Source organism: Candidatus Uabimicrobium helgolandensis, from assembly GCF_041508025.1.
GTDB classification, from domain to species: Bacteria; Planctomycetota; Uabimicrobiia; order Uabimicrobiales; family Uabimicrobiaceae; genus Uabimicrobium; species Uabimicrobium helgolandensis.
In genome coordinates, this window is sequence record NZ_CP165719.1 from 4,954,574 (window position 1) to 5,069,916 (window position 115,343).

General features: G+C 34.7%; 84 protein-coding genes and 1 tRNA gene (2 of these 85 running past the window's edge). 37 read left to right on the forward strand and 48 right to left on the reverse strand.

The window, feature by feature from the left end; all coding sequences use genetic code 11:
- From UABHE_RS18095 to UABHE_RS18105, 3 genes are all read right to left on the reverse strand, one after another.
- On the reverse strand, window positions 1–209 hold the 5' end (the start) of the coding sequence (locus UABHE_RS18095; RefSeq protein ID WP_372364639.1) for an ATP-dependent Clp protease proteolytic subunit. The gene continues 406 nt to the left of window position 1, outside the view; 209 of the gene's 615 nt are visible here — the first part of the coding sequence; its start codon is at window positions 207–209; its stop codon lies beyond the left edge, outside the window.
- A gap of 12 nt (window positions 210–221) precedes the next feature.
- Complete coding sequence (gene tig, locus UABHE_RS18100) at window positions 222–1,628, reverse strand: trigger factor (protein ID WP_372364640.1); 1,407 nt, start codon at window positions 1,626–1,628, stop codon at window positions 222–224.
- Window positions 1,629–1,888: 260 nt separating this feature from the next.
- Window positions 1,889–1,961 (reverse strand) — tRNA-Gly (locus UABHE_RS18105).
- Between the two features lie 210 nt (window positions 1,962–2,171).
- Between UABHE_RS18105 and UABHE_RS18110 the strand changes: the two genes are divergently transcribed.
- A complete protein-coding gene (locus UABHE_RS18110; protein ID WP_372364642.1) occupies window positions 2,172–8,228 on the forward strand; it encodes a hypothetical protein in 6,057 nt (2,018 codons plus the stop codon).
- Between the two features lie 180 nt (window positions 8,229–8,408).
- On the forward strand, window positions 8,409–9,143 hold the full coding sequence (locus UABHE_RS18115; RefSeq protein WP_372364643.1) for a small multi-drug export protein: 735 nt from the start codon (window positions 8,409–8,411) through the stop codon (window positions 9,141–9,143).
- Window positions 9,144–9,239: 96 nt separating this feature from the next.
- Here the strand turns inward: UABHE_RS18115 and UABHE_RS18120 are convergent, their stop codons facing one another.
- The 4 genes from UABHE_RS18120 to UABHE_RS18135 form a co-directional block, all read right to left on the reverse strand.
- A complete protein-coding gene (locus UABHE_RS18120) occupies window positions 9,240–11,510 on the reverse strand; it encodes a hypothetical protein (RefSeq protein ID WP_372364645.1) in 2,271 nt (756 codons plus the stop codon).
- Between the two features lie 9 nt (window positions 11,511–11,519).
- Window positions 11,520–12,314 carry a hypothetical protein gene (locus tag UABHE_RS18125; protein ID WP_372364646.1) on the reverse strand — a complete coding sequence of 265 codons (795 nt, stop codon included), beginning with the start codon at window positions 12,312–12,314 and terminating at the stop codon, window positions 11,520–11,522.
- A gap of 721 nt (window positions 12,315–13,035) precedes the next feature.
- Window positions 13,036–14,292, reverse strand: coding sequence for a hypothetical protein (locus tag UABHE_RS18130; RefSeq protein WP_372364647.1), 1,257 nt, complete (start codon window positions 14,290–14,292; stop codon window positions 13,036–13,038).
- A complete protein-coding gene (locus UABHE_RS18135) occupies window positions 14,279–16,654 on the reverse strand; it encodes a tetratricopeptide repeat protein (RefSeq protein ID WP_372364648.1) in 2,376 nt (791 codons plus the stop codon). The genes UABHE_RS18130 and UABHE_RS18135 overlap by 14 nt, the downstream gene beginning before the upstream one ends.
- A 545-nt stretch (window positions 16,655–17,199) precedes the next feature.
- On the opposite strand from UABHE_RS18135, the gene UABHE_RS18140 reads away from it, so the two are divergent.
- The 6 genes from UABHE_RS18140 (at window position 17,200) to UABHE_RS18165 (ending at window position 26,266) form a co-directional block, all read left to right on the forward strand.
- Window positions 17,200–17,658, forward strand: coding sequence for a hypothetical protein (locus tag UABHE_RS18140; protein ID WP_372364649.1), 459 nt, complete (start codon window positions 17,200–17,202; stop codon window positions 17,656–17,658).
- Between the two features lie 29 nt (window positions 17,659–17,687).
- A complete protein-coding gene (locus UABHE_RS18145) occupies window positions 17,688–18,782 on the forward strand; it encodes a peptidoglycan DD-metalloendopeptidase family protein (protein WP_372364650.1) in 1,095 nt (364 codons plus the stop codon).
- Between the two features lie 155 nt (window positions 18,783–18,937).
- Window positions 18,938–20,023, forward strand: a complete 1,086-nt coding sequence (locus tag UABHE_RS18150; RefSeq protein ID WP_372364651.1) for a type IV pilus twitching motility protein PilT — start codon at window positions 18,938–18,940, stop codon at window positions 20,021–20,023.
- A gap of 1 nt (window position 20,024) precedes the next feature.
- The gene (locus tag UABHE_RS18155) at window positions 20,025–21,260 is read left to right on the forward strand and encodes a hypothetical protein (RefSeq protein WP_372364652.1); all 1,236 of its coding nucleotides are present in this window, start codon (window positions 20,025–20,027) and stop codon (window positions 21,258–21,260) included.
- A gap of 52 nt (window positions 21,261–21,312) precedes the next feature.
- Window positions 21,313–25,353 carry a protein kinase gene (locus UABHE_RS18160; protein WP_372364653.1) on the forward strand — a complete coding sequence of 1,347 codons (4,041 nt, stop codon included), beginning with the start codon at window positions 21,313–21,315 and terminating at the stop codon, window positions 25,351–25,353.
- Window positions 25,354–25,378: 25 nt separating this feature from the next.
- Entirely contained in the window at window positions 25,379–26,266 is an 888-nt protein-coding gene (locus UABHE_RS18165; protein WP_372364654.1) for a hypothetical protein, read from the forward strand.
- Between the two features lie 747 nt (window positions 26,267–27,013).
- Here the strand turns inward: UABHE_RS18165 and UABHE_RS18170 are convergent.
- The 5 genes from UABHE_RS18170 to UABHE_RS18190 form a co-directional block, all read right to left on the reverse strand.
- Window positions 27,014–29,332, reverse strand: a complete 2,319-nt coding sequence (locus UABHE_RS18170) for a leucine-rich repeat domain-containing protein (RefSeq protein ID WP_372364656.1) — start codon at window positions 29,330–29,332, stop codon at window positions 27,014–27,016.
- A 163-nt stretch (window positions 29,333–29,495) separates the two neighbouring features.
- A complete protein-coding gene (locus tag UABHE_RS18175) occupies window positions 29,496–30,674 on the reverse strand; it encodes a ribonuclease inhibitor (RefSeq protein WP_372364657.1) in 1,179 nt (392 codons plus the stop codon).
- 3 nt (window positions 30,675–30,677) lie between these two features.
- On the reverse strand, window positions 30,678–31,913 hold the full coding sequence (locus UABHE_RS18180; protein ID WP_372364658.1) for an SDR family oxidoreductase: 1,236 nt from the start codon (window positions 31,911–31,913) through the stop codon (window positions 30,678–30,680).
- 274 nt (window positions 31,914–32,187) lie between these two features.
- Window positions 32,188–34,230: a HEAT repeat domain-containing protein gene (locus tag UABHE_RS18185; RefSeq protein WP_372364659.1), complete on the reverse strand. Its 2,043-nt coding sequence runs from the start codon at window positions 34,228–34,230 to the stop codon at window positions 32,188–32,190.
- 88 nt (window positions 34,231–34,318) lie between these two features.
- The gene (locus UABHE_RS18190) at window positions 34,319–35,524 is read right to left on the reverse strand and encodes an N-acetylmuramoyl-L-alanine amidase (protein WP_372364660.1); all 1,206 of its coding nucleotides are present in this window, start codon (window positions 35,522–35,524) and stop codon (window positions 34,319–34,321) included.
- Window positions 35,525–35,662: 138 nt separating this feature from the next.
- On the opposite strand from UABHE_RS18190, the gene UABHE_RS18195 reads away from it, so the two are divergent.
- Window positions 35,663–36,436: a hypothetical protein gene (locus tag UABHE_RS18195; RefSeq protein ID WP_372364661.1), complete on the forward strand. Its 774-nt coding sequence runs from the start codon at window positions 35,663–35,665 to the stop codon at window positions 36,434–36,436.
- A gap of 39 nt (window positions 36,437–36,475) precedes the next feature.
- Window positions 36,476–37,699, forward strand: a complete 1,224-nt coding sequence (locus UABHE_RS18200; protein ID WP_372364662.1) for a DoxX family protein — start codon at window positions 36,476–36,478, stop codon at window positions 37,697–37,699.
- 316 nt (window positions 37,700–38,015) lie between these two features.
- On the opposite strand, the gene UABHE_RS18205 is transcribed toward UABHE_RS18200, so the two are convergent.
- The 4 genes from UABHE_RS18205 to UABHE_RS18220 all read right to left on the reverse strand — a co-directional run bounded on the left by UABHE_RS18205 (window position 38,016) and on the right by UABHE_RS18220 (window position 43,299).
- Window positions 38,016–41,477 (reverse strand): DUF4062 domain-containing protein, encoded by a 3,462-nt coding sequence (locus tag UABHE_RS18205; protein ID WP_372364663.1) that lies wholly within the window; start codon window positions 41,475–41,477, stop codon window positions 38,016–38,018.
- An 11-nt stretch (window positions 41,478–41,488) separates the two neighbouring features.
- Window positions 41,489–41,821 (reverse strand): hypothetical protein, encoded by a 333-nt coding sequence (locus UABHE_RS18210; protein ID WP_372364664.1) that lies wholly within the window; start codon window positions 41,819–41,821, stop codon window positions 41,489–41,491.
- An 11-nt stretch (window positions 41,822–41,832) separates the two neighbouring features.
- Window positions 41,833–42,546 carry an acyl-[acyl-carrier-protein] thioesterase gene (locus UABHE_RS18215; RefSeq protein WP_372364665.1) on the reverse strand — a complete coding sequence of 238 codons (714 nt, stop codon included), beginning with the start codon at window positions 42,544–42,546 and terminating at the stop codon, window positions 41,833–41,835.
- 120 nt (window positions 42,547–42,666) lie between these two features.
- Entirely contained in the window at window positions 42,667–43,299 is a 633-nt protein-coding gene (locus tag UABHE_RS18220; RefSeq protein WP_372364666.1) for a hypothetical protein, read from the reverse strand.
- 277 nt (window positions 43,300–43,576) lie between these two features.
- Here UABHE_RS18220 and UABHE_RS18225 point away from each other — a divergent pair, with 277 nt between their 5' ends.
- A complete protein-coding gene (locus UABHE_RS18225) occupies window positions 43,577–45,103 on the forward strand; it encodes a Na+/H+ antiporter NhaC family protein (protein ID WP_372364668.1) in 1,527 nt (508 codons plus the stop codon).
- A gap of 20 nt (window positions 45,104–45,123) precedes the next feature.
- Here the strand turns inward: UABHE_RS18225 and UABHE_RS18230 are convergent, their stop codons facing one another.
- From UABHE_RS18230 to UABHE_RS18240, 3 genes are read right to left on the reverse strand one after another with little or no spacing between them, the layout of a single operon-like run.
- The gene (locus UABHE_RS18230) at window positions 45,124–46,008 is read right to left on the reverse strand and encodes a leucine-rich repeat domain-containing protein (protein ID WP_372364669.1); all 885 of its coding nucleotides are present in this window, start codon (window positions 46,006–46,008) and stop codon (window positions 45,124–45,126) included.
- Complete coding sequence (locus tag UABHE_RS18235) at window positions 46,005–46,451, reverse strand: NADAR family protein (protein WP_372364670.1); 447 nt, start codon at window positions 46,449–46,451, stop codon at window positions 46,005–46,007. The genes UABHE_RS18230 and UABHE_RS18235 overlap by 4 nt, the downstream gene beginning before the upstream one ends.
- 11 nt (window positions 46,452–46,462) lie before the next feature.
- Window positions 46,463–47,503: an FHA domain-containing protein gene (locus UABHE_RS18240; protein WP_372364671.1), complete on the reverse strand. Its 1,041-nt coding sequence runs from the start codon at window positions 47,501–47,503 to the stop codon at window positions 46,463–46,465.
- A gap of 114 nt (window positions 47,504–47,617) precedes the next feature.
- Between UABHE_RS18240 and UABHE_RS18245 the strand changes: the two genes are divergently transcribed.
- Window positions 47,618–48,577: an ADP-ribosylglycohydrolase family protein gene (locus tag UABHE_RS18245; protein ID WP_372364672.1), complete on the forward strand. Its 960-nt coding sequence runs from the start codon at window positions 47,618–47,620 to the stop codon at window positions 48,575–48,577.
- Between the two features lie 138 nt (window positions 48,578–48,715).
- Here the strand turns inward: UABHE_RS18245 and UABHE_RS18250 are convergent, their stop codons facing one another.
- Window positions 48,716–50,563 carry a serine/threonine-protein kinase gene (locus tag UABHE_RS18250; RefSeq protein ID WP_372364673.1) on the reverse strand — a complete coding sequence of 616 codons (1,848 nt, stop codon included), beginning with the start codon at window positions 50,561–50,563 and terminating at the stop codon, window positions 48,716–48,718.
- A 59-nt stretch (window positions 50,564–50,622) separates the two neighbouring features.
- The gene (locus tag UABHE_RS18255) at window positions 50,623–51,042 is read right to left on the reverse strand and encodes an Rrf2 family transcriptional regulator (RefSeq protein ID WP_372364674.1); all 420 of its coding nucleotides are present in this window, start codon (window positions 51,040–51,042) and stop codon (window positions 50,623–50,625) included.
- A 256-nt stretch (window positions 51,043–51,298) separates the two neighbouring features.
- Here UABHE_RS18255 and UABHE_RS18260 point away from each other — a divergent pair, with 256 nt between their 5' ends.
- Window positions 51,299–52,369, forward strand: coding sequence for a leucine-rich repeat domain-containing protein (locus UABHE_RS18260; RefSeq protein WP_372364675.1), 1,071 nt, complete (start codon window positions 51,299–51,301; stop codon window positions 52,367–52,369).
- A gap of 148 nt (window positions 52,370–52,517) precedes the next feature.
- On the opposite strand, the gene UABHE_RS18265 is transcribed toward UABHE_RS18260, so the two are convergent.
- The 3 genes from UABHE_RS18265 to UABHE_RS18275 all read right to left on the reverse strand — a co-directional run bounded on the left by UABHE_RS18265 (window position 52,518) and on the right by UABHE_RS18275 (window position 57,300).
- Window positions 52,518–53,258, reverse strand: coding sequence for a metallophosphoesterase (locus UABHE_RS18265; protein ID WP_372364676.1), 741 nt, complete (start codon window positions 53,256–53,258; stop codon window positions 52,518–52,520).
- 301 nt (window positions 53,259–53,559) lie between these two features.
- A complete protein-coding gene (locus UABHE_RS18270; protein ID WP_372364677.1) occupies window positions 53,560–56,007 on the reverse strand; it encodes a protein kinase in 2,448 nt (815 codons plus the stop codon).
- Between the two features lie 273 nt (window positions 56,008–56,280).
- On the reverse strand, window positions 56,281–57,300 hold the full coding sequence (locus UABHE_RS18275; RefSeq protein ID WP_372364678.1) for a pentapeptide repeat-containing protein: 1,020 nt from the start codon (window positions 57,298–57,300) through the stop codon (window positions 56,281–56,283).
- 288 nt (window positions 57,301–57,588) lie between these two features.
- Here UABHE_RS18275 and gltS point away from each other — a divergent pair, with 288 nt between their 5' ends.
- The 7 genes from gltS (at window position 57,589) to UABHE_RS18310 (ending at window position 63,950) form a co-directional block, all read left to right on the forward strand.
- On the forward strand, window positions 57,589–58,797 hold the full coding sequence (gltS, locus tag UABHE_RS18280; protein ID WP_372364679.1) for a sodium/glutamate symporter: 1,209 nt from the start codon (window positions 57,589–57,591) through the stop codon (window positions 58,795–58,797).
- A gap of 15 nt (window positions 58,798–58,812) precedes the next feature.
- A complete protein-coding gene (locus UABHE_RS18285; RefSeq protein ID WP_372364680.1) occupies window positions 58,813–60,312 on the forward strand; it encodes a TAXI family TRAP transporter solute-binding subunit in 1,500 nt (499 codons plus the stop codon).
- Between the two features lie 143 nt (window positions 60,313–60,455).
- On the forward strand, window positions 60,456–61,160 hold the full coding sequence (locus UABHE_RS18290) for a hypothetical protein (RefSeq protein WP_372364681.1): 705 nt from the start codon (window positions 60,456–60,458) through the stop codon (window positions 61,158–61,160).
- A gap of 358 nt (window positions 61,161–61,518) precedes the next feature.
- Complete coding sequence (locus UABHE_RS18295) at window positions 61,519–61,665, forward strand: four helix bundle protein (RefSeq protein ID WP_372371640.1); 147 nt, start codon at window positions 61,519–61,521, stop codon at window positions 61,663–61,665.
- Window positions 61,666–61,905: 240 nt separating this feature from the next.
- A complete protein-coding gene (locus UABHE_RS18300) occupies window positions 61,906–62,784 on the forward strand; it encodes a leucine-rich repeat domain-containing protein (protein ID WP_372364682.1) in 879 nt (292 codons plus the stop codon).
- 40 nt (window positions 62,785–62,824) lie between these two features.
- A complete protein-coding gene (locus UABHE_RS18305; RefSeq protein WP_372364683.1) occupies window positions 62,825–63,328 on the forward strand; it encodes a leucine-rich repeat domain-containing protein in 504 nt (167 codons plus the stop codon).
- A 7-nt stretch (window positions 63,329–63,335) separates the two neighbouring features.
- Window positions 63,336–63,950: a leucine-rich repeat domain-containing protein gene (locus tag UABHE_RS18310; protein ID WP_372371642.1), complete on the forward strand. Its 615-nt coding sequence runs from the start codon at window positions 63,336–63,338 to the stop codon at window positions 63,948–63,950.
- A 16-nt stretch (window positions 63,951–63,966) separates the two neighbouring features.
- On the opposite strand, the gene UABHE_RS18315 is transcribed toward UABHE_RS18310, so the two are convergent.
- Both UABHE_RS18315 and UABHE_RS18320 read right to left on the reverse strand, forming a co-directional pair.
- Window positions 63,967–64,944 carry a DnaA ATPase domain-containing protein gene (locus tag UABHE_RS18315; RefSeq protein WP_372364685.1) on the reverse strand — a complete coding sequence of 326 codons (978 nt, stop codon included), beginning with the start codon at window positions 64,942–64,944 and terminating at the stop codon, window positions 63,967–63,969.
- Complete coding sequence (locus tag UABHE_RS18320) at window positions 64,928–65,914, reverse strand: AAA family ATPase (RefSeq protein ID WP_372364686.1); 987 nt, start codon at window positions 65,912–65,914, stop codon at window positions 64,928–64,930. Before UABHE_RS18320 ends, UABHE_RS18315 begins: the two co-directional genes overlap by 17 nt.
- 193 nt (window positions 65,915–66,107) lie before the next feature.
- Between UABHE_RS18320 and UABHE_RS18325 the strand changes: the two genes are divergently transcribed.
- The 8 genes from UABHE_RS18325 to UABHE_RS18360 all read left to right on the forward strand — a co-directional run bounded on the left by UABHE_RS18325 (window position 66,108) and on the right by UABHE_RS18360 (window position 76,152).
- A complete protein-coding gene (locus UABHE_RS18325; RefSeq protein ID WP_372364687.1) occupies window positions 66,108–66,836 on the forward strand; it encodes an FHA domain-containing protein in 729 nt (242 codons plus the stop codon).
- Window positions 66,837–66,850: 14 nt separating this feature from the next.
- The gene (locus UABHE_RS18330; protein ID WP_372364688.1) at window positions 66,851–67,888 is read left to right on the forward strand and encodes a sodium:calcium antiporter; all 1,038 of its coding nucleotides are present in this window, start codon (window positions 66,851–66,853) and stop codon (window positions 67,886–67,888) included.
- A 130-nt stretch (window positions 67,889–68,018) separates the two neighbouring features.
- Window positions 68,019–69,584 (forward strand): hypothetical protein, encoded by a 1,566-nt coding sequence (locus UABHE_RS18335; protein ID WP_372364689.1) that lies wholly within the window; start codon window positions 68,019–68,021, stop codon window positions 69,582–69,584.
- 12 nt (window positions 69,585–69,596) lie between these two features.
- The gene (locus UABHE_RS18340; protein WP_372364690.1) at window positions 69,597–70,007 is read left to right on the forward strand and encodes a hypothetical protein; all 411 of its coding nucleotides are present in this window, start codon (window positions 69,597–69,599) and stop codon (window positions 70,005–70,007) included.
- 432 nt (window positions 70,008–70,439) lie between these two features.
- The gene (locus tag UABHE_RS18345; protein WP_372364691.1) at window positions 70,440–71,720 is read left to right on the forward strand and encodes a hypothetical protein; all 1,281 of its coding nucleotides are present in this window, start codon (window positions 70,440–70,442) and stop codon (window positions 71,718–71,720) included.
- A 92-nt stretch (window positions 71,721–71,812) separates the two neighbouring features.
- Window positions 71,813–72,391: a hypothetical protein gene (locus UABHE_RS18350; protein ID WP_372364692.1), complete on the forward strand. Its 579-nt coding sequence runs from the start codon at window positions 71,813–71,815 to the stop codon at window positions 72,389–72,391.
- 110 nt (window positions 72,392–72,501) lie between these two features.
- Window positions 72,502–74,847: a hypothetical protein gene (locus UABHE_RS18355; RefSeq protein ID WP_372364693.1), complete on the forward strand. Its 2,346-nt coding sequence runs from the start codon at window positions 72,502–72,504 to the stop codon at window positions 74,845–74,847.
- Window positions 74,848–75,654: 807 nt separating this feature from the next.
- Entirely contained in the window at window positions 75,655–76,152 is a 498-nt protein-coding gene (locus tag UABHE_RS18360) for a hypothetical protein (protein ID WP_372364694.1), read from the forward strand.
- A 398-nt stretch (window positions 76,153–76,550) separates the two neighbouring features.
- Here the strand turns inward: UABHE_RS18360 and gorA are convergent, their stop codons facing one another.
- The 4 genes from gorA to UABHE_RS18380 all read right to left on the reverse strand — a co-directional run bounded on the left by gorA (window position 76,551) and on the right by UABHE_RS18380 (window position 82,714).
- A complete protein-coding gene (gene gorA, locus UABHE_RS18365; RefSeq protein ID WP_372364695.1) occupies window positions 76,551–77,903 on the reverse strand; it encodes a glutathione-disulfide reductase in 1,353 nt (450 codons plus the stop codon).
- Window positions 77,904–78,063: 160 nt separating this feature from the next.
- Window positions 78,064–79,881, reverse strand: a complete 1,818-nt coding sequence (locus tag UABHE_RS18370) for an exosortase-associated EpsI family protein (RefSeq protein ID WP_372364696.1) — start codon at window positions 79,879–79,881, stop codon at window positions 78,064–78,066.
- A 3-nt stretch (window positions 79,882–79,884) separates the two neighbouring features.
- A complete protein-coding gene (locus UABHE_RS18375) occupies window positions 79,885–81,783 on the reverse strand; it encodes a hypothetical protein (RefSeq protein WP_372364697.1) in 1,899 nt (632 codons plus the stop codon).
- Window positions 81,784–81,925: 142 nt separating this feature from the next.
- A complete protein-coding gene (locus UABHE_RS18380; RefSeq protein WP_372364698.1) occupies window positions 81,926–82,714 on the reverse strand; it encodes a DUF4114 domain-containing protein in 789 nt (262 codons plus the stop codon).
- A 489-nt stretch (window positions 82,715–83,203) separates the two neighbouring features.
- On the opposite strand from UABHE_RS18380, the gene UABHE_RS18385 reads away from it, so the two are divergent.
- On the forward strand, window positions 83,204–84,091 hold the full coding sequence (locus UABHE_RS18385) for a metal-dependent hydrolase (protein WP_372364699.1): 888 nt from the start codon (window positions 83,204–83,206) through the stop codon (window positions 84,089–84,091).
- Entirely contained in the window at window positions 84,066–84,440 is a 375-nt protein-coding gene (locus UABHE_RS18390) for a hypothetical protein (protein ID WP_372364700.1), read from the forward strand. Before UABHE_RS18385 ends, UABHE_RS18390 begins: the two co-directional genes overlap by 26 nt.
- Window positions 84,441–84,502: 62 nt before the next feature.
- On the opposite strand, the gene UABHE_RS18395 is transcribed toward UABHE_RS18390, so the two are convergent.
- Entirely contained in the window at window positions 84,503–85,651 is a 1,149-nt protein-coding gene (locus tag UABHE_RS18395; protein WP_372364701.1) for a DNA alkylation repair protein, read from the reverse strand.
- A gap of 39 nt (window positions 85,652–85,690) precedes the next feature.
- The gene (locus UABHE_RS18400; RefSeq protein WP_372364702.1) at window positions 85,691–86,440 is read right to left on the reverse strand and encodes an RNA polymerase sigma factor; all 750 of its coding nucleotides are present in this window, start codon (window positions 86,438–86,440) and stop codon (window positions 85,691–85,693) included.
- A gap of 81 nt (window positions 86,441–86,521) precedes the next feature.
- Here UABHE_RS18400 and UABHE_RS18405 point away from each other — a divergent pair, with 81 nt between their 5' ends.
- Entirely contained in the window at window positions 86,522–89,164 is a 2,643-nt protein-coding gene (locus UABHE_RS18405) for an STN domain-containing protein (RefSeq protein WP_372364703.1), read from the forward strand.
- 135 nt (window positions 89,165–89,299) lie between these two features.
- Here the strand turns inward: UABHE_RS18405 and UABHE_RS18410 are convergent, their stop codons facing one another.
- Window positions 89,300–89,554 (reverse strand): hypothetical protein, encoded by a 255-nt coding sequence (locus UABHE_RS18410; RefSeq protein ID WP_372364704.1) that lies wholly within the window; start codon window positions 89,552–89,554, stop codon window positions 89,300–89,302.
- Between the two features lie 709 nt (window positions 89,555–90,263).
- Between UABHE_RS18410 and UABHE_RS18415 the strand changes: the two genes are divergently transcribed.
- Complete coding sequence (locus UABHE_RS18415; RefSeq protein WP_372364705.1) at window positions 90,264–90,647, forward strand: hypothetical protein; 384 nt, start codon at window positions 90,264–90,266, stop codon at window positions 90,645–90,647.
- A gap of 54 nt (window positions 90,648–90,701) precedes the next feature.
- Here the strand turns inward: UABHE_RS18415 and UABHE_RS18420 are convergent, their stop codons facing one another.
- From UABHE_RS18420 to UABHE_RS18440, 5 genes are all read right to left on the reverse strand, one after another.
- Window positions 90,702–90,938 carry a hypothetical protein gene (locus UABHE_RS18420; protein ID WP_372364707.1) on the reverse strand — a complete coding sequence of 79 codons (237 nt, stop codon included), beginning with the start codon at window positions 90,936–90,938 and terminating at the stop codon, window positions 90,702–90,704.
- 54 nt (window positions 90,939–90,992) lie between these two features.
- Window positions 90,993–92,318, reverse strand: a complete 1,326-nt coding sequence (locus UABHE_RS18425; RefSeq protein ID WP_372364708.1) for a M28 family peptidase — start codon at window positions 92,316–92,318, stop codon at window positions 90,993–90,995.
- Between the two features lie 143 nt (window positions 92,319–92,461).
- Window positions 92,462–94,168: a DNA repair protein RecN gene (gene recN / locus UABHE_RS18430; protein ID WP_372364709.1), complete on the reverse strand. Its 1,707-nt coding sequence runs from the start codon at window positions 94,166–94,168 to the stop codon at window positions 92,462–92,464.
- Window positions 94,169–94,292: 124 nt separating this feature from the next.
- Entirely contained in the window at window positions 94,293–96,710 is a 2,418-nt protein-coding gene (locus UABHE_RS18435) for an NAD(P)-binding domain-containing protein (protein ID WP_372364710.1), read from the reverse strand.
- A gap of 12 nt (window positions 96,711–96,722) precedes the next feature.
- On the reverse strand, window positions 96,723–97,484 hold the full coding sequence (locus tag UABHE_RS18440; RefSeq protein WP_372364711.1) for a DUF547 domain-containing protein: 762 nt from the start codon (window positions 97,482–97,484) through the stop codon (window positions 96,723–96,725).
- Between the two features lie 196 nt (window positions 97,485–97,680).
- Here UABHE_RS18440 and UABHE_RS18445 point away from each other — a divergent pair, with 196 nt between their 5' ends.
- Window positions 97,681–99,645, forward strand: coding sequence for an SUMF1/EgtB/PvdO family nonheme iron enzyme (locus UABHE_RS18445; protein ID WP_372364712.1), 1,965 nt, complete (start codon window positions 97,681–97,683; stop codon window positions 99,643–99,645).
- A gap of 208 nt (window positions 99,646–99,853) precedes the next feature.
- Here UABHE_RS18445 and UABHE_RS18450 read toward each other — a convergent pair whose 3' ends face one another.
- Both UABHE_RS18450 and UABHE_RS18455 read right to left on the reverse strand, forming a co-directional pair.
- The gene (locus UABHE_RS18450; RefSeq protein ID WP_372364714.1) at window positions 99,854–100,186 is read right to left on the reverse strand and encodes an antibiotic biosynthesis monooxygenase; all 333 of its coding nucleotides are present in this window, start codon (window positions 100,184–100,186) and stop codon (window positions 99,854–99,856) included.
- Window positions 100,187–100,194: 8 nt separating this feature from the next.
- A complete protein-coding gene (locus UABHE_RS18455; protein ID WP_372364715.1) occupies window positions 100,195–100,863 on the reverse strand; it encodes a glutathione S-transferase family protein in 669 nt (222 codons plus the stop codon).
- A 941-nt stretch (window positions 100,864–101,804) separates the two neighbouring features.
- Here UABHE_RS18455 and UABHE_RS18460 point away from each other — a divergent pair.
- Window positions 101,805–102,701, forward strand: a complete 897-nt coding sequence (locus tag UABHE_RS18460; RefSeq protein WP_372364716.1) for a LysR family transcriptional regulator — start codon at window positions 101,805–101,807, stop codon at window positions 102,699–102,701.
- Between the two features lie 13 nt (window positions 102,702–102,714).
- Complete coding sequence (locus UABHE_RS18465; RefSeq protein ID WP_372364717.1) at window positions 102,715–103,704, forward strand: ADP-ribosylglycohydrolase family protein; 990 nt, start codon at window positions 102,715–102,717, stop codon at window positions 103,702–103,704.
- On the opposite strand, the gene UABHE_RS18470 is transcribed toward UABHE_RS18465, so the two are convergent.
- From UABHE_RS18470 to UABHE_RS18505, 8 genes are all read right to left on the reverse strand, one after another.
- Window positions 103,674–104,324, reverse strand: a complete 651-nt coding sequence (locus UABHE_RS18470) for a leucine-rich repeat domain-containing protein (protein ID WP_372364718.1) — start codon at window positions 104,322–104,324, stop codon at window positions 103,674–103,676. The two genes, UABHE_RS18465 and UABHE_RS18470, sit on opposite strands and share 31 nt — an antisense overlap.
- A gap of 8 nt (window positions 104,325–104,332) precedes the next feature.
- Window positions 104,333–104,611: a hypothetical protein gene (locus UABHE_RS18475; protein WP_372364719.1), complete on the reverse strand. Its 279-nt coding sequence runs from the start codon at window positions 104,609–104,611 to the stop codon at window positions 104,333–104,335.
- 4 nt (window positions 104,612–104,615) lie between these two features.
- A complete protein-coding gene (locus UABHE_RS18480; RefSeq protein ID WP_372364720.1) occupies window positions 104,616–105,317 on the reverse strand; it encodes a hypothetical protein in 702 nt (233 codons plus the stop codon).
- A gap of 278 nt (window positions 105,318–105,595) precedes the next feature.
- Entirely contained in the window at window positions 105,596–106,063 is a 468-nt protein-coding gene (locus UABHE_RS18485) for a hypothetical protein (RefSeq protein ID WP_372364721.1), read from the reverse strand.
- Between the two features lie 138 nt (window positions 106,064–106,201).
- The gene (locus tag UABHE_RS18490) at window positions 106,202–106,576 is read right to left on the reverse strand and encodes an FHA domain-containing protein (protein ID WP_372364722.1); all 375 of its coding nucleotides are present in this window, start codon (window positions 106,574–106,576) and stop codon (window positions 106,202–106,204) included.
- A gap of 27 nt (window positions 106,577–106,603) precedes the next feature.
- The gene (locus UABHE_RS18495; protein WP_372364723.1) at window positions 106,604–107,797 is read right to left on the reverse strand and encodes a tetratricopeptide repeat protein; all 1,194 of its coding nucleotides are present in this window, start codon (window positions 107,795–107,797) and stop codon (window positions 106,604–106,606) included.
- A gap of 70 nt (window positions 107,798–107,867) precedes the next feature.
- On the reverse strand, window positions 107,868–109,301 hold the full coding sequence (locus tag UABHE_RS18500; RefSeq protein WP_372364724.1) for a hypothetical protein: 1,434 nt from the start codon (window positions 109,299–109,301) through the stop codon (window positions 107,868–107,870).
- A 14-nt stretch (window positions 109,302–109,315) separates the two neighbouring features.
- Window positions 109,316–110,050, reverse strand: a complete 735-nt coding sequence (locus UABHE_RS18505) for an FHA domain-containing protein (protein WP_372364725.1) — start codon at window positions 110,048–110,050, stop codon at window positions 109,316–109,318.
- Window positions 110,051–110,532: 482 nt separating this feature from the next.
- Here UABHE_RS18505 and UABHE_RS18510 point away from each other — a divergent pair, with 482 nt between their 5' ends.
- Complete coding sequence (locus UABHE_RS18510) at window positions 110,533–114,738, forward strand: hypothetical protein (RefSeq protein WP_372364726.1); 4,206 nt, start codon at window positions 110,533–110,535, stop codon at window positions 114,736–114,738.
- A gap of 126 nt (window positions 114,739–114,864) precedes the next feature.
- Window positions 114,865–115,343, forward strand: the 5' end (the start) of a protein-coding gene (locus UABHE_RS18515) for a protein kinase (RefSeq protein ID WP_372364728.1). It continues 2,860 nt past the right edge of the window; the window shows 479 of its 3,339 coding nt (coding positions 1–479); its start codon is at window positions 114,865–114,867; its stop codon lies off the right edge, out of view.

The window sequence follows — 115,343 nt, forward strand, 5'->3', positions numbered from 1 at the left end:
GGAGAATTGATGTACAAGCTAATATCTTGTTTCTTATTTTCCATTTGTAGAAAGAGCATTTGTGCAATAACAAGATTGGCTACATTTTCATCTATTCCAGAACCGATAAAAATAATGCGGTCTTTCAACAATCTAGAAAATATATCATAAGGGCGTTCACCGCGACCTGTTTGTTCGATAACAGTTGGTACTAAATAATTCCGTGTCATGCGTAAGAATCCTTATTTTTTATTTTTCTTTTTAGCAGTGTCTTTTTTCTTACTTTTTTCATCACTGCTTTTTTTGTTTTTGCTATCTTCTTTTTTGCTATCTTTTTTTGCTTCTTTTACTTCTACTTTAGCATTTTCGCGCAAAAACGCAAGGACTTTTTGATTCTTGAGCTGTCCGTAAATTTCATCCAACATTCCTTGTTGTTCGAACATTTTACGTAGCTCATGAGGCCATTGTCCTCCGCCTTGGTATTGAGCCATTTGATTTATGTAGTCATCCACTTCTCTGCGTGAAACTTCAATTTTTTGTTGCTCAGCAATGTGGTTGATTAGAAAAATTTCGCGTAACTGATGAATGGCATCATGACGTATCTTTTCTTCGTCAATCTCTTGTGCAGCGTCTTCATCGCTCTTGTTCTCTTCGCTCTTATCCTCTTCGCGGCTTAGCTTTCTTTTTTCTTCTTCAATCGCGGCATCTACTTGCTTTTGTAAAAAAGCTTCTGGTATCTCAATTTTAGTGCTTTCACCAAGTTGGTGTATGAGATCATGTTCTATTTTTGAGTTGAGTTGTTGTTCTTTATTACCTTTGATTTCATTGGTAATTTTTTCTTTTAGGTCGTCGACACTTTCTGTGTCCATTTCTTTTGCAAATTCGTCGTTTAACTCAGGAAGTTGCATACGCTTGATTTCAACTATTTTTATAGTGAGCTTTGATTTTTTACCGCGATGATCTTCTTGTTCAAAATCGTCAGGTATTGTGATATCTTTGTTCACGGTGTCGTCAATGCTATGCCCTGTTAAGTCTTCATCTGCTAATTTGATTCCTGCAACAAAAGGATGTTCAACAGAAACGTTGACACCTTCTTTTTTATAAATAGATTCTTCATCGCACAGCAATTCAACATCACAAATAAGAAAGTCTTTTTCTTCTGACTTACCTTTTTCGAGAGGTGCCCACTCTGATTTTCGTTCGCGGATTTGGTCGAGAACTTTATTGAGTTCTTCGTCGCTAATTTCAACTTCTTCTCTCTCCGCTGTTAAGCCTTTGTAGTCTTCTTCTTTAAGTTCGATTTGAGGATGGGTTTCCATTTCTACTTCAAATACAAACTCTTTATCTTTTTCTAAAGTTATTTTGTCAGGATCGATTTTCGGCTCTTCAAGAGGGCGAATGTTGTGTTCTTTTGTTAAGCTTTCAAATCCTTCTAGAAGATAATTTCTTTTTAATTCGTCTAAAATAGAATTTGCAAAGCGTTTTTCAATAATTCTTTGTGGAGTTTTTCCTGGACGAAAACCAGGAATGACAGCTTCTTTTCGGATTTCTGCTATTTTAGAATTATAGTCCTTTTTCACATTATCAATTGATTTTGAAAGTTTAATAGATTTGTGAGAAGGGCCTATATCTGTAATTGTAATTTCCATACTTTTTACCTTGATGATTTAAAATGGAGGGTTAATAGTGTTTTTTTTGATTACAATTTGATATTATTTCAAATATATCAGGGGATGTTGATATTTATAAGTTTATTTTGTGTGTAAATCATTGTGAAATATAGTTTTTTTAGTAAAAGAAGGTTCAACGACACTATATCCTACAAAACTACATAATAAACGAAGTTTAAATGTCGACACGTCCTAGATGAGATCTTTGGATTTTAATAAAGGGATGTGTAGAATTGTAAAGCGGGTGATGGGATTCGAACCCACGACCCCAAGCATGGCAAGCTTGTGCTCTAGCCGCTGAGCTACACCCGCGCAATTCAGGAAAGTATATATACCAAACATCAAAATAGATGTCAATAATAATAAAAAAAAAAAATTACATTTTCTTTGAAACATTCCTCTAGTATAATGATGGATAGCTTATAAAATATAGATAAAAGCGCTTTTGGGCTTTTTAGAAAATAGAAGTAATATTTTACCTCAAAATGTGGAGGTTTATTACTTTGCATTCTTGGAATCGACATGGACAACAGAAAAAAACAACGTATTATATCATCTTTTCCATTTCCTATTGGTTATGAGTATCAGGTTCTTGCCGTTGCAGAACTAAAATCCAGGGATGATTACTTGTGGTTGTTGTTACGAAGTAGTGATGTACTGTTAAAAGTTGTTGGTACAATTGCTTTATGCGATTATCTACAAAATCGAGAAGAGTTAAATGATCATGAGATTAATCGACATATTTTAGATGTAATAGAATATAATTCAGCGCACGCATGGCAAAAAATGTTAACAAAATTCACAAATCATGTTATTGCAAACCCCAATGGGTATTCAGTCCAGGAAATAAAAGACTTACAAACACCTACTTTTGAAATTTCCTCAACGCTTACTACTGATAACAAACCAAAACATAGTTGGCTTGAGGTGATGAATTTATTTGTAGAACTTGATCATGAATTATTTGTAGGTAAATATCAATTAAGCCTTCCATCTAAAGAAATTTTACAGAGTTATAGTAATCTATTAGAACAGGTACATTTTTATTGTAAGTTCTTGGAAAAATATGGAGTATATGTTCTTGTCAGTAAAGACGAACGTAAAACAAGAGGTTTTTTATGCTGCGGAACAAAAAGTAAACCAATAGGTATTCGTGGGATTTCAGACGAAAAGTGGCTTGATTATAAAGGACGACCTTTTTTATCGTACAAACAAAAACAAAATATTTCGTTATTTCCATATATTGCGCCCTTAGTACAACAAGTCGAAACAAAAAAAAGCTTCTCAGATTTACTATTTTTTGAAACTGTAGCTCAACATTCTCTTACTTATTTTAGCTATCGTCATTCGCGTATTGTTGACTATAAAGAGTGTTCCTCAAATGCATTGTTTCTTTTTCAAAAAGATATTAGATGGCTTAAAAATAATACTTTGCCACATGCAGAACAGGAAAAAAGTCAGGCTAGTGAAAGAGAATTTTCGGAAAAATGGAAAACTATTTATTGCGAAATCTTCGATTTTATTGCGAGTAAAGAAAGCCACTATCTATATATAAGTTCAGAAAGTGGTATGGGAAAAACGGCAATGGCGAATTTTTTACAATGCCATGAGCAAAAACTTCGTGATGAATTTCTTCTTTCTACAAAAACAATTGTTGTGTACTTCTTTTGTGAACATGAAAATTTTTATTCGTATATTGATTTTTTAAAAGAAATATACGGACAAATTCTCAAAAAAGTATTTACTTTAACAATAGAAAAAACAGAAGAACGCGTGAGTAAGTTGCCTCACGATAGTGAAGCAATGCTTGTGCATTTATTCGAACTTATGGAGAGAGCTAATAAAGAAGAGTTATCTCCTTACAACAAAAAGCTACTAATTGTTTGCGATGGATTATTTTCCGTAAACGAGTATGTCAAATATGCTATTGCGCCTTCGGTTTTACCGCCAAACATTTTCTGTTTATTTTTCATCAAAAAAGACACTAAAGCTCACTTTTTACGTTTTATAAATACCAGTAAAACTCCTATATACTCGTTAGACCGTAAAGTTTCATTCCTATTGACAGCTAAAGAGTTTTATAGATATATAGATACTTATTTTCCTACTTTTCGCGATGTTCATCAGCGAGATTTACTATACCAGAAAAGCAGTAATAATATCCTATATGTCAAATTTTGTTTAGAAGCGTATTATAAAAATTATTTACAAATCAGTAGTGATTTACCACAAGATATTAGTGAACTCTTTCGTCTTACTTGGGAAAATTTACCTAGCAAGCACAACTTCTTAGCCCAAAAAATTCTTGTTCTTGCTTCCATATCTCAGAGCTATATAACAGATAAAATGGTGGCTCAAATTTTTTCATCTAATAAAGATGAGATAAAGCGAGTCAAGTATAGCGTTAATGTTTTTCTGAACCACAAAAATTATAAATACACTATTTCTCATGAAGTCTACCGCAACTGTATTTTAAAGTTACTTAGTAACTACGACAAATCCAAATACCACGGAATGATAACAAATTACTACAAGCAGTTACTGGACCAAAATTTATTATCCGCAACTAAAGATAGTTTGTTAAACATCGCTTATCACTATAAAGAATCAAATAACAGCGATGCTCTATTTTCACTGGCTTTAAATAACGAGTTCAGGCAAGAAAAATTAAAACGGTTTAAGTCGTATCGTTTAGTTTTACGTGATTTACAACTAGCTTTAGATTTATGTTACAACAATAATGATTGGCAACAATTGTTTAAATTAAGTTCTGAATACTCATATGTTGTTCACCATTCCCTAAAAGGCGTTACACATACATTCCGTTATGCCGAAGATGGCGATTATACTTCGGCTGTTGAAATGGCAAGAAGTATGAGTGATGCGACTGAAGCATTTTCTGCGCTTTTAACTATTCTTCTTTTTGCTATAGAAAATGATGATTATTACGAAGTAGACTTCGTATTTGAAGCTCTAGAAGGAATCAAGGATAGTAGTATCAGTTATGTATCAGCAGGTTTAGAGCCCTTTGTTATCTACGTGTTGCAAAAAATATCCAAAACAAACATACTACCAATTCACACGATTATTGCAAAACATGGTTTAGTAGAATCAAATGCTGTTTCTCATCTTTTTGATATTCAATCTCAAGTGGATTTTAGTGAAAATCAATTGCAAATTTTTATTAGTAAAGTAATTCAAACTAGTGTACAACTGCATTCTGCTGATGAAAAATACGAAGTAATTGCAGAAGTAGTTCCTGTGCTTTATGAAATAAATTCATTAAAGGAATCGCCGGAAATTTGGCAACTTGTGACTACCTTACTTGATTCTATTAGTGATACTCTAATACAAACAGAATGCTGTATTATTATTGCTAAAACTCTTTCTATTGAGGATAGTCCGCGTATATTACAACCATATATTGAAAAATTTGTGAATACCATTGATCAAGATATTGTATTGTTAGCTAAATACGCTCAAATCTTAAATCATATGGACGATTTGGAAAGTGCAAAATATCAGTTAGAGCAAGCATTTATCATAATAAGTCAACAATCACAAGATCAACAATACGATTCTTATCTACAGGTTTTACCTATGATCTGTAGTATTGGCGATTTTGATAGCATGCGTATCTACTGGAAAAGATTGTTCTCGGCTTCGCAAAAAGAAATTAGCAACGACTCTCATGAAAAATTAATAAGTGAGGTTATTATTTATTTTGCACAAATACAAAAGTGGGATCATGTACTGTCTTTACTTGCGCAACTGCAACTTTTAAAACTGGATATTCGCACAAATACTTTTCTTCACTTGTCAACTCATCTTAAAAGCGTTATGGATAATTCTGCTCGTCAGTACTGGGAAGTTATTTTAGAACAAACAAAATCTCTCAAAGATGACAAAAAACGCCTTTCTATATTAGCTAATTGTGCTGATGGGTTATTCCATTTACAAATACTCGCGAGTGACTCTATTTGGAAAAAGTATCTCACAATTTGCGATTTGTTGAAGGATGTAGGACATGACGAGGATAAAAATAAAGCACTATCCTACTTAGCTTGTAAGATGGCTGAAAATGGTTATGGTAAGAACGCGCAAACAATTATATCGCGATTATCTCTGCCAAAATACCGAGCAAAACCTCTAACAAAACTTGCTTTATATAAAATTAAGCGTGGAGACTTTGCTGAAGCATTGAAATTCACTGAAGATATAGCTGATCCTTACGAACGTTATCACATATATCTCGAAACTTTAAAAAAGGCAGACAACATTAACTTTGTTGTTACGACAGTAACAAATGATGTCCAATCAGAGAATTACTCTGATGTTTTTCTTTTAGAAATTGTCGATGAACTTCTAAATCCGCAAAAAATAGACACTTCTAAAAATATTTGGCACGAAGTGTTTTCTTGGATGCCACATCTAAATGAAAGTGACAAAATAACTTTTATTCAAAAGTGTATTGAGAAATTGAGTGCGGTGTCTTATTACGAGAAAACAAAACTGTTATGGAGTTACATTTTTAAATCGGTAGCTGAGCTTGAAAATATTATCGTTCAATCGGATTTATATACCAATATATCTATCACTTTTGTCAGGTGGAATCAGCTTCAAGAATCTATCAAATATTTAGATCTTGCTCTTGAATGTTGTGAACGAATGGCCTTAGACAATAGGATTTATCATTTAGCAAAAATAGCAAGTCATTTTAGAGAAATGGGAGAAGAGACCCGGTGTAATGATATTCTAAAAATTATTGATTATGAGATTTGGCAAAATAGGTCGCAAATTAAAGATATATATACTTACATTGTTTATTTATTTAACAGTAGTTGCAGTGATTTAGCTCAGTCACTTTTAGAAAAAAGTATACTTGTAAATGTTGAACTTCATGAAGAATCTCCTGAAATTGATATTTTAACAAAAATAATGGATTTATGTATAGATGCGAAAGAGCACTCTGCTGCAAGAGGAATTTTCTTTCAAATACTTCCTATGTTATATAAACGTGGCCATGATAATTTATCGAATTATGATTTCCTGCGGTTACTGCCTAAAATGAAGAAACAAGTAGATGTTACCGAGTTATGGAAACAAGCTCAGTCTATTGTACTTAATTTTTCGAAGGTTTCTTTTCAGCAACGTTATATCGAAGCGCTTAGCGAGACAGTATCTTTATTAGATAACTACGAAGATGCGAGAGATTTATGGGAAAAACTGTTAATAGATTCGCGTTATGTAGGTAAAGGTGTTGATGTAATTCGCACCATGGCTATGGCTGGAAAACAAATGCTCACAATTGCTCCTTGGGAGAGTTTTGCGGAAAGTTTTGCGTATTGTGTTGATTTATTAAGTGATTTAGACTCTGAATATGAGAAAGCCTCTGCGCTGCAACACCTAACTGATACTGTCCTTAGTGCTTCCGATTTTTCTGTGAGAAGTGATATTTGGCAAGATTTTAAGCGAATACCCGTATCGTGGAAACGTGAAGATTGTAAGAATAATGCATATATTTCTTTATCTAAATCACTTGTTGAAAATGCTAATACCGGTATTAAAAGGATCTTTTTCTCCGAGGCGGAGCAGTTAGCAAATCGCGTATCTAAATCGCAACAGATCTGTGAAATATATTTGCTTTTAGTCGATAAGTATTATGAGTGTGGAATGACACAAGAAGCAAATCGAACTATTGAAAAAACAATTGATACAGGACAAAGTTTAGGTAAATTTTATCAAACTACTATTTTACCTCAAATTATTCAACTATACGCTAAAAACGCTAATTGGGAAAATGTATGGCTTGAGTTTAAAGGAATTACAAACAGTACTCTTCGCACAAATTTACTCTTCTACTTTATCGATATTATCGATGAAGAAAATAAAGATAGTGTATTGCAAAAAATTATTGAAATCGTTGAGGATAACGATATTGGAAATGGCGATTATTTCGTTGCACATGTTCGTACAACAAAATATTTACATGACGAAAAGCAAATATTACTTTTTTTAGAGAAAGCTACGGAATCTTGGGGTAGTATCAAAGAAGATAATGACAAAAAAAATGTAATAGATCTTATTAGTAATTTTATTGCTGAAGTATCTATATCTAAAGAAATGTGGCAAAAATTTATTAATATAAGTCTTTCAATAGAACAGGATGCGTATCGTTTTTTAGCACTACAAAAAATAGCATTCGCTATTCTACAAACGCCGTATTATACTTTGATTGATGATATTTTAGAGGGAGTTCCTGTTTCCGATATAAAAATTCAAATTCTTGAGCGATATGTTGAAAAAATTTACCTGCAATCGCCAGAAAAAGTATTTGAAATGATTAGACAAGAAAACGGTGATGCCCAAATCAATATCGCTAGAAAAGTTGTTCAAAAGGCTGGTAAAGCAAAAGACCAACAAACACTTTTGCGCATTTTGGTAGAATGTCCAGGAAGTTTCTCTCTTAACACTCTTGTTGTGAGTGAAATACTTAAAATTACTTTGCAAAGAGAGAGCCAAGAATCCTTTCAAAGTATGTTAGAAGCAACTCTTGATATTTGGGAGATACAATTTTAAGCGGTTGTTCGTGACTAAACTCTTTGTTTATTTTTCAATGTTCCGCCCTGGGTTAACATGTAGAATACTTTTCAGCGCTATTATCCAATTCAAAACAACAAAGGAAGAACTTATTTCTCAAGTAGAATAAGTCGATGGCATTGGCCATGAGTGTGAACGATTTTATATAGAAAGTCAAAAATGCCTAATTCTGTTACAGAAACAGTAAGACCTGTTCCAAAAATTGTAACGCAAATTTTTATCTTATTGTCTCTTTTGATTGCAACAAAGCTTGCACTCGTTGCTATTCGTCATTTTTACACACCAGATCATGCAGTGCAAGTTGCTTATCTTTCTGTATTATCATTTTTTGCAATGGGAAAATTTATTATTTTTGCTCCTGTTGTTCCGCTAGAGTCTTTAAATTTCGAGCTTTTGTTTTCTCCCTACGAATTAGCGACAATGGTTGTTTATATGGACACAGCAGTTGCTTTTCTCATTGTATACAACTTTCATATGTTGAAGAAAGTATATTTTATAGGTAAAAAACTAGAGCGAGTACAAGAAGATTCTTATTATTTGCTTAAATCAAGTACGTGGATGTATGATTTTGCTATTTTAGGTATCGTATTATTTGTTAGTTTTCCAATAGCAGGAACGGGTGCGGTTGGAGCAGCTTTTTTAGCTAGTATACTTGGTTTTTCAAGGCTTGTGTCCATTTTTTGGATTTTTATAGGGTCTATAATAGGCTGTTTTGGTTTAGCGGTAGGTGCTGTATATTTTGAATCTAAGTTGAAAACTTTCTTAGAAAGCCCGGTGTTCTTTTTCTCGTCGATTGGGCTTTTTGTGATATTGATTATTTTCACTGGATGGAAGATGAAACGCATGATAGCGCAGCAGCGAAAACTAGATATCGATGAAAAGATAGTTTCGTAAAAAATTGTAGGGACACCCTTTATGGGTGTCCACAATTTGCTTTAGATTTTTAATACGAGTATCACAAGAGGTCTACATCTTTGTGAATGTATGAATTTATTTAGATTTACGTATAGATTCGCCCATTTTTGTAATACAACTCTTTATAACAGCATGAGCTTTAGGAGTTCGTAAACGATTGAATCTCCAGAAGAATTTTACTTTTTTGTAGATCACAGCAAGAAAGTCTAAGGGAATTTCACCTATAAGAGGAATATTTAGAGAACCAAAAGTACGGCGGTTGCGGCAAAGAAGAACGACCCATGTTTCACCTAGCAAATCATCATACAATTGTGCTAAATCATAACGACCAATTTCTGACAATGTTTTCATCGCCTCTTTGTACAAACTTACAGCAGCTGTACCTTCCGAATCATACAATGCTTTTGCTAGTCGCGCGAAAATAAGTGCATTTTCGCGGTATTTGTCGTGGTATTCGTAAGATAGTAAGCAACGTTCATCGTGGTGCTTGATTTGTATTTTGTCACCATTAGGAGATTTCAAGGTCTGCATTGCAAAACTACCATTAGTAAGTTCATCATCTAATAACTTTGCAAATAGATTAAAAAATTCTTCTGCGTGGATTAAAAATTTTGCCCCTTGCATAAAAGTAATAAGCCCCATGTAAGAAAGTAAACCGTAGTCTCGCGGTTGCTCATGAAACCCTCTTTCAAAATATGACCAAGCCTCTATAATTTCTGCACGAGTGATGGATTTTGAGTTGTTTTTTCCTCCGTGTAGATAATATCGCCCCGCTTCGAGATGTAAAGTCCCGTGTTTAGGTAAAAGTCTAAGTAACTTTTCCAAAACAGTTTGTCGTAAAGAAGGAGAGTCTATTTGTTCTTTATTGCGTTCAATATAATCGATTAATTCGTATATCTCACGACAAGCTTTTTCGTCTTTCTCAGGAAGAACTACTTTACCGTGTGTTTGAAGTTCAAATAAATTATCGAGGGCTCTCTTGGCGCCTGAAAGTTCTATTTCATCTGCCATTAGTTTACGAACGACAATGTGTGTGGTGTTATCTACGATTCGCACTGGAATTTTGTGCTCTATTTTTTTTAGTGGCGCTATATCATCCATAAGTTTACTTGGAATGCGACCTGTGGCGTTTAAATCAGTGTTGCTCGTTGTGATATCAACTCCGCGGTACACTGCTTCTAAAGCTTCCTGAGTTTCCATATAATTTTCATACAGTAACCTTGCTTCTGTTGCGGCAACAGCATAAGAAATATAACAATCCTTGAGTGATGATATAAATTCGTGTTCCTTACGGCCAGGATTGAGATGATTAAGCGTTGTAGCAATACTATACGCATCTTTCAAGCGTCCTGCTTGTGCACATGAGAGTGCTTCCATTTTTATAGCATCAAGCAAACCTTTTTTGCGCGCTGCAAGGGATGAGATGTAAATATCTATAAATTTCAATGATGGATCTATCATTGACCCTTGGGAAGACAAGCATTTTGCATTTTTTAAATCGCCTTTTAACAAAGCGTCAATCGCTTGGTCAAAGCAATCAAGAGCTTTATCAAAATTTTGAGCATCAACAATACAGTTTTGTGGTTTTCCTCCGTATGCCAAACCATAAACTTGTCTCTTGTCAGTCCCGTCTATTCCAAGCTTATCCAAAATAGTTAAAAATATGCTTTTCTCAGCAAACGTGCTTGCAATTAATGACACTTCGTATTCAAAAGGATGTACTAGTATCAAGCGTCGAATAGGTATGTGCTTATTTTTTGGGATAAGTATGTCTAGAAAATGAGAAATAGTGACATCTACAGTGTTCTTAAATAGATCGTCTGTTGCTGCTTGAGAACGAGCTTTTCCTGTCCCAATAAGAGGCATACGCAAAGTAGATCCTGGTGGAAGTTTACCAAGTTCTTCGGCAAACATACCTAAAACAGTGTCTACTATTTTGCTATTGGTCTTGCCTGTCATCGGAGAAATACACCCTAGTAGTATCGAGTCGGTTTGTGAATTTAAACCTCCTGGGGAAATTCCACGAACAGAAGATACTTCCATAACTCCTTCCATACCACGACGAACACTGGGGTACTTATGCGGTTCACTTTTTTCAAATATCGTACGCATCACAGGTCCGTATGACTGATAAGGACGTGTATTACATGAAACGGCAAGAATAGAACAACGCGGTAAAGCAGTATCTGCAATGTCTGCTTTGGCGGCTACAACAACAGGTTCTGGAAACTTAGGAGCACCTAGTGAATCAAAATATGGGGAACCTATAGCGTGATGTATAGCTCCTGGACAATCGGTTAGATCGTTCATTTGCACTAAACACAATCGTTTTTTTAAATGAGACATAATAAAATCCTAGGAAAATTGTTCTATTACTTGTTCACACGTTGCTATTTCAAATTGCCCGGTAGAACCATCTCCAAGAGGATTAAAACTTTGCATGTAGTTAATAGCAACTTCGCGTTTTTCTGGTGCCAAAGGGTAAGTACAATCAGCGACATAAATTACATTAAATATAGAGGCAAGCATTAGCAAAACATTACGTAAATTACAAACTTCATCGCAAACGCCAAATATAATCAAATAAAATCTTCCTTGGCGACGAAGCTCCCAAAAAAGTTTATCAATAAAAGGACTACCAGGCGACATACAAAAATCATCTTTAAGAAATATGAGTTCTCGTTTTGGTTCTAAAATAGCTTCTGTTGGTAGTGCTGAATCAAACCAACGAATAAAAACTTTCTTACTTTTTGCAATGTTGATTTCATCAATTGCCTGCTGATCTTCTGTTCCGTAGCGACGATTTTTTTCGAGTAGTGCATGCGGTGGAAAAGTTCTTAGAAAATCAGGTTGTTCATCTTGACGTACAATTTCAAGAGAGTGGTAGCGTCGTCCATGAATAGACTCAATTACATGCGCATCTTGAAATTGTATTTGTGGTATTTTTTGATCAAATAGAAAACGGCGCAAATCACCCATTTTATGTGAAATGATGTCTAACTCGCTTTGTACTTGATTTTGCTCTAGCCCTTTTGTTTGAGCTTGAAATGTCGATATGGATAATTTGCCATCGGCTTTCATAAAAGTATTTAGGCAATCTACTGCAATCGCGGCGCAAATTTCGGGTTTTAGACAAGATAATAAAGACATTGTTCTACCTATTCATTATAGAGAATTTCCACTCTAGTACAATGTAACATTGATTGATAACCAAGGCTAATGTGCCGATATTCTTTGGTATGCGGTCTTCTCATGATTGCCAACCGCCACCCGTTCTCCCATGGAGAACATATGTAGTGCATGTTGTAAAATAGAAAACTATATGCCAATGCATCGCTTAAAAATACTATACTCGAGTTACTTATACTTAAAATAATATTTTTTCGTAATTTTTTGAGCAATTGGCGATTAGTCGATGTAAGGGACCCATTACTATTGTATTTTCTATGTTTTGGATTCAGTTAAGAATCAATCTTCCAAAGTACTAGGGCGTGTCGACATTTAACTTTCCAGCAAATTCGGCACTTTCGAATACTACCTTCGTTGTTTTTTCGTTATATAATAAAACTATGCGCCTTAAAAACGCCTTGCTATTATTCGAAATTACTTGAATTTCAAAAAAACCTAAATGTCGACACGCCCTAGTTTTATACCTTGAAAAATTAAACGATAGAAGCGTAGATAAAAGTTCTGGATACACCATTTTATCTTTCTACAATATGTTTGCAAGTCAAATAACTAAGCGACCTGACAAATAGTAGGTGCTTAGCTTAAAAGTATGTTTTGGTGATCTCAGTAGTTCTTTGTATGTTATCTTGGACGTGTAGTTTTGTGAAATGTTTGTTTTGTGGTTTGGAAAAAAGCATGCGTTTTAATAAAAACTTTCTACTTTTGCATTCACATAAATCATTAGGTTATCTTTTTTTCGATACGTTGAAAATGACTTATCATTTTGTGTGTCGTATGGATTATGAAAGCCAGCAATAAAAACTGTTTTGCTGTAAGGAATACAAACTTTTGTATCCACCTCTTGTAATTTTTGATTAGGGACTGCAATTTCGCCACCAGCCACAGGAAACGTTGGAATTGGCTTTGTTATGGAGGCTACTTTGATTGATAAGTTGTAATCGATTTTGCATTTTTGTTCGCAAATTTCAGGTTGAATTTTTAGAGAAACGCCTTCAAACATACGTCCAATAATGTCACCTTCTTTACTGGTTCCAGCGAGAAAGTCTGTTTTAGTCACATGGACAATGTCTCTAGACTCCAACTGATGTAACTCTAAGTTTTCTTTCAAGATGAGTTCGCTGCTTTTTGACTGTTGAACGTTTTGTAAAAAAGAGGAAAATTTACTATTATCAACGGTTGCGTACAAACATAGGTTGTTTGATTTTCCTTGGATAGTGTGCACAGGTGTAAAATCCAAATTACTTTCTTTAAAAAAATTACTTTTAAAAGCGATAAACCCATATTTTATTTGCAAGCGGTGACGAAGAGAAATTCTGAGACTTTCTAAAAATGACTGTATGTGGTTGTGCACATGTGTATAGTGGCGAATAAACAACTTTTCTTTCATTGTGGTGATCATCGTGCTATTGTATTCATACTTTTGCAAAACTTTTTCTTTGATAAAATCAACTATTTCCCCAGGTGTATAGTAGTTGTCTTTTACCATTGGCTGCTCAAAATTTTCGCCGAAAATTTTATACGGCTTATCAATGGTCTCATATTTTTCAGTAAGTGTATTGTTAAAAGCCAAGTCTGATATGTCATATGTTTTGAGATAAATTTTGTCACTACTTTGTACTGAATGTATTTGTAAACAGTCACTTGCTATCTTCCATTTGACTTGTTGAGGAGATAATGTTAAGTATAAAAATTCTTCGATGGAAATAGTTTCAAAGCCAAGTGTCAAAAAATGATTTAAGTCTTGTTGTAAATATTCTTTCGCGTTTATATCAAGTTCAACTGTAATTCCTAGTTTGTCAACAATGTAATCAACGGCTTTGTCTAACGTTTGTAAAGTTGTGACTAAGTAATCAATATACAATTGATACTCTTGCAGTTTTCTGTATATATTTTCTTTCTTTCGCGTATCATTAATTAAGTTCATTTTATTTTTTTTCATTTATTTTACTAGGGACTATTAAAAATACGTATTTTTTATCTTTGAAATTAGTAACAAGATATTTTTGATTTGGTTTGTGTTTGAAACGAAAAAATCCTCGATGAATGTCGGTTTTTGGCGTTTCGATTGAAAAAGAATAGTCGTTGAGATCGTAGGTACTTTGTTTTACATTTCTTTTGAAAATGCTGCTTTGAACTTCTATAAAATTTTGTTGGTCGTTAACAAATATATTTGTTAATTTAATTGCCGTTCCCTCAGGAACACTTCGTACTTTTGCCGTAGACAATTTTCCTTCTTCTAGGTGTATCCCTTCCCAAAACGTTTTCAAGTGATAATCTGCCGTTTCAATGCTTTGAGTATTACTACAAACAACAGGAGAAAACTGAGTAAGAATTTGTCCGCGGTTGTTGAGAGAGCTCAATATTTCTGATTTGCTTTTTTCAGTGACATATACTTTTAGACTATTTTTGGATTCAAGGTTTGTCCAACCATTTTTAGTAATTTTGTCTACATCATTCACTAAGTAAACATATGAATAAAAACGTTGGAGCTTATTTATATTTTCACGTAGACCGTTTAACATAAACTGTATTTTTTCGTGAACGTTATCGGTACCATATACAAGTAGACGATCACGGACAATGCGAAATATGGTTTTTGTTGTTTTTTCTTTTACGTACTCATTACATAATCTTAGTATAAATTGATTACGGCTTTCATGAGCCTGGAATCTGAGTACGGTAGAAATGTGTAAATTTGGTACTTTCTGCCAAGTAGCAATATCATAATATTGAGGGAAATGTTTATCATCCTCTTTGGCGAATAAATCAATTTCAATGTCTGGTTTTAACAAAAATTCATCAATAGCGATTTTACGCATAGAAAAGAAGGCTATTAGGCGATGGTTTTGCCTACCCATCATTCTTGAAGTTAAGTAATGGGACGCAATGGGATTAAGTAAACCCAAAAGAATAAAGGATTTTTGGCCTTCTATTTGAGAATCAATCTTTGCCGTTTGGTCCATGAAGTAAGGAACTTGCAATGGCCCTGAGGTCATTGGAATTGTCTCGAATGGGCGATTTATTTTCCTTGTTGATACTAGAGTGCTGATTCTTTCTTTTTCGTAATTCATACGAAACAAAAATTGCAGCCCTTCTTGGTAAACGTTGAAGTCAATTTTTTTGTTTATGTATTCTTTAACTAAAGGAACTTCAAATGTCTTTGTTAATGAAATTTCATTTCGCCTCAAAAAAACTACCTCTGGAAAAAAGTTTAAATAAATCCCTTGGTCATAGCACTGAGCAATAAGATCTTTGATATTATTGGTATCTAGTTCAGCATAAAAACAACCCTTTTCCGCCGAGAGGAAATTTAAGTTTAGATTACGAATTTCTTTTTGCAAAATCAAACCGTTGCCGCTTGCAACAACAACACTGGCATAGTAAATGTGCTTTTTCTTGGTAAGCGATTGTAAAATTTTTTCTATTTCTAAGTGAAAAGCATCATTATGACGAACAAGTAGGTTACCGTTGATAAAATTGATGGCATTTGCTAAAGAAGCATGATTAGTTACCGGTAATTCATTTTTTAGTAAAAGAAGAAAATTGTTTTTGAGCACGTAGTCATTTACTTGGCTATTTTTTCCAAGTATTTCTGAAAAGTCATAGAGTATATCTTTAAAATTTTCTTGGTTTTCCTCTGTGATTTTTTCTTCAAGCCCTTTTAGCCACTTATATTCTGAGTCTTCTCGCGAAAAAAGTTTGTCCTGCACAGTAATAAGTTTTTTTTCTACTTGTTGTAAAAGGGCTATTGCTTTTTCGTTATCCAAATGGAAAGACAAAGATTTTTTTAAAGTTTCTTTTGCATATTGTAGTTGATTATCATCGTAATAGTCTTGTGCTATGCTATGCAAGGTAGCAGATATTAATTTTTTTTCTTCTAAAGGATCATTTTCTAAAACGTCACTTTTGCTTTTTTCTTTTGCTTCTGCTAGTTCTTTCTTTAGCTTTTCCAAACGGCGTTGAGTGCGAATACTTAATTGTCTTTCGGTGATTTGAAAAACCGGACGCATATGAGAGAAATTATCTTTAATTTTATTGTAGTATTCCCGGGCTTTTTCATCGACTCCTAGCTTTTCAAAGCAAAGTGCAAGATGTAGCAAACAACGAGATTGTAAATCATCATTTGCTTCTGAAGAGGCAATAATTTTTTGATAGATTTCAATAGCTTCTTCCAAGTGTCCGTGAACTTCTTCTAACGAAATAGCTTTTTCGTATTCGATTTCTAAAGTCAAGTTCTGAGCAAATACAAAAGCACATATCGATATCGTATACAAAATAAGTGCGTAGTGAAATCTTATCATTAACGTTGCCCCAAAAAATATAGTTTTATTGGCGGGAAATCATTTGCACCTATTTTAAAAAGGCTTATTACTTGCCAGTATACATATGTTTTCGAGTGATGATTTAAGTGCATGCAAATGTTTATGTAAAAGACCTATTATAAAGGAAAGTGTGTCACAGGATTGTCACAGAAGTGTAATTTATTTGTCATGTATTTAAAATAAATGAATAGAGACGCACCTTGATATCGTTCAAGGCTCGAATTAAACACTGTATTTTTGAGTTTGTGTAAAATCAACTGATATGCTTTAATATAAAAGCTTAATGACTTAGGGCGTGTTCCTATTCATATCTAAACATTGATGGTTCTAAGTAACTCGACAAAAGCATTTACTCACTTAAGTTTGTTCTTTTATTTTCTAGGATTGTTGTTCTTCAGTTATGCAACTATTGCTGCGCCACGGTAGAAAATAAAATTTTGCATTCAATTGGGTAAATATTTTTGCTAGGTCACTTAGTCTCTGTACTAGCTTATACTATATTTTAAATAACGGAGGAAGTTATCGTGAAATGGCTCATTTTTGTCGCCGCTGCATTTTTGTGTTGGGGTTCTTACGGTCCAACTATACATACAGGGCAAAAAGCTCTTGGTAAACCGCCAGCGTCAGCTTTGCAGGTTTTTATTTGTGTCGGTATGGCATATTTCTTAGTTGCAGTAATATTACCACTTATTGCGATGCAGGTAAAAGGTATAGAGTTTTCATTTAACAAAGAGGGTGTTATTTGGGGAACTTTTGCTGGTGTGTTAGGGGCATTGGGGGCATTTTTTGTCATACTAGCGTTTATGAATGGCGGTACTCCTCGTTATGTAATGCCTTTAGTATTTGCTGGGGCGCCAATTATTAATGTAATTGTCACACTTATTACCGAGCCACCTCAAGGTGATGTCAATCCTCTAATGTATTTGGGATTTGTTATGGCTGCTGCAGGCGCGGGTATGGTTTTATACTTTAAACCTCATTAGTAATAGAGTTTATTTTTAAGGAATAATTTATGAAAATATGTACTATTTTTTTACTACTTATTTCGATAATTTTTTGCGATAGCAAAGATGTGCCTACGTGTGAAGATTGCGAACATTTAAAAAATAGAAAAATCTCTTTAGATGATGTTCGTGGAGTTCTAGACACACGTGCGCAAAGAGCTCAGTATAATTGGCCGTTTAAGCCGTTTGGTAAATCTTGTCCAGTGGGACATATTTCTCACAGTTACCAACATTATTCAGGTGAGCCATATTTTCACCATGGTATTGATATTCGTATGCCAGCAAACACACCTATATATAGTTCGACAGGTGGAAAAGTTGTAAATATTGAAAATTATGTTTTGGGTAACGATTTGTATTGGGAAATAGCGATTGTCGATGAAGAAGGCTTTTTGTGGCAGTACCACCATGTCGATTATGACTCAATACCAAAGAGTATATTTGATGCATATAAAGCTAAAGGATCTATTGCAAGTGGTACGCTTATTGGTGAAGTTGTTTATTGGCCTGTAAAAGCTTACGGTAAGAATTTCCATCATATACATGTTAACGTTTTAGATCGCGACGGAAATTTTCTAAATCCTTTGTTGTTCTTACTTCCTTTAGAAGACTCTACTGCACCAGTTATTGAAAATATTTATTTTGTACAGGACGAAAAAAATTCGGCACTTTCTCCTAGGTCTTTGTCTGGTAATGTTGACATTATTGCCAAAGCAGAAGACAAAATGGATAATCAACCTTACCAACTAACTATCTATAAAATGGAATACGAAGTTGTTTCTGTGGATAAAAGCCACAAACTGCCAAAGACAAAACTATGGCAATTTGACCGTCTACCAGGGGGTGGAGACATTAACAAAGATGTTTATAGTGTATACAAAGAGTCTTTTTATGCTGGTGGTCAATATCTTTCTACTTCTGGAAACTATTATAGTCGTAAATTTTATATTGTAGTTACAAATCAAAATTCAGGAAAAGTTAGTAAAAATGGCTTTTGGCAAACGAATAAATTACCAAATGGAAAGTATATAGTTACAGTACATGCCACTGATTTTAACGGCAATACTACTAGTAAATCTATCGATGTAGAAATTAAAAACTAAAGTGTACTAACGTTTAGGTTTTTAACATAATGTGGGTATTTTAGAAAAAATAGTTGTACTTAGAAAAAGAAAAGTAACTCGAAAATCTCTAAAATAACCACATTACAAAAAATATAAATGTTAACATCTTCTAAAGTTAAAGTAAGGAGTTTGTAGTGCCTGAAATCGATAAGTTATTTGAAGTATGTGCGAAACATGGTGCTTCTGATTTACATCTTAAAGCAGGTAATCCCCCGGTTTTGCGTGTCACCGGAACAATGCGCGCTTTGGATACTCCACCACTAAGTTCGCAGGATATAGAAAAATTAGTTTTCCCAATGCTTTCTCCTCCAGACCTCGAAAAGTTTAAAGAAACAGGTGATTTAGACACAGCATACGCCATACCAAAAATAGGGCGCTTTCGCGTTAATCTTTTTCGCCAGCGCGGGAAAGCAGGGTTGGTTGCACGTCGCGTAAATGCAGTTATTCCTTCGTTTGAAGACTTAAATCTTCCGAGTGTGCTCTCTAAAGTTGCGATGCACAAACAAGGCTTAGCGCTTGTATGTGGAATTACTGGTAGTGGTAAGTCAACTACTCTTGCTGCAATGATCCAACATATAAACACTCATCGTCGTTGTCACATTGTGACTATTGAAGATCCAATTGAATATATGTATGAAGATAAAAAAGCTCTTATCAACCAACGGGAGATAGGACTTGATGTGGAATCTTTTTATATTGCTCTTCGCGCTGTTGTACGACAAGATCCTGATGTAATACTTATTGGTGAAATGCGCGATGCCGAAACTTTTTCTACAGCATTGACTGCTGCAGAAACAGGACACCTTGTATTTGGTACTTTGCACAGTTCTACAGTTCCACAAACCTTTGGACGTATTTTCGACATTTTTCCGCATTCAGAACGTGATTCTGTGCGCCAAGGTTTGATGTTTAATTTAGTCTCTGTTATTTGTCAAAAATTAGCTCCAACAGTTGATGGCAAAGGACGAGTACCTGTACACGAGATATTAGTAATGAACCCAACTATTCAGAAATTGCTTCAAGAAGGTAAAGAGAAAAAGATGGGAGATGTGATACGCAATTATCAAGAGGATGGAATGTGTGATTTTAACCAAAGTCTGTTTAAGTTGGCAGAGGCAGGAAAAATTACCAAAAAGACAGCTCTAAAAATGTCTCACAACGCTGAACAACTGAAAATGAATTTCAAAGGAATTTTTATTTCAGACCGAGGTATTGTTTAATTTGAAATCTATCATATTAATTGCGATAGTTTGCCTACTTGGGGCATGTTCCGACGATACCCTTAATTATAGCGATGGTAGTGTTTATAAGGGAAATGTTCGCAACGGACTTGCCCATGGTGAAGGCAAACTTGTCGCAAAAAATGGAACTGAGTATGACGGTGAATTCAAAAATGGTATGAGAAGTGGTTTTGGCGTACAAGTATTTAGTAATGGAAGTAAATATAACGGAGATTTTCATAAAAATGCTATGCATGGCAAAGGTACTTTATTGTTAAAAAATGGTGATATCTATGTTGGAGAATTTGCTTACAATAAATTTCATGGGGAAGGAAAATATACCTGGAAAAATCAAACCCGTTATAAAGGTAGCTTTAAGAACAACCTTCGCCATGGAAAAGGCAAGTTGATCGCGGTTAGTGGTTACCTGTATAATGGCCGCTGGAAAAAAGGCCAAAAACATGGGAGTGGGACAGAAAAACTAGCTAATGGTAATACATACGTAGGAGAATGGCAAAACAACTCTCGACATGGCAATGGAAAAATGTTTTGGATGAACCCTAAAGTTATTTATGAAGGATTATGGCAACGTGGCGAAATTCGCGGCCAAGGTATATTTAGCTGGCCAGATGGTAGTGACACTTTAGGGGTATGGCCTAGCGATGCTAAAAACAAATTATTATTACAAGATAACAAATTGCAGCTGCTTGTTTATTGCAGTGACAATAATATTAGAGAAAATGTAGCAAGAAATAATAATATTTCATGGCACACATTAGAAAAACTAATGTACGATAATCATCTAAGAACGCGTAAGGTTGCTCGTACTTATGCTGCGAAACGCAAAGATATTCCAGTTAAATGGCTACAAAAATTACTGATAGATGCCAACAGTGATGTGCGATTTTATCTTGCAGGAAATAGCAAAGTACCAGGAAAGATATTGGCAGTTCTGTCTAAAGATTCCGTTATAAAAGTGCGTAGTAGTGTCGCGCGTAATGTAAATAGTTTACCGCGCACAATTACAGAGCTAGCTCAGGACAAAGAATGGTTAGTACGAAGAGCAGTTGCACAAAATACACAGACAACTACTGAAATCTTAAAAGATTTATTGAAAGATGAACATTGGCGCGTGCGACAAGCTGTAGCGATGAATTCCAATATTTCCGACGATATGAAAAAAATATTGTCACAAGATAAAGAACAACAAATCCGAGATTTATTTAGCGATAACTAGTTGTGTTATTTTCAGGGGCGCAATTCTGCGGCCTATTTTAGAAAGTTAAGTTATGTACGGTGAAATAGTTGCAATTGCAGAGACCTCTTCCCAATATACAGTATATCCCGGTGATTTTTTAGTTTTTGGGCGTGGAAAAAACGCAGATGTCATTCTCGATGACAACGCTATTTCCCGTTTACATTGTAAAGTGTTTTATCATAAATCTGAATTTTGGATTCAAGATTTTGGTAGCCGTAATAGTACTCTTATTAACAACGAACGAGTATCACGACAACCTTTAAAACATGGAGACGTTATTCGCTTTGGTCGTCATCGTTTTCGTTTTCACCTGCGGGATGAACACAAAAAAAATTATGCTGAAGATCAAGAAGAGAGCTTTTCAAAGCTTAAACGTCATGACAAGCTTATTGGTAAAATAGCTGTTGAGCTCGGTTATATAAAGCGCAGTGAAGTAAAAAAATGTATCTTACTACAAGAAACACTTAGCGAAGATAACGACTATATTCATCTCGAAGATATTTTTCTTCAAGAAAACTGTCTTAGCGCCGATGAAATTCAAAAAATCAACAAATATAAAATTCAAGTCCCTTCCATTGAAGGTTACAAATTACAAGAGCTTATTGGTGTTGGTGGCATGGGTAGAATTTACAAGGGACGATTTGTAGATGATCCAGAGCCAGTAGCGATTAAAGTGCTTACTAATACCAATGATGAAAATCAAATGCAACTCAGTCATCAATTTATACGTGAAGCTAAAGCGATTGCTAAATTAAATCACAAAAATATTGTCGCCGGTCTCGATTTTGGATTTGCAGGTAAGAATATCTACATTGTTATGGAATATATCGACGGACCAAATTTACAGCAACATCTGAAAGAACAAGGTGGACGTCTCTTGCCAGATGAAACGCTTAATATGGTGATGCAAATTGCTAGCGCTTTAGAGCATGCCCATAGTTGTGGTTTAGTGCATCGTGATATAAAAACAGACAATATACTCCTCGCCACACCTAATTCTGTAAAATTATGCGACTTTGGTTTAGTACGGGATGTTGAAGAAACAGGTATTGATGACGAAAAAGTTTTTGGAACAGTTGCCTATATGAGTCCTGAGCAGTGTTTGTTTAAAAAAAATATAGATATTCGCGCTGACATTTACTCTTTAGGGGTTGTATTTTTCCGTATGTTGTATGGTGACCTTCCGTTTAAAGGAACGAAAAAAGATGTACGGCGCCATCATGTTCAATTGCCAGTAAAATTTCCACCATCGCAAAGTGATGAAAAGCAAAAACTAGCTGAAATTATTGCAAAAATGATGGCCAAAAAGCCCAAAGATCGCTATCAAAATCCCAGCGAGTTACTTCAAGATTTGAATATTATCTCTAAAGATTTTTCCCCTGTCGAAGATGCTGATGGTACAGCGGAAGTTGAGATTGAATATTCTGTTTCTCTCGATGATACTGAAACGAGAATGTTAAAAACGCCCGTCGAGACGCAAGAATTCAGCCCATGGCAACTGGCAAATTTTGCAGAAAAAGTAGCGCATATAAAAAAATATCCAACCTACTATTGGAAACATGTAGCTGTCATACTTATAACCGCTGCGCTCTTTCTTTATATTGTTTTTGTATACAATATTTCAAACAAAAGGCAACACTACTACGATTTAGCAGAACAAGCTATCAATAAACAAAATTTTAACAAAGCTGGTAGTTTGATAAGTAATATTAGTGCACCGGATATGATCAAAAAACTACAATCTCATTCTATGGCGCGAATTGAGATTATTGCCTCAAAAAATCCGCATCGCGCATTAAAACTATATAACCTAATTAGCACATGGGGTAATGATTCTGAAATAACAAATATGGTTAACAGTTTACAGAAAAAATTGCGCGAAAAAATAGAACTAAATAAAAAAGACCGTTCTTTTTGGACAAAACTACAGGATTTAGAAAAACGTATTTATGAAAATACGGATCTTGCTTATAATTTTCAACAATTATACGCTCTTGCTTCTACAAGAGAGCATCGCGAAGCATACCAAAAACTCCAAGAAAATTTTGCCCGCCATCAAGTAAAACAACAATTAAAAAATTACCGATTCATTAGTCAGTTCGAATTAAAATTTAATATATATCATTCTCCGCAAAAGCCTTTTTCTAACTTGAACTTTCATCCTTTAGCTGCAGAAAAAAAAGAAAGCAACAATATTTCAAGCTCTGGCCATTTTTTTGTATTTGATAATCCATTTTTATATAGAATATCATCAAAAAATGGAAGTTGTACTTGGGTAAAAAAAGTGGAATGCTCACTGTCTTCTTTTGAGGATATTGTTTTTTTAAGTGCTGGCTCTCAAACATCTGACTTTACAAAAGTAGACCAATTTATACTTTGCGATTACAGCACAAAGACTTTTTATTTGATAGATGCGCAAAGTGGACAACAGGTGTGGAACTTTCAGATTCATCGTCAATTATCAGCCAAAATTGCATGTTACGATTCAAAAATATATTTACCATGTATAGATAAGAATACTTATATAGTTGATCTGGAAAGTCACAAAGTTTTTGGATGTTTGGTATCGAGTAGCAAGTGCGTGCTGCCTCCTGTTTTAAACAATGATGTCATTTATTTATCTTGTTATGATGGTAAGACATACGGCTTTAACCTTTCGAAAAAATCGCTTCAACATTATGTAAAAGCAACAAATAAACCAGCACTCTTTTTTCTTTATATACAGAATGCAGCTATTCATATTGTCCAAAGTGGCAGTGGTTTTACTGTTTATCAACATCAGATACAAGGATTCCAATCGACATTAGTAAAAAAATACGAAGGATCACGTCCTATTCTTGGTGTTCGTGTTTTCAAAGGAAATATGTATATAAAAACTGATTTACGTTTGTATAAACTAGACCCAAAAAGTAAACAATTGGAAGAATTAACTGGTACTAGGTTTCTTTTGCCGAATAAGAACTTATTAGAAAAAGAAATGCCTGAAGGAAAAACATTTTCACAACCTCAAATCGCAGGAGAGTCCTGTTTTGTTCAAATAAAACTAAGTACGGGCATATGGTGCGCACACTTTTATAAAGGCAAAAAAGTTTGGGAAAAACGTTTAAGCGTTGCAATATCAAATCACAAATTGCATAAAAATAACGCATGGTTAGCTGCCAACGATGGTCGCTTATACTGTGTTCGATTAAGTGAGAGTGGTTTAAAATATCGTTATATTCCTGGGCATAAAAATCGCGAAATTAAAACTTCTTTTACTCGTCTACTTGGCAAAAAAAGCAAAATATTGACAATAACAAATACAAAGCAGGTAAAATTATATGATTTTGCAAAAGCAAAGCGTTATAAAATAGCCAAAATAAATCTTTCAGCTAACAATGAAGCTTCTAAGGCGAGGATTTTTAAAGGAAAATATGCTTTTGTCGCGAATAAAAATAAACTTCATGTTGTTTCTTTAAAAACGGGAAAAAACAAGTATAAACCCTATCTTGCTCCACGTAATTTTGCAACGGCACCACTCTTTTTTCGCGGGTATGTATTTATCGCTTTAAAAGACAAACATTTATATTGTTTAAAACTCATTAATAAAAAAAGCGGTCCTTACATGAAAAGTATGTGGCGCTTTAAATCGAAACGCCAAATAAATGAATTAGTACGCGTAAAAGAAAAATTATATCTTACAGATAAATCTGGCTATGTATATGCTGTTGATATGCGCAAAGGCCGAAGAGTATGGTACAACGCAACAAGAGGAATAATAAACAGTCCTTTTCTTTATCACGATAATTATTTATACGCATGTAATAGTAAAGGCCTTGTCTATAAATTTTCTCTATCTGGACGTGTTATTTGGAAAAAAGAGCTAAAAGGAAATTTTTCACTTGCTCCACAAACAAATGGTGAATATTTGTATGTTACCAACAAAGAAGGATCTCTATTTAAATTAGATCTTCAAGATGGTGTTATGTTTCGTAAAACTGATTACCAAGATACCCCGCAAATTTTTTTCCATCACAATAAAACTGTTTATATCGGTAGTCACAAAGGTTTTTTGTATTCTCTTGACGAGTAACTAAAAATTTACAAGGACGTTCGCTATGTACATTAGCAGAGAAAATTCGCTTTTTTTCATCTCCGATAATATTACTTGTGTTAGTAATCCTATTTCGCTATCGGATATACTAGCGTGGTCAGCACATGATAATCGCGTGACAACTTTGGGCGAGGATGGAACAGTGAGTTGTTATGATTCCGGTTGTTTATTTCGAGAATTTCAGATTAAATTACTTGATAATTTACACAAAGTAGCTATTTCTTATGATGGAAGCACAGTTGTGTGTAGTGTATTTTTTGACCATCTCGATGTTAAACGAGAGGTGTATATCTATCAAGGTGAAAGTTGGCTTGAAGTACCACAGCCAGATTTTTTGGTTGAAGTTAATGATATTTGGTGTGCTCCGTATAAAAATTTCTATGGATACTCCTACTTGACTGGACAACCTCATGGAGGTGGTGGAAGTTACGGTGATCGTATGTATGGAATTTTAGTTTGCGAAGGCAAAGAAACAGTGCGCGACTATTACGATACTAGGTCTTTCGACGAAGAGCCTTCTTTTCAGTTGTTTTTTGGGGAAAACGCCAATCCTCTGCTCTTTTCATGCGAAAATGAAATTTGTGTAGATTTTGGCATAAAAACATCGAGAATGTCTTCTGGGTTGTTGGAGGTTCCAGAATGGGATATTGATGTAGAGCAGAATTTATGTAGTGAATGGATAACTAGGCCTTGTATTGCAAAAACAAATGATGTTATCGGATTTGTGCTGCAAGAACAAATTGGTGTGTTGTGCACAAGAGACGGTTGGTTGGAGATTCCTGAACCCATTGTTGCCATAAGTTTAGAGAAATGGCCAAAAGTCCAATATGTATCCAAAGATATAAAATTTAAAGAGATTGATTCTAATGAATTAAGGCCGGCTGGATTCTAACATACGGTGCCGTATTCAAACTTCACATTTATTAGCTTTCGCTAACCATGCTATCGATTTGGGGCAGAGATATTCAAACCTCAATAGTTTAGATCTTATTGACGGCCTTAATGTACGGTTATTTTACGGTATAGTTGAGGGAATATCAAGAATTTTATTTAAAAATTTACTAGTCCTCAAATTTTTTGCAATAAACTCACTATTTCTGTGCGTTAGTTCATGCCTTTGATGCAAACTTTCTTCATTTCAACATTTTCTAATCATAAGATAGTTGTCTATTTTGAAAATAGACGGAGAACAACATCAATTCCAATCTCAAATTTTCATACTAGGGCCTGTCATCATTCAAACTAATAAAATAAAACAATGCAAGAAGTTGTTTCGAGCCCGTTTCCAAGCCCGAGTCCGAGCCCGTTTTGAAATCTTTTAAAGAAGGTAATCATAAATAATTTCGATCAAAAACGCCCGATGTTAACCAAGTAGCTCTAGAATTGTCGCAATGTCTACCGTTCCTCTTTAAACTAAAAAATCCAAAGTAGTGGATAACATTCATACGCGAAGGATTCCCGAAAACTTTTGCATGGCTGCTTACTTTAGATTTTTACAAGTTAAATCGTTACTGCAGTGTGCCCATTCAATCAAAGTTTAATTTCAAATTTAAAGCTATAATTACAAACGGGCTCGGGCTCGCAAACGGGATCGGGCTCGAAAAAATAGGCAATTTCTTGAATGATGACACGCCCTAAATTACCGTGTTTTAAAAACTGAGGAGTTTCTTATTTTTTGGGGAATATTTAAATAATTACTTTCTGATATGTAAAGTTCTTTTAAGTGAGGAAGCTCTAATAAAGTCTCAGGTATTGTTCTGAAATTATTGTTTCTTAAATCTAGTTTTCTTAAAGAACAAAGTTTTGTGATTTCTGGGGGTAAACTAGATAATTGATTTCTTGATAGTGTCAGAGAAGTTAAATTTGTTAGTTTTTCAATTTGTTTTGGAATTTCTTTTATGTAGTTGTTGTGTAGATTTAATTCTCGTAAAGAAGTTAGGTCTTCTATTTTTTTAGGAAACTCAGCTATGAAGTTATTAGATAGATTTAGCTTTTGCAAGCAAGGTAAATCTTCGATGATAACTTTTTTGAGTCTATTGTTAGATATGCTTAATTCACGAAGAAAAAGCAGAGATATTATTTGTATTTCACATAAGTAATTGTTCGATAAATAAAGCTCTTCAAAGGAAGAACCATTCATTTCAATTAAAATGCCTTTTAATTGGTTGTTAGATAAGTTAAGTTGTTGCATACAACGAAGTTTTTTAAGTTCAAGTGGCAATTGCGAAATACAATTGTTGCTTAGGTTTAACTTTTCTAAAGAGGAGAGTTTTTCTATTTCACAAGGAAGTTCTTTTATTCTATTATTAGCTAAACTTAATTGCTGTAAGGAAGAGATCTTGGCTATTTCAGAAGGTAGTTCTTCTATTTCATTTTCATCTAAGATTAATTTTTTTAGAGACATAAGTTGATCTATTTGTGGAGAGATATCAACAATATTGTTATTGTCTAAGATAAGTACTTCCAGAGTTCTAAGAACCATAAGTTCTTGAGGTAGCTCTTGCAAGAAATTGTTTGATAATTTAAGTTCGCGAATCGCAGATAAATTTTTTATCTCAGAAGAAATATTTTCAATACCGTTATTTGATAGATCAAGCCACAAGAAATTTGAACTTTCTTTAATATCGTCTAAACAAGAAATCTGGTTTAAGCACAAAGAAACTTTTGTTAACGAAGGTAATTCTGCTAGTTGAGAAGGAAATTCTTCGAAATCGTTGTCAGACAAATCTAATTCCTCAAGAAAGGTCTGTTTTTTTATCGATATTTTTTGAAGAGTGTTTCTAGATAAATCAAGTTTCTTTAAAGCAAACATCTTTTGTAAGTTCATAGTTAAACTAACAATACAATTACCAGAGAGATTAAGGAATTTTAAAGAAGAAAGTTCACTTATTTGTGGTGGAAGATTTTCGAGATGGTTATTCGAAAGATTAAGAGTTTGCAACGAAAAAAGTTTACCTATTTCGCTCGATAGTTCTTTAATACTGTTGTCTGAAATTTCAAAAGACTGCAATGAAGAAAGCATGCTTATTTCACTAGGAAGTGCTTCAATACTATTTTCTGAAAGGTTAAGGGATTTCAGAGAAGAAAGTTCTCCTATTTCCTTTGGAATTTCTTTAAGGCGATTATCTGAAATATCAAGAGATTGTAGAGAAGAGAGTTGGCCTATACTAATTGGGAGTTCTTCAATACGATTATTTGAAATGTCAAGAGATTGTAAAGAAGAGAGTTGACCTATTTCGTTAGGGAGCTGTTCGATACTATTATCTGAAAGGTCAAAGGATTGTAAACAACAAAGTTTACCTATTTCTCGAGGAATATTTTTGAGTTCATTTTCAGCTATGTCAAGAGATTTTAGTGCTGAAACTTCACCGATTTTATCAGGGAGTTGCTTGATGCTGTTTATAGATAAATCAAGATATTCAAGAAAAGATAAGAGCCAGATGTTTTGAGGGATTTCTTTAATACTATTCATATGTAAGTGAAGTTTTTCTAAACAGCTAAGTTGAAAAATATTTTGCGGAAATTCTGGTAAATTATTTTGCGACAAATCAAGTTCTTTGAGTTGGGATATTTTACTCAGTGCTTTAAAATCCTCTAGTTTGTTGCCACTAAAAGACATACTTGTAATGGAATTAAATGATGATATTTTTTTAGGAATATATTTAAGTTGACAATATTCCATACATACTTTGTTGATAAAAAAATTTTTTAATGTTTTATTTTGTAGTTTTTTTAAAGAGGTATTATCTAATTTAAGTACTGTGTTACCAATCGTACTAGTATTTATAAATTGACAATTTTCTAGATTTTTTAGTGTAATTTTGGTACGGAAACTGCAATTATCGAAAATAGAATTTTCTATTTCATAGATTTTATCTTGGTGCAAATAAAACGTGCACGCTAAATATTTTGTATTACTAAAAACATCGTAAAGTACTTTTGTTTTAATGATTTTCATAAAGCACCATATTCTATTGTAATAAAATTAGCTGTTACCAATCTAAAGCGCGCCAACATTTTGTACAATGTGAATAAGTACTTTAGGGAATGGCAGACTCTTTGAGAATTATGGTAATTTTTCGTATATAAACCGTATGTTTTTTGCATTTTTAATTTTGTTATTACTTAGCTTTAGTTCTATATACACTTTTTATCGCTTGGATGTCGCAGTGTTGTATCCATTTTTCTTTATTTGATAGATTTGCTGTTGTGTACCTCGCTAACAAACTTTTGTTCTTCTTGGATATTTTTTTACCGAGATGGATTTTTTGTATAGTTTTATTTTCGGACAATGCTTCTAGTATTAAATGAATTCCATGGGATGTTATTTGGTTCTTTGTTAGATTAATTTGGCACAGCGCTTTATTTTTACGAAGTATGCTAGCTATATTTTTAGCGCCGATATCACCTATTTTGTTGGCTTTTCCCGATAAAATTTTTGTAGATGGACTGTAGCCTAAGTCTAGCCAACGAAGACTACTATTCTTTTGAAGAATGTCTACCATGAGATTGGTTGAAGAACTACGGATATTATTACTGGCAACACTAAGCTCTTCCAAAGTAGCATTTTTATTTAGTCCTTGTAAAATGTAAGTAAATCCTTCGTTATGGAAAAAGTTGACATTGGAATATAAAGCTTTTATTTTGGGATTTTCTCGTAATAAAATCCCCAATAATTTTGCAATTTTTGCGGAGGCATTGTTGCCCCCTATGTGTAGTCTCTCTAATGTTCTATTGTCATTTATTAAAGACTTGATAATCCTCATCAATCCTTCTTCGCCAAGTTGAGTATTCTCTACATCTAAAACTCTCAAAGAGGTGTTTGTTTTTAACATTTGAGTTAAATACTCAGCTCCTTTATAACCGATAGGGTTTCTTTTAAGCCATAGCGCTTCTAAATGATCTGTTTTTTCAAGAACTTCGCACAAGTTTTTAATTCCTTTTTCGCTAATGCCATTACAACCTAGGTAAGCTACTTTGATTTTGTGATTTTTTTCGATTAACTCGGTCAATGCAGTGGCTCCTTCGTTTAAAATTCCGTTAGCCCCTAACATTATATTTTTTATAAAAGTATTATTCTCTAGAGCTGTACACACAAGCTTGCAACCTTCTGCCCCAATGTTTTGTTTGCATAAATCGAGTCTCTGATCTTTAGTTACTGTGCCACGAGGAAATGCTATTTGCTCCGTATTTACAGTATTAGATATTAGATATTCTGTTAGAAAATCAAGTTCTGCGACATCGCATATTTCAAAATAACTTCGATTTATAGGGCAGTATATATTTGAAATTTTTTGCATAATTTACCAATCTACGCTTTTGTAGTCTTTAAAAAATCTACCATACAAGGGATCTTTATTTATCCCTGATACAACCGGATCATAGACTCTCGCAGCCCCATCAATAATATCTAATGGTGGAGTAAATCCCTGAGGTCTTTTTGATATTGGGTTTTCATCTGTTATCCAGCCAGTGTCTACACTATTCATGTATATACTGTTAACTGCAAAATCTTGCGCTGAAGTTCTGGTAATCATATTGAGTGAGGCTTTTGCCATATTAGTGTGAGGGTGGAAGCTTGTTTTGGTTTCTCTAGAGAATTGCCCTTCCATAGCCGAAACGTTAATAATAAACCTCTTTTTAATCGGAGATTTGAGTAGCATTTTTTTCAAATTTCTGATTAAGATAAACGGCGCTATAGAATTTACCAAATTTACTTCAAAAAGTTCGACATTTTGCACTTGATGAAGGCGCAATACCCAACTATTTTTATCACGTAAATCTAATGGTTGTCCGTCTGTATCTGTTTTGCCCCTTGGGAATAATTTATTAACTTTTGACTCTAAAAATGTCTGTTGTTTTTGTAAGTTTGTCGTTTCTTTATTTTCGAGAAGAACAAGCGCCTCTTTTGAAATTTGTTGTGTTTCTTTTTCGTAAAGTTCTCGATAAAAAGCTTGTGGACGTTTAATGGTTTGAGCAGCGTTGTTGATTAGAATACTTACGTATGGGAATTCTTTTTTTAGGTAACCACAGAAATTTTCTATCGCATAAATATTTCGCAAATCCATGCTGTAAATTTTTAAACGAGACTTCCAATTATCAAAATCTTTTTCATCACTAAATTTAATAGCAGCATTTTTAGGAAAACGAGTTGTTACAATGACTTGTGCACCATCTCTAAGTGCTTTTAGTGACGTTTCATAGCCAATTTTTATTCTGCCACCAGTAACTACAACGATGTGGTTACTTAAGTTTATTGTTTGGTAACGTTTTTGATAGTTAAATTCTGCACATTGACTACACAATGAGCGATAAAAAAAATGAAGCTGTGTATATTTTTTTTTGCAAATATAACAATATAGATGACCATTATTATCATCTGATTTTTTATTTTTTTTATTTTTCTTTCGTCGAGCTTTATATATTTTGCTAACAAGACCTTTTAAAACATTATCATCATCAATAAGGTCGTTATTTTTTGCAATTTTAGACAAAACTTCGATGCAAATTTCGCGATCTTTTTCAGAAAAATATTTCATATAAGTCTTTCTATTTTTGTGAGACTGGTTGGATTCGAACCAACGACCTCTAGTTCATATGCCCTCGTTAGGAGGATTGGTTTTTATAAAAGTGCCAGTTTTCTTAAGCCTAAACTTAGCTAACAATCAATTATAGTGTAAAACAAATCCGTTTGGGAAGCCTTCAAGCTTCTATAGTCTAGCGCTTCTTCCACTGAAGCTACAGTCTCTACTTACGTACAATATACGGTAAAATTAACACAATGTCAAATAATTTTATTTTGAATATTTTAAATTATTCATTATCTTTTTGAAATTCTAGTCTCTTGTTTTTATCCATTTTTTCTAGAGGAGATCTTTGCATTTGCACAGTTGCTCCGTAAGTGTCTTGGTGAGAATTAAGATGTTCCTTTAGTTCGTTAGTTGCATCTGAAAGATGATTAAGTTGATTGTTACCGCTGAAAGATAAGGGATTGACAAAAAGAGTTGGTGTTCTGTAATCTTCGTTGTTTTTCTGTTCACTACTTTGCTGTTCGCTGCTTTGTTGTTCACGGCTTTGTTGTTCACGGCTTTGTTGCTCGCTATTTTCTTTTAAATTTAGGGCGCTTTTTATAGTTGAATTTTCTAAAAAATTAAGTATTTTTGGGGAAACTTCTTGTGATGCATCTGCTACTCGCGGAATTGTGCTAGAGAGATGCGATGGTAAAATTTTGACAATTTTTTCAAAATAGCGAAGTCCGCATTTTAGTAACATTGCAAGTGGCCAAAATGCAAATATAGCCTCTGCTTTTGCTATGTCATATTTATCGGATTGAGATGTTTTAACTAAAGTAATGACAGCTTCTCCCCAGAACATTTCTTCATTTTGTGATAGTATTTTAAAATGTTGGTGGGGAATATCAGAAAAATTCTTGCTTTTGTCTATTTTTTTGTATTTTGTGTTGTGCTTTTTCCATAATTGAGATGCAGCAAGAATGCCTATCGATTCAGCGCAGTAAGATCGTACATCTCCATCTTCGTCTCGTTCTAGTGCTTGTAGAAGAAAAGGCAATACATCTACAGGGTTTTTAGGGTATGCAGATAAAATCATAGCTGCAAAACGACGATTAGGAATATTCTTTCCATTTAGATTTTTGAAAACTAGCGGCCATAAGTGTTGTTCATCAAAATTAATTTGCAATAAAATATCTTTTGCTAAAAACCTCTGCGTTTTTGAACCGCTTTCATCAAAAATAATATCCATTAAATTTGAGGCCACAAGATTACCATGAGATGTTTCTCGCAGAGAACTAATAGCAGATAATGAGATCTCTTCTGGTTGTTGTTGTGCTATCTTTACTAGAGAGCGAATGGTATTTTGTGTGTTTAACTTACCTAGTGTAATACAAATTTCTTTTTGCATTAGCTTGTTTTTTGTTGTTTCAAAAAGAGGTAACAAAAGCCCATCGTCACCTTTTTGTAAGTGTCCAATAGCTTTTACAGAAGCTAGTTGAATAATTTCTTTAGAATGTTGTAAATGTTCTTCTAAAAATTTGCTGGCTTCACGGTGTTTAGATTTTCCTACGACTTCAAGTAAGTGACTTTGTAGTTCTAAAGACAGTTGATTCGATTTTATGTATTTAAAAATGGTTTTTATTTCTTTTGGGTATACGTCTAAAATTAGTAATAAGCGCGTTTCAGCAGATTCTTTATATTTGTTTAGCATAATGAAAGAGTCTTTGATCATTTGTTGTATAGTTCGCCACGTTAGAATAGACCCTAATACGAGAACAAGAATAACAAGGCGCGCAGCAAAAACTACAGACGATCCCCAAAAGCCAACATGCTCAATGTTTATAAGTTCCCAGTGAAATATTTCAGGAATATCAAATAACACAGCTTTTAAGATGAGATCTATAGCATAAATACTCCAAGATAGAATTCCTAAATTTTTTGGAATAAAAAGATTGTAGGAACTTAGGTGGGACAATTCCTTAAGTAGAAAAACCATTGAAGCAATGAGATATACTTGAATAAAAAATAAAAACACGCTAGTAAATTGAAGGCCAAAACGCAGATATTTGGCTTCACTTTTTACTAATAAGCCTTCAATAATTAACTTTTTTTCTTTGTGGACAAAATGATTTAATACACTAATACTCAATGCAATCCAAAAGACAGCGGCATAAGAAATGAAGCTAACATAACGATTTTCTGAAAAGTAAATTCCGCTAATAAACATACTGCTAAGTAAAAGTAGAAAAAGATAAACACTCTTTTTACTTTTCCAAACTTTGCACAGAAAAAAACCTGGCCAAATTAAAAGTAATTTGAGCAAATATATTATATTTTTTTTCATATATTAAAAACCGACTCCATTGATAGTGTTCAAATTGAAACCACAACTTTGCATTTTCGCGGTTCAATGGTTCTTGGGTTAGTATAGTTTATTGACAATAATCAACGATCGCTTCGAAGTAAGCCTCAGCAACTTTGCGTACGCGACTGGATACTTTTACTCCGGCAATTTCATCGTCTTTTGTTGCTAGTAAAATAGATTCTTTAATATTATCTTGGTAAAGAGACTCTCCGTAGCACATAGTTCCTTGTACTAAACGTGTTAGAGTCAAATTGCGTGCATATACTCCTGGAGCAGTTGTCGACATACAGTATTTGTGTAAATAGTCTGCGTGTTGTTCGTTTTCTAAAGGAGGAACGTTGAGTTTTTGTGTAAACTTTTTTACTACTTTACTTGATAAACGCAAAGAATTTTGTAAATCATTAGTTATAAGTAGGCGTAAAAAATGATAGCGTCCTATTTTTGTTTTCAATTCTCCGGCAAGAAAGCTTCCAGGAATGAACGCCATATTATAGTTATCACTACTTCCAATATTTTGACCACTTTCGTTGTTGCCTGCTCCAACATTATAATGAATTACAATTGTCATATCTGGAGCAAAAGCATTGATTTTATCTGCACGAGCTTTAAGATCTAGAGGATTGTAAAATTTGCGAAATAATGACCATAAATGACTTCGTGTGAGCCACTGACTGCGCTGTGATGCTCTATCATCTGTATTTTCGATTTTTTCAACATACTCTTCAATAGTACTGCGAAAATCTTCACGTTGCCACGTAAAAAAATCCTTATGGTAAACGCTTTCACCCACGCGTTTTTTTGTCAGCATTACCTCCGCACCTTTTGCTTCTAATAGTTCTTGGAGGTGCAAAGCAGTGAGTACTGCTAGTTCGCCTTCGTGAAAACGAATATCGCGACCATTTACCACTTTCGGGTCCATATAAATATAACGACTTTCCAAGAAACAACAAGTTTCTCCACCAATATGCCCTGGATCAATGGCAATACGCATAGCACTTAATTTTTTTTGTTTAGGAGAAGGTATAATTTCTGAAGTTAATTGCAATTCATATTCGCTGTTATCTTGCTGTTTGTCTTGTAGAGAAGCATATATTTTGAGGCTAGTTTTTGAAAGAGTGTAGTGGTCTAGCAAGCTAATGCTTTTTTGAGTATATTCAAGATTACTTTTGATTTTTTCATAGGTGATTTTATTTTGGTAAGTGTTGAAATCTTTAAATTGTTGCGCATGTAAAACACAAGAAAAAATACTAATATAAAGTATTGTTTTAAACATAGAATCAAACTCCATAAATTTGCTGAACAGATTTAACTGAATTATTTAAAATTCCTTTAGTGTGTAAATCGTTGTAAAATATATATGTAAATTAAGTTAGCTGTATTGTATTTTACAAAGTTAGCAAAGGTAAATAAAATGAGGTATATAGTTTTTACTATTATAGTCATGTGTGCTATTAGTGCTCAACAAATAAATACTTCTTTCAAAGACGATATAAAACTATCATTAAAAAGTAGTAAAATTACTTTTTTGAACAAGCAAGTGTTTTTAACTGTAGAAGTTGAAAATTTAACTTCTACAACAATTAAAAATATTGATGTTCAAATATTTATTCCAGATGCATTTGAGTCTGTATTGCAAGCCACGAAAATCTCTAAAAAACAAAAATTCAATTGGAAAATAACACAACTAAAGTCTCATAAAACAAAAACATTCAAGGTTCTATTGCGTGCTCTTAGGGATGGGAATCATTTAGTGAAAGTGCTGATTTTGCAAAATAGGAAAATTCTATGCGAAAAGAAAATTGGTATTAGTGTACTAGGTCATCACTCTAGAGAACCAAGACTTTACGATACTAATGATCCTATAGCGATAGGAGAAAAAACAACTTATGTCTTCACTGCGAAAAATTTAGGTTCGTCAGAGTGCACTAAAGTTTGGGTTATAAATCATATTCCGCAGCAAATGGAATTCGTTTTGGCAACAGGGCCAACAGAGTATTGGTACGATCCAAAGAAAAAAGTTGTTATTTTTGCACCCCTAACAATCATATTGCCAGGTCAAAAGGAAGTTTACAAAATAACTTGCAAAGCTATAGAGGCGGGAAATACAAAAAATATAGTAAAAGTTTATTATGATCAATTTTCACGAGCTATTATTAATGAGGAATCTACTGATATTTATAAATAGTAAGCAGAAATTTGAAAAATAAATAATTAGGATAAAATTATGGATACAATAGATCATTGGTCACAGGTGAAAAAAATAACTTTTCGATTTTTAGCAGCTTTACTTACGTTGATAGTATTTCCACTTCCATATTGGAATAGTATCGCTGTGTGGTTTGGTAAAAATGCCCTACAAATTAGTTATAAAATTAACATCCAACCTACAGGAAGTGGAGACACAACACTCGGATATATTCAATTATTATTAACATTTATTTTCGCTGTTACTATTTCGATAATATGGAGTGTGTTAGATAGAAAGCGCGCAAATTACAATACTCTTTCTCGGTGGTTTATAGCTATTTGCCGTTACTATCTGGCAATGATTATGCTTAGCTACGGATTTTCTAAAGTTTTCAGGATGCAGTTTTCTTCTCTCAGTTTAAGTCGTTTGATACAACCTTTTGGAGATGCATCTCCAATGGGGCTTGTGTGGACGTTTATGGGTTATTCTAAATCTTATACGATTTTTGCTGGTCTAGGCGAAGTGATCGGTGGTTTGTTATTGTTTTTTCGTCGCACAACAACGTTGGGTGCTTGTGTTGTTATTGGTGTTATGAGCAATGTGGTGATGCTTAATTTTAGTTACGATATACCAGTCAAAATTTATTCAACGCAATTACTTGTTATGGCAACTGTTCTTGTCACTTTAGATTTACGTAGGTTTTTAAATTATTTTGTTTTCAATAAGCCTGTTGTGCCGCGCGAATTTGTTGTGTATTTTCAAAATATATATGTGGAAAGAGCGAGAATGATTTGCAAATATGTAATTATTGCTTATCTGATTTTTATGCACATGCCAAATTCGCAAACGCTGCAAAAAAGAGGAGATAATAGAATTAAACCACTACTTTATGGTATTTATGACGTGATTACTTTCACCAAAAATGATGTAGAGCATCCACCTCTTACGACTGACACGACGAGATGGCAGAATGTAGTTGTTGATTATCCCGGTTATATATCTGTGCGATTTATGAATGGTAAGATTGCTTATTATAAATTTATGGTGGACGAAAAAAATAAGAAACTAAGCATCGCAAAAATGAGAACAAAACAAGAATTTTCTTGGGAGTATGATAAAATTTCAGAGCAGGAAGTTGCGTGGAAGGGAGAACTAGAGGGGTATAGTTTTTCTATTAAGTTAAAAAAACGCGATCTCAAAAGTTTTAATTTATTAAATCGTGATTTTAATTGGATTAACGAATATCCTTTTAATCGCTGATTTTATCGAGTACTAGGGCGTGTCATCATTCAAAATATTGTGTGTTTTTGCGAGCCCGAGCCCGTTTCCGAAACTTTCACTAACAATTTATCAAAGAAGCAAAGTTTCTTTTTCCATCGCAAAAAACTAGTATTGAACCAATAAATCACTTTCTGTCGCTCTCAAAAAGTTTTCGGGCGCGGGCTCGCAAACGGGCTCGGGCTCAATACTATTGGCGTATCATTAAATGAATCCGTTATATTTTTATCTGTATTGAATGATGACACGCCCTAGTACTTTGTTGTTTGTTATAGACTAGTACTCCATAAAGGGAACTTTATTCTTTCATGATTTCGAAAAGATACAAATAATCCTGTGAATGTCCACTTAGATACCCTGAATTTAAACACCCAGCATTTTTTAGTGGCGCGGGGAAATAGCTCATCTTACCTTCATCGCACATAAGTAGTGTACTTTGCTGTTCTTCCTGAACGGCATACAAGGAACTCACCACAGTACAAGATTTCCATTTTTGAAATAGGTGTTTGTTGTGCTGAAATTCTATTTCTTCTGCGCGTTTTTGGCTTTTCCAGTTCCAAACAGTAATATCTGTGGATAATGAAGCCAGTTCTTCTTCGTTTACCCACACAGCATCGAATGTTTGTGAATTTGTACGTAGAACACAATAAATTTTAGTGCGCACTACATCCCAAATTTGGATAGTACTATTTTGTAATACCGCGGCGACATGCGTTCCTTTTGGATTCCAAGCGATTTTTCTTATTTTCTGTCCTTGTTCTTCAAAAGGAATAGTGAATTGCGTTGGTTGTGGATTCCAGGTATGAATTAAATTATCATCACCACCAGAAATTAGGTCATGAGTTGCAGTCCACGACACGCTATTTATTTTTCCGCCAACGCCTTCTAGACAAAAACTCTTGCCTCGCTTTATATTCCAAACGCGAATAGTTTTGTCTTCCGAAGCAGACGCGAGAATCTGTTTTTCTGGATGCCAACAAACATCTGTGACTACACTTTGGTGGTCGCGAAAAGTGTTTGTACATTTTTCTTTTTGAAAGTTCCACAGGCGTACTTCGCTGTCGAATCCTCCTGACGCAAGTATTTTGCCATCGCTATTCCATGAAACAGACAACACTCGTTCGCGGTGTCCACGTAAAACAGCAATACACTGTTTTTCTTGCCACTTCCAAACATGAATATTCTTATCTTTTGAACCAGAGGCAATTAAATCGCCTTGTGGATTCCATTTTACGCAAAAAACGCCACCTTTGTGTCCTTGAAGAGTCTCAATAACGCAAGCTTTTTCAACATCCCATACGCGCACTATTCCGTCGCGCGAGCCAGAAACAATATAAGCGCCATCACTGCTCCAATCAACAGAGCTAACACTGTTGGCATGGTCCCAACGATGGACTTCATCGCCCATTTGTGCATTCCAAATTTTAACACAACCATCTTCAGCGGCGGAAACGAGGAAATCGCCTTGTGGACTCCAGCAAACGCTATTAACTTGATGATGATGTTGTAAAGTAAATAGGCATATTTCTGTTTTTAAATCCCATATCTTGACAGTGTGATCTTCAGCCACAGATGCAGCTTTGTGTTTATGTACATTTACTTGTAACACCGATCTTGTGTGGCCACGCAATGTACTCATTACTGCTGAATCCATACGTTGTGGCAATGGACGTAGGCTACGCAACCATAGTTTACGAGGCTCGATTTCCTTACGCCATTTTTCTGCGAGTTGGTACATTTTTTGTTCTACGGGAAATTCTAGTTTGTAGTGTTTTTCTAACTCTGGGCAATCATGCCAATAGCAACGATTCCATAAGCAGTGGAAAATATTTTCTGGTTCTTGTTGCAATAAATGAAAATCTATTTCAAGAGCCTTTTGAATAAGACGAATGGTATTTCTATTTACGGTAATTTCAGGTGTCAATTTTACTTCGCAGTTAGGTGGAATACTAACGACTTGTCCATCTAAAGCAAAACGAAAGTCTTCGCGTAGTCCTTGTATCAAATTACGCTGTGCTTTTCCTTCGAGAAACTTTAGAGAAGTGAGAATTTCAAGAAGCGTATTGTATTGTTCACTCCACTGCAACTGATAGGGAAGTTCGTCAAGTGAACGTATATAGTCAAGACCTTTGTTGTTAAAATACTCGGCTAGTTTTTCGTGCATTTGGCGCATTTTTTGTTTACCTATACGCGCCTTAATTGTACGTTCAAATTCTGGGTGGAAAAAGTTTAAAAATCCACTACGAGTGATGATGAAATTACTAAGAGATTTACTAATTGGAAGTAGTAGATCATCGCCTATTTTTAGTATGTCTTGCAATTCTTTTTCTAAAACGCCTGCTCTTCCAGCAGCGATAAAACCAAGATATTTTTCAAAAAATTCTTGTGCAGATATAGGAATATCATTGTTATCAAATTGCTGTTGGTATTTTTCTTCTAGACGATTTAGTATTTGATGAAATAGCGCATCGACAGTTATTGCTAACTGTGCAACAGAAGTTCCAGAGGCGCGAAGCTCATCAAGTCCTACTTTCAAATACAACGGATTTCCAGCGCAGTTTTTTTGCAATATTTCTCTATCTTGTTCGTTATACTCTAGTTTGTGGTCACGCATGTAGTTGTCGATAATTTGTGTAATCTCTTGTTGCTGCAAGACCATGAGTTGCTTTTGTTCAACAAAAGGATATTTGCGTAAAATTTGCCATGTATCTACAGGGCGTGTTGTGATGATAACACGAATATTTTTAGGTAGATTGCGTGGCAACCAAAAAAGTGACTGTCCATCTTCTTCAACCTCGTCAATACCATCAATTAGAACAACTAGTGGCTCTTTGTAGTTTTCGAGTGTTTCTTGGAGTTGACTACGTAGAGATTTTATATCGTTTTCAGGTTCCTCTTCAAGCAGTTTATTGCTATAAAGTTGGTCTACTAATGAAAAGAGTATTTCTTTTACCTCGCGCGCGCTACCATCAATACTTAGAAAATGAGCAATTAATGGTGATTTTTTTTGTTGATCACGCATGAACTTACCCATGAGGGCAGATTTACCTGTTCCAGCAACAGCTTGTACAATTAGGTAATTTTTGCGATTGTTATTTTGGGCAAAGTTTTCTAAATATTCAACGTCTTTTTCGCGCCCAACAAAACCACCTAATTTTTCATTAATAAACTCTTCTAAAGCTTCGAGGCGTCCTAGTTGTTCGGCAGTAACAATTACGTCTGGTGGGTACTGTTTATCGATAGTTGATGAGAACTCTTCTTCTATACATTGTAAAAGCTTTTCCAAGTTGTCACATTCGAATATCGTTTCTCCTTTGTTACGCAGAAAAGCTTTGAGTTTTTCCATTGCTTTGATATCTTCGTTGTTTTCATCTTCAATGTCTTGGAAAGAGGTAAAGCAAAAAAAGCGGTTTTCACGCGGAATAGTGCGCAAGGCTTCCTTTATTTCCATTTCGGTCATCGAAATGTTGATGGTATTTTTTTTGCCATCAATAGCATAAGGCGGACGCCATCCATAACGATTTCCCAGAATACCGATAAAATAGTCACATTGATGTACCATGCGAATGCACCAATCGACAATAGATTCTTGTGAGTGACGATCGCGCCATCTCAAATCGTAAGGGCGTATGGTCAAAGATCGTTTGAGAATTGTGCGCTCAATGGTTTCAAATATATTGGTTAAGCGGTCTCTGGTTATTTCTAAATCTTTGAATGTAGAAGATAGAAATACTTTTAAAATCTTCCAATGAGTCTTCATCAATTTTCTCCCTACTTAAGAAAAATGTCTGCTGCATTTATAGCTTGTTGCGTTGTATGAAAATAACGCATAAGTTTTTGGCCATAAATATTATCAAAAATAGAATAGTTATATTCATTTAATACAAAGCCAAGGTATTGTTTTTCTTGTTCAAACATATCGGCTATTTGGACAAGAACATGAAATATTGCGCTACCATCTAAATTATGTTTGTTGATAATGATAATGAGAGGGTTTTTAAGTAGTGTGTATACCTTTTCTTTACAAGTAAGTGAGATTTCGTAATCAAAAGGAATGTTTATTTGCATGATGGTTACTTGGCCGTGTTTTTCTATTGTATACATTTTTATACTCACTACTTAGGGATAGCATCTATTTGTGCGGTAAAGACTATTTTTTTATCTCGGAGGCGTAAACCTTGGTATATTGATTCAGTAGTATTTTGTTGGATTTCAATTTCATCTCCTAAGTGAGATTCTGCCAAAAAATTAACACTGTAAGACCGCATCTGATATTTAAAATGTTTTTCATAAGAAACGGCATCTAACACCCATTTTGCATATACTGTATTGTTTACATGATGATTAAAATCAATATCGCTATTTCGTACTGCAAAAGTTTTAAGTGGTTTGTTGTCCTCAAATCGTCTAATTTTTTGAGGAGAAAAGTCTAATTTTTTTGTGGTAGTGTATTTTTGTATTTCGTCTTTACCTACCGGCACAATTTTTTTTATATTTGCATCTAGTTTTGCAACACTTGTAGAACAACGACAGACAATTTCATCTTTTATGTATACGTAGTATTCGCGCAAAAGAAAGCCACGTTCGTTTAAAGAAAGCCACGTTTTTATGGTGATTGTGTCACCCAATTTTGGCCAGCGCGTTGTTTCTAGGGTTTGTCTAGTAAGAACCCAGTATATACCAGAAGGCTGCTTGTATGTAGTGCTAGCACCATGCCTGAAAGAAATGTCCTGAAGAATATTAAGTAGTTGGTATAATCCAACGTTTTTTTGTGCGTTTACAAAAAATAGCGATATTTCGTATTGATGCTCAAATATCTTATTTTCCATGGTAATCTCCGCTATCTTGTTTTTGTAATTGTACTTATCTTTCAAAAACTACATTACAAACCGTATCGTTATTAATATCCAAAAATTGCGTGAGCGAATTATGCATTTTTGTTGTGTAGATTAGGGTGCGCTGTTGTTTATTTTTGTATATGCCTCATCAATCAGAGGTTTTAATTCTTCGGACGGATAACCAGTATTTGTTGCATATTTCCAATCAGCAATGGCTAAAGAAAAACGTTTTTGTTCATAGAATGCCAAGCCACGTTTTACCATAGATTTATGGTGATGGCCTATTGCTATCGCTGCCGAAAAATCAGAGATTGCAGATGTAAGTTGTTTACGTTGATAAAAAACCAAACCTCTTTCGTAGTGAGCTTCAATATGATTCGGGTCTATTTGTATAACTTTGTCGTATTTTCCTTCTGCAAAGTATTTTTCGACCATGGCTTTGGCTTTTGAGTGGTCAATAAGGCGCTGAGATGCTAAAAACGGGTATTGTATGGGTAGAGCGATAGCACTAATTGGTAAAGTAATGATTCCTAGGATCAAAGAAGAAACCAGACCTTCTTTACGCGCTTCTTCTTGTGAGACTTCTGGAAAAAAAGTGATATTTGCTTCGCGTTCGTAGGTGAGCACATAGTTATTGCGAACACGAGTAAGATCTTGGTTTTTCTCGTTCCAATAAAAGTATGGAAAAGTACAACTACTAAGTAAACAAAGTAGACACAAACCAAACAAAGTCATTTTTCTCATAAAATTCTCCTGTATCTTTGAAATACTAATAATATGCGGCAAGCGACTGACACTCTTGTATTGCAATAATCTATATTCTTCGCCCAAGTAAGTCAAAAGAGTAAATATTCATTTCGTAAAAGATTTTTATGATTATAATAAGATTATCTGAAAATTGGTAAACTAATGTTGACAATTACGGTAAAAATCTTAAATCAAGGACATTCTGCTACGAACTATGGGTGGCTATCTGTTGTTGAAAATTACAGTAAAAATCTTAAATCAAGGACATTCTACTATGGATTATGGGTGGCTATCTCTTATCCCTCCGATATTGGCAATTGCAATTGCTTTTGCTACGCGTAAAATCATTTTATCTTTATCTATTGGTGTGCTTAGTGGGACACTAATTGTACAAAATGGTAGTGTTTTTTCTGCTTTGGAGGATGCATTACTCATTTTTTGGAAAAACTCAGAACTAGAAAACTTCTCTTCTTGGGAGAAATTTCAGGGTAGTTGGCATTTATTTATTTTACTATTTTGTTTTGTACTAGGTGCTATTATGCATCTTGTAGACCAAGCTGGAGGAGCAAAAGCATATGGTGAATGGGCTTTAAAACGAATTACTACGCGTGCTCAAGCGAGTTTAAGTACGATGTTTTTGGGAATGATTATTTTTTTTGATGATTATTTTAATTGTTTGACAGTTGGTGCTGTTATGCGTTCGGTGACAGATAAATTTAAAATTTCGCGTGCCAAATTAGCTTATATAATTGACTCTACGACAGCTCCGGTTTGCATTCTTGCTCCCATTTCTAGTTGGGTCATTTATGTTGTTAGTCAGTTTGATCAAGCAGGATTAGGGGAAAATGCGTTTTCGATTTTTTTGTACACCATTCCATTTAATTTTTATGCTTGGCTTTCATTACTAATGGTATTTTTAGTTTGTGCTTTTGATATTAATATTGGAGCAATGAAAGATCACGAAGAGCGGGTGGCAGAAGTAGCACAAGATGGCAGTATACAGAAATCACATTCGATATATGATTTGTTGCTACCTCTTTCTGTCCTGATTACAAGCATTATATGCGGTATGCTTTATACCGGAAGTTCAAAGCTTTTTGGTGGGACAAACGGTATTATCAAATCTTTACAAAGTATGCATGCAGGGAAGGCAATGTTTTGGGGAGGATTTATTGCTTTAGGATTTAGTATTTTTTACTTCTTAGGACGGCGCGTTTTCTCTTGGCGCGAAATAGTCGCGATTATTATAGAAAGCATGCGTTCGATGTTTCCTATTTTGTTTACCCTCGTTTTATCATGGTCTATAGGAACAATTATTTCTCAGAAACTATATACAGGAAAATACTTAGCTCAATTTTTAAATAGTGACGGATTAAAGTACATGTTACCAGTTCTTATCTTTGTACTTGGTTGTGTTACCGCTTTTGCAACAGGTTCTTCGTGGGGGACGTTTGCGATCATGATTCCGATTGTTATTCCTATTACTAGAGAGATTGATAGTGCTTTTCTCATTCCGACTCTTTCTGCTTCGTTAGCTGGCGCTATTTATGGTGATCACTGCTCTCCTATCTCCGATACGACGATTCTCAGTAGTATTGGCGCTGGTTGTCCACATATGGATCATGTTGTTACGCAAGCACCATATAGTACACTTGTTGCTATAATTTGCTGTGTGAGTTTTTTGATAAGTGGTTGTACTATTTCTTGGGGAGTCGCTATTTCAGCAACTATTAGCATGACAGCAGGTATTGTTTTAATTCTTGGGGGGGTTTTGTGGTATAAAATGTCACTTCGTAACTAAGAAGAAATCAACTTTTAAGATTACAAATCAATTTTACTGCAATTAGGTAGCCAAATTGCGATGTTTTTCTTGGCTACAGAACTCAACGAATTTGCTGATAAGTTGAGATATCGTAGTTTTGAGAGTTGTGATATTTGTGAGGGAATACTGCTCAATCGATTGTGAGACAAATCTAGAGTTTCTAGATTTTTTAAATTTATCAATGCTAAGGGAAAGTTCTCAAAGGCATTGTACGAAAGGTTGAGTTTTGACAAACAGTCAAGCATGCTTAACGAATTACAATGCTTTTCACAAATAGAATTGTGCGATAAATTAATTTTGGTCATAGATTTTGGCAAGTTAGGTATTTTAGAAAGAGCATAATCTGTTAACCCTAAAGTTGTTAGGGCGTGTAGGTGGCTTAGTTTTAATTCATCTCCGTTTTTTAGGGAAGGATACATGCTTAGTATACGATTATCGATTTCGTTCTCAACGTGAAAAAAAACCACGTAGTGTAAAGATACTAAACTAGGTATATGAATATTGTTTATTACATCATCTATAAAAGGTGAAGCATTTTGCCAGCGAATTTTTTTGATGCGTATGTTTTGCGAAAATGTTACTTTTCCACATAAGAGAGGTGGAGATGTTGGCTTTAATTCTAAGTCAAGATCGTCGATATAGCCAGCTTCAAGTTCAATTTCATTAAACTCTTTGAGAACTAATGTATTTATATTGCAATTTTTAAATTTAGTTTTTTTTAGATTTCTAAATCTTACTTTTGCGGTGCGAAAACTACAATTTTCAAAAATAACATTTTCTATATCGACAATAGGGTGTTCCAAATAGAATGTGCACCCTTGGTAGTGAGTATTTTTAACGACATTTTGCAAAGAACGCCGCTGTGCTATTTTTTTTCTGTTCATCGTTCTTCTTTCGCAAGTATATCGCGTACTTGCATAAGTATTCTTCCAAGCATATTTTTACCTTTGCCATCGCCACCATCTCCCCAGTAGTCATCATTTACAGTATGTTCTACGATTTTGGCTTGGTGAGTACTCAAAAGCAGCTCTTTGAGCTCTTGGTACTGCGAAAATTTAGCAAGAACTGCTTTACGCATAATCTCTACCTTGCAAGACTCCCAGTCGCGGCGGCGTTTATTTTTGCGGTCGCGTCCAATGCGCGCAGCTTGCATCGCTGTTTTAGCGTTTCGTATTTTTTTCTGATTCTGAGGCGAAACCATTTTCATTGCTTGAAAATAATGCTCTGTTGTTGGCCAGGTAACACCATTCATTTTAATTGGATACTTCGCAAAATTAGAAAATTCACCGTACTCATCGACAACGCTGTAAAACTTAATTATCTCCATATTGACTTTTCCTAAAGAGTCTTAGACGTATCTGGTGGAGTTAGAGAAAATTTTAATATACAAGATTCACACGGATTTGTTCCGCCGAGATAAATTTTTTGTTGGTCTTCTATTAAAGTTTTGGTGGTGAGCATTTGCCCATTTATATATGTACCATTCTTACTTCCAATGTCTTCAACGAAGATTCCAGCAAGAGTTCGAGTAATTTCTAAATGTTTTCCGCTTACCTTTTCGAATGATGCAGGAATAATAAAATCACTATTTGTAGCGCTGCGCCCGATTACTTCGCGATCAAATTTTAATCCATGATTTCCTGCTTGCCCTTCGCGCATAATACTCAAATATGCGTATGGCTGTCCATCGGGCATAAGTTGGTCAATTTCTGACCACTCTACAGTTTTAAATAGTTTGGTTGCAATGTATTCAATCTCTTCATTCGAAAGGGAGTAAGGTTGATAACCACCACTATAATTTTTTTTGTACTCAAAACGCAAAGAAGCTACCCACTCAGGAATTTCTGTGGCGGATAGTATATGAAATTGTTCCCAATTTTCCAAAAGATCTTGTTTTTGCGCATACCATTCGCGAAATTTATGAAACTTAGCTTTCTTGTGTGTAAAACACACTGCAGTATTAAATCGAAAACTCTTCCAAGGAAGTTCGCGCTCTAAGTTTTCTCCACTAATAAGAACATCGCGAATTTTTTGCGCATATGCTTGAACTTGTTTGTGCGGTGTTCCGTATTTATTGTTGTTACCACCTTTTACAATGACCTTTCCGGCACACCAGTGATTATTTTTTTCACCTTGACGAACAACTCCATAATTTCCTTTAAATTCGATAATGCCAATACCACGGCGGGTAATGACCATCAAGTCAGCCGAGGCTTCCTCTTCATCAAGATTAGCAATTATCGCATACAAACTTTGTTCGTGATGAAAAGCAAAAAAGATGTTTTTGATTATTGGAATGAGCGACATGACTTCATGAGCATAGTCTGGAGCGCGCTGATCAAGTTGTATACCGCCACTAACATATTTTTTTACGACCATTATATTCTCACCTATTGCTTAAAAAATTTGGTTATAACTATTGACGATGTTATCATAACAATAACTATTTCGCAAGATGTCGAATAACAATCGTTATCTAGAGGAGTAAAATTTATGCTAAACAAGTATACTGGTGGTTTGCTAGGATGTGCTGTTGGTGACGCACTTGGAGCACCTTATGAAGGATTGTGGAGTGAATCTATACCTGAAAAACAAAATTTTTTTTGTGAATACGCTATTTTCGAAGGTTATGAAAAAGGACAATATACCGACGATACACAATTGACAATTGCTACTTTGCAATCGATTGTTGCTCATAAAGAAATTTCAGTTTACTTGGTTGCAGAGTCTATGTTTTCCTTATGGAAAACACAAGTTGTTATTGGACCGGGAGGAGCTTGTACACAATCTGCTGATCGTTTTTTATCAAATAATGACCCACTTAATTGTGGCGCTGTTAAAGGCAATGCTGGAAATGGCACTGCAATGCGTACAGCGATGCTAGGTTTAGCATTTTGCGATAGTCCAACAAAGCTACCTCAAGAGGTTGCGCAAATTTCAAAACTCACCCACAAAGATTCTCGAAGTATTGCTGGAGGAATAGCGATTGCCAAAGCAGCGCAGTTAATTGCAACAGAGGAAGTAAATATTCCTTATTTTTGTAAAGAAATCGCGAAAACTATTTATCCATACAACGAAGAATTTGCGAAATATATAGATGTTTTGCCTCTTTACATTAACAGAGAAGATGAGGAAACATTTGCATTTATCGCTTGGAGTGGTATGGAAAGACCTGAATTTGCAACACCAATTATTACACCATTTGTTATTCCCACAGTGCTAGCTTCGTTATGGTCTTTTCTTAGATACAAGGACTCTTGGAAAGATGCCGTTTATGGCGCAATTAAAATGGGTGGAGATGTAGATACTTTAGGGGCAATCACTGGAGCTTTATCTGGAATATATTTGGGAGAGAGCGCTATTCCTTCGCACTTACTAAAAAATGTTTGTTCTTACGATTATCTTCGAGACTTAGCTTGCAAGTATTATTATATGAGTAAGGTTTTATTGTAATCGTATGCAAAATACCAGGTAGTGCATAATGAGTAACTGATTGTTTTGCATGAATCTTTAGATTCATGCAAAGTAAGTAAGGTTTCAAAAATTATGAAAAACTGCTATTCGTTTAATAGTGAGATGTTGTAACTTGGTTTATAGTAGTTTACCGATAATAATGCCAACAAAAATTGCGGCAACAGTGATCACTAACTTCCCATAATCTCGATTGTCTTTTTGCATTTCGAGCTTTTCAATTCTCTTGGTCTGAGCGTAAGCGAGTTCAGGATCAAAAGCAAGTGTTGTTTCGCGGTATGCGAGTTCAGAGTTTGTTTTGCTCGGTGTATTTTCTTGGCCAAGATCCTCTGTTTCTTGGTGTTGTGCTAATTCTGCTTCAAGTTCGGTGGTATCATAGCCGAAATGGTTTTTTGATTTGCCAATAACAAAACAGCAAAGTTCGTAATTTTTATTCACTAGTCCCATTTTGAAATAAAGAATCATTCCTTCTTTGCTACCCGCTATTGCTTTTGGATTTTCTGACCAAATGCGCAATGCTTCGTTGAATCCGAACAAGGAACGCGAAATAGGGCAATAAGGATTGGGATACTCTTTGAGAACCTCGGCTCTGCTTTTTTCTTGAAATTCTTGGAAAATTTTCTTACCAAATTGCAAAAAATTATAAGACTCATCGGTAATTTGAATACTTTCCCAATGTTCGCTAAACTCTTGAATAGCTTTTTTAAAATCGTTCATTGAAGTGTAGCGATCTTGGGGATTTTTCTGAATGGCTTTGGTGCAAATATTGACGAGCTCGCCAGGAATATCATCGCGAAATGGTGGAATATTTCCTTCGCTAGCAAGATGAATGCATGCCCACAAATTGCTACCTGTATGTGGCGGTTTTCCCATTAGAATGCGGTACAAAATAGCTCCTAAAAGGTAGGTGTCTGTCCAAGGACCAATTTTCTCACCTTCACCTGCTGCTAGTTCGGGAGCCATGTAGTGCGGTGTTCCCATTGGACTTGTAATCATTGATTTATGCATGGTAATCGTGCTGTCTAAATCTGTGGTAACGGCTATTCCCCAGTCCATTACGAAAACTTCACCAAACTCTCCTACCATAATATTCGCAGGCTTTAGATCGCTGTGTATAATATTTTTGTTGTGTGCGTAGGACAAAGCGTTGCAAATGTTAATGAGAATACCAAGTTGTTCACTTATATATTCAGGGCAGTATTTTTCTGGTTTATAGTTATTTAATATTTGCTTCCATGACTTACCGCGTACTAACTTCATGGTAATAAGAGGATTCCCGTCGTGGTCTACGCCAAGTTCGTGGATAGGAATAATATTCGGATGATCAAGAAAAGCAGTTACGCGCGCTTCCATCACAAATTTTTTCTTTTCTTCAACATCATTCTCTGTTTCATCATTGTCCAGCAATTTTTTAATGGCAATATCGCGCATTAAACTGTTCTGTTGTCCTTTTAATACAACTCCCATCCCGCCGCGAGCAATTTCATTGTGAATTTCTAGTGTTGAAAATGAATTGGGCTGCATTTGTGGAGTGTGGATTACTTTGTTATTGTCATTTACTGTTAATGGTGAAACAATAGTGTCTTCATTGGCTTTTGAAATTTCTGAATCAAATTGTTCATTGGTCACTGTTGGATAAAGTTCATCATCTATTTTTATTTGCTCTTTATCTTTAACTGTAGGCAAAGTATCATCTGGCGCATTATTTTTTGCTTCCTTTCCCACAGTAAATTCTCGGTCATTGTCTTTAACTCCAAATGCTTCGGTAGCTGCAGCATGGTCTATTATTTCTGGCAGCTCTATTTTTTCTATTTTACCTTCCGTGTTTCTAGATTTTACTGTTAAAGTTGGTAAGTCAACAAAGGAAGTTTTTTCTATTAATCCACGTGTTTTGTATGTATGTCCAGCATCTTCAATTGTGGCATTTGCTACGATTGTTTTCCAAGTATTTTGTAAATTTGAATTCATTTTTGTCTTCCTTAAACACAAAATGTTACAAAAAAAGTAACATTTGATAGCAAAAAATATCATCGTATTATCTCTATTTTGTTTTTTACATCAGCAATTGTTTTGTCGGCAAGAGTATTTTTTAAAGCCTGTTCCCCTTCTTCAAAAATTCCGCCTAAAACATGAGATATATTACAACTGATGTAGCAAGGAGAAAATACTTCGCGGTCCGATGTCTTTAGTACAGGTGTTAGCGATAAAGCTTCATAAATCTCTAGTAAGGTAATTTCCTCTGGAGCTTTAGACAACTCCATTCCTCCGTTTTTGCCAGCATAGCATTTTATAATGCCAGCCTTATGTAATTTCGCTGCAATACGTCTAATCAACCCTGGATTAGTTGCAACACTTTTCGCCAATAAATCGGATGTCGCCAGTTTTGTAAAACAAGATAACACTACAGCAATATGAATCCCCGTTGCAAATTTTTTATCAAAAGCCAATTTTTACTCCTTTTAATTGTTACTAAAAAAGTAACATTTAAAAACGCAATTGTCAATAAATTTTTGATTGTATGGAATTTTGCTAGATTTCGCTTTGATTTTTATGCATTATTTTGTTTACTACCTGGATCTTTGTTGCGTTACTCCATGGAAGTAACTTAAAACAACAAGCTTCTTTGAAAGATGGAACAAAAACAAAACTAACGATGTTTTTTCTTATTTTAATTGAAGAGCGTTATAAAGAGAGGATTTTACGATGTGGTTTAGGAGAAGAAAAGCAAAGAAAAATATAACGGAAATAAAAGGGCGTACGCTCGAAGATGTAAAATCGGATTGTAAATACAAAGCTTGTACTTTTTATTTGAAAGAAAACTACTGTGACATAGAAAATTCATTTTTTGATAATTGCAGTTTTCGCAGTGATGTAGTGTTTCAGAACCTCAGAGGTTGCAAATTTATGAATTGCGGTTTTGCGACCGGATTCAAACTTGATTTGTCTGAGAAACAGTTAAATAAAATTCCACAGTATGTATTTGATTTGACTTTGCTGACTTCTCTGCTGCTTTATAACAATGAAATTGCTAGTGTTCCTCGCGAAATAAGTAAATTACAAAATCTAGTTCAACTAGATTTAGAAAATAACCATATAAGTAGCGTTTCTCCTGAAATACACAAATTGCAAAACCTTCGTTCTCTTTTCTTATCAGGCAATCAAATTGGAAGCATCCCACCTGAAGTTGGGCAGCTAAAAAAACTTGAATATCTTTCTTTGTCGAACAATAGAATTAGTCACATTCCTGTTGAAGTTGGTCTACTGAGTAGTATTTGTCATCTTGATTTGTCTCACAATCTAATCAATAACATTCCAAAACAAATAGCACAGCTACAAAATCTCTCTTGTTTATCTTTGTATAGCAATAATGCACAAAATATTCCCGAAGAAGTAGTACAATTACGGAACAATCTAGCTGGAAATACAACGACAAAAGGCCTCCCTCAAGCCAATTTTTCATATAGAACTCCGTCCTCCGATAGAACTAATAGAACAGCTCTTCCTAGAGAAATTGGTTTACTAAAAAATCTTTCGCAGTTGCGTTTAAGTAATAATCAAATAAATGCAATACCAAAGGAAGTAGGTGAACTTTCGAATCTTCGCCAACTCCAATTATCACATAATCAGATAACGACAATTCCTACAGAGATAGCACAACTACAAAATCTTTCACAACTGTGGTTAAATAATAATAGAATAAAGGAAATCCCGGCAGAATTGGCACAATTAAAAAATTTATCGCAACTTCATTTACCTTTAGATAATACTGTTTAGGTACCATGCTTTAAGCGTTCAATCAAGTAGTCAGGGCTTGTAAAGCTTCTAAGTTCGCGTGAATATCGGAAATAATCGCTATCAAAATTTTCCTACTTAATTAAAATCGTACATTCTAGATTTTTTATTGATTGAGTGATGGTATTTGTTATCTACCGTGCTCTAAACGATGAGCTAACATATCATCTAAGTCGTCTATTGCCATTATTTTTTTCATTGTCTTTTTGTAGTTGTAAGTAACTCTTCTCCACCGAACAAATTGTCCATCAAAGATAACATAACAAGCTTGAGGGTTGCCGTCTCGGGGTTGACCAACGGAGCCTACATTGATAAATACTTTGTTGTATACTTGAAATAAATTATCGATATGCCCAGCGTAGTGGTATTGATAGTCGTTAGTAAAGATTCCTGGTATATGAGTGTGGCCACAAAAGCAAATGTGTGCGAATTGTTCAAAAATTAATTTTAGTTCACAACTAGAGGCTGTTGGCGTGACACATTCTGTGCAAGATTTAATAGAGCCATGTCCAAATGCCAAGTTATCTTTACACACTATTTTTGGCAATTCTTTTAAAAAGTTCCATAACTCATCGTTCTCTTTTTTGTTATATTTTTCACTGTTTATTTCGTTTCGCGTCCATTCGACAATTATTTTAGCTTTATATCCAAAAAATTTTTCATAGCCAACTAGTATACCTTCTTCATGGTCACCAGCAATCGAAAATATACACCTGCTTTTTACCATTTGGATACATTCTCTTGGATTCGGTCCAAATCCGATAATATCTCCCAAACAGTAAATTGTCTCAATACCTTTGTTATTGATATCTTCAAAAACTGCTTGTAAAGCTTCTAAATTCGCGTGAATATCGGAAATAATCGCTATCAAAATGTTCCTTTATTAAATTTTGAAATTCTGCTAGAAGAAGCAACACAATTAACTCTGTTAAAAATTATTGGTTTTTACAGTAATATGTCGTATTTGTTATGCTGATGTATTGAGCTGTGTTCTTCATTTTTGCTATGTACCGCGCTCTAAACGATAACCTTGTATATTAGATAAAGTATCTGTTTCTAAAATTTTTTCATCGTTTCTTTGTAATCGTAAGGAACTCTTTGGTTCTGTAGTTTCCAACATTGTAGAGGGTGATTTTGTCTTTTCTAAGATTTGCGACAGGACTATGAAACTCCTATTTTACCAACGCCAGTTCATGGACTACATCTTTAAATTTTACTAAATATTCCGTACGATTTTTGCGAGTAACCCACGCACTCCTATATTTTTTTCCAATACCATTTTGTCCATAATCGTATTCATCTACGTTATTACCTTTTTTATCGTAATAAACCCATTTGCCAACAAGTACATTATTTCGAACATATCCCTCGGATTTGTCGCCATTTGAGAAAATTTTTGTTACCAAACCGTCAAGCTTACCTTCTTCCCAAATACCAACATATTCAATATATTTATGACGTCTCGTATAAATAAAATAGGAGCCTTTACCTTCAAACTTATCATTTGTAAAATTTCCGTTATACTTATCGCCGTTAAAAAAAGTGTAATTTCCTTGGCCATGCTTTACACCTTCTTTGAGATCTCCAGAATAGAAATCCTTATTGGAATAGGTATATTTGTATCGACCGTCTACTAAGTAGTTACCAACCTCTTTTTCGTATCTATATTTTATCTGTCGAAGTAGACGTTGAGTTTTTGGCTTTAGCTCAGTACAAATATTAATAAGTTCGCGAGCTCGTCTTTGATTTTTTTTTGTTCTTACACTTATGTAAACAAATTTTTGAGATAGAAAATTTCTGCTTATTGCAATTTGTGATTCACATTCATGCATTAACCAAAACATTGGTGATACTACTAGTTTTGCTTTAAAGTTCAAATATTCCATGTTATTATCAATAATAGTCACAGCATTCTGTACATTCTTTGGATGAGAGAGGTCTCTCTGTTGTAGTAAAGAAATCGAATTGGCGATATCTTTATCTCGTTTTTCTTTTTGTAGACGTATCTCTTTTTCCCTTTGTTCTTTTGCAAGTTGGTTTAATTTTTTTTGCTTTTCTTTTTCTGCTTCTATCTCTCTCTCAAGTCTAAGGGTCTCTTGTTTTTCTTTTTTTTCTTTTTCTACCAACTTTTTTTTCTCTGCAGCGAGTCGGAGTGCCTCTTCTTTTTTAAGTTGTAGAATATGATCTAAGTGCTTCTGTTTTTCTATTGCTAGTTGACGTAGTTCTTCTTTTAATATTTTGTTTTTTTCTTTTTGTCGTTGCTTTTCTTTTTCAATTGTGGCTAACTCTTTGCGTTTTTTCCGTTCTTCTTCCAATAATTGAATCTTTGCTTTTTTAGCTTGTGTTTCTAATTGAATACGTTTCTGTTCCTTCTCTTTCAGCAATTCAATCTCTGCTTTTTTAGCTTGTGTTTCTAATTGAATACGTTTCTGTTCCTTCTCTTTCAGCAATTCAATCTCTGCTTTTTTAGCCTGCGCTTTTAACTGAATACGTTTTTGTTTTTTTAAGGATTGCCAACCTATAAACATTGCTACAAAAATAATTAATAGTGTGCTAGCAAAAACTGTAACAACTTTTTTATTACGTTTTGCTTTTCTCGTAAGCCGGCCAAAAAAATTAATGGGGCGAGCCTTTATTGGTTGCCCTTTGGAAAATCGTTCTAGATCTTCAACAAAGTGTTTTGCTTTGGCATAACGTCTAATTTTTTCCTTTTCTAAAGATTTGAGACATATACATTCTAAATCTTTGGGAATTCTCACCCCCAAATCTTTTGGAAAAACAGCTTCTTTTTCTAAGATCTTATAAACGATGTTAAAATTAGAATCACCGTCAAAAGGTGGACAACCACACAAAAGTTCAAAAAAGATAGCTCCTAGCCCATATACGTCGCTAGACTCATCGACTTCATCAATTTCGCCTCTTGCTTGCTCTGGGGGCATATATTGAAGAGTTCCCATTATAGCACCACTTTTTGACAGTCTTTTGTTCGTTGTCATAAGTTTTGCTAAACCAAAATCTAGAACTTTTGGTTCATGCTCTTCGCCTATCATAATATTTGCTGGCTTTAAATCTCGGTGGATAATTCCCTTTTTATTAGCGTGATCGATAGCTCTCCCGATTTTTTTCATTATATCTACAATAAGTTTGAGAGAAAGATTTTGCTCTTGTATTAAATGTTTTAATGACTTTCCTTCTACAAAGTCCATCGTAAAGAAAGGCTTTCCTTTTTCAAAACCTATGTCGTATACTTGCATAATATGAGAATGGTGTAAAGTCGCCATTGCTCTAGCTTCGCGTAAAAACCGTTCAATTTCTTCTTGATTAATATCATTATCAACTAATAGCATCTTTAGAGCAATGTTGCGGCGTAATATCGAATCATAGGCCTTGTAAACAACGCCCATTCCACCCTGTCCAATTTTTTCGATAATTTCGTAACGTCCAAAGTTCTTTAATGAGGTATTTTTTTTTGTAGAACTAATGCTTTTATTACTTTCATCTAAGATAAATATTTTTGCACAACCACTACATTTTTTTTTTCTACCAAAAGAAGTAAATCCAGTCGCTTTGTAAGCTGTACTCTTTTGGCAAAAGGGACAATAAAACAAAAGTTTTTTCATTACCTTCACCCAAACTAAAACTAAAACCTTATATGACAAGTTCAGTAGATCACGAAGTTATTGTAAACCAAGTAGGTAAAAAGACTTCTTTTATACTCTTACAAGTGTTTTCAATGCTGTCCTTTTCGCTTGCTGCTTTTACTAGTATTAAATTGTTTTTTGGTCGTATTCTCCCTGTGTTTCTATTGGAATATTTTTTCTAAACACGACATGATATAGTTTTACAAATATCCTAGTTGATGTTCACGAAAGAACATCAACTATTCAACTAATCTATTTTGCTTTACTCAAATCGACATTGGCAATGCTTGCCCATTTCATATTTGCATGAAAAAATACGCAGTCTTCTACGTTGGAATCGTCAAGTACGCTCCACTGTAAATCAGCGCCTTCGAAGTTCGCTCCTTTTAGGATCGCTTTACTAAGATTGGCTTTGTGGAGTTTGGCTCCGGCGAGGTTGGCTTTTTCTAGATTTGCTTGTTGTAAGTTCGCTTCACTGAGATTAGCTCCTTGTAGGTCGGCTTTTGACAAGTTTACGTTGGAAAGATCTAATTTCGTTAAATCAGCTCCACATAGAACGACGCGCACTTTTTTGTTTTCTTCGCGCCATTTGTTCCAGGCGGAAGTTCCTTTTTTTATCATTTCTAGGTGTTTTTTATTGGTGAAGTAATGTTCCTGCACTTCTATATCTTTGCAGTTAGTAACTTTCGCTCCGTAGTAATCAAAATAAAAGGTATTTGCGTCCGTAAATTGTGCGTTTTCTATATTTGCTCCCACTGCACGTGCCATGTATAAATTCGATTTACTAAAATTGACATCTTTTAAATTTGCACGAGTAAAGAGCGTATGCACCATTTTGGCTTGCTCAAGATTGGCTCCTTCGAGATTTGCAAAATGAAAATTAGCGCCACCAAGTTGCGCATTTTGCATTTGAGCACCGGTTAAACTTGCATTGTGTAAATTTGCGCTTCCGAGGTTTGTTTCTTGGAGATTAGCGCTTGTTAAATTTGCATTTTCAAAATTAGCAAACATTAGTTTTGCGCCTTTGAAATTCGCATTTTTTAAGTTTGCGCCACTTAAATTAGCTTTTTTTAGATTCGTGCCTGATAAATCAGCACCTTGTAAATTTACTGCAATTTTTCCATTTTCTTTGCGCCACTCATTCCAGTTTGCGACATCTGCTTTTAAAGATTGCAACTGCACTTTATCGTAGGCATTTTCTTGTTGTTGCGCAGCTGTAAAACCTAACATCATTAATAAAAAAAACGAAATAGTTCGTATATTTTTAAACATAAAAGCTCCTATTTTAAAAATCTAAATACATTGTAATATGTAGAATCTCAACACCTTATTTTTAAGCTTTTATTTAGAATAGTCAACTTATTTATATTCTAAGTGATCTATGCAAGCAAGGTTTTAGAGCCTCAACTAATTTCGTAACAAGTTCTTATTATAATAATCTATTTTTTTCCTATAGCCATTTTCTTAAATTTAGTAGAATTTATGGCATATTTACTTACAACGATATAAGTGACCTGACAAAAGTAGTTACTTAGTTATACATTTTACCTAGGAGGAAAAATGAACGTACAGTTAGGATTAATTGAAACTGTGGGCATGGCGCTTGTCATATTATTTGTCGGCTATTTTCTAAATAATAAGATTTCACTGCTCAAGAAAAACAATATTCCAGAGCCTGTTGTCGGTGGAATTGCATTTGCAATTATCAGTAGTATTTTGTATTCGCAATTTCAATTTAGCTTTAATTTTGACATGACATTAAAAAAACCTTTGATGCTTGTTTTTTTTACAACTGTTGGATTAGGTGCTAGCTTTAAATTGCTTGCTCAAGGAGGTCCAAAGGTTGTTTTGTTTTTGGGAATAGCCACTCTATATTTGGTATTTCAAAATGGCATTGGTGTTTTTCTCGCTTCGATAACAGACTTAAATCCACTTTCAGGTCTTTTGGCGGGATCGATTACTCTCTCAGGGGGGCATGGTACCGGAGCGACTTACGCTGAAATGTTCACCAAAGGACAAAATCTTCAGGGGACAATGGAGCTCGCAATGGCCTGTGCAACATTTGGTTTAGTTCTCGGAGGAATCTTAGGTGGACCTGTTACTAGGCGTTTGATTCAAAAGCACAACCTTAAACCTACAGAAGAAGATAATCCATCAAATGAACATACCATTACTTATAATCCCGAAGACGATGACAAGGTAACTCCAAAGGTAATGATGGAAACACTGCTTATTTTAGCGGTGTGTATCGTTGTTGGTTCTTTTGGATATGAATACATGAAAACATTAGGTATTCCGCTACCGTCTTTTATTTGTCCGCTTCTCGTTGGAATTGTCATTACCAATACTTGTGAATACACCAAGATATACACGATCAAAAAAGAATCTGTTGATTTGTGGGGAACGATGGCACTTTCTATCTTCTTGGCAATGGCTCTTATGTCTTTGCGCCTGTGGGAACTCATGAATCTTGCTGGACCAATGTTAATTATTCTCATAATACAAACAGCATTTTTAGCTTTTTATACTTACAATATTACTTTTCGTCTTATGGGTAAAGATTACAATGCGGCAATCATGGCGGGAGGACATTGTGGATTTGGTTTAGGAGCAACACCTACTGCCGTAGCCAATATGGAAGCGCTTACTTCTAAGTATGGACCTTCACCTCAAGCGTTTTTAGTGGTGCCAATGGTGGGTGCGTTTTTTATTGATATAACAAACACTTTGGTGATTCAACTTTATTTGGCTCTGCCTTTTGTTAACTAGAAAATGGAGAAGATAATGAAACAACTACTTACATTTGTCTCGCTATCGCTATTATTATTTGGATGTAGTAAGGGGCCAGGCCAACAGGAACTCGAAAAAAGTGTCCAACAGAAGCTAGACACAAATTTTCAAGATGGTTTATTCAAAATCAAAACTTTTAGTCGTCGAGGAAGTTATCAATACAATACAGATGATCATCCTGAACCACAATTACTTGTATACTACAAAGCACAGATCGAATTTTTAAAAGACTACAAACTTTCTGATTGGAATAATCTCAATGCTAGTTCTCTTATCTCTACCTTGGGAGCAACTCCGTTAGGGGTAACAGGTTTAAAACAAGAAGGAAACAAAAAAAGCGATGTTCTTGTTGTGTATGGAACTAACAATTATATTCAAACAGACGGTAAATGGTTAGAACACAGTAGCCATATCAAAACAGAACAAACAGAAAGCGAAACAGCTACAAAAAAGTCTGTTTTTGTCAGTGAACTAGAAGAAGATGAAAGACTAGAGCAACAAGATTTACCTGCAAATAAAAGATATCTTCTAGAGTTAGAAAATATAGCAAAAGACTTTCGCAAACAAAAAGAACAGCAAAACCTAGATTATTTAAACGCAGAACTCAAAGAAATAGTGCGCAAAGCGAAGTTTCAAGCTGGAAAAACGCGCGGATGGATGACGATTGCCACTGGATCTGCTGGTGGAGAGTATCATTCACTGGGAAATGCCATTGCCCAAACTTTTGGTAAGCGCAAAATGGCAAAAACCTACAACACTTCGGGAAGCCAGGAAAACTGCGAACTGGTAGAAAAACAACAAGTTCTTTTTGCCTTTACCCAAAATGACATCGCTGCAATGGCTTACAACGGAAGCGAACTTTTTGAAGGAAAAAAAGCAAGTAGTGATTTGCGTGCGGTATGTTCACTTTATCCTGAAGCTGTACATATAATGGCTGGTAAAAAAATAACTGACATCTCGCAACTAGTGGGAAAGAAAATTAACATCGGGGCTCCAGGTTCTGGAGCGCGTGCAAATGCATTACAAATAATAAAAGCGTATAATTTAAAGCTCGAGCAGTTCGAAATTTTTGAATACGGCTTTAAAGATGCGGTAAATGCGTTGCAAAAAAAAGAAATTGACGCTTTATTTACAACACGTGCTTACCCAACTAAATTGATTCAAAACACTAGCGCAAATTTTCTAAGTGTAACCTCCGCAGTGCAAGATCTCTTGACAAAAAATCACTCATTGATAGCGATCAATATCCCTAAAAACACTTACAGCTACGCAAGAAAAGAAGTAAACACAGTAGGTGTTACCGCGATGATTGTAACTCATAAAGACACACCAAAAGAAAAGGTACAACAATTTCTAGATACACTTTTCAAGAACGTAAGTACTATGACTCAGCAAAGTTCGCAAGCAAACTACATTTCACCAGAAAATGCCCAAACAGGAATTTCTATTCCACTTCACGACGCAGCTAAAAGCTATTTTACAGAAAAAAATTAATTTATATGCCTCTATTGAAAAACTCAGTAGGGGCATAACTACTTCTTATCAATAAATCTCTTGAAATGTACAAAGCTGCGAGAACAAGTAACATAGGCATAACATTCAAAGAAGTTGAGATTTCTCAACCTAAGGTAAAGTAAATGCAAAAGCAAATTTTCGAAAATGTACCTGGCTTATTTTTATATAAAGATTATTTTGACCAACGCGAATGCACACTTCTTATCAATAAATCCCTTGAAATGTACAAAAAGTTGCAAGAACAAGTAACACCCGAGACAACACTCAAAGAAGTGGACATTCCTCAACCTAAGTTTGTCAAAAGTGCGCAACACAATTTAAACAGTAGTGAGTTTTTTGTATCTCTTTACTTTAATGATAACGAAAAACGACGCTGCGAATACTTCCCTAAATACGGAGAAAAAGGTCATGCTCTTTGTTATTTTCGCGGCAATACAAATATACCTAACTTTGTCTATGAAAACGCTATCTGCAAGTTACAAAAAACAATGCATGAGTGTAACCTTACAAAAGAGCAGCAGGATTTAAAATGGAAACTAACCGCGAATTTTTATAAAAGCCTTGGAAAAAAAATAGCTGGGTTTCCATTCCATGTAGACATACCTGCAAATGGTGTTGTTACAATGATTATGAATGTACAGCGCCAAGGATTGTTTCAAATAGCCAAGGAGGATGTTGTTGAGGATATTGAGTTAACTGTAGGAAGTTTACTCATTTTGAGTGGGGAAAGTCGCTATGAATGGAAACATCGCGTTTTGCCCGAAACAATAGATGAAAACAGCAATAACGAAGTAAAGCGAATTTCTTTGGTTTTGGGATTTTCTTAGAACCTGTTGCAAATTAATTGAAGGTGAAAAATTCAAGGATTTTAGCTTCTAGTAAGGTATTTGTTAGCGTAAAGTAGTAATTTCATAACCCAAGTTGCGACCTATAAAAGTATATCGTACAGTCTGGTATAATTACTCTTACAAATTCGATGTGCGCAGTTCGAATCTCGTGAGACGCAGTCGTGGCACATGGCACGAAGTAAGGGTAATGCAATGAATTTTAATCATGAAAAATTAGATGTATCAAGTATCACTAGAATATACAAAAGAAACATTTAATGTGATGGAGAAAATGCCATCAGGTTACAGCTATTTAAAGGATCAGCTAAAAAGAGCATCGCCTTGAGTCCCTCTTAATATAGCAGAAGGCAATGCCAAATTTAGCAAAAAAGAGAAAGCAAGGTTTTTCTCTATAGCAATAGCATCAGCAAATGAATGTAGTGCAGTATTCGATGTTGCTAAGATAGCCCAAATAATAGACTCAAAAGAAAAAACTACTCTATAGAATAATTTGTATGCTTTCAAAGTTAATAGTCTAATTTCCGCACATGGAATATCGATCCACGACCACGAACCTCAAAAATCGAATTGCACACATCGTTTTTTTATACTGTTATAACGACTCTTCTCTTAAAGTAGGAAAAACAAGAAGGAGAAAGTCATAGAAAAAGAAATTATAATTGTTTTCTGTATATGTGATGAGATAACACAAGCACTCAAGATTGTAGAAGATCCTCAAGTTGAAATGACTAATTCAGAAATTATGACAACAGCATTAGTTTCTATGCTCTACTTTTCTGGCAACTTTGAAAAAGGAAAAAATTTGCAAACAATAAAAGGGCAAACTCTAAAAGAAGTAAAACCTCATACACGATATGAGGGCTGTGCTTTTTATTTAGAGGATATAAATATAAATCCAACTAAATTTGATGGCACTGAATTTGACCAATGTTCTTTCAGGGGGAAAGGATTGAAATTGGATCTATCAAGAGTAGGATTGAAATCAATTCCATTTTGGGTGTTCAAGGTTCAAAATATTATTTATCTAAACCTCGGTTACAACAATATAAGTGAAATACCAAAAGATATTGTACAACTACCTTTTCTCAATGAACTACATCTGCACGAAAATAATATAAGTAAAATACCAAAAGAGATTGAGAAGCTATCTTGTATGGAGCACCTAAATATAAGCGAAAACAATATAAGTGAAATACCAAAAGAAATTGGAAATCTATCTTCTTTGAAATATCTATTGTTGATTAACAATAATATAAGTGAAATACCAAAAGAGATTGAGCAACTTTCTTCTCTTCAATACCTAAATTTAGATGGGAACAGTATAAATGAAATACCAAAAGAGGTTTTAAACCTTTTTTCTCTAGAAGACTTAAGTCTAGCTGAAAATAATATAAGAGAAATACCAAGAGAGATTGAAAAATTATCTTCTCTTCAATACCTAAACCTAGATAGGAACAGTATAAATGAAATACCAAAAGAGATTGGGAAACTATCTTCTCTGGAATATTTATATCTACACGGAAATGATATTGACGAAATTCCTAGTTGGCTCAATATAAACAAATTATATATAGCCGTTGATGGGGATCGATCTTGCGAGTAAGATTATTGTTGTTGATATTGTTATGAGAAAGGAATTTCAATTGCAAAAAATAGTAAAATCAAAAACACTACAAGAAATACAGCCAAACACAGATTATTTTGGTTGTTGTTTCTATCTTAAAAATGTAGAACCGGATAAATTTGAAAGTTGTAATTTTGATAATTGTTCTTTTAGAGGAGAAAGTCTATCTGTTGATCTTTCAAGTAGACGATTGAAAAAAATTCCTGAATGGGTTTTTGAAATATCATCTCTAGAAAATTTGTCTTTAAATGACAATAGAATTTCGAAAATTCCAAAAAGAATGGGTCAGCTCTCTTCTTTGAAAGATTTAGATCTACGAAACAACAAAATTTCTGAATTTCCTAGGGAGTTTGGTCAGCTATCTTCTTTAGAATGTCTATTTTTAAATAATAATCAAATGTCTAAGATCCCTAGAGAATTTGCTCAGCTTTCCTCTTTACAAAAACTAATTCTAAATAACAATAAAATTTCCGAACTCCCTAAAGAATTTAGTCTCTTCTTTAAAAAATCTGTGCCTAAGTAACAATAAGATTTCTGAAGTTTCCAAAGAATTTGCTCAACTCACCTGTTTACAAAATCTAAATCTAGATAACAATAAGATTGCTGAAATTCCCAAAGAGCTTACTCAACTTTGTTGTTTACAAGATCTGTGCCTAAGTAACAATAAAATTTCTGAAATTCCCAAAGAACTTATCCAAATTTCTTCTTTAATAAAATTAGATTTATCTCATAATAAAATTTCTAAAATCCCAAATGAACTCAGCCAACTTTCTTCTTTGCGATATTTATATTTGAATAACAATGAGATTTCTGAAATTCCTAAAGAGTTTGGTGAACTCTCTTCTCTAAGAAACCTATATCTCGATGACAACCAAATTTCTATAGTTCCAAATGAACTCGGCCAACTCTCTTCTTTAATAAAATTATACTTGAATAATAATAAAATTTCTATAATTCCAAAGGAACTTGGTGAACTCTCTTCCCTAAGAAACCTATATCTCGATAACAACCAAATTTCTGTGGTTCCAAAAGAATTGTCTCAACTTACTTCTCTATGTAGGCTGCATTTATATGACAATAAAATTTCTAAGATTCCTGAAGAAATAAGAGGAATGAGCATCTATTTACTACTTAAGTCGTTGTAATAGTGCGATTTTTTATTTACTTAACCAAAACGTTTTTCAACACCTTACACACCTCAGCAAACTCATTATCGCTTTTCTTACAAGCATGGCGTACAGAGCTTTCACTGCAATGAAAGTATTCTGCAACATTTTCATTGCTTAACTTGAGTAATTCTTTCACTATTTTAATTGCAATATAACGCGGTTCTTTGCATATGCGTGAAGATTGCTTTTCTAGTAGTGTACTGCTGTCTTCTATTTCGTAGTGTTCACTTACCGTTTGCAATATCATTTCGCATGTCAATTCTTTTTTAGCGCTGTGTTCAATACATTTACTAATTATTTCTTTACTGATGTTTTTCTTTGTTTCGCTGCAAAAGACAATCAGCTTCTCAATTTTTTCGCGTAGTTGAGTGACAATGCATTGCTTGTCGATAACCTCTAAAGCTCCTTCTTCAAACTCAACTTGTAGGTTTTTCGCCATGCGCAAGAAGTAGTCTTGTATTGTTTGTGTTTTTACAGGTTTTATTGGTATAAATAGACCACTTGAAAGACGCGTTGCCAAAGCCGAGTTAAAGTCTTTGAGTTGTTTTGGGTGAATTTGTGAGCTTGTTATAATTATCTTACTTCGTGAGATAAGTTCGTCTATTAGAAATACCAGTTCTCGTTGGGTGTTGTTTTTCTTTTTTAAGAAATCGATATCTTCTATAATAAGTACATCTGCGCTACGATATCGTTGGCGGAATTCTTGGTAAGATCTATTTTTTAAAGAGAAAACATAATCTAGATAAAACGAGCGTGCAAAACAACGAATAACGTTTTTCTCTTTTTTGACGATTTCGTTGTTGATGGCACCTAGTATGTGGCTTTTTCCCGTGTGTTTTGGGCCAAATATATGTAGAGGGGTATAGTCTGCTTTTGATGTTTTAACAAGCTTATTTGCTATTTCAAATGCTAATTTATTATTGCTGTCAGTAATAAATCTACGCAATTGAAATTTATGCTTTTTTGGCATTTTCTAATAATTTCTGTAATACGTCAAACGAAGATATCCCTTCGGCTTGCGCGCGAAAATTCACCATAATTCTATGATTAAGTGCTGCGGTAGTTACGGTTTCGATATCTTCGCGGTTTACGTGAATTCTTCCACTTGACAAAGCGCGGACTTGTGCACCTGAAATTATGGCTTGCATTCCTCTTGGACTCGAACCATGATCAACGTACTGTTTGACATAATCTACATTGCTTTTTTGTGGGTTAGAATTAATGACTATTTTCGCCGCGTATTCATAAAGTGGTGTTGCTATTTTTACGCAAGATATCGATTTTGCCATTGTGTTTAATGTTTCAGCTGAGATATTGAATTTTTGCTGTTTGTTTGACGTAGGTCGAACAATAGCAATGAGTTCTTCTAAAGAAGGATATTCCATATGAAGCTTAAAGAAAAAGCGGTCTAATTGCGCTTCTGGTAGTGGATATGTCCCTTCCATTTCAATAGGATTTTGCGTAGCAACAACATGAAATGGCTGTGGGAGATCGTAGTTTGCTCCTCCTACTGTCACTTGTTTTTCTTGCATCGCTTGTAATAAAGCGGATTGTACTTTTGGAGAAGTTCTGTTGATTTCGTCGGCAAGCAAGATGTTGGTAAAAATGGGTCCTTTTTCAAACTGAATATTTTGAGTTTTTTGCTGAAAAATTTTTGTACCAATGATATCTGCTGGCATAATATCAGGTGTAAATTGAACGCGCCCATACTGTAATGATAGTGTATTTGATAGTGCATGAACCAAAGATGTTTTTCCTACTCCAGGAACCCCTTCTAGAAGGACATGCCCACCAGAAAAAAATGCGATGAGTAGATTGTGAATAATTTCCTTATTTCCAATAATGTACTGGGAAATTTGCATTGAAATGGCGTTAAAATTGTCGGTGAAATTTTGAATTAATTTTTCTACATCTTCGACGGTTGTGAATTCAGTTTGCATTTTACGAGTCCAATCATAGGTGTTTTGTTTAGGATTGAATTCCGACTGTTTTCTTTGACATTGATATCTTTATGCGATAAAATGTGAAGTTGTTGTACTACTTATACATGGAGAATGTAATTTTTCAAGTAATTATTTCAGGTATACACAAATAAATCATTATTTACATATTTTGTTAATTGAGTAAATCACTATGGATATAGATGAAAATAAAATAGAAAAACGACTGATTACTAAAATACCATGCTCTCTTGAAATTTCGATAGGAAGTGACCAAATCGAAAGACTCACATTTGACCAAGACTTGATAACAATAGGGCGCGACAATAGTTGCGACATCGTCATCAATAATTTGGGAGCATCAAGATCGCATGCTCATATCGAGAGATATGCTAGTTTTTATGTACTGAAAGACTTACAAAGTAAGACAGGTACATTCATAGGTGGAAACAAAATAGCGGGAGGCCACAACCTAAACAACGAAGATAAGATTTTTTTAGCAAAACATACCTTACTTTTTAAAATGGACGATTATTTCAATACAAACCCCAAGCCCAAAGCAAATACTGAAAAAGATTTAATGAAGCAAACTCTTGCTATTAACTACGAGGATATGGCTTCAAAAAATAACTTAGGAACTCATGGGTACCTTCATGTTGCTGATGAAAACAAAAGCATACCTTTGCATAAAAATGCCACTTTCTTTGGAAAATCATCGCAGTGCGATGTGTCTATAGGTGGGATGCTAATTAGTGAACGTCACATTGTAGTGATTCGCGAAGAAAAAGGTTATTTCATTCATCATCTTGGAGCATTTAAACCTCCGCAGATTAATAAAAAACTTGTTGATTTTTCTCCTTTAAAACACGGAGACATGGTACAAATAGGCGATTTACACTTTCAATTTCGTATGCAGAAATAACAGAGGAGAATTCAATGGAACATTTGCAAATATGGGGCTCTTTTTTGGTCTCAGCAATTTTAATTATATTTGCGGGAGTTAAATTAACAAAATATGGTGATATTTTATCCGAACGTTTAAACTTAGGCCACGCTTTTATTGGAGCAGTTCTCATTGGCTGGAGTACTTCACTCCCTGAGCTTGTTTTGTCTATTGGTACTGCTGTATACGCAAATGCTCCAAACATAACAATGGGTAATGTTCTTGGAAGTAACTTGTTTAATATATTTATCATAGTGATTCTTGACATTGTTTATCATCAAGGAGCTATTTTGCGGAGTGTAGAAAAAAAAGTGAGTCTTTCTACAATATTGTCACTAATGATGGTTTGCGCTGTTGGTACGTGTTTATATTTAAATGTGTCTGGCAAAATCGATATTTCAAGTATTGATCTTGGTTTTAGCAAATTAGGTTATGATTCAGTGGTTATTTTTTCAATGTATTTAATTTGCATGGTGGTGTTATTTCGTTCAGACCGAGGTGGAGCAAAGGCTGATACTGTCAAAAAATATGATGGAATTACTTTGGGATCTGTATTATTAAAGTGCTTATTTGTGATTGGCATCATTGTTGGTACTGGTCTATGGTTGAGTGATATAGCTACAGATATAAATAGAGTTTACGAATTAGATGCTGGTTTTGTAGGTAGTTTTTTTCTGGCGATTGTTAGTTCTCTTCCTGAAGTAATGACTTGTTTTATTGCTGTACGCATGGGCTTTAACAATATGGCAATAGGAACATTGTTTGGAAGTAATGTTTTCAATATGGGAATTATTGCTTTTTGCGATGTATTTTATCCAGGACATTTATTCAAACAGTTTAACTCTAGTCACTATACTGGAGTTATATTCGTTATTTTGCTGACCTTTGTAACTCTAGGTACATTAAAATTCAAACAAGGAAAACAAGCCAAATTTATAGGTAGCGAGTCTCTTCTTATCGCTGGATTGTATCTACTTGGAATGTATACTATTTATGATCCTTCTTGGCTAAGAATGATTTTTGGATCATAATAAATTAAAATTTAAGCATTTTTAAATTAATGGCCTGACAAAAGTGTGTTTCAAAACTTTTGTCAGGTTATTTATATCGAACCAATAAAAAGTTTTTATTAGGGACAAATCATATTAAGGGTTACTAAATATGAGTTGCGAAGAAGAAGAAGTTATAGATGAGAGTTATGTATTAAATGTTCAAAATCCTGTACAACTTGTTAGTTCTTTAGCCTTTTTTTTACGCGAGCGTAATTACGTTTGTCTTTATGACACAAGCATTCTTTCTTCGCCAGAAAAATATTTAAAGAAACACTCTTTGGAAGAAATAAATAAAGATTTTTTATACAAATGGTTTTTGTTTTTTACTGGAGTTTCTCGGCACTTAAGTAATTTTGAAAATTTGATATTGTTGCCTGAAGTAGTAGAGGAAATTTCCAATATTTTACAAGCAGCTATATCAACAATTGAAAAGAAAAAAGCTCAATATAGAGATCTCTCATCTCAACAGAGAGAAGAACTCGGAGCTACGTACCAGCAGTTAGCTAAAAATGAAGAAATTCTAAAGAAAATATTGCAAATTATACGTCCTTACGAAAAACCACACCTGTCTATCTTCAACGCTATTCTCAACATGGTCAAATTTTTAGATTCTCACTTAGAGCTGAAAAAAATAGATTCTCGTGTTTCCAATGATACAGATGAACGTATTGTGGCACGTGTGTTTTACGAAGCGCTAGTCAATGGACGTAATACTTGCGTTTACACGCGCGACGATGATATACGTAAACTTATTAGTGTTACTTTTCGTTTGCTTGTTTCTAAATTTGCGCACAAAGATGCTTTTAAAAACATTCTGTGTAATTTAGTACATCGTAATATTTTGGTATTAAAATATAATTACGAAAAAAAAGTGTTTTCGCGTTTTTTTGAAAGTTCAACAATCGAAAATATTGATGACTTTAAGTTTTCACGCAAAGTTTTGCAAGAAACAGATGTGCGCACAATTCTTAGTGGGCTTGAAAAACATGTTAACGAGTTGGCAACTGTTTTTGAAAATTATGCAGAAGAAAATGCGCCGCAAGAAGATGATTTTTTAGATGAAGACATAATTTATAGTTTGAAAACGATGTATGAACATCTGAATGAACTCGAAGTAAAAGAAGATATTAAAAATAACAGCAAGAAAATATCAATATACCAACAATTTTCTTATCTGTTAGAAAAATTGGGTGACGAAGCTTTTGCTAAAAAGATCATTGAGACAACACGCCAACAACAAAAGAATTGGATCGAAAATCAACTGAGAATTTTACATGAAAATAAAGTAATATTAGAAGCTGATTTTACTAAGGTAATTAATACCCAAAACGGTGATATTAAGTACAAGGTTATAAAAGAAATAAAAAGATCTGTTGAAAAACTAGAAGAAAATGCTTTAAAAATATACTTCTTTGAAAGTGCATTAGAGCAAAGTTTTTTTCAATTAAATGAAAGTAGCTATAATTCTTTTACGGATCTATTGTTCAAGTTTAATGAACACGGTTTTGAAGTAGAGTCTAAAGAAGCACCTGTTCCCATCGAAAAGATTTCGCAAATCACTAAATTTTCCATATCAGAAGTGATCAAGGTTATTGAAAAGTACAGCATCTCTCACAAAGGAACACACGCTTATTTATCTCAACGACATCTATTATTCTTTCTTTTTGGTCATTAGAGCGTTTATGTTATGGTAGAAAAATATGAGCAGCGAATTCAAGAATTGAACAAAAAAATACAAACTATGACCGAACTCATTGAAAATGACTATCTAACTCAAATAGCTCGTTATAAGGTTATTGTTCGCGAATACGAAAAAGACATTTCTTCTTTGAAGAAAGAAGTGTACTCTCTACGCGAAAATCTTACACCGCAAAATTGTGATTATATAGAACGTGCTAATCCTTGGTTTTGCGTTTATTGCGGTATTTTAAATTCTCACCCTCTCAATGATTACCTTTGTTTGCATTGTCAAAAAATACGTCCTTTTATAGGTCTTTCTTCGACTCTAGTAAAATGCATACCTTGTTCTCAATTCAATTTTTCTCTTGCAAGTTTTTGTGAGTGGTGTGGAAATGAGTTTTTTAGAACCCAAAAATAAGAATCTAAAACAAGAGAATGATAAAAATACAGATATAACTAAAGCGTGTTAGTATTTAGATTTTTATGTAATGTGAGTTATTTTGAGAAGTGACGAAATTAATCTCTAAAAGATTCATATTATAAGGGCAATATTAATATGCCCTAGTTGAAATAAAGAAAACAGAGATCTCAAAAAAATTATAGAACAAACCCTTCTTGGGTAAACTATAAAACAATGATTTACACACGAGTAAGTAAGCTTTAGAAATAAAAAAGCGTAAAAAAAAAAAAATTATACACTTTTTTGTAAAAATATAGCAAAATTTGTTTACACCGCTAAAGCTTACACAATTACAGTTAAGGATACCAGACACTTTACCGTTTTGGTTTGGTTTTTGTTGTCCTTAAAATTTTTCAATTTTAGTTATGCAGATAAATTAGGAGTTTTTGAATGAAATTTGCAATTTCAAGTCACAAGTCTTGGTTGATATTGCTTTTGGCGGCATTTATAGTGGTTACTCCCACTGTGTATGCACAAGACGATTTCTACGACGAAGATGAATATTACGGCGAAGATGCAGATCATGGTTCTTGGATAAGAGTTAAAGCAAAAGGTTCTACTCTTAGAGGAGCAATTGCGCGCGGTTGGAAAACTGCGATGATGAAATTTCTCAAAGAAAACATCGACATGGAATATTACGAAGGACGCAATGGACAAATCAAAGAGTATCTTGGTGAACATTGGTCAGAGTACTGTGTTGGGGATCAAGAAAGACCGAAAATTACAAGAAGATATAATGGTCGCTATTTGCGTATGAAAGTACGTATAGATGAGGATTCACTACTAAGAGACATTCGTAATCTAGTAAAAAAAGGTGATGATAAACTTAGTGGTATGTGGGTCGCGATTGTTTCAGATCGCGAAAACAATTCTTACCAAGGAACCAAACCAAGTAGTAAAGACGAACTAACAGACCGCGATGTTATGTTTGATAATGTACAAAACCTACTAGGTAAGCACATGCAAATTAGAGATTTGCGCGCAATTGATCGTTTGATGAAAAAAGAAGCTCAAATGCTAGGTTTAGCAGCAGGGGCTGACCCTCAAGCTTATATTGCTCGCAAATTTGCACAAATACAACTTGTTGTGTACTTATGGCTAACAACAAAACGCGTATCTAAAGATCCAGCGATGGGCGTTCCTGTTTGGTATGCAACCGTAGGTTGCCGTGTTGTTCATATACAAACCGCACAAGAACTTGTTAAATTTCAAATTACTTCTGGTGACAAGAGAAGTATTAAACCTGTAGGTGTTTTTGGTGGTTTGACAGAAAGAATGGCTCGCGCTGCGGCAATTAAAAATGTTGCTAATGCCGTTTATAAACGCGTTTACAACCAAATTCGTACTCGTAAAACCGTTTTGGAAGAAAATGTATATACCATTAAATTTGCTAACTTCAAATCGCGCCAGGAACGCCGTATCAAAGATGCGATGTTAGATCTTAAGCATGGTAAAAGAGCTTATTGCAAAATTGAAGCAGCAACAGGTGGTGGTAGTGGTTACATGGAATACAAATTGAAATGGCGTCGTACACGTGACTCACAAGCAGACATTATCGATATCATTATTGGCTTCTGTGAAGACAACGAAGTTGAAGTAGACAGCAACAAGTCAACTAAGGGTGTTATCTATTTCGAACCTGTAGAGGATGAAGACTACGACGATTTTTAAGTCGTTGGAAATCAACAACAGAACTTGGTATTTCCCAAGTTCTGTTTGGTTGTTTGTAGAAAGGAGCGAATAGATTTCTATTCGAAACTTATATGGAAAAAATAATCAAGTTAAGTTTAATAATATCTTTGGTATTTATGATTGGTTGTGCAAGTACTAGTGAAGATGATGTAGACGTAAGGCCATTGCCTCCTAATGGTGATGATATTTCTTATCAACCTATGCCAGAACCGCAGCCAAATCCGATTCATGACGATGTTCATATACCAACAGATGAAGAATTAAATATCGACCCAAATGCCGATTCATATGAACAAATAAAGTACAACGAAGAAGTAGAAGAGGTAGCACGACCTGCACGCCAATCTTATACACCTGAAGCCAATCATACACCTGGTGAAAAAACATACTTGCGTGTTCAAATCAAAAACTTTGATGATCGCGATACTTTAGGCGGTATTCGTCAAGCTATTCTTCAAGGAGCTCATGGAAATTACACTATAGAAGAAGAAGATGCACCCAACCGTAAAAGCGTATATTTAAAACTATGGTCTGATCTATCTCCTATTAACCTTCGCGAAACACTCAACAACCTATTTATGAACGAAGGTTATGATGTTGAATTTAAAAACAAATCTGATCATTTGCTAGTTATTACACAACCGTTCTAGTTTACCAAAATGATAAAGTGGTGGTTCTTGTTCTTAAGGATAGGAATCACTAATTTATCAACATGTCCTAATCTCCAAACCAATATTTCACTTCTATGAAAGGTAGTGGTATGTTAAAAAAAATACAGTGCATGGTCTTGTGTTTTATTTTATGCGCGGCTGCTGTAGCCCAAGATTTTGACGATAGTTTTGTTGAAAATACATTCATCGCGGAAGGAAAAGGCAGTACTCAAAAAGGGGCTATTGTTCGAGCGCGTGTTGAAGCTATGTTAAAATTTTTAAAACTTAACATGGACAGCGGTGATTACAACTCACATAATCAAGAAATTCAAACATTTCTAGTGGAGAATTATCGTGAGTACACACACGACAATGTGAATATCGTGCAACCATATCATGACCGTGAAATTCGTATTATGGTTGAGGTTAAAGGCGACGATCTTCTCGGAGATATTAAAAACAGGTTTTTGCGCGCACGTAGCAAAACAGCAGGAATATGGGTTTCAGTAAACGCAGATACACGTATGAAAAGTAATCGCAGTTTAGACATGGTTTTAGCAACCATACAAGACGAATTGGGAAAACATTTCACTGTACGCGATACTCAAGCGATGAAAAATCTAATGAAAAAAGAAGGACAAATGTTAGATTTATCGGCGAGCTCTGATCCAAAAAACCATACGTGGCGTAAGCTTAGTTCTATACCTGTTGCAATGTATTTTTGGCTAAAAATGGGTTATAAATACGATGAAGGAACAGGGAGCCGCGTTTTTAGAGCACGTATTGGTGCGCGAGCTGTACATGTAGTTACCGCCCAAGAGCTTTTTAATTTTCAACACGAAAGAGTTGGTTCTGCACGCGAAGGAACAGTGATAAGAACCTCTGTAGAGGTTGCCAATAAAATAGTAGAGCAAGTTTCGCAGTACAATACTATCTTGCCTGAAGGTGAATATACTTATAAGTTTGTGAATTTCGAGAAAAAACAAGATCGCGATCGCATTCGTCAAACTTTGCTTGATATGAAAAATGGTCGACGTAACTACCTTGATATTCTTCCTGGAGGAATTGGTGGAGGCGAGAGTTATTTTACATACCGCGTTAAGTGGTTGCGTAGTCACTCGCAATTTGAAATGATACAAATTGTTCTCGAACATCTTGAAGCAAATCAAGTGGTTGTAAAATGCGATAAGTTCACTCAAAAAGTAATGATTTTCGAGCCGCCAAATAGTAATTGGAACGGTGGCAGCAGTGGCGGAAATTACACTCCTCCTCGACCACCTGTTCACGATGAACCAGTTTACGAGGACGATTGCGATTATATAATTGCCAACGGAAAAGCACGAACTAGAAAAAGTGCAATCACTCGTGCGTGGCGCAGTGCAATGTTTAAGTTTTTGAGAAACAATGTTGAATTCGAATATTTTGAGCCAAACCAAAGTAAAATTGAACGTTTTTTAGCAGAAAATTGGGAAGAATACACACTTATAGAACCAGAAAACGCTATTATTGTTCGCCGTTTCGATGGCAGAAAAATTCGCATTAAAGTGTGTATTGAGCAAGACGCTCTTTTACAAGATGTTTACAATCTTGTCAAAAAAGCTGACGATAAGTTAAAAGGAATGTGGGTAGCAATTGTCGCCGACAAAGAAAACAATTCTTACCAAGGAACAAAACCAAGTAGTAAAGATGAATTTACTGACCGCGACGTTATGTTTGATTCCTTACAAAATCTTCTTGGTAAACATATGCAAATTCGCGATTTGCGCGCTATCGATCGTTTGATGAAGAAAGAAGCGCAAATGCTAGGTTTAGCTGCTGGTGCTGATCCGCAAGCTTACATTGCCCGTAAATTTGCGCAAGTGCAGATTGCCGTATACTTATGGTTGACAACGAAACGCGTTTCGCGCGATCCAGCAACAGGCACAGCTGTTTGGTATGCAACAGTAGGATGCCGTTTAGTTCATTTACAAACCGCACAAGAACTAATAAAATTTCAAATAACCTCAGGTGATAAAACAAGTATCAAGCCGGTGGGAGTGTTTGGTGGTTTGACAGAACGTATGGCAAGAGCGCAAGCAATTAAAAATGTAGTACGCGCTTGTTATGATCGAATTTATAATCAAATTCGTACTCGTAGAACAGTTTTACAAGAAAATATATACACTATCAAATTTGTTAACTTTAGCGGACGTCAGGAACGCAGAATCAAAGACGCCATTCTCGACCTAAAATCAGGAAAACGTTCATATTGTAAAATAGAAGCGTCTTCAGGTGGTGGAAGTGGCTATATCGAGTACAAACTAAAGTGGAGACGTACCCGAGATACTCAGTCCGACATTATTGATATAATTATTGGCTATTGCGATGATAATGAAGTTGAAGTTGATAGCAATAAATCAACAAAAGGTGTTATTTACTTTGAACCTATTGATGATGATGAGGATGATGACTTTTAAATAGGTAATCAATTTCATAATAAAAGCACTCTTTTTGTTAGAGTGTTTTTATTATGATATCCAAAATTCGCTAGATGTGTTATTTCACCACCTAAAATTTTACCACTCAATCTGGTTCCTTCCAATAGTTCGAATAAATATGAACCAACTTAGCATTGAATTACTTATTGATTTTAAAATGGATCGTGCTTTTCCTGCTCCGAATATTGAGAAGCCAATACTTTTCACATTTTGATAACTTTTTTCATACTCGTAAATACATCGATATCCAGTTATATGCATCACTAAAACGTCATCAAAAAATCTATTCTTCTTGTAATCTTTAGATATTTATATGGACCTTCTAAATATTTATTTACTTCCTCTTCGCTCTCCAGCAATAAATTAGAAATATATAGCATTATTGGTAGACATATTGTTATATTAGACATTGATAGTTCCCTTCAAAGTTGCCTTCCTTGCCGAAGGCTTTTTATTCTTGGGTTAGGGAACTATTATAACTTTTTCCTTCCAGGTACTTTTATACTCTTTCCTTTTTATTTTCTCCGTTAGAAACGATTTACCAAATCTCGGTTAAGTTTTTGTATGATTTTTTGTACAGAAAAAACGTATTTTTGACACCACATTTTTTTGGCAGTAAATTCGGCTCAAAATGGCAAATCGACAACTATTTTTTATTGATACCTTTTCTTTTATTTAAACCAACATATCTCGTTCTATGAACGTCTAAAGGAGCGTATAGCTTTGAAAATAAGTCTCCCAGTACCAGCTCTTTTTAACATTAAAATTTAGATGAGGAGTAAAACTATGAAAAGATCGTTTTTAGTTAATTTTTTGCCCTTGCTTTTTTCTTCTATAATTTCTTGGGTTATTATAATTATTGGTATGCAATCCCGTTCTGGTGTTGGACCAGCTGGTATAGGTGATGGAATAGTAACTCTGATCATGGCCTTTATCATATTTAATTTATCATATCTACTTGCGTCTACGTGTGCTAGTGTAACATTCGACATTAAAAACAAAAATATCGAGAATATTTTTCCTCATTCTGTTAAACGCTTCTTATTAACACTAATCTGCATGCCTATATTTACAGGAATCATAATGGCTCCAGTTGTTGCGATTTTGCAAAATGGAAGAACTCACGTAGACGTAGGTAGATTAGACGTGAAATATTGGGCATTGGCGTGGTTTATTGGGATCTTTATTGCTGGAGAAATAAATCAATTCTTGACTGTTTATTTAATGAAAAACAAAATATCAGTCTCTATCTCCGCGAATATCAAGTCTCAGGAAAAAAAATAATTTGGTAAAAGTTAAAACTTATTGCTTTCAGAGCATTTTTGAACAATCTAGACTTTAATGTCATTGAGCTAAGTGATTTTTGTTTATAGGGGTTTGAAGCTACAAAAAGGTATTATTGGTGAAGTAAGACTTATTGAAAGGTGCTTTAAACTTGGCGATTGTGCTCTCGCAGAATTAATGAAAATACTTGAATCGGATTTTGAATTACAAAAAAGCTAAGCCAATTCTCAATAGCCCAACTTCAAAAAAAATTTCGCCGATTTTTTTGCAACAGTGCCGACTATTTTCCTGGTAAACCTCAAAATCTAAAAGAATTTAAGACAACCACCAAATAGTATTAATTCTGTTTGGTGGTTGTCGTACAAAGCAAAATTATTTGCAATTACAAGAGGAAATGCTTATGTCATTGTTACAAATTCTTCAGCTGCTGATGGGTGCAAAGCAACCACATCATCTAAATCAGCTTTGGATAATCCCAAACGTACGGCAATACCAAACCCTTGAATGATTTCGGCGCTGTCAGGACCGATAAGGTGCATTCCAAGTACTTTTTCGCCTTCTTTTTCTACAATCATTTTCATCACCATCTTGGCTTGTTTTTTAGTAATAGTGTGTACCATTGGTGTAAAGCGCGCGCGGTAAACTTTAATATTATCTTGTCCGTATTTCTCTACGGCTTCTTCTTCGCTAATGCCGCACGTACCTATTTCAAGTGGAGAAAATATTGCTGTTGGTACTGCGCTGTAGTTCATTAATTTGCTTTTTTGTGCAAATAAACGATCTGCTAGTAAGCGTCCACATTTAATAGCCACTGGAGTAAGTTCTAGTTTACCAACAACATCACCAATCGCATATATTGCTGGATCGGCGGTGGTATCATCTTCGCCTGCGATAATTTCTTTGCGCTTCCCTTGTTTTACCTGAGTATTTTCTAGTTGTAATGGCTCTACATTTGGATTGCGACCTACTGCCAGTAATACACAATCTGCTTGTTGTAGTTCTTCATTACCATTGTTACTGATAGTCACATCTAAAGAGGTCTCTGTTTTTTCAACTTTATTCACATTAGAAGAAAACAAGATCTTAATTCCTTCTTGCTGTAAATAGTTTTCAAGATGCTCGATGATCTCGCGGTCAAAATTTTTGAGTAATTTGTCACCACGTGCTACAAGAGTTACTTCTGAGCCTAGCGCATTTAAAATGCCTGCTAATTCGATTGCAATATAGCCAGCACCTACAACAATCGCTTTTTTAGGGCATTCTTCTAATGCAAAAAAACCGTCGCTGTTAATTGTATGCTCAATACCAGGTATGTTAAGAGAATTTGGTTTTCCGCCAGAGGCAATTAAAACGTACTTACCAGAAATTTTTTGACCATTTACATCGATGGTGTGCGAATCTACAAATTTTGCCCAACCTTCGATAATTGTAATGTTTGAGTTGCGTAAGTTTTTTTCGTAAATACCGTTCAAGCGCACAATGTCAGTGTCGCGCTTTTCTTTAAAAAACTTCCAATCAAAACCACCATATTTGACATCCCAACCAAAATGCTGTGCGTATTCTAAAGACTCTCCTAGAAGTGCAGCGATGTGCATCATTTTTTTTGGTACACAACCAACATTTACACATGTACCACCCAAGCGATGTCCCTCAATAAGAGCGACTTTGGCGCCGTAGCTTGCTGCTCTTCTCGCAGAAGCAATTCCGCCACTACCACCACCGATTACAACATAATCATAGTCAAAAGACATACAACATCTCCTTGTTTGTTTTTAGATTTTTAATAGGGCGCACCCTAATGAACATTGATAGTATTTCAAAAAACGGTGTTTAAAACACTGCTAAAATTTAGAATTTTCATATTTAGTCGCCAGTATATGTTATTTCTTACAAAATATGAAATTTCACTTTCTATAACTCCTGAATCTGAGGCATTAGGCTTAAAACTCGATTCCAGTCTACATTTTTTTTATCTACGGTTTGTAGAATAATAAGTATCGGTTCTTTATACAAATAACCTAGACTAATACGCCGAATAGTTGTTTCATACCAATAACGAATTGGACTACTATAAGTAGATTGTTGATTGCTAAACCAATAAACAACTTCCTTTACTTGTTTCTTGCGTTGTAGTTTTACCCAGCGTATTGTTCCTAAATCTTTCTGTATTTCGCGTGTAGCAACAATTTGCCATCCAGCGCCAACAATACAGTAGTTTGGATCATGAACAGCGTGGCGATCTTTTGTTCCATCAATAGCCAATAGGACAAATCGCTGTTTACCTACTCTGTAAAAGCGTTTTATCACCTTTGCTTTACCAAAACTACTTTGTTCTTTTTGGGTAAGTGCGATATCTTGACTGATAAAACCGAACCCTTTTCGCGAAAGATTACTCAATCTATCTTGCGTTTTATAAGGTAAAAATGGCCAAATACACACCACAATTAAAAGAACAGTAAATGTAGCCGCTACTTGGGGTTTGTAGAAGCTACGAGCGCTTTTGGGGGGGCTTTTTCGCATTACAAGTAGTGAAGTGCTTCCCACAATAATTAGTTTCAGTATTAGAATATAGTTTACAATGTAATAGGTTGTAAACCAGCTAAAAGCGGGCATCCATACTACCGCACATACTCCCCAAAGCGCACCTCTAAAGTTTATTCTAGCAGTAATCGAATAGACAAATATAGCAAAACCAAGATAGCAGAGAGTATTTAAGTCACCTATTTGTCCGAGGAATGTGCAAAAAACCGCAAGGCTTAGCAGTGCAAAATTATTGTGTATTTCACGATCTTTATACAAACGAAAAACGCAAGGGAGCAGCCATAATGTTAGTACCAACCAACCGTACTGTTCAAGGGGAGATCTCCACCATCCAGCAAACAATTCTCTTAAATTGAAGAGAATGTAACAAAAAGAAATTGTTGTTATTATTTTCTCGCTAAAAAAACGTTGCCACTTTTCTTGAAAAAAAGCAATAGTAAAAGTAAAACCAAACATAAATGTAAGAAGAATTAAGCTTCCCCAAGTGTGAAACAAACCGAGGGCAAATTCTTCTCCTACAACTAAAGCGGCAAAACCAATTAAAACAATCCTGAGTGTATTCGCCCACCACGCAAGCAAGGTAAGTAAAAACAAATTCAAGGGGACATTTAGTTTTTCTTGTAAACGCATGTGTAAAATAGCAAAGCCAAGAATAAGTATCGCCTGTAAAGTACTTATCCCTGCACAAGCACTATCTACAGATAAAAAAACTCCCGAAACGATGAGAGATGTACCTTGTTGCTCAGCAGGAAAACCAATAAGTGTAAAAAATTTATAAGCGAATGTTGCTCCACTGATACGAAAAATCCAACCTATTTTTTCTGCATCTAAAGCTATCCATGGAAAAGCAAAAAACAAAAATACAATCAAGTGATGTTTACCTTGCTTGGGAGCAAAAATATTAAACCACAGCCAAGCAATAGAACAAACGCAACAAGCCAAAATGAAGGTTGATCCTAGTATAAATCCACTGGATAACAACAACAAACTTATCATTGGAACAGCGCCAGAAAAAGAATACTGCTCTTGAGTAATCTCCCAAGGTTTTGCTAACCAAAAAAACAATACAAAAGACATAAATAGTGGCACAGTGTCTTCTACGGAGTTAAGCCAACTTGTGTCATTTAGCCACGTGTATAAAGCAAGGGCGAGAAAAGTAGTTGCTAATAAATATTTTGTGTATCTCATTTTTTATTCTTCATTTTTATTCTTCATTTTTATTATATTATTCATATTTTCAGAAAACTTAGTTTGCTCTGGAAATTCTTGTTGTAAAATCTGCGTCCATTTCTCTGCTTCTTCCCAATCACGCCGAGCGAAAGCTTCTTTTGCAAGGAAAACTTTAGCTTCCACTGATTTAGTTGCAATATTTACATATATGTGTTCTGCTTTTTGTTTATTTCCCTGAAATATAAAAATGCGCGCTTGAATCTCTTGCCCTAAAACGCTAGTAAAAAAGCTTTTATGTAAGTGTAAATATTTTTCTGCCAGTTTATATTTTCGTTGTTGTAAGTGATATAAAGATAGCAACCATGCTGCTCGTTGTTCTTTACTGGCTAAATTTTTTAAAATACTAAGTCCTGAAGCTATATTGTTAATAGATATCAGGATTTCCGCTTTTAAGAGTTGCACAGATGTCATTTTGGGGTATTTTTTAGCAAAATCAATTGCAGATTCTTTACTACGTACAATACTCATCGCATGCATAATTCGTCGTGCGTACCATTCAGGAATATCATCGTTTGATAATTCTTGATGTAAGGAAACTGCTGCTTCCAACCAATTAAAACACAATAATTGTGCTGCAAATGCATTAGGAGATTTTATAAACTCTAACATTTCTTTATTGTTTCCAGGGGAAAGTTGCATGCGTTCTCGCTTAGCTTTATCATCAAGAGAATGACAGAGCTCGCAACAACTAGTGCGATCATTTACTTCTAGAAATGCAATGCCTCCTTGAGTAAAACCTTGGTATTTTTGATAAAATAATAAACGATGTAGATTGTTTTGTAGCTGAGGTTTGAAATTTTCTGTTCTATTTTTTTGCAACCATTGCAATGCTTCATCGTATTGTCTATTTTTGATCAAATTGAGAGTTCGTAGCCAGTAGAGATAAACATTTTTATGCTTAGTCATAATTTGCGAGCATTCTTTATTCCAAAAAATTTGCTTTGGCAATTTTATAATGGTTTTGACAATGTCATCATCTATATCTAGTTTTATTTTTTTATCTACGGCAATTTTCTGATAAAAAGCTAACTTTTGAAAGATGTACACCGGGGCATTTTTGTCGACATTTTTCCATGTATTAATAGCAGCAAGATAGTTATCTTGACGAATATAAAACTCAGAAAGTTGGTCTACAGCCAAAGGATTTTTCGCATCGGATAAGTAAGCGGCGACATATTCAACGCGCGCTTCCTTGATTTTGCCTAAACTTTCTAAAATTTGACCACGGAATGAACGCAAATCACTATTTTTTGAATCATAGTTGTAACCGTTCTCAAGATATTGCCATGCTTTTTGGAGATTGTTTTTTTCCATTTCCAACAAGGCTAGTCGCGTCCATATTTCAGCGTGTGTAGGCGATTTTTCACTATAGCTAAGTAGTTTTTCTCTAGCTTTTTGTTGTTGCTGCTTTTTTATTAAAGCGTCTATTTCTAATAAAAACCATTGTAGTGTGAGGGTTTTTTTATCGCGCCACTGTTTCGCGATCTTTTGGTGTTTTTTCCAAAGTTTTGACTCAATAAAAGCCCTTGTTACCCATATCGATGCTTGTTCGTACTGCAAAAACAACCCAGGATTTTGTTCGTACAAAAAAGCTAAACGTGGGATATTACGCAATTTTTGTAAGATTTTTATTTCGAGATGTTGCCATTTAGAATTGCGATATTTGTCTTTTCCTAAAATCTTTTTATAAGTATAGGCAACGATCAAGGATTTTCGAAAATCTTTTTCCTGATAGAATTGTTGTGCTTTGTGATAGCGATATTTTTCTTGTTTTACAATAACGCTATCGCGCCAAACCTTTGCAGAAATGACGACTGTTATAGTTACAATAACTATAAGAAAGATCCATTTTTTTTTCACGAGCTTCTCCACTGATCTTACGAAGTAAATCATTATTTCAAGAATTATTACCATAAAAAAAGCGTTTTAGACATGTTATATTACCATAACATATCTAAAACGCCTATTGTACATCGCGAAAATTATTTGTTTGTCAGGTGAGTTACGCAATTGTGGTTTTATGCAAATTTTGTTTTCTATACGCAAAAATAAATACGAGGAAAAAAGCAATAAAAATAACAGTTGTTCCTGGTTCTGGAGCACCAACAATACTGTCGAGGTTTTCTTGTCCCACATCTACAGCAAAAAGAATATCATTAAAGTCTAAGTCACCACCGCCAAGTAAATCTTCAAAACCGATAAGTAAATAAGGGCTGCCTGGAGAAACAAAGGCAATCATGTGTTGTAAACCATCAGGATTATTATCTGTAGAAAAAACAGTATTTCCACCAAAAGCTCCATTCGCAATTAGAAAAAAATCTAATTGTGTTCCCTTTTCTAAAGAACCTAGTTCTACAAAATCACCTTGTTGTAAAGGTGTATTCTGCGAACGTCTAGAACCTGCAGATGCATCAGGAAAAATAAGTTGAGAGCTTTCATTAATTCCGCTTTGCCCGTTAGTATTAAAACCCAAAGTATTGTGAAAGCCTGCGCCTTCAGAAATAAAATATACTCTAGAGTCATTACTCGATTTTAACACGAGTTTAGAGGGATCAACGTTGAATGAACTTGCATTTTCAAAAGCAGCTGTTTCGCCTAAATTAGCAGTAATAAACTGTTGAAATAATGGTAAATGATTTTGCTGGAAATCCGCTGACTTAGCATCTGAGGCGGCTAACTGAACTGGATTTACAATATCAAGGCCAAAAGGTCGTACTGCAGATTGCACAGGTGAATCCTGGGCAAATGTTAATGCCAATAAAATCAAAAATAAAGAAGATATCTTATACATAAATTCTCCTAACCTTCGGATAATTTTTAGTAGTAAATTTTATAATACTAGATCGATATTTTGTGTAAGCAAATTTCGCGCCATTAACTTTTTTTGGCTAGGGCATGTTATCAATTAAGAAAATTCTTACGTTGTTGTCAAAGTTCAAAATTTTAAAGGGTTATGACGTGGTTGCTGTAGCTTCGTAGTTGTTGCCTTGATCGATTTCAAAAATAGTCTGAGTCTAGTATATACTACTTTATAATCGATTACGGTTACCACTACGGAAGAGTCATAGTGGCTATTTGGTTGATGACAGGTCCTAATATAAATAGTATTATATCAGAGAACGGGATCGTTTTTCTATTTTAAATATCAACACACTTTAATAATTTTGTATACTTAACGGCACACTTATAACAATTATATAGATAACATACTACTGGATAGACGGTTTTTTGTCGTTATCAAGAGACAGGGAACCGTCAGAATGAAATGGAGAGTTTTCCAATGGATATAGTTACTCATGCAATGATTGGAGTAATCATCGGACTTCCTCTTACACATACAGCTCCTGTTCTTTCATCAGGCTTTATTCTTGGCTCCGTATTACCAGACGTAGATGCTTTTTCTCGTTTATTTGGAAAGTATGCTTTTTTGAAGTTTCACCAAACATATACACATAGTGTACCTCTTATTTTGCTATCTATGTGCATTGTAACAGCCATAATGTATTTTACTTTCCCTTTATTGACTCTTTTTCCTGTTGGTATAGCTGCGGGGATGATAGGTCATGCTTTTTTGGACCTAACAAATACCTACGGAATCAAAATTCTTTTGCCTTTTTCACGTAAACGTCTTTGTTATGAGTGGATGTTTTTTGTAGATACTCCCGCTGTTATTTTATGTGGAGGTTACTTTTTTTTTATTGCAAGTAAACTACACACAGCTTCACCAATACCAACGTCGACAAGCTACACATTTTGCATTATTTTGGCAATGGTATGTTTTGTGCGTTGTTATATGCGGAATATGGCACAAAGAATAGCTCCACAAAATACACTTTCTCTTATTCCCAGCGCGTTAAAGCCATGGTTGTATTTTGGCAGTTTATACAATGTTACACATATAACTACTTTTAAATTATCGATACTATCAAAAACTATTTTTGAAGAACAACAAATCGCTATTCTCGATGAAAAATACCCTCAAATCACCAATTGCGAGGATTTTAAAACAATGCAAAGTTTATCACCTCTTTATCATGTTGTTGAAGAAAAAGAAAATGTCGTTGTATCTCGTGATTTGCGCATTCGCAATTTTAATACGAACTTTGGACGTCTTGATATAACATTAAGTGAGGAGAAACAAATTGTTAAAACTTTCCTTAACGTCTAGTAAAGTATCAGGGTTTCGGCTATCTATAATTGATATTGTATTTTTGACTTTTGCAGCGATCTTAACTTATGTTGCTTATCCATTTATGGATGTATTTACTTGGATTATTCCCTTTGTCGTTGTTCATTTCTTTCTCTTTTGTAATGTCTTTCGCGTACACCGTAATTCTGAAATTCTTTGGGCAATCGTTTTTTGTGCAAATGTGATTGTTCATTTTCACATATTTACTTTTCAGTGGTTAACAGTGCTTATGATACAAATTCCAATAACAATTATTATCATTTTACGACAAATATTTTTCTTACACTATCGAGGAATATTTAGTCAGTACAAAAAGAACACAAAGTAAACGTTTCACGTAAGTGGTTTATCAGAAGCATTTACCCATTGGCATTTTTTTAAATTTCTAAGTTACTTAGAAAGGCTTAAATAGAATTCCTGCTTTTTCACTTCCTCGCCGTTTATGATAATTGCTAAATAATGTTTACCTTCGTAATATTTTCTTGTAGAGATAATGCGAAATGAGTGGCGTTTTAGAAGAAGTATTTTTGTTTCGTCAAAATTAGATTCTTTTAACTTAAAAATTTTAGGATTACATTTACCATTAGACCTTAAGTAGTAAATAGCATATTCAATGCGAAGATTGCCTAGTTTCTTGTTTTTAGTTTTTAATTCAAAGCTAAATTCAAGATTTTCCCCCATTAAAATTTCATGCTCATACTTTAGGTTTTTTATTCTTACATGCTTTGCTGATGATAAACCAATCATTCTTAAAGCATCTTTGTTACCTCTTTTCAAAAGTGTCCGTAACGCATGACGGACAATGAAATTCATTTCTTTTGGGTTTTGTTTTTTGGTCTTTTGCCACCTTTTAAGAGTTTTAATAGTTAACTGCGCATCTACTTTGGAAATATCGTTGAGGCTATTTGCCACAGAACGTGTAACGTAACGCGTTTTATCATAGTAAAGTTTATCCAGAATGGTTAATATTTGTTGCGGTTGCCAACTTATTTTTGGAGCCCAAGGTAAAATCATTCTGGAACCTTCGCTTGCTAAGCGCCTTTGATGATAATTTTTACTTGCTGTTAGTTTTAAAAAAGCTTTGAGAGTTTCTTCAGGAAAACTATTGATAAAAGAACGAATTGCTTTTTCTACAGAAAACCGTTTAGTAATTTCAAACAAGGCATCTATCGACAAGAAATAACTGTTTTTATCGCACCCAAATTCCGCGACAAATTCTGCGAAAGGTGCAATGATAAACTCGCCAAAGTCATTGTCTGTTTTTTTGGGATCTAATTCAGAAGGGAGAGCATTCACTACAATTTCTAACGCTCGTGGGTATTTTTGAGGAAGATACTTTTTAATCGTGCGAGCAATGTGGGTAATTCTTTCTTTTAGTTCTAGTTCTGGGAATTTTTCGATTACCTCTGCGATAAATTTTTTTTTTCTCAATTTAGGATAACTTTTCTTTAGAAGGCTGGCTAAGTAAGTTACTTTTTCCAAGCTAAATAGGATATCTTTTAAAGAAAACTGTTTTTCTGGTATAGGTGAAGATTTCATAATCAGCACTTTCTTCTTTGATAACAAACAGAGATTATATTATCGAGTTATTTCTAAAGAAATATCCCCAATATGCTTTTTTAACATTTGCATTTCTTCCTCTAGTAGTCTTTCTTCCCGATTTGGCAAAGTAGCAATAATTTCTTCTTTTATAAACTCAAAAAACAAATGTCTACCACGTGATAACTTTTTGTTTATATTATTTTCTGCTCTTGCTACTTCTAGAGAATCGTTGGTTTCTCGTTCATCCAAGATATTCATTTCTATTGCAATATTTTTAGCAGACAAGTGTGAAAAATATTTCTTTTTAAATAAATGATATGTGTTACGTTCAAAGGCTTTTAACCTACTTAAGGCTCTATTTACCAATACGTTGACATATTCTATTTCGTATTTTTGATAAGCATCTGTTTCTTTACTTGCTAATTGCAAGAAATCGTTATTTTGTGTCTTTGTTTTGGGAACGAGAGTTCCTAAGTAATCATTAGAGAATCTCCAAGCGATAGTATATAAAAAAGTCCTCAATTTTCCTTTATTTTTATCAACACGTGAGAATATAGATTGCCTTTTTTCTAATAAATACAAATAAAACTCTGCAAGCATTTCTTCTGTGTCGTCGCTGTGGTTTCGCGTTTGATTTTTATAAAAGCCCATTAATCTTTTGCTAAATAACAATCTTAGTGGTTTTTGAAATCGTTTTATGATATTTGTTAATGCTATTTGATTTTCAGAATTGAAATCTGAAGCTGCTATTTTTTGGATCTCAGACCACTGTGTTTCTTCATACATAAAAAAATCTCCAAAATTTTGTCAGGATTCTAGGTACTTGCCAATAATAGGGTAGAAAATCATTTTTTTTAGGAGAAGCTTATGAAAAAGCTTATTATTTTATGTTTTTGCTTTGTAACTGGTTTTGCACAATACGCTAAGAGTAGCAAAGAAATCGAAATACAACGCGTTTTAGAAAATGTATCGATTACTCTTGATCTTGTAGATGTACCATTTGACGATGTAATTCGTCTGATTCGTGTAACTGCGAACATTAACCTGCTTGTAGATCCTGTGGTTCTAAAAAAATTCCAAGATGAGGGGCAAAAAGTTACGTTTTCTGTAGAAAGTATTAAGCTCAAGACAGCTTTAAATTTACTCTGTGATTTTTTTGGTCTTACTTATGTTTTTCAACATGATGTGCTATTTGTAACAACAATAGAGTCAGAACTCGCATTTAGAAAACGATTTGTTCGTTTATATGATGTACGTAGTTTGCGGTTACCTACACAGTATATAGTGCAAGGAAAACAAAAGCAAACTTTCGTTTTTCAAAATGAATCTCATAAACAAAAACTAAAAAATGTTATTACTTCAATGATTGCACCTGGATCTTGGAATGATAATTCTATAGGTTTTCGCGGTGGATTTTTGGTTGTAAAAAATATAGAACACATACATCAACAAGTCGAAACATTTTTAAAACAATTAGAAAATTCACAACGACCATTAAGCTGCGAAATATTTATATATGAAGTAGAAAACTACAAAATGAACAATGGAAAAGAGTTTTTTTCTTCAAAAAAACTTATTCATCAAAGTTTAATTTCGGCATTGAGTAATGTAGTTTCTTCTGTAAGTACCAAGAAGGAGAACTTCAAATTTAACTTGGTGTTTTTACCAGTAATTATCAATGACACAACCGTTAAATTCCATAATCAATTTACTTGTTCTAATTTGTCTTCGGAATACGGTGATAAAGGAGTGTCGATAGTTTTGACTGATTATGAAACAACAATTAGTGCGCTGCCTTTACCAAACAACAAAACCTTGTTGATAAAAACAAAAATTTCATCTTCAGCAGCTATCCAAACAAAGAAAAATCAACAAGAAAGCGCGCAAAAAATAAAACGCATTTTACAAGAGTCACACCTTACAATGCACTTTACAGAAGCGCCATTGGTAGAAGTCGTTGATTTTTTACGCCACACAACAGGCCTTAACATTATTTTAAATCCTTCTGTTATGGATGAAAGTCTGAATGTAGACATACAGGTAAAAGAACTATCTCTAGCATCTATTTTAGATATAATGTTATTTCCTTTTAACTTTGAATACAAAATCGAAAATGGAATAGTGATTATTCAGAAAAAAAATAGTCCTCTCTCAATCGCTCACTCTTACTACATTCAAGATCTTTGTAAACTGAATAACAGTTTATTAATTGAAGAAAATGACTATTCTCTATACCAACAAAAAAAGCAGTTTTCATCCCTTGCAAAAACAACTAGTAAAGAGATTGTTGGCAAATTCTTCAAAAAAGATTTTTTATCGCCACAAGTCGAAAAAATAACTCGCGCATTACAAGATGAAAAAATTCCACAATGGTTGACTGTAGACTCGAAAAAACTAAATTTTATAGATTTGTATAGTGGTTACCTGTTTGTGCGAGCTCAATCCGGTTTTCATAGAGAGTTACGACAAACATTACATTCTCTACGCCAAAATTTATCGAAAAATGTACGCATTGAATGTTCATTTGCAAATGAAAAATTAACTTCGCGTTTGATAAAAAATGAAAGTAGCAGTGTTTTATATAGTAAACATCCAAACGAATTACTTTATCTATCGCTAAAACCAACAGTACAAAACAACCATATTTGGCTAGAGTTAAATTATCAAACTAAATTCTCACAAGGAAACATCACGACATTACTACAAGACAAGAAGGATACCGTTGTTGTTAATATCGACGGGCAAAAATTAAAAATACGCGCCCATATCATTCATATTGAAAACGAATACAAGGATTACTTAAAAAAGAAATTACAAAAAACACTCACAAATTTCTCTAACTCAGGAAAAGTGAATGATATAGTTGGTATTTGTAAAATCTTGCAAAAAATAGAGACATCTGAAATTTTCGAAGAAACTATCAAAGAAAAAGTGGTGCCTGTTGTTATTTCTCATATAAGTGACAAAAAAACGCACTCGCAGATTGTTGAAATTTTGTACATGCCGAAAACGTGTACTCCGCAGACAATATCTAGTCTAGAAAAAGCTATAAAAATCTCTGATCACACGCAACGCCGAAATCTAATAGAAGTTCTCGGTCATTATGTAGTAAACGATGCTAAGATAAGTGAAAAAGTAGCTTCTATTTTACTAGGTATGCTGCAATACCAAAAAGTTCAAGAAGTTATAATAAAAGTCCTTAGAGGACTGGTTCCGAATTTGAAAGATTCTAAACTTAAAAAAGATGTTATTAAGATAGTTGGAATAAACAAGGACAATGAGCAACCTGAGGAAAAAGAAGACGTGGATATTTGGGGGGACGATGACGAAGACGATGACGACTACGACGAAGATAGCGATGATGACTACGATGATGAAGATAGTGATGAAGAAGACGATGACGACGACTACGACGAAGATAGCGATAATGACTACGATGATGAAGATAGTGATGAAGAAGACGATGACGACTACGATGACGAAGATAGTGATAAAGGAGCTAACAATTAATTGGTGTGCTAATGCCATTAGCTCAAACTCAAAATTTTACCAGTGAAACTGCACCCGACTTTTATAAGTCGGGTGCAGTTTCACTGAACGCTTTGAGGTTGAGTTAATGAATTGTATAGAGTGCGTAGACAGATTTTAATGTTGCGGGAGCTGTGTTCGTAACCATGACCATAAAACTCCAACAATAAAACCATCCACAAATGCCCAAATACTTCCCCAAAAAAGAGCTTTGAACCCACTTGAGCTGTAATTAATATAAAAATTAGATACATGCGACATGATAGATATATGTCCCTCTACTTCCCAAGCTAATCTACCTGCTAAAGTATATAAAGCAAAAGTAATTCCAAAAATAACGCCAAATCGAAACGTTGGAGTTAATTGATACATGAATCATCCCCTTGAATGTAGATATGCTATCATCTTTTCTTAAATTATCTAACAACATACCTTAATACTGGTTTCTGAAAATTAACAAGACCTACTTAAAATTTATTCCTTATCTGACAGTATGCTCGTACTACAATTGATCTGACAAAGATAGGTATATTATTTATTCCACACATCTTACTCTTTTATTCGAGAACTTGACCACTCCTCAATTACTTACAAAGCTATGGTTATGTGCCTTCGTCGTTTGTTGCTTTGGAATAAAATTACTATATTAAGCAAGTTGCAAAAAATTTTTAGAAGTATACAGCTTACCTTTGAGTATCATAGCGGCGTCGAGTTTTCGGTTAGATAGCTAGAGTTATGTGCCTGTCAGGCTGTTTTTATTCTAACAATCAAATTCTACGTTGACTTGAAACGTGCTCAAAAAATTTTTGCGACTCACTTAAAAATGTCCAACTACTTTTGTCACATCACTTTATTTATATTGATTATAAAAGATCGCAAGCAAAAAACAATAAACTCTTGATAATCCCGACATTTTTTATTATCTTGTGTTGATCATATGTACTATCAATCAGTTTTTAAAGAACCTGAAATTCTTGGGAGTAATGTCCTCTTTCAGGCAGCACCTTCAAACCAATACAATATCGTTATTCCTCACAAACTACACCTACTTTTCATGTATCTAGCTAGAAAGGCTCATAATATGGCTAATTGGAAAGAGTTGGCGACTAAGTTAATTTTAGTAGATCGCGAAATAGATGCTCGAGAAACGCGCTTAATTAAGGAAATGATTTTAGAAGATAGTGTCATTGATGAGGAAGAGTTAGAATTTTTAATACATCTTCGCAACACAGCAAAAACAAAACATCAAAAGTTTGAGCAATTTTTCTTTAAGTCTTTAAGGAAATTTATGTTAAAAGACGGCAATATTACATCGAAAAAAGCACAAAAAATCCATGAAATAATTACTGTAGATGAAAAAATTGGTCGTCGAGAGCGTAAGTTTGTGCGCGAACTCCGTGTGGATGCTAAGAAGTGTTCGAAAAAATATGATGAATTATTTGTCGATATCTTGCAAATAAATTAGTAGAACGATACTCCTAATAAAGCAAAAGCATATGCTTTTGCTTTATTATGTGGTTTAATAACCGTAGGAGTCTTCCTGTTGCTGTTGTTGTTCTTTATATTTTTCTTGCTCTCGTTCGTAATCCTCATCTTCATCAAGATAACGGTGAGCACGATCAATATCTTCAATGTCGCGTACACCAGTTTGTGACCCACGAACACCGCCGCGATATCCTCGTTTTTGAGTACACGCAGATAATAACATTGAACAACCAAGTAGTAATATAACAAAAACAGATAAGATTTTATTCATACCCGCTCCTTATGTAGTCAATTCAGTTAGCAACAATCTTTTTCTCTACTAATATTACTTAACCAATTCTGCCATACTTAGAATGTAAGCCATACCTAGTTTAGCCATATTATGAGCGAAAGGAAAGTTACCACTCTTAGCAATTGTATCGTTTGCTGTGTGAATGTGTCTGTTATACGAATTAGGATTTTCAAAAGGAAAAATTGCAGGATATCCTTTACGGTGCCATGAACGGTGATCACTTGTTCCACCCTTAATTGGACCTTTTTTCCAAGTCGCTGTTGTGTATTGCTCAATTAATCTTGCTGCAAGATTAACATGTTGTGCGTTGGTATCATTAGTAATTAACCAAATCTCAGGCTTAGAAGCTGAAGAGTATAGACACATATCAATTTGTACCATACCAACAACGTTTTTACCTTGAGAGCTATAACGAGAAGCTACTTCACCAGAACCTACAAGTCCACCTTCTTCAGCAGCATATCCATGAAATTCGATAGTGCGTTTGAATTTATAGTTGTATGTAGAGATAATGCGCAGAAGTTCTTTCACTGTCGCTGTACCTGAAGCGTTATCATCAGCACCTGGTGCTTTGTTAGCACTGCTCCAGCCAGCAAGTGAATCGATATGACAACCAATGATCACTATTTCATCTGGATTAGTTGTACCTTCTAAACGAGCAATTACTGAAGGTTGAGGTGTTCCAGAGTGTTGAAATTGTGATACCGTTAAGCCGTTTCTTTCGTAGCTTTTAAGTGTGTTGTAGATATAATCTGCAGATTGACGTCCTGTCGAAGATCTGTGGTGACGGTTGTGGTATGCAGATAATTGTGAAATGTAAGCACTAATGTTGTCAATGTTTACCATATCAACAATTTCTTGAACGTCGCTTTGTGGTTCAGCAGTCATAAGTTTTTCAACTAATTCTGAAGCTAAAGCTGATGGTTGTACTCTTCTCTGGTTCATTGTTTCACTTGGTTTTGAAAGCTTAAGAATAGATCCACAACCAATACAACCACCTTCAGTATGAAGTAAAGAAGCAAGTTGATCAATTTTTTGCTCGTCAGTTAAACTCATGATTGCTTCGTTTTTCTTTTCATCGATAAAAAGAACTGTACCGAACTCATCTAATCTCGGTAAAATTTTGTCGGTGTTTAAAAAACGAATAGCAAACAAATCATCGCGATTCATCTCTTTTGCATCAAGGCTTCTTACTGATTTATCAACAACTATAGATATTTCTTCACCAGCGTAAAGAACGCTTGCGTCAAAATCATCGTTGCGTTGTTTTTCACGCACCTTCAAATAAGAAGGTAGCCCATCAGCTACAACAAAAGAAGAAAGTAAAACAATAAGTATGCTCATAGTCAAATTTTTCATTGACTGACCTCCTGGGTAATGAGGGTAAGTTAGGGGCGTGCCCTAATTACAACTTAAAAAAATAACTCTACATTTATTTTAAATAAGCGCGTTTTAGTGTTTGCGCTTACTAATATTATAGTAAACTATCCGTCAAAAATATACTATTTTTTCACTAATTTTTCCGCGAGAGCTAGAGCTTGCGTTTTTGATTGGTCTCCAGCAAGCATTCTTGCTACTTCGTTTAGTCTCTCACTATAATTCATTTTGACAATTTGCGACCTTGTTCGTTCGTTGAGAGTTTGCTTTTGTACTAAGAAATGGTGATTGGCTTCTGCTGCGACTTGTGCTGTGTGTGATATACAAATAATTTGCTGTGGTGGCATATCATCATCGACAATTTGCCTTAGTTTCTGCGCAACGGAAGTAGAAGCTTGCCCTGATATTCCGGAGTCAATTTCGTCAAAGATCACTGTAGGTACAGCAAACGCGCCACCAATAATTCTCTTGATTGCCAACATAATACGACTCATTTCACCGCCGGAAGCTACTTTTTCTAAAGAACGCAGTTCTTCACCTTTATTTGCCGAAAACAAAAAATAGACGTTTTCAGTGCCACTGCTATTTATGTAGTGTAATTTTCCTTCTATTGCATAAGCAATTGAATTGGCATCATCGGTTACTTTTTGTAAATCTATTACAAAGGATGCATTTTCCATAGCGAGATCGTGTAATTCTTTTTGGATAAGAGGCATTAATTTTTTTGCTGCTTTTTCGCGAGCATTGCTAAGTTTGAGCGCTGCGTGACATAAATTTTTCTTGGCTTTTTCAATAATATCGTGAAGAGCATCAAATCTTTGGTCTTTTTCTTCTAATACACTAAGTTCTTCATCTATTTCGTTATAGCGTTCAATTACCGACTCGTAAGTTCCACCATGGCGGTTTTGTAGTTCAATGACCTGGTCAAGACGATCCTGTACTTCTTCTATTTGTTCAGGATCAGCTCGTAGTTGTTTTTCATAACTATGCAAACTTCCTGCTGCCTCTTGTACTGCAATGAGTGCATTATCTAGGTCATTAGTGATGTGTTCTACAGAAGGATCAATCGCGGAAAGGTCTGTTAAATTAGAAACAACATCTGCTAGTTGTTCATGGATAGATTCGGATTTTTTATAAAGATCTTTTTCACAAGTTTTAGCTAATTCGCGGCAATGGTCTATATCGGAAAGTCGATTTAGTTCGTTGGTTAGTTCTTCTTCTTCGTTAGGTTGTAAGTCTATTTGTTCAATGTTGTTTTTTTGAAAATGTAAAAATTCTTTTTTTTCTAAACGCGTATTTTTTTCTGCTTTTAGTCGCGAAAATTCTTTTTCAAGCTCGATAACTTCGCGATATTTTTTCGCCACTTTATTACTATCTTGGTTAGCATAACGATCAAGAAGCTCAACATGTTGTTCAGCATTCATTAGTACACTTTGTTCATGTTGTCGGCCAAAATCAAGCAGTAATGGGGCGAGTTTGCGAATTTGATTGGTTGGTACTGCGGAGCAATTTACAAAAGCGCGCGAACGTCCGCTAATATGAATAGACCGACGAAGGATAATGGGTTCTTCTAAATCCGCTTCAATTCCCCACTCGTCGAGCAAACTACATACGGACTGTGCGTTAGAAAAAATCGCTTCAACAGAAGCTTCTTCTTCGCCAGAGCGAATAAGTTCTTTGTCGCTGCGTCCGCCGATAACTAAATTCAGTGCTGCAAGAAGAATAGATTTTCCAGCACCAGTTTCTCCGGTAATAACATTGAGCCCTATTCCGAAATGAGCTTCTACGGATTCAATGATTGCTAAGTTTTTAATTTTTAATTCTAATAACATACTACGCCACACAATAAAAATAAGGAATGTGGAAAAATAAAATAACCACAATGTACGGTTATTGTACTATTGTGGTTACGTTTTGATAGTGTAGCCCAATTTTTAGCAATTTGCACTAAAATTATTATTTTTCTTTCATTTGTACTGGTGACGCTTGCAGCCATCCTTTGATAATTTCACCATTTTTTCCAAGTTCCCCAAAAGAAAGTGTTCCTGTTGGACATTGTTGCACACATGCAGAGCAACGCACACATTCAGGGTCTTCCATTGGTAAACCTTTGTTGGCAAAATTCATGATATCAATACCTTGGTGGCAAACAGACGTACAAACATTGCATGAAATACATTTTGATTTCTCTGAAAATATACGAAACTTTGAAAAACGCGAATAAATATGCATGAGAGCTGCCAAAGGGCAAGCAAAACGGCACCATACGCGCCCACTAAACCAAAAGTACATCGCAATACCAACGACTCCTGCCAGAAAAAGATCAACAATATAGTGGTAGCTTATAATCGATCCATTGTCGAGTATCATCATTGGAATACGTCTTATAAAACCAAGAAATGGTATCCACGAAAGAATTTGTAAAAGTAGCATTCCAAGAGCAACCCACAAAATAACTTGTCCGACCATATTAAGGCGGTTCCAGCGTGGTCCATGTGGCATTTTATGACGATGAGTATCGCCAAGAGTTTCTGCTAAAGCTCCACAAGAACATATCCATCCACAATATGCTCCTTTTCCCCATTTCCAAACCATGATAGGAATAAGAACAAATGTTTGTATCATACTAATTGCAAACCATACCCATAGCGGTTGCCAAGTCATGATATTGTAAACAAATAGTGGCCAAGCGAAGATAAAACCATATGCACGCCAGTACTCGCGACCGTGTCCATATTCTACAAGTGGAAATAAACTATCCGCAGCAGATTTTAGCCAACCAGAATCAAAATATCCTGCCACTCCTGCAAATGGCAATATAATTTCCGGAAGCAAGAATAGCGGAAAAACTTGTATTATCATCAAAGTAATTGTTTGGAGAGTCACATAAGGCGTTTTACGGCGGCGTATGCGTCTAATACCAAATATCACAATAACAATACAGTACAAAGCGGTAATATAAAAGCCAGGAGATTTCATAGATATCGCAAGTGCTTCTAAATACGGCGAGGATGAGAATGTCGCATTTAAGAAACTCGGGACGTTAAACGGAAACCAATTGTTTTCGCTAAATATTTTGTACACAAAGGAACTACCAGACTTCCAGTGATAGAGAAACATACAAAACATAAAAAACATCGAGAAACGTTCCAGAGTACCAATACGCCACTTTTTAGCAGCTCTTACACCTAGTTTTTCCAATGATCTGTTTAAACGCGATTGTGAAAAATTTTCCTGAAGGAAACCAACTAAACTCGAATCCCATTCTCCGGTAATTTTGATGCCTGATCGTCGGAAAAAATCCAAAGGAGCCTCACGTCCAATCATCGAAAATACAATATCGCATTCAATGACTTCATTTGAACCATCATTGCTTTTTAGCACCACATTTTCTTCGGTGATTTTACTAGCAGTAGTGTGCATTTTTAAAGTTAGAGAGCCTGCGGGGTTTTTGCCGCGCATTTTTGAGTTTGCACTTGTGGTTACGCGCTCTGAAGTTGGTTTTTCAACTCCGGCCTCGCAGTTTGGATCTTCTACTAACTTTTCTATTTGCGATACATTGTCGGGTTTTGGTCGTGTAAATTCTTTTCCTCTGTAACTAAGTGTTACGTGACCTCCGCAGCATGTAATGGCAATTGCTGCTTCGAGTGCAGAGTCTCCTCCTCCAAAAATTACTATGTTTTTTCCGGCAAATTCTTTTGGGTCGTGCAGTCGATTGTATACGTGCGACAATTCTTCTCCAGAACAGCCGAGTTTACGAAAATTACCGCTACGCCCAATGGCAACAATTACACGTTGCGCTTTTATTGGTTCCTTGTCTTTTTGTGTAAGGTGGAAAATACCTTTACTTCGTTCTATTTTCTCAATACGCGCGTTTTCTACCTCAACGGAATATTCTTTGCGTTGTTGTTCCATTTCCTCAAGAAGTTTTTCTTTTACATCAGCTTTAAAACTAAGGCCACCACTTGGTTCCATATCTGTTGGATATGTATAGATAGGTTTTCCTTTGGGAAAATTCGCAACTGTAGAAAACGTTTCTGATGCTTCAAATACCTTATAAGTTATCTTAGCTTTGCTTGCTTCAATTGCGGCAGAAACACCAGACACTCCAGCGCCAATAATAGCAACATCAATAACGTTTTTATCGTTTGATTTTTGAAATTGATTATCATTTAGAATATGTTTTATCGATTTTGTCGCCGTCTCTGCTGAAAATTTTAGTAGTGGTATACCTGTCAAGTCACCAATTACATATATTCCAGCTATATTTGTTGTGCCATCTTCGCCTACTTCGGGAAGTTTTTCTGCTGTCCCTGCTGGCCACTGTGTGTGCAACCATTTTGTGTACTTTGAGTAAATTTGCTTTGCAGACATCGTTGTTCCTATCTAATTTTTTCCTGGCAATGCGTTAAGATCCCAATCGTAATTTAAATATTCGACTTTGTAGTTAAGTGCATAACTCGGAATAATCTTGTTGTTCTGTAGCCATTTTTTGCTATTCCCTCCAAAGTCATCTTTAAACCAGTCAAACAAACTAGATAACCGCAGCACACGACCGTTTTTGTCGAGGTTAATACCCTTTTTCTTGTTTAGAGCAAATGCGCGTAGTTGAGATTGCAATTGACTCTCTAGTTTATTTGCTGTATATGCTTCGTTTAGTAAATTCGGACAACTAACAGCTGCACAAACTAGAGCAAAATGTATGCGTGGTTCTTTAAAATATTTGCGAATGATTTTGTGTTCTATATGGTCTAGTGTGTAAGAGCTACCTAATACTTTTCCAACGCTTTGATTCCACACATTTTTATTCGGTTTATTCAAATCTTGAAGACCTTTTAATCCTGGATTTTTGGCAACAACATGCAGAGTTAAAAAATTATAGTAATTAATCCAGCAAGCTAGCCTTTTATTTCGTGGTAGAGAAGACAATGATGGTAAAGAAGCTAATTGTGTGCGTAATTGATTAACGCGCTTGTCACTTCTTAATCCTTTGTAATCTACGTAGTTTCCTTTGATACCTTTTACTGTACTGCTCTTAACATAGTCTTTTACTAGACCATTGTATTTTTCGTTCCAGTTATCAAAAACATCTGCACTAATACTACAACTTAAAACAACAGTAAGAACTACTAAAATTGCATTTTTCATTTCTCTCTCCTAAAATATACTCTGGAAACTATTGTAATTGATATGCTATAATAGTTTAAAATAGAGTATAATGTTTTATATGTTAAGAGGCGTTTTTTACGGTGCCTCAAACAAAATACTTTAAACAGTTAGTAGATACTATCAACAATACCTTACAAAAATCTATTATTTTTTTACATAGATAAGAGAGAATATTGTGACGACAAAAAATGAAACCTTGGGACAATGTTACTTATTTGTCATTGCAATCAACGAATATCAGAATGTTGAACGGTTAAAGGCTCCACTACAAAATGCACAAGACATCGCTCAAATCTTAATGAGTAAGTACAATTTTCTAGAAGAAAACATTTTAAGTCTTTGCAATAAAGAAGCTACAAGAGAGAACATTTTGCACTACTTACGCGAATTTTCTACAGGTCTTAAAGAACAAGACTCTCTTATTATTTTTTACTCTGGTCATGGAGTAATTGACGAGTGGACCAACGAAGGATATTGGATTCCTGTTGATGCTAGTGAAGAAAGTTTGGGCAAATGGGTGAGTAATTATGAAGTTAAAAAATTTACTGATTACTGTCGTGCACGCCATATTCTTATCCTTTGCGATTCTTTTTTTCACGGTGATTTTTTAGTTACCCAAGAAGAAAAAAATGATATGGAAAATGATATGCTAACGAATTGGTATGTCAAAAAATCGCGTCAAGTAGTGTACTCAGCGAAAACGCCTGTTGATAGCATTAATAATCGCAGTGCTTTTACTAACGCTATCATAGAAGCTCTTGCTGAAAACAAACAACCTCAATTGATTACCTCTGCTTTGTTTTTGGACGTTTGTGCTCTCCTAGTTGATCACGAAGAAGCATTTCCATTTATCAGAGTAATGAATCATAACCATAATGGAGAATACTTTTTTTTCTTGGCGGCTGATAGTTTTAAGGATGTGGCGACTTCGCAACAAATCCACACGACGAATAAAGAAATTGGTAATATAGAGAAGAAAATTGGAGTAATCGAAGAGAGAGAACTACCGCGAATTAAATCTCATATTAGCAATGTTCAAGATATAGATAACGAAAATGATGAAGTTGACAATGTAATAAAGATATTTAAAGAAAAAGAAAAAGTTGAAAGCGAGCTTTTAGAACTTCGTGAAATAAAAAGTAAACTTCATAAAGAAAATTCGAGTAGACTTAAACGTATTGAAAATCAAAAAATCGAGGATGTCCAAAAGCGTCTTACTCACGAAGTAGAAAAATATAATTTGTTCATTTCAAGTAAACTGTGTAATGAAGATATTAAGAACAAGGCTTGGGGACTCGTTTTACGCCAATGTCCTGAGTGGTGGCAAGCAAAAGAAGTGTCTCCTCACGATGTTGATATGTTGATGCTTCCTCCAGAAGAGAGAAAATCTAAAAACCTTCATAGTGATATTCTGGGTAGTGGCTTCAAGTTTATACAAAAACAAACATATAATTGTGGTGATGTACTCTTTAAAATCGATGAATTTGAACATTCGGCTACCGGTATTTCTTTTTCGTTAATTCCTGGTGGAAACTTTATTATGGGTGGCGAAAAATACGACTGGGAAAAGCCCATGCGCACTGTTACTATTCGACCGTTTCTCATTAGTAAACATCTTATTTCTCAAGAAATGTGGGAAAAAGTGATGGGAAATAATCCTTCTTTTTTTAAAGGAGATAAACGTCCTGTCGAAAGCGTAAGTTGGGAAATTTGTCAAGAGTTTTGTCAAAAATATGATTTTAAGTTACCTACCGAATCGCAGTGGGAATATGCAACAAGAGGAGGTAGTAGTTACGAATACTACTGGGGAAATCGCATAGATGATGCGTATTGTTGGTATGGTGATAACTCTGGTGGTCAAACGCACGATATCGGAGAAAAAAAGCCAAATGCTTTTGGACTCTATGATACTCTTGGGAATGTTTGGGAGTGGTGTTTAGATACTTGGCATCCTGATTATAACGATGCCCCGCAAACGGACAAAGCGTGGATCGACGATGAGTTTCCATCTACAAGGGTTATTCGCGGCGGAAGCTATTATTATATTGCCGATTTTTGTCGCAGTGCTTATCGAGGTAGAATTGCTGCAAATAGAGGTAATCGTTTCTCTGGTTTTCGCGTGGTAAAAAATTTACTTTAGTATAGGTGTGTGTGGCATACCTCTATATTTTTATAAGTGACCTGCCAAAAGTATTTGCCCATTGTCATTTGCTCTTTTAACTTCTAGTTTTATTACTGCGTACTCTCGTCGCACTGTATTAGAAAGTAAAAGCTCTGCATTCAAAGAGTAATTACCTTTGCCAGGTTAGTTGTCATTTGTTTAAGAATGACAACTATAAATTTATTCTCTAGCAATTCTCTTGGTTTGTTGCTGCAATAATTTCATACACTTCTGGTTTTATTTTGATTTTACTTTCTTGTATCCACTGTAAAAACTTTTGGCTATTTTCGTTATTATGCCAATCTGGGTTTTTTAAACAAGCTTCATGATCTGCAAGTGTTTTCCACTGCAAATGTGTAAGTATTGTCTGACTCTCCTTGCTTTTAAAAACAGTGCCGTTAATATAACCTGGTTGTTTTTGAAATAGTTCTAATTGCAAAGATGCGATGTTACTTACTTCTTCATAGATAGATGCGTTTGTTTCGCATCTTACAAAAACTTGAACATAAGAATCGCTCATTTTTTTCCTTACACAGATTTTTGAGATTGTATGTGTTTAAGATTTTGACTATCTTCCTTTGACGTTGTCTTAAAAGATGGCCTTGACAATGTTTTTTCCAACCAATTTTGCAAACTTGTATATTCATTACCAAGCTTGTATTCTGCTAACTGTAGATTTGCAAACATAGCTCCTAGAGCAATATCAGCTAAACCAAAACTTTCTCCTGCGAAGTATTCTTTACCTTCAATTTCTTGGCTTAAATAATCAAACATTTTTGGCATATCTTCTTTCTCTGCCTTTTCAACTATTGTTTCATCTGTTGGTTGACCAAAAACATAGGGACCTACGCATTTTTGGAAAAAATATTGGACGACAGCTGTATTAAAAAAATGACTGTCAGCATACTCTTCAAACCATCTTGCGCGAGATTTTTCATATGGGTTTTTGGGTAGTAAAGGATTTTCGCCATAAACATCTTCAATGTAGTTAAAAATAACAGAGCTATCGTTTACAATGCGCCCCTCTTTATCTTTTAATACAGGTATTTTTCCTAAAGGAGTTAATTTCAATAGTTCCGGTGTCTTCTCTAGAGGTAGCAAAACTTCTATTTGGTGGTCAATATTTTTTTCTAGAAGTTGTATGCGGATTTTGCGGTAAAAAGGGGAAACTGGAATACCATATAATATAGGTTTCATATTTTGTCTTTCTAAGAATATTAAGTGTGAATATAGAATAATAATTAAAATTTGAATAATGTAGCTTTACACTTAAGCAAGTGGCAAAAAGTTTTTAAGAACACGCAGCTTGTCTTTGAGTGTCATAGCGGCGTTGAGCCTTCGGTTACATAGCTACAATTATGTGCCTCTCAGGCTGTCCTTGCTCTGACACTCGAATTCTACGCTGACTTGAAACGTGCTCAAAAACTTTTTGTGTGCCTCTCAGGCTGTCCTTGCTCTGACACTCGAATTCTAAGCAAGTGGCAAAAAGTTTTTAAGAACACGCAGCTTGTCTTTGAGTGTCAGAGCGGCGTTGAGCCTTCGGTTACATAGCTACAGTTATGTGCCTCTCAGGCTGTCCTTGCTCTGATACTCAAATTCTACACTGACTTGAAACGTGCTCAAAAACTTTTTGTTACTCACTTAGTACTACAGTTGTAATTAAAACAACAAATAGGTAGCTACAAAAATTAGACACTCTGTAGGCCCCATCCTATCGATAGCTCTTCTCAAATAGCAAAAAATACTGTTATTTGTAAACAGCTAGAAACACCGAAAAATAAGGAACTGTACTTAGTTACAACTGTAGTATTAGGGCGTGTCATCATTCAAAATATTGTGTGTTTTTTCGAGCCCGAGCCCGTTTCCGAAACTTTCACTAACAATTTATCAAAGAAGCAAAGTTTCTTTTTCCATCGCAAAAAACTAGTATTGAACCAATAAATCACTTTCTGTCGCTCTCAAAAAGTTTTCGGGCGCAGGCTCGCAAACGGGCTCGGGCTCAATACTACTGGCGTATCATTAAATGAATCCGTTATATTTTTATCTGTATTGCATGATGACACGCCCTAATATAAATAAAAATTAAATATATTTCTAATAGATAATGTGTATATGTTATTATCATTATTATGAATAATATGATTGATTTAAATCTTTATCTGTTTTTTGTAACTCTAGTAAAACACAAAAATTTAACTAGAGCTGCGGAGGCAATGGGTATGTCGCAACCAGCAGCGAGTAATGCTTTAAAAAGATTGAGAAATTTTTTTAAAGATCCTTTATTTGTACGTTCGCGTACTGGTATGGTACCAACATTATTTGCAGAAAATCTATTTACTCATATCGCACCTGCTCTTGAAAAACTTGATCAAGCACACTTATTAGAAAAATCGTTTTCACCACAAATGCTGAAGACAAAAATGCGTATTTCTTTGTCTGACTTAGCTGGTTGTGTTCTTCTTTCTAAGTTAACAAAAAAATTGCATGTTTGCGCTCCACTAATAGATCTTGAAATTTTACCTATTCGCGTTGACTGCCTTGAAAATGATTTGCAACAAAAGCGCCTCGATTTAGCAATTGGAGTTTTTCCAGCATTTGTGGATCGTTTATTGCATGTACCTCTGTGGGAAGAAAAATTTCATTGTTTAGTGAGTTGTAATCACCCTGAAATTCAAAATAATTTATCTTTAAAAGATTATACTAAATACCAACATATACTAGTTTCACCTGGAGGTGGAAAAACTTCTATTATTGATACGCAATTAAAAAAGTTAGGGCTTTCGAGGCGCGTAGCGGTAATGGTTCCTAATTTTTTAATTGCATTGATGGTACTGGCAGATAGCGATTATATTCTTACAATACCAAAGAGTGTTCCTATTGCTGAAGAGTACAATCTAAAATCCTTCGTTCCTCCGGTGAAAGCACCTCAAATCCCCGTGCGACTATTTTGGCACGAAGTAGCAAACCATAGCCCAGAACAAATATGGTTAAGAACGCTTATTCAAGATTTAGTTAAAGATATTGTGTTACTTTAAAGGAATAATTACCTTGAATGATCTCCTTAGTAAGTTTACTGGTGCTATTTTTGGAGCTGTTGTTGGTGATGTTATCGGAGCGGCTGTTGAAGCGCATTCGTCAGAATATATAAATAGTAAATATAAAACAATCGATGATATTCTCGAAGAAGATATTATTTGCGATTCTTTTGGGAAATGGCAATTTGGTTGTTTTACCGATGATACTCAAACGATTATCGCTGTTAGTCACTGGCTTATAAATGGAAGATTAGATGGTGAGAGCTTACTTGATGAATTTGTCAGGTATTATGAAGAGTGGAGAAGATATGGTCCATCCATGGAAAAAATAATTTGCCATGTTCGAAAAACTCATAATAAAACATCATTATCACAAATGTGTTTTGCGGAAGGCTCTTATGGAAATAACTCGGTTGTTAGAATTCTTCCCGTTGCTCTCAGATTTTGTAACGACTACCAAAAATTAATTCAAATAGCAAGAATTTCTTCGCTAACAACCCATTCTCATCGTTTAGCTGTTCAAGCTGCGATATTAAATGCTGTTGCGATTATGTTTGTTATAAATATGAAAGGAAAATTTCATTACTCTAGAGTAACGAATCCAATTAAAGTGACACTCAATAAATTTAAGTCTTATTTTCAAGATACTCGTGAATACGAAGTAGCGATAGAAGAGATTGAAAACGGTTTAGAAAAAAATCGATCCACACAAGATATGCTACAAATATTAGGAAGTGATATCACTGCACAAAGATCTTTTCCCATAGCGTTGTATTCATTTTTGAAGAATCCTAACTCTTACGAAAAAGTAATAGCAGATGCTATTTTTATTGGTGGTGACACTGATTCTGTTGCGTGTATGGCTGGAGCATTGTCCGGCGCATATTTAGGAATAGGTCGTGTGTCGCAGCAAAACTGTATAAAAGAAAGTGTTTATAACAAAACATTTTTTACTGATCTTGCAAAAAATCTTTACAATCTAACTTTACATTCTAGTAAATAGCGTTGTAATTTTTTCTTGAGTACCCAATCAAGATTATTACGACTCATATCTAAAGATTTTAAAGAGGTCAGCTTATATATTTCCTCAGGAAGTGTTCTTAAATTGTTGGAAGATATCGAAAATTCGCGTAAGTTTCTAAGTTTTTTGATATTTTTTGGTATAGTTTGTATTTTATTGCGACTCAAATTTAATTTTTGTAAAGAGGATAACTCAAATATTTTTTCAGGAAAATGATGAAAAGGAATGAAGGCGCTTCCTCTATATCCTCGAACAATAGAATAATCAATGAATGTGAAAGAAAGATTAAATTCAATAATATTTACATTGCTTATAAGTTCAAGAGAGTGATATTCCTTATCTGGTGTAATTTTGAAGCTTTGAATATAACCACCTTCGAAAAAAGTATTCTTAACAACACCCAATAACAGAGTCGAAAAATTGCAATTTATAAATCTACAGTCGAATATTTTGTTTATGATAACCGCCCAATGTCTAAAACTACAGTTATGAAATACACTTCCACTTAGATTGGGAACGCGGTGTTCTACATGGAAAGTACAAGCATGGTATTCGGTATTATGATTTATTTTTTGTAAAGATTTCCTTGTTATTTTTTCCATCACAAACCTTATATCGAAAAATGATCCGGCAAATTATTTTGGATTATCACATTTTTTTGCTGAGAACTAACAGAAACACAAACTTCCGGATTTTTGCGTACAATATCCTGTAATTCTTTTTCGGTTAAGTTAGCGGTATTAATTATAGTATGATCGCACTGATGGCAAAACAAATCAGAATTGTGACTTTGCATTTGTGAAATGTGCATTTTAAGTGGGCAGTGTAATTTTTTAATTAAAGTGCCATCTTTTGCGTAAAGTTTCTTTGTTTGCGGGTCAAAAAACATAGTATTAACCTAACCACACTTCAGCGTCTGTATTAGGATTAAACTGAATTTCAAGATCTTTACCATTCCATATTGCTTCCCCAGAGATAAGGCGCGAATTAGAATTGTACCCTTCGTTACCAAAAGCGGCTACGATATCTTGTATTACACATTCAACCCACACCCTAGTTCCTTTTTTCAAATCTTTGGGGATTAAATATGCAGCAAAAGGATTAGGAAAACGATGAGGATAGTAATAAGAATTAATTAAGGGTTTAATATCTTGCGATGATTCCATATAACGAGTATAGATTTCTCCTGTTTTTTTATGTTGAGAAACAAAAAGAGGACTGCCAATAGTCTCATCTGGGTATATCACTTTTATTAGCGGAAAAAAACCTTCGCGTGCCGCACGGTTTATTTCTTCTTCTGTCTTTGCAGTTTTAATAACAAGTAAATCCTGTTCATTCGGTACACTTTTAGAATAGTGATCCTGTTCTTCATTAAAATATTTGTCCGCTTTGCGAATAAAAAATTCGGTAAAAGCACAGTTAATAAAACGACAATTTTCCATTTTGGCAATTTCTACACGCCTATTGCGAAAACTACAATTATCAAATTTACAATTCGCTAACTCTTCGATTCGATGTTCTAAATAAAATGTACAGCCGTAGTATTCTGTATCATTTTCTACTTCGTGTAAAGTTTTAGATTTAACGACATTCATAATTTTCTCCGTTTCATCAAGTCTCTGTTAAAAAAACGATTGTAGTTACGATAAGAATACAATATCAAGATTCCATATTACTACAAATTTGGCAATATACTTGCATGGTATTATTTCATAATAGAAGCGCCAACAAATAAGTTTAAATCGTTTCCTACAGAGGTAATCTTCACCGTTTTACAATTTTTTACTACGATCTTAAAACTACTTGAACATTTTTTCGCGACGCCATACCCAATTAACGCTAATCTCAATTGTATCTCCTTTTACAATTGGAATTATAGACACTTCCAACTGTTGCGTTTATCAATTTGATCTTCTAGTGGTGTTGAAGAGTAATATTTGATAAAATCGCGACGCTTTTCGACAGCTTCTGGAGTATTACTCATGACAAGGGTTCCGGATTTAATCGATGCTTCGCGCCTATTACATGTAGATAGCATGGATACCTCTTGTAAATCATTCGCAGCTTTGCCGACTTGTACCCAAAGACATACGCGTTGGTAGTTTTTTGACATGCTATTGTGGAGATCGTTTAGGAAGTTATTGACTTTTTTTTGGATTTCAGATGATTGTTTTATGATAAGAAGATGGCTTTTTGTGGAAAGATTTACATTATTATCCCAACTTTTTTTGTCAATATTACTTTGAATAAGATCTGAAATCTCAACATTTGCGTTGGATAAATCTAGCCCATGGTCACCAAAAGAATCTGAGTCTTCAAATAGCGAAAATATTTTACCCAACTACTAGTTGCGTTGCAAATTTTGTGATATTTAAAGATTGAAAGTTGATGTTGTTGAAGTGGGTAGGGAATAAAAAACGAAAAAGAGTTTGTTTCCCTCTTTTTCGTTTTATTATAAAGAAAAGATAATTTGTTGACTCTAGTCAATATATTCTAAAATAAATTTTTCTTTGGTTCCAAGTAGAATAACATGCACTTCTTCCTTGAAATCGTGAATAGAAATATCCTCGACGCGGTCTCCGTCTAAATACGAACCGTTAGAAGAAAGATCTTCTATTTTTACTTCTTCTTCACCAAAAAAACTAATGCGCATATGTCTTCTTGAAACACTGCGAAAATGAGCTTCTTCTGAAACACCTTCGTGGACGATTGTTTGGGTATTTTCTCCATCTCGTCCTAAGGTGATATCACATGAGCGGCTGCGGCCAAGAGTAACAGATTGTCCTAGCTCAATATAAAATTCTTTTCCTTTTACACTTCCATATATTCCACGTAATAAAAGTTTTCCTGACATTTTTACAACTTTCTTTACTCTAACATCCTAGTTTTTTTGGTCGAAGTTTAACAATTCCATTTCTTCTTGTACTTCTACTTTTTCAATAGGGCGAATCATGGGGTTTTTATTAATATATTCTTCCAAATACTTCATTGCTGTTTTGTAGTCGCCTTCTAATTTGGCAATATTTGCTAAATTGCGCGCACCACTTTTCATTTCAGGGAAATCTCTCACCATATCAAAAATACGGTTTTTTGCTAATGTTATATGTTTTTTAAACAGTGTTCTATACTTTGAAGATTCCTGTTCATTTTGTGTTTGTTCTTCTGCTTTCTTCATGAGTACTGCAATTTTATAATCGGTATCTCCCGCAAATCCTTGTGCTATTCTATTTCGCTTGCGATTTACTTGGCGTTGCAATTCAAAAAACTCAACTTGTCGATCTAACTTGGCATGTTCATCCTCAAGAAGTCCTACTTTTTCTCTTTGTGCTTTTTTGTCTGCTAGGTATTTTTCAATAGGAATCAATTCTTCATTAGTGAATTTTATATATTTTTCTAGATAGCCTAGTGCTTTTTCGTAGTTAGGCAAACCTTTTTCAACAAAAATACCTACAGACTCTTTTCTTGAAGTTTCTCCTGTTTCTTGGTATTCGTTGAGAGATCTAGACGCATCGCTATAATACGGCAAAGCAATCATGGAATGCACCGAGGCCAGCATGTTATACAAATCTTGACCTTCGTCAGCAAAGTCTATCGCATCTTGGTAGTGAGTTAAGCTTTTTTCAAACCACAACTCAGCTTCTTGACGTTGTTTATTAATTGTTTGATTAATTTCTTTTTCTTTTGCTTTTTGTTGGTTTTCGTCAACATTTGATATTTCAAGTAATGTTTTATCTAAACGCTTACCAATACTCATTCCACGTTTAAAATACACAGCTGCTAAGCCTTGGTGGGTCCATACATCAGCATTGTCCATCTCATGAGCTTTGACGAACCATTTTTCTGCTCGGTCATTTTTATTTAAGTAAAACAAAGTCCAAGCTTTAGATACAATAGCTCTTTTACTGTAGGCATCTATTTCTAGAGCTAATTCAATTTGTTGTAAAGCATTCATGTACTTTTTACCACGGTAATAAGTTTGAGCACGCTCTAGATACTCATTTCTTTTCGCCACTTCTTCTGTAGTTAAAGTGCAACCTACAACAAAAATGAGGCATATAACCATAATTTTTTGCATCTCAACTCCTGACTACTTGTTGAATGTTTATAGTTGCAAAGACATAAGTTCACAATATTTGCTTCAAGAGTTAATTTTGTTTTTGAATTTGCCGAATATTGACGAGAGCTAATTGCCTTATAAAAGGTATATCCCACATCGGTTTATTATTACTTAGCAAACAAGAGTATAACGCTAAAGATGTTGCTATCTGTTTTTGATATTTGTTGGGAGATATGGTGCGCATAAGGTCTGCTGTTAACAAAAGTTTGTTGGCTATTTGATTGCGCTTTTGTTCCCAAAATTCGTTAATGAAACTTTGTAGCGCAGAATAGTCTACATTTTTTTGTTCAGCAATATTGTTTACAACATACTCTTGGCAATTTTTAGAATTCATCCACCACTGGTTAAAAGGAAATTCTTTTACTAGGTAACCTGAATTTTGTATAAGCCGGTAATTGTTGTCTTGTTTATCAACAGATAAATTTACGGTATACTTGGTTGGCATAAGTTGTTGGCCAGGAAAAATATCTCGTAATATAAAAGATACTGGAGGAGCAACTTGTTCACTTTTGTTGTTCCACAAAGATCCTTGTAAAATTTGTTGTACCTTTTCAGAAGGAATTTCACGCAAGTCAGTATTTTGTTTCCAGTCTTCTATGATAGATTTCTGTTTTGAGTGAGTGATATTTTTCCAAGATAAAAAACTTTGTAAACCTTTTTCTTGGTTTATCATGAATGTCGATATACCGTAGTTACCTTCGTTTTCACTACAACAGACTATCATTTGGTTTCCGTAACTGTCTAACCAAGAAATAAAACATGGTGATATTTTTTGGAAAGAACTGTTATTTTCATCTCCGTCGTTTAAATTTTTTGACCTATGGATAGTTAGATTATTTAAAATCTTAGCTGCGTGATCCGATTTTTGCTTCTCTAAAGCTTGTATTGCTAAAGAAGCAATTGCTTCGTTTGTTGTTGATTCTGCAATATAACCCAAAAGCCATATACTTTTCTTTTTGTATATGTAGCATAAGTTGGTGATCAAGTTTTCACAAAAAACAGGATCATTTAATTTGGGTTGCAAATCATTAGTTATTTCCTCAAGATTTTCACCATGATCATCAATGTTGTTTACTAAACTACGTACAGCATAATTGACAAGTTTAACCTTTAGAGGGTATGTTTGCGCAAAATTGCTAAAATCAAAATTAGGATGTTCTTGTAAAACCAGAACCAAACGATTGCGTTTATAGTCGTTCAACTCTGATTCTAAAAGATATTTTTGGATGGATTCTTTCGAGACTTTACTTTTACATTGAGATAGTAAGTAGGAGATTATATTTAATCTCCAAAAATCTGAGGTCTCTGAAAAATTTTGTAGTATATTATCTACTATATCTTTTTCTTGCGTTTGCTCAAAAAAAGAGTCCAATATATCTTGGACATTTTCACTTACTTTTTTTTGAGAAATTTGAAATAGTAATTTATCTATTAAGTTGTTTAGTTGTATATCAGTTGCCATTGTCATAACATTACTTAAGGACTGCCTATGTTAAATGTTGCTCGGATATTTTCTACTTCGATTACATCAGAATGCTTTAATTTGTGATCGTCAACTTCTTGACCATTAATTTTCGGAGGTTTTTTATTTCCTAAATGAATGATACGAAAACCATTGTCTTCACGTAAAAGTACAACATGGCGCTTATTTATAAACCAACCTTCAAGAGGAAATTCGCAGTTGCTGTTTGTCCCGAAAAATGTAGCTGTTTTAATTATTGGAAACTGCTTACGAAATCCAGTATCAGTTGTTATTGTAAGATATGCTGCCAAGTTAGCTTTTTTCTTAATTTGCATTAAAGCTATATCTTTTGCATTCATGGACATGGTCATTCCCTGAATGTCTCGTCCTTGTGCTCCCTCCTGAATTACTTCAGTATTAGGTGAGCTATCCAACCACTCGTCTTCGGTGTCCTCATCCCCTTTTAAGAATGTTATAGAATGTTTTCCCAGGAAAAATTCGTCAGCGTGATTTAGATTGTACTTTGCAATTTTTTCTCCGCGAACAAATGTACCATTGTTACTTTTCAAGTCGCGTAAAATGTAAAAATCACCAGTTCTCTCTATTTGCACATGAACTCTAGAAACACCTAGATTATCAACAACAACATCACAATCTGGTGCGCGCCCAATAGTAACTTGATCCTTGTCAAACTCTAAAGTTTCTACTAGTTTTCCAGAAAAGCGAACAGCAAGTTTAAAGGAGGCCATATTCCACGCCTTTCCACAAGTAACAAAAAATTCTGTATAGCAAAATTTAGATGCATGACCACATTACATATAAATTTTATACAAGATTAAAAAATTTAAATATTTCTTTCTGAACAGATCTAAGAGAATTATATTGCTTTGCACGATTAATGGCAAGGAATTTTTAGCAAAAATGTGGATATATTTCTCAGAGCACGGTAACCTATTTACTTTTTTGAATATTCGGATATTGTTTTTTAATTTGTAGTATGTTATGATTAAAGAGTTAAAAAGTATGTAAAACTCTACATACACACAATGTAGGAAAAAAGATAAAAACAAACAACGAACTTATACAATACAGAAAACGAAGCGACTTTACATTTTACAATATCAATTGTAAATAAATCTACAATTAAACATAGCGAGCAACTATTTTCTGTATTCATGTTTGTTTTTACCTTCTACCAAAATATATAAATATGGGATAGGAGGTTTCACAAGTGATATTAAAAATAACAAACAATAAAAAAGCAAACGCTCTTATCACTGTTCTAGCAGTACTCTTTGTCGTTTCAACAATGGCAGTTAGTTTTGCGAGAATAGCTGGTAACGAACGCGCGGCTTCAGTGAATTTCACAGAAGCTTTCAAGGCTAGAATGCTTAGCGAGGCGGGAATTAGTTTTGCTGTATCTAAACTACGCCGCGATTTTGAGGGACAATTTTTTTCACTTCCTCAAGGATTTGGAAAGCAAGATGACGAACCTATAGGTGAAAGACGTTGGACTTATAGTTCTCTAAAGCCTTTAGCTTCTACTGCCGAAGCTCCTGACGATGATACCGGTGCAGGAATACCGCTAGAAGAACTGCAGAATATAAGTTCTGGCAATACTATTTTTGGCGATAATGAGAATCGCGTTTTTGCAGATCTAGACAATCCACAAATGATTACTCCGCATTTATCGTATGCAGATTTAGATCAAGGTACTAATCTACCAAAAACAGTGTTAAATCGTTTGGTTGTTTCACATACAGAAAAAACATTACCTAACGGTGTAGTTCCGGCATATTCATTAAAAATATTTAGTTTGGATGCACAACTTGATCTAAACTCTCAAATACCTGATAATGATCAAGTAGCTACAGACTTAAATTTAGTAAATATGCTAGAAAATCTAAGTAGAGCTATTGCTTTGCGCGAACCTTATTTCAGTAAATTTGTTCAAGGGCAAGGAGCTCTGGATGCAGCGGGAAATGGACCTTTGTTTTCAACTGAGAGAGATGAATTTATAGCAAAAGATATACTAGCTCTACGCCAGCAATTGGCAGGTGGTACATTTAAGACAAAGTACCAGATAACAAACATTCCTGGTATCGATAAACGCCGTTTACCGTACCTATGGGATTTTATATCTGCAAATCCATTCCAAGAGGGAACTATTTCGCGCCCAGTCGATGCAAATCTTACTGCGGTAAATCCTGGTGACCCTGAATTGGAACAGTATAGAGATGATTCGCGCGCTGCAGTTAATGTAAATTTAGCTTCGTGGCCAGTACTTGTTTCTGTTTTCGCTGGTTTAGAATGTCTTCACCATGAAGGTGACACAGTATCAATTAGTTTTGACGAAGCAAAGGCTTTAGCTAACCGTATTTGCGACGTGCGAAGAGAAAAGCTATTTGAAGAAAGCGATTCTGACGATGTAAAAGAAGCTGCTATGGAAAAGTACCCACTAAGTACATGGGAAAAATTCAAACGCTTTCTTTTAACAACAGATACTTCTGGAAATCGCGGTGCTTTCGATATTTTTACTGGTGATGCTACAGCTAAACTGCGTAAGGCTCTTCTTGTTTATGCAATGGCTGATCCAAATGTGCATTTGCGTAGAACAAATCCAGACTTGTTGCTCTACCAAGATATCAACAAAACTGATATTACCAAAGTAACAACGGAATTGACATTTCACGTACAAGGGTTATTTGAAGTTACCTCTTTAGGTCAATTAATCGACATCCAAGGAAATGTTATTCAGTCTCACAAACGTCAAACTGTTTGCCGTATTTTCTCTTCTCAAGTTAAAAGTACTCAATCGGAACTACATAATGAGCAGGTTTTGGTCTCTCTTCCGAGCGTTGTTGTTAATAATTTTCAACAAGTGAATGGTTACTCTTCGGGAAATAACTTAAATAACATAGATGTTGTTAATGAAGATTCTGTCAGTGATAATGTGAGCGAGCAATTTGGACATGTAACTCCGGTTAGCTTTGATTTGAACTACTTAGAAACTGATGGGCAAATTGCAACATTTTCTAAAGATGATGTTGATGGTGGAAGTGTTGTTTTCCGCGCTAACTACAACGGCGCTTCGGCAATTGATGTTGCGAGTACACCGGAAGATACAGCTTTAGAACTAACTCTAAACGCTGATCATGCAGTAGGTGACCACAAACAAAAAGATCCAGTTACTCTTGCTGATCCAGATGATGCAACATCAGACTTGCTAAGCGAAAAAGTGGCAGGAATAATGTTTCCTAAAGCATCAGAAAGTGGTGATAAAAACAATATTGGTGACCTAGCATCTGACGGAGTAATTTTTCACGAAAATCCTGACGATGAAGCAGATGGACTTCCAAAAGAAGACGAAACTCTATGTTACCTTTCTGAAGATAACATGCCTCTTCCTGATACCGTTGAGGAAATGGCAACTTCTGATGAGAGTGATGGAACAGTTTCTTTTTGGTTTAAGTTAAACAAAAATAAAAGCTGGAGCAAGTTCCGCACAGTTTTCTTTGCAACAACACCGTTTACCAACAATGGCACCTCTGATGGTGGCAATAGTTTAGATGGTTTAAAAGGTGTGCAAATGGAAATCCAGATGAAGTACAGCGAAAGTGATGGACGTATCGCTATACAAGCACGTCGCAAATTTTATGACTTGCAGCCTGGTGTACGCAGAGCAGATGGTACTCTAGAAAATGATAGACCAGAGCCAGATTCTGGTGATATATATAGTGCTCCTAGTCCAGATGGTGTATACGATGTAGATAATCTTCCTGCATTTATTGGATCAAGTAGACAAGCTTCTTTTTCTGGTGTAGAGGAACACAAGTGGTATAATCTAGCCGTATCATGGAAAGATACAACTAATCTTGACATAGACAATAGTATCAAGCTTTTTGGTGAAAATACAGATCATTTGGGTTCCGATGATACTGTACCTGATCGTCTATTTGAACTTGAAAACCCTGTAGAATCTTCCGAAACTGAAGGGCAATTGGCAAATATTCCACGCAGTGAAGTAAGCGTTGATTTATTTGTTGCAGATGATAGTGATGCTGGTAGTTCTGTAAACCAAGAATTGTCAGAGAAGCTAAAGATTATAGAAAGAACAGAAGAAAATAGCCGCAGTAACGCACGCATGTTTTTTGGTAGTGTTCTACGCTCTTTTGTTGGAGAAGATGGCGCAACATTTAACACACATATATATTCGTCTGCAATGACAATTGATGATATTCGTATTGCGAAAGGCGCAATAGGTGACGCTGGTGGTCCAGGTGCTGGTCCATTTTTAATAACACGCGTAGCTCCAACTGGTTTTGTCAATGGTGAGAATAATGTAATGGGTTTATTTAGTGGAAAATTTCCACAACTAGATGCCAATCGAACTCGTTTAGGTCGCTTTATGTTTACTATTCGCAAATCAGAAGATGCTATTGATCCAGCAGCATTCGTCGAGAACCAAGATTCTTTTTCTTTTGATGAACCAGTTGATGAAGAGGAATTTGAGAATGCGAGTACCAATAGCGAATATATAACGAGTTATACCCCTGGTGAAAAACGGAAACCAAAGTTTATCAAAAGTGGAAAAACTAAAGGTGTTGATAATGATGCGGTTAAAGTTTTAAGAGAATTTATTCTTGGTGAAGACAATGGTGTTGATTTTTTTGGTAGAGAAATTAGTAACAAAGAATTTGAAAAATTGTTTTTATCAGATTTAAAGAAAAAGTGGCGAGAAGTTTGGGATGAACTAGATATGGATAATAATCTCCGTAGAGGTTTTTCTCGCAAAAATTTTGAAAAACTAGAAAAAATAAAAGACAAGCGAATTTTTATCTTCAAAATTAATGCTGGTCAAAGAATGATATTTTTTCTAAACAGACACGAAGAGTTCAGGAATGGTTTTATTGGCGAGATAAATGCGTTAAAAGAAGAAATTCGCGGCGAACTGTCTGGAGGAAACGAAGAGAGCGAAGAGAGCGAAGAGAACGAAGAGAGTGAAGTACAGGCTCCTCCTGTTGTAAACGGATCAGTAGAGCCGGTAGTTGTCTTAGCACAAAAAGCACTAGGTCAAGTGAATCTCGAAGCTCAGGCTGCTGGAAAAGTAGGTGTTGAAGCAGGTAAAGCGGAACGTCTCATTGCCGAAGCTGCCGAAGCACAAGGTGTTGAACCAGAAATCGATGAAGATGGTGAGCCTGCAGGAGCAGGATCTTCTGCTGGAGAACAAATTCCAAACTTCGAATTTGATGGTAGCTCTTCAATTGGAGAAGATGGTGATGTAATTGTTACACCAGAAGGTGCCGAATTCAACTTTAATATTCTTTTTGAACAAGAAGAAGATAAGATAACATTTGACGCACCAGTAATTGATGATGTTACAATTACTTATCAAACAAAATTATTGTTTTTCTATAACATCGAATTATTCGATTAATAGTTTTGTACATAATGAGAAGCAGGCGCGGTGCATTAGCACACGTCTGCTTTTTTTATGAACACTTACAGTGTACAGTCCATTATATGGGAACACGCCCTGGTTTTATGAAAGATCGGTAAGTATATGAGTGAAGACAACAAGCCCATTCCTGAATTAGACTCTATCATTTCAGGAAGTGAAGGCGAATATCTTAAAAAACATATAGCTGGAAAAACGGAAGAGTGGCTAGGAAATAACTTCAAACAGTATGAAGTAGTTGCTAAGCTCGGACAAGGAGCAATGGCTGAAGTTTTTAAAATATACCACCCTGGACTTAATAAGCATTTTGCCTTGAAACTAACAGGAAGTAGTTTAAGCAAAGTAGGAACAATGAGTGACCAAGACTCCAAACGTTTTGTTCGCGAAGCACGTGTTTCTGCACAGCTTAAGCATCCTAATATTGTCTCAGTTATTGATAATGGTACAAAAGGTGGACGTGATTATCTCATTATGGATTATGTGAATGGGATAACACTTGACGATTATATAACTAAAGAAAAACCTTCTTATAATGATTGTTTAGGTATCATCATCAAAGTGGCAGATGCCTTAACTCATGCGCA

Excerpts from the sequence above, each read along its gene's own strand:
- tig (WP_372364640.1), bottom strand. The coding sequence starts at position 1,628 with ATGGAAATTACAATTACAGATATAGGCCCTTCTCACAAATCTATTAAA.
- UABHE_RS18110 (WP_372364642.1), top strand. The coding sequence starts at position 2,172 with ATGGACAACAGAAAAAAACAACGTATTATATCATCTTTTCCATTTCCT.
- UABHE_RS18115 (WP_372364643.1), top strand. The coding sequence starts at position 8,409 with ATGCCTAATTCTGTTACAGAAACAGTAAGACCTGTTCCAAAAATTGTA.
- UABHE_RS18120 (WP_372364645.1), bottom strand. The coding sequence starts at position 11,510 with ATGTCTCATTTAAAAAAACGATTGTGTTTAGTGCAAATGAACGATCTA.
- UABHE_RS18125 (WP_372364646.1), bottom strand. The coding sequence starts at position 12,314 with ATGTCTTTATTATCTTGTCTAAAACCCGAAATTTGCGCCGCGATTGCA.
- UABHE_RS18130 (WP_372364647.1), bottom strand. The coding sequence starts at position 14,292 with ATGAAAAAAAATAAAATGAACTTAATTAATGATACGCGAAAGAAAGAA.
- UABHE_RS18135 (WP_372364648.1), bottom strand. The coding sequence starts at position 16,654 with ATGATAAGATTTCACTACGCACTTATTTTGTATACGATATCGATATGT.
- UABHE_RS18145 (WP_372364650.1), top strand. The coding sequence starts at position 17,688 with ATGAAAATATGTACTATTTTTTTACTACTTATTTCGATAATTTTTTGC.
- UABHE_RS18160 (WP_372364653.1), top strand. The coding sequence starts at position 21,313 with ATGTACGGTGAAATAGTTGCAATTGCAGAGACCTCTTCCCAATATACA.
- UABHE_RS18165 (WP_372364654.1), top strand. The coding sequence starts at position 25,379 with ATGTACATTAGCAGAGAAAATTCGCTTTTTTTCATCTCCGATAATATT.
- UABHE_RS18170 (WP_372364656.1), bottom strand. The coding sequence starts at position 29,332 with ATGAAAATCATTAAAACAAAAGTACTTTACGATGTTTTTAGTAATACA.
- UABHE_RS18175 (WP_372364657.1), bottom strand. The coding sequence starts at position 30,674 with ATGCAAAAAATTTCAAATATATACTGCCCTATAAATCGAAGTTATTTT.
- UABHE_RS18180 (WP_372364658.1), bottom strand. The coding sequence starts at position 31,913 with ATGAAATATTTTTCTGAAAAAGATCGCGAAATTTGCATCGAAGTTTTG.
- UABHE_RS18185 (WP_372364659.1), bottom strand. The coding sequence starts at position 34,230 with ATGAAAAAAAATATAATATATTTGCTCAAATTACTTTTAATTTGGCCA.
- UABHE_RS18190 (WP_372364660.1), bottom strand. The coding sequence starts at position 35,524 with ATGTTTAAAACAATACTTTATATTAGTATTTTTTCTTGTGTTTTACAT.
- UABHE_RS18195 (WP_372364661.1), top strand. The coding sequence starts at position 35,663 with ATGAGGTATATAGTTTTTACTATTATAGTCATGTGTGCTATTAGTGCT.
- UABHE_RS18200 (WP_372364662.1), top strand. The coding sequence starts at position 36,476 with ATGGATACAATAGATCATTGGTCACAGGTGAAAAAAATAACTTTTCGA.
- UABHE_RS18205 (WP_372364663.1), bottom strand. The coding sequence starts at position 41,477 with ATGAAGACTCATTGGAAGATTTTAAAAGTATTTCTATCTTCTACATTC.
- UABHE_RS18210 (WP_372364664.1), bottom strand. The coding sequence starts at position 41,821 with ATGTATACAATAGAAAAACACGGCCAAGTAACCATCATGCAAATAAAC.
- UABHE_RS18215 (WP_372364665.1), bottom strand. The coding sequence starts at position 42,546 with ATGGAAAATAAGATATTTGAGCATCAATACGAAATATCGCTATTTTTT.
- UABHE_RS18220 (WP_372364666.1), bottom strand. The coding sequence starts at position 43,299 with ATGAGAAAAATGACTTTGTTTGGTTTGTGTCTACTTTGTTTACTTAGT.
- UABHE_RS18225 (WP_372364668.1), top strand. The coding sequence starts at position 43,577 with ATGGATTATGGGTGGCTATCTCTTATCCCTCCGATATTGGCAATTGCA.
- UABHE_RS18230 (WP_372364669.1), bottom strand. The coding sequence starts at position 46,008 with ATGAACAGAAAAAAAATAGCACAGCGGCGTTCTTTGCAAAATGTCGTT.
- UABHE_RS18235 (WP_372364670.1), bottom strand. The coding sequence starts at position 46,451 with ATGGAGATAATTAAGTTTTACAGCGTTGTCGATGAGTACGGTGAATTT.
- UABHE_RS18240 (WP_372364671.1), bottom strand. The coding sequence starts at position 47,503 with ATGGTCGTAAAAAAATATGTTAGTGGCGGTATACAACTTGATCAGCGC.
- UABHE_RS18245 (WP_372364672.1), top strand. The coding sequence starts at position 47,618 with ATGCTAAACAAGTATACTGGTGGTTTGCTAGGATGTGCTGTTGGTGAC.
- UABHE_RS18250 (WP_372364673.1), bottom strand. The coding sequence starts at position 50,563 with ATGAATTCAAATTTACAAAATACTTGGAAAACAATCGTAGCAAATGCC.
- UABHE_RS18260 (WP_372364675.1), top strand. The coding sequence starts at position 51,299 with ATGTGGTTTAGGAGAAGAAAAGCAAAGAAAAATATAACGGAAATAAAA.
- UABHE_RS18270 (WP_372364677.1), bottom strand. The coding sequence starts at position 56,007 with ATGAAAAAACTTTTGTTTTATTGTCCCTTTTGCCAAAAGAGTACAGCT.
- UABHE_RS18275 (WP_372364678.1), bottom strand. The coding sequence starts at position 57,300 with ATGTTTAAAAATATACGAACTATTTCGTTTTTTTTATTAATGATGTTA.
- gltS (WP_372364679.1), top strand. The coding sequence starts at position 57,589 with ATGAACGTACAGTTAGGATTAATTGAAACTGTGGGCATGGCGCTTGTC.
- UABHE_RS18285 (WP_372364680.1), top strand. The coding sequence starts at position 58,813 with ATGAAACAACTACTTACATTTGTCTCGCTATCGCTATTATTATTTGGA.
- UABHE_RS18290 (WP_372364681.1), top strand. The coding sequence starts at position 60,456 with ATGCAAAAGCAAATTTTCGAAAATGTACCTGGCTTATTTTTATATAAA.
- UABHE_RS18300 (WP_372364682.1), top strand. The coding sequence starts at position 61,906 with ATGACTAATTCAGAAATTATGACAACAGCATTAGTTTCTATGCTCTAC.
- UABHE_RS18315 (WP_372364685.1), bottom strand. The coding sequence starts at position 64,944 with ATGCCAAAAAAGCATAAATTTCAATTGCGTAGATTTATTACTGACAGC.
- UABHE_RS18320 (WP_372364686.1), bottom strand. The coding sequence starts at position 65,914 with ATGCAAACTGAATTCACAACCGTCGAAGATGTAGAAAAATTAATTCAA.
- UABHE_RS18325 (WP_372364687.1), top strand. The coding sequence starts at position 66,108 with ATGGATATAGATGAAAATAAAATAGAAAAACGACTGATTACTAAAATA.
- UABHE_RS18330 (WP_372364688.1), top strand. The coding sequence starts at position 66,851 with ATGGAACATTTGCAAATATGGGGCTCTTTTTTGGTCTCAGCAATTTTA.
- UABHE_RS18335 (WP_372364689.1), top strand. The coding sequence starts at position 68,019 with ATGAGTTGCGAAGAAGAAGAAGTTATAGATGAGAGTTATGTATTAAAT.
- UABHE_RS18340 (WP_372364690.1), top strand. The coding sequence starts at position 69,597 with ATGGTAGAAAAATATGAGCAGCGAATTCAAGAATTGAACAAAAAAATA.
- UABHE_RS18345 (WP_372364691.1), top strand. The coding sequence starts at position 70,440 with ATGAAATTTGCAATTTCAAGTCACAAGTCTTGGTTGATATTGCTTTTG.
- UABHE_RS18350 (WP_372364692.1), top strand. The coding sequence starts at position 71,813 with ATGGAAAAAATAATCAAGTTAAGTTTAATAATATCTTTGGTATTTATG.
- UABHE_RS18355 (WP_372364693.1), top strand. The coding sequence starts at position 72,502 with ATGTTAAAAAAAATACAGTGCATGGTCTTGTGTTTTATTTTATGCGCG.
- UABHE_RS18360 (WP_372364694.1), top strand. The coding sequence starts at position 75,655 with ATGAAAAGATCGTTTTTAGTTAATTTTTTGCCCTTGCTTTTTTCTTCT.
- gorA (WP_372364695.1), bottom strand. The coding sequence starts at position 77,903 with ATGTCTTTTGACTATGATTATGTTGTAATCGGTGGTGGTAGTGGCGGA.
- UABHE_RS18370 (WP_372364696.1), bottom strand. The coding sequence starts at position 79,881 with ATGAGATACACAAAATATTTATTAGCAACTACTTTTCTCGCCCTTGCT.
- UABHE_RS18380 (WP_372364698.1), bottom strand. The coding sequence starts at position 82,714 with ATGTATAAGATATCTTCTTTATTTTTGATTTTATTGGCATTAACATTT.
- UABHE_RS18385 (WP_372364699.1), top strand. The coding sequence starts at position 83,204 with ATGGATATAGTTACTCATGCAATGATTGGAGTAATCATCGGACTTCCT.
- UABHE_RS18395 (WP_372364701.1), bottom strand. The coding sequence starts at position 85,651 with ATGAAATCTTCACCTATACCAGAAAAACAGTTTTCTTTAAAAGATATC.
- UABHE_RS18400 (WP_372364702.1), bottom strand. The coding sequence starts at position 86,440 with ATGTATGAAGAAACACAGTGGTCTGAGATCCAAAAAATAGCAGCTTCA.
- UABHE_RS18405 (WP_372364703.1), top strand. The coding sequence starts at position 86,522 with ATGAAAAAGCTTATTATTTTATGTTTTTGCTTTGTAACTGGTTTTGCA.
- UABHE_RS18410 (WP_372364704.1), bottom strand. The coding sequence starts at position 89,554 with ATGTATCAATTAACTCCAACGTTTCGATTTGGCGTTATTTTTGGAATT.
- UABHE_RS18415 (WP_372364705.1), top strand. The coding sequence starts at position 90,264 with ATGGCTAATTGGAAAGAGTTGGCGACTAAGTTAATTTTAGTAGATCGC.
- UABHE_RS18420 (WP_372364707.1), bottom strand. The coding sequence starts at position 90,938 with ATGAATAAAATCTTATCTGTTTTTGTTATATTACTACTTGGTTGTTCA.
- UABHE_RS18425 (WP_372364708.1), bottom strand. The coding sequence starts at position 92,318 with ATGAAAAATTTGACTATGAGCATACTTATTGTTTTACTTTCTTCTTTT.
- recN (WP_372364709.1), bottom strand. The coding sequence starts at position 94,168 with ATGTTATTAGAATTAAAAATTAAAAACTTAGCAATCATTGAATCCGTA.
- UABHE_RS18435 (WP_372364710.1), bottom strand. The coding sequence starts at position 96,710 with ATGTCTGCAAAGCAAATTTACTCAAAGTACACAAAATGGTTGCACACA.
- UABHE_RS18440 (WP_372364711.1), bottom strand. The coding sequence starts at position 97,484 with ATGAAAAATGCAATTTTAGTAGTTCTTACTGTTGTTTTAAGTTGTAGT.
- UABHE_RS18450 (WP_372364714.1), bottom strand. The coding sequence starts at position 100,186 with ATGAGCGATTCTTATGTTCAAGTTTTTGTAAGATGCGAAACAAACGCA.
- UABHE_RS18455 (WP_372364715.1), bottom strand. The coding sequence starts at position 100,863 with ATGAAACCTATATTATATGGTATTCCAGTTTCCCCTTTTTACCGCAAA.
- UABHE_RS18460 (WP_372364716.1), top strand. The coding sequence starts at position 101,805 with ATGATTGATTTAAATCTTTATCTGTTTTTTGTAACTCTAGTAAAACAC.
- UABHE_RS18470 (WP_372364718.1), bottom strand. The coding sequence starts at position 104,324 with ATGGAAAAAATAACAAGGAAATCTTTACAAAAAATAAATCATAATACC.
- UABHE_RS18475 (WP_372364719.1), bottom strand. The coding sequence starts at position 104,611 with ATGTTTTTTGACCCGCAAACAAAGAAACTTTACGCAAAAGATGGCACT.
- UABHE_RS18480 (WP_372364720.1), bottom strand. The coding sequence starts at position 105,317 with ATGAATGTCGTTAAATCTAAAACTTTACACGAAGTAGAAAATGATACA.
- UABHE_RS18490 (WP_372364722.1), bottom strand. The coding sequence starts at position 106,576 with ATGTCAGGAAAACTTTTATTACGTGGAATATATGGAAGTGTAAAAGGA.
- UABHE_RS18495 (WP_372364723.1), bottom strand. The coding sequence starts at position 107,797 with ATGCAAAAAATTATGGTTATATGCCTCATTTTTGTTGTAGGTTGCACT.
- UABHE_RS18500 (WP_372364724.1), bottom strand. The coding sequence starts at position 109,301 with ATGGCAACTGATATACAACTAAACAACTTAATAGATAAATTACTATTT.
- UABHE_RS18505 (WP_372364725.1), bottom strand. The coding sequence starts at position 110,050 with ATGGCCTCCTTTAAACTTGCTGTTCGCTTTTCTGGAAAACTAGTAGAA.